Below are 82777 nucleotides of genomic sequence, written 5' to 3' on the forward strand. Positions count from 1 at the left end.
TAGGCAGGCTTCTCCCTTGTATTCATAGTAGCACTCACACTTTGGGCAAACCATAGGGTCTTTCCCTGCATAATTTATCATCTTCTCTCGCCATGTTCTTCGACGAAGTACATGCTTTGCTTTTACGATCCACCTTTTCACAGTTTTTTGCCACGCTGAAAGAACCTTTTTACAAAGGTTTTTCACTCTTCGGGCATACACACCATAATAACGAATCGTTTTAAATTGTTCGTCCGGAATATGTCTGATGAGGCGAGCAATAAATTCTTCTACTGTTACGGTTTCTGTTTTTTCCTGCCCATCCGTTTTATCCTTATACCGAAACGTCACAAATTGGCCGTCATATTCCTCAATCCGGCCAAGAGCGATGGCGGGTCGACGAATATATCGGCCAATATAAGCCAACTGCGCTTTTATGTTCCCTTTTTGTTTCGGAGCATGCACATAGAAGCCTTCCCCGTTAGCGGAGTAGGCCTTTTGTAGAAGGCGCTGTACTTCCTTTTTTTCCTCTTCTGTCAGAAGACGTCTAATGAGCTTTAATACAATGGTTTGCCACTGCTTTCGAAGCATCTCGAACGGAAGGAAGTCGTAGGTTTTCCATTCACCGTTCTGCTTCATCCCTCCCATTGTGACCAACAAATGTAGATGCGGATTAAAGTTAATACGTGATCCAAATGTATGCAAGCCTACGATAATGCCTGGATTTACTTTATGTTTCTTTTCAAAGTATTCTCGGATAAATCGCGCGCCTTCGTCCATAAACTCCTTTAACAGCTTGCGATGTTTGAGGAACACGTCCCGTAAGCCTTCATCGATCGTTAGGATAATATGGCGATGATTGACTTGAAATACTTCGTGTTCGAGCAACCGACTCCATTCCTCGGTTTCCCCAACAGAGCAAGTTGTGCAGAACCTCCCCTTACATCGATACGGTACCCGTCTAACATCATGACACCCTTCACATACAAATAGCTTAAACCCATTCTTTGGATTGCCACAGTTACGAAATTTCTCCACTTCTTTTCGGACAATGGGTCGTATTTTTCTACCATGCTTCTTTTCAAACCGATCCCAATGTTGATTCTCATCAAAGAAAATTTCTCTAAGAATGTTTGTCTCCATGACTCTATTTTACAAATAACTTAACAAGGATGGGTACTCCCCTTCCTCAAAATTTATACTTTCTTATCCGTCAAAAAAAGCAACCACCCATGCGAGTGGTTGCCTTCTTTGCTTCCTTATTTACTTGTAGCAGGTCGGTCACCTGGGCCGTCTGGTTGACCGCTTATTTTACGCCTACAGCGTCATACGCTGCCTGAACAGATTTGACTTGTTTGGAGCTGGCACCGAACAAGTCGGTTGCGGACTGTATCGCAGCACGGCGCATAGCCGAGAAGTTGGAGTAAGGCGTCAGGTAGTGCGTCAGAGCGTGGTAGTAAATTTTCGCCGTATCTTCGCGGCCGATGCCGTTGACGTTCACGCCGTAGTGCGTGCCGCCTTCTGCCAGCAGGTACGCTGCCTTGTTGTTGATTCCGCTGTTGATGTGGACGCCGCCGTTATCTTGGGAGCCGGTGTAGCGCTTGCTGTAGTGATCCGGGTCGCCGTACTCCGATGGGTCTTCCAGGGAACGCAGTCCGTCTCCGTTCGTACCTGGCGTGTAGATGTCCTCGCCCATCAGCCAATCGTCGTCGTCAATCATCGCACCGAAAATATCGGAAATCGACTCGTTCAACGCTCCCGATTCGTTTTGGTAAATCAGTCCTGCTGTCTTCTCGGTGACAGCGTGGGTCAGCTCATGCGCTACTACGTCCAGCCCGCCGGACAGCGGCAGGAATGTGCTGCCGTCTCCGTCTCCGTACACCATCTGGTAGCCGTTCCAGAACGCGTTGTTGTATCTCGTGCTGTAGTGAACGGTGGAGCGGATCAAAGCGCCGTTTCCATCGTAGCTGTTGCGGTTGTGCACGTCGCGGTAGTAGTCGTACGTTCTTTGCGCATACGCGTGCGCGTCGACTGCCGCGCCATCTGTCCAATAGTTGTCGCTGTCGCTCAGCAGCGTGCCAGGGAGCGTAGTGCGGTTATTGGCTGAGTATGTCTCGATGCCTTTTCCGCGAGTCTTGTCGCTCAGCACGTACTTGCCGCTTTGCAGTGTCGTCTCGAACTGCTTCGTATCGCCCAGCACGCCTGTTCCGCTTCCGGTCACGTGGTCGAGCATATTGTATTTGTTGATGACATCTCCGCTGTGCGCGTCGATAAAATACATCCAACGGCCAGGCTGCGGATCGAGGAAGTTCAGCTCAACGGCATACGCCAGGTAAGCTTCATCCTCATGCACGTAAATGTACAGCTTCGCCTCTGGGTCGCGGATGAAATCCGGCTCTTCGCCCACTTCATCCTCGATGTCCTTGATTGCTTGTTTCAACGCTTTTTGTTCACTGAGCTTCGGCTTTTTCTTCAACTGCTTGTTGTCATCGAGATCTGGAATGAACTGGCCCAGATAAGACGTGACATTGCCGTCCGCATCTATGTGAACTGTTTGCTGGAAGCCGTAAATCGGAATGCCGTTGTAGACTTCCTGCAGCCGGTAGTGCTTCGTATCCGTCTCTTTGTTGCGGACCTGATTCACAATTTGGAAGTGGTCCTCTACGTCTCCCTGGATACGGAACTCGTCTTTGTACTTCTCGAGGTATGACCAGACGACGTCATCCCCCTTAGCCCCTTCTGGCTCCCAAGCTTCCCCGATATACTGCGGTGTGTCCCACTGTTTGCTGTAATCGATTTGCTTCGGTTTGGCCAGAGCAGGCACCGATGCAAATCCCGACACACCTACGGCAATGCTGAGAGTGAGGCTGGTGGCAATGTAAGACTTTTTCATTCTAAAAAATTCCCCCAATCAAAAGATTATGAATGTATGAAACATTTTATCTTATTTGCTTTTTCTGGAAAAAATCCCTTTTTTTCTCGGTATTTTTTTGCCGACATTTTCTCCATTTCTTTGACAAAAATCGCGGACTGGCTGTTCAAGCTACCATACACCCGGCTTGCGCAGGCTTGTTCCTCTGGCTCAAACGGCCCGGCCAAGCGAGTGCCAAGGCTGCCCGGAGCGGCTCGTCCCGAATCGGCGGATCGCTTCTGCACCAACAAAAAAACACCCGAGCTTATCGGGTGTTTGCCTGCTTTTTCAGCGCACAAGCGTGTATATTTTTTTCGGCCGACCGCGCATCGCCTGCTGTTCCTCGCCTTTGTACTCGGCAAGCTCCACTTCGCACAGGCTGCCCATGATTCGCTGGGCATTGCGCACCGTCATGGACAAATACGAAGCGATGTCTGTCGTGGTGAACGATTTCCAGCCCATCCGCTGCACCAGCGCCCGCAGCTTGTGGTACGTCTTGACGCTGACGTTGGCCTTGTTCAGCTTTTCGAGAAGCTCCCGGTCATTGGAGCGGTAAGCGTACTCCAGCTCCTCCGCTTCTCCCACCGATTCCATCATGACGCCGTTGTCCTGCACGACCACGATGCCGAACTGCGGCCGCTCCTTGGCGTGCTGAATCGCTTTTCTCGCGTTGTTTTCCGCAGAAAAAGCCGTATCGCCGAAGCCTACGCCGACTGCGACAGGCACGTCCGCCTCCAGCGAGAGCTGCTCGACCGTGTGGCGAAGCATTTCGATCTCCCGCTGGATCGCGCCGCGCGAGCTGAAAATCTGGTAGCGGCCGTTTCCGTTTGCCATCAGCGAGCCGTCCAGGCGCTCGCAGAGCAGAAGCAAAATCTCCCTGATTTTCAGCTCCAGATGTTGCAGATGGAAGCGCGTTTTCGCCCGCTCGGGAATTTTGTCGAACTGTTCCAGCTCGATGATTTCCACCCCGATTTGCGTGTGCTTGAAATACGAGCTTTTCGCTTTTTCGATGACGATCTTCATCGCCTGGCGAATCTCCATCTTCGTCATCAGGACGCGGTACACGGGAATGCCGGCCTCGCGCAGCGCCTGCTCGACGGAAAACAAGGTGGTGAAAGCGCCCTGCGTTTTTCCTTCTTTCCATAGAGAGAGATGGAACTGCGTAATGACATCAGGGTCGTAATGCTCGTCGTAGGTCATCACGTGCATTTCTTCCTCGGGAATATTCAGTTCGGACATCGCTTCGCGCAAATACGTCCCTTCTGAATCAATCATATCGACAGAGATGCGCTTCACGACTTCATTGTGATCGATCGACATCTGGATGAAGCAGCGATACAGATTGGACCCGGTCGGCGGACAGTAGACGATATTGGCATCCGGGCTCAACACATTTTTGGCGATCGTAAAAGGAATCGGGCCAGAGAAAAACCACCCGTTAAATTCCGGGTTATGCTCCTGCACGATTCGGCTCACTTCTCTTGCATCGTCATAGGTGAAGGGAACGAATTCGATTTCATGCTCAAACTCATTGGCAACAGCCAGTATCCGCTCAACTGAGGGGGGCGGGCCCACAACACCGATTTTATACATAAGGGCGTAAACTCCTACCTGATTTGATAGCTTCCATAATTGGTTACCTCATTCTTATCATTTGCCGACCACTTTGTCTACTGGTGTCATTCATTCCTCTTCGCTAAATTAGTTAGCTACTTAACCAGTTACAAAACAGTGAGTTGTATCAAGCATTTGCCAAGAATACTTTGTTAATCACCTAACATAAATTTTTTTTTTCGAGCAAGATAAATATTACCTTTGCGAAACAAAACGCAAACAAATATTCTGAATATATGTTTCTATCATTTCCAAGGGGGATTTACATGAAAAAGGGCATTGCGCTGGCAACCTGTCTTACCTTGCTGTTCGGGGTAATCACAGGCTGTTCGAACTCGACAACCACTTCCCAACCGGCGGGCCAACCATCCGCCACACCGACAGAGGCGACAAAGGCAGAACCGATGGTGCTGCGCTGGAGCATCAACAGCGAACCGCCTTCCATGGACCCTGGCATCGCAGTTGACGCCGATTCGTTTGACATGATCTACGCCGCTTTTGAAGGCTTGACCAGCTACGACCTGAACGGACAACTGACCAACGCCACCGCAGAGAGCTTCACCAACACGCCGGACTACATGAACTACACGTTCAAAATCCGCAAAGACGCCAAGTGGAGCAACGGCGATCCTGTCACCGCCCACGACTTCGTCTATGCGATCAAACGCAACCTCGATCCGAAGACAGCGTCCGAGTACGCCTATCAGCTTTACTACATTAAAGGAGGAGAGGAATACAATACGGGTAAAGGAAAAGCCGAGGACGTAGGGGTAAAAGCACTCGACGACTACACCGTCGAATTCAACCTGAAATCGCCTACGCCGTTTTTCCGTGAGCTGACCTTTTTCCCGACGCTCTTCCCGCTGCACCAAAAAACAGTGGAGGGCAACCCGCACTGGGCTGCCGAAGCGAAAACGATCGTGGGCAACGGGCCGTTCATCATGGACACCTGGGAGCACAAAAGCAAGATCGTCTTCACCAAAAACCCGAACTACTGGGACAAGGACAACGTAAAGCTGGACCGTCTGGAAATTTCGATGATCGAAGACAACAACACGGCTTTCTCCATGTTTGAAAACGGCGATATCGACTGGGGCGGCTACCCGGCCTCCACGCTGCCGCCCGATGCCATCCAGTCTCTGAAGGACGCAGGCAAGCTGATGGTAGCGGACAACCCCGGCACGCAATCCGTCGTGTTCAACACGAACCAGCCGCCTTTCAACAACAAAAAAATCAGACAAGCCTTCTCCTACGCGATCAACCGCCAGGAAATCATCGACAACATCCTGCAAACCGGCGTACCAGCCGCTTACGGATGGGTGCCGACCTCGATGGGCCTGAAGGCGGACGGCTACTTCAAGGAGGACGCAGAAAAAGCGAAACAGCTTCTGGCAGAAGGGATGAAGGAGCTTGGCCTGACTGCCTTCCCGACCGTCACCTACACTTACGACACTACCGACACGAACAAAAAAGTGGCGGAAGCTTTGCAAGACCAGTGGAAAAAAGTGCTCGGCGTCGACGTGAAGCTGTACAACGCAGAGCTGAAAGTGTACCGCGACATGCGCTCCCAGGCCAATTTTGACCTGATCCGCTTCCAGTGGGGCGCAGACTTCAACGATCCGATCAACTTCCTGGAAATGTTCCGCGACAAAACAGGCGGCAACAACCACCCGGATTGGGAGAATGCCAAATTCAAGGAACTGATCGACAAGAGCTACAACGAGCCTGACCTGGAAAAACGCAAGCAAATTTTGCTCGAGGCGGAAACCATCCTGATGGACGAAATGCCGCTCGCGCCGATCAACTTCCGCGGAAGCCCTTATGTGAAAAACGACAAGGTGAAAGACTTCATCATCTTCCCGCTCGGGGGCGCGTACTTCAAGTACACGTCGGTGGTGACGCAGTAGCAGGTGCAACGACAGAACACGAAATGTATTTCACGAATGAGCTATAACGAAAGACTAGCCGGTTTTCACCTTGCCAAGGGTGTAACCGGCTTTTTCTGTCCCTACATTGCTAAATTTGAAGTAAGATGCAGAGAAAGTTGGGACTAAGACGAGTATATGAATGCAATCAAGACAATAAACACTTCATTCCTTGTGAATAGCTGGCTAATTGAATCGAAGGACTTTTTTCATTTGATTCTCGTGTATCTCTATTTTACTTAGGAACAGGTTGATTAAACGAATAACTTCGTTCCTCATTCAACAAAAAAGATCCTAAGTTAAAAAACTGTCAAACTTGGGATATTCAAAAATCCCTGATAGAACACATATGTCATGCCATGATATCTACTAGTGTATCAAGTTGAGCCTGGTCATGAACAAACGCTGGAGCCAGTTGTATGTATTTCTGAATAGGTGTCTCGTTTTTAGTCCGCCACAAACATGTTAATTGTATTTTTTGTAATAAAAGGATAAACGTGGTAAAATCTGTTTGGTGATTAACTATTTGAATCAACTACTTTGACTTAAGGAGCTGATCCACTTGTTAAACAAATGGAAGGTACTTCTTTTCATTATTTTAGGTGTATTTGTTTTATTTTTCATCATTGGACTTACTAATTTCTTGGTTAGTTCATAAGAACAGTTTGGGTTCACTAGAGTTAATAAACTACTAAACATTAAGAGATTTTTCCTGCTGAATCCGTGGCTTAGGCGAGCGAAAAAGGGGGGCTCATTCCCTTGTCCACAGTTCCTCTTTTCTGTTAAATCACTTATTTTCTAGTGAAATTTCCTCTGTGCAAGTAGTTGATGATTCTCAATTTCTAACTGTTGCCGATATTGTAGAATCAGAGTACTTAACAAAATACACCAATAAATTCAAAACTTATGAAGAAGTTAGAAAAAGTGCTGGTTTTACCTTGGAAGGAACTATTGATGCAGAAACAATCAATAATTCTACTGGCGAAGGACATAAAGGAATAAAAGTAAATAATGTAGATGAATATGCCGCTTTGTTATTCTAGTTAAAGGATCAAGATGGTCAAACTCAAACGGTAAAATTAAATGGACCAGTTAAGCCTAAGCCTGGTGTTGTTACTCCGTTTGCAACAAAAACTTTTGAAAAAGTTGTCGCTAGCGCCCTGACCCAAACTGTTATGGGGTATGTTACCGTAACTTATGATAATGGAAAAATATCCAAAGCTGTAACATCTAGTGAACTAATTGGATTTCATCCTATGAATACTTGGAAACATAATTCTGATAGGTCCTATGTAGATTTAAATTCAAAGAAAACCGGTGGAACTGCTTATATTGAGGGAACATTAAGTTTGGTTGTTTTAATTGAGGGAGTAGGTACAATTTCTACTAAAACTCACAGTACGTATATTGATTTTTCTATCTAGGTTTTCGTTGTAAAAGACATCTGAATAATTTAGAGGTTCACGGGGCTGTCTAATAAGTCCCCAAAATAAAAAAGTTGGACGGGAAAACGCAATATTTCCCGTCTAACTTTTTTGTTTTTGCTGGAAAGTGGTGAGGCGGATACCCGCCACCTTCAGTAAGTTGTGGGCCAAAGCCACAATCCCAAACTCAGTGTGCACCTTCTCCAGTCCTCGCAAGGAGAACCGACGGAACGACCGCTTGTCCTTGATGTGACCGAACACGCTTTCGACCTCGACTTTACATCGAGCATAGATCGCGGATTTCTCGTCATCCTCAAGGGCTATTTTTGCCTTAACTTTTAGCTATTCCCAAATCGTGTTCCAGTGTGTATCTGACGGTTGCCTTTTGCTTTCGTACAAGCCGGTTTGAGTGGACAATCGCTGCACTCTTCGCATTCATAGATCTTGAAACTTTGCTCCAGACCCGATGCCGTTTTCCTGGTTTTGTATTTCATAAAGGAAACGTAGCGGCCATTCGGGCAAACGAACCGATCTTCCAACTCTTCATATGTCCAGTTGGATGCGTGACGGATGTCCTTCTTGTACCGACGGTTTTTTTCTTTCTTATAGCCACCATAGGGAATCAGGAAGTCGAAACGGGGCTCTTTTTCTTCTCCGATCGCATACAAGTAGTTCTCTTCGCAGCCATAGCCCGTATCGGCAAAGAAGACGCCGCTAGTCGCTCCAGATGAGGGAGGAAGCAGCGCGTATCGGTAGGGCATTGGTGCAGACTGTAGAACAAAATAAACTGGTTTTCCGTCGCCAGTTGTACATTGTAACCCAGTTTCAGTTGACCATTTTTCATGTGGTCTTCTTTCATCCGCATAAACGGGGCGTCCAGCAGTCAGTTTACATTGACTTTCTGGACAGCCCCTCTTTAATCAATTTAATCGAAGTGATTCCGCATATTCGTAAGAGATAATTTGTTCGTCTCTGGTTTGTTTCCATGCTTCTTCTTCATGAGCGAAGTCACTGATCGTTCTGGATCCATATGTTTTAAAATAATCTTCCACGTAACGAAGTACATCCCAATCTGCATGATCAAAAATATTGGGATCAAAATCCTTCTTAGCCTGAATGAGTATCATCGTGTATCCTTCAGGATTTTCCTCTTCCCGGATAGAAATAAGATCCAGTCCTGCCATTGTTCCCAATACGAAATCATGCTTTTTAGGGACAGGACCATATGGCAAATGCCAATATGGGGTGCCACTTATTGGCTTTTGTGTTCTCTTATATCTGAGGAAGTCAGAGTACCATAATAACTTCATGAGTTTAGTTTTCAAAACATGTTCTCTGGAGAAAAACAAAATCATGTGGAACAGTTTTTGATAGTTAAATGTGATCCCCCCTGTCTCAATCGTATTATTATGCGGCTCATATGTTTTCTCCAATAATCGCTGACTTGAATCCTCGATATCATCATTATCAATGAATGACTCGAGCTTTTTTTCCACCGTTTTCAATTCATCCGGTTCGAAGTTGCTTTTGTTCTGTTCAAAAAACTGCATGATTGATTTCGGATTACTCTTCAGCAGCTTATAGATTCCAATCTGAGTTGTATCCGGAGAAGATGTGCCCAGTTCATATCGCTTAATTGTCGCAATACCCATATTCAAAAGCTTCGCAAACAAATATTGTGAAAGATCATATCCCTTTCTTATTTCCTTTAACATTTCCGGATTAACAGAGTGCTTAATTTGATAAAGGTCACTCACCTGTTTGAGGGTTTTATTATCCAGTTCTTCATCAGTAACAGCATTTCCACATTCTGTGCATTCAGCGTACTCTTCAATAATCTCAAACTGCTCATTCCGGTAAGTGTATGTGGAGTTCCTTTCTTTGACCACGGCTTCGCGTTCGCAACGGCACTCATCACAATACCTTATCCTTTTCAACATATGAATTTTCCTCCAATGAATAATTCGTAGAATATAGTTTAATGTTTATTTTATGATATAAAGTGAGTTTAAAATTTTAAGGTTGGGGATGGGGGAAGGAGCCCATCCACCACTCACATATTTTTCTCTGCAATATAATCGTTAAGTATTAAGTTCTATGGTTCGTCTTCATGAAATGAGAGGCAGACACAGCCACGTCCGTTCGTCTCAATCTTTAACTTGATGTAAGCAATGACTCCGTTTATTTCCATTTTGAACACCCAAACGACCAGGGGACTTCCAGGTCCATCTTGATGGTCATGCATTGGACCGGAGTGATAATGAGTATGATTTAGGTCATTTACGATGCACTCCCACGCTGCATCAATACTGGTTAAGTTCATATCGAGAAGTTGTTGCAAATAATTTTTACCTTGTCGATTTCGCCTTACGAAGTGTTTCTTTCCTTCAAGTATTAATTGCTTCATCTCCGCAAGGACAGTCTTACACGTTTCCTCCAAACTCACTTTTTCACCTCCCTACTATGATATCCTAGACAGTATCAATTGATACCTAACTAAAGATTACCACAACTTGTCCACGGTATCAATTGATACTTTTTATTTCCGAGTGTGAACCATCAGAATCCTGCGTAACTACTTTGAAAATTCGCTGTGAACGGATCAATAATTATCCTGGTATGAGCTCTCATAACGAAACCCTTCATCTACCAACTCATGGTACTTGTAAAACAAAGAACCAATCCCTGTGATCCTTCCGTCTGTCTGTATTCCTCCCGTAGCTGCAATTTTGCGTCCTTTTACCAAGTTTTCACCTGTAAGCTGCTGGTACACCTTTAAAGCGCGAGACAGACTGCTTGAGTCCCCTTTAAAATCATCCCTGGCAATTACTTTCGCAGGGAGGGTATTCAAATCTAGTTTAGGAAATTCTTGATCTGACCTGGACATTTGCCTTCATTAATTTTTCTATGAACAATTGTTTGGTCATTTTCAGATCTTGCTTCCCATAAATATTCACTGTCACTGTCTCGTCTGGGATAGTTTGAGGATACCTTGTCCAATAAATGATCTTTGGTATAGAACTCTCACCGTTGATCTAGACAATTTGATCGCCATTTTGCAGGAAATTTTCAACTTTATTCAGAGCGTTCACGCGAGCAATTTCCTCAAATTTTGGCTTCGGTATAGCCTGTTTGTTGCTTGCTTTAAGTCCCGTTCCAGCAAAAGGCAACAACCCCGGCTGCTCCTGCCAGACAGGCAGAACAACCGGGGTTGTTTTTCGCGTCTTTCAGTTTTACACCGTCACAGACTGCTGCTGTACTCCGTTGAACACTTTTGTATCCAGCTCTTTGGTCGCCCGGCTCGTCAACAGCCCGGCCGTCATGCTGCCGCTCACGTTGAGCGCTGTCCGGCCCATGTCGATCAGCGGCTCCACGGAGATGAGCAGCCCGACTATTGCCACCGGCAGGTTCATCGTCGACAGGACGAGCAGCGCGGCAAAAGTCGCTCCGCCCCCTACTCCGGCAACCCCGAAGGAACTGAGCGCGACAACGACGATCAACGTCAGGATGAACGAAGGCGTCAGCGGATCGACTCCGGCCATTGGCGCTACCATGACGGCCAGCATCGCGGGATACGTGCCTGCGCAGCCATTTTGACCGATCGACAGGCCGAAGGAGCCGGCAAAGTTGGCGATCCCTTCAGGCACACCCAAGTCTTGCGTCTGCGTTTTCACATTCAGCGGCAATGCCCCTGCACTCGTGCGGGAGGTGAAGGCGAAGGTCAGGACAGGAAACGCCTTTCGCACGTACGTGATCGGGTTCAGTCCGGCAAAAGCCAGCATCAACAGATGCACGACAAACATGAGCACCAGCGCCACGTACGAAGCGATGACGAATTTGCCGAGTTGCCAGATCGCATTGTAGTCGCTCGTCGCAGCTACGCGCGTCATGATCGCCAGCACCCCGTATGGCGTCAGGCGCAAAATCAGCGTCACGACGCGCATGATGATGGCGTGCAGCGCGTCGACGATTTTCGCGAACAATTCCGCCTGCTCGGGGCTTTTCTTTTTCACGCCCAAATACGCAATCCCGATAATCGACGAGAAAATGACAACCGCAATCGTAGAAGTAGCCCGATCCCCCGTCAAATCGAGGAACGGATTGGCCGGGAGCAGCTCCAAAATTTTTGCGGGCAAGGTCATGTTTTGAATATCGCCCAGCCGTTGCTCCACCTGTTCAATGCGCGCCGCCTCCGCTTCTCCCTGCTGGAACTGGCTTGCGTCCAGATTGAAAGCAAACGTCGAGGCGATCCCGATTGCGGCGGCAATCGCTGTCGTGCCGACCAGAAGCCCGATAATCAGCGAGCTGATTTTGCCGATGTTGTTGGCCAGCTTCATTTTGGTAAAAGCGGCAACAATCGAAATGAACACCAGCGGCATGACGATCATTTGCAGCAGCTTCACGTAGCCTTTGCCCACGATGTTGTACCACTCGATGGAATCTTTCAGGACGTCTGATTTTACTCCATAGGCGAATTGCAGGATGAGTCCGAAAACAATCCCGATTCCGAGACCGACAAATACTCGCTTGGAAAAAGAAATATGTTTCTTCTGCATGGCATACAAGCCGCCAATGAATAAGAGCATGATAATAATGTTGAGAATCGTAAGAAGTGTTGACATATTTTCCCCTCCCTTTCTCCTTTGAACTCGTAATGTCCATCTTGTCGGTCTAGATATAGTTATATTACCAACAATCCCTACTGGTCAAGTAAGACTTATGGATACACTGTCGAAACCTGCACTTTCTCCTTCGCTGATGTTTATGCGCTCCGCGCCGCTTTATGCGTGTGCGCGCTCTTTTTCGCTGTTCGCCAGACGCTCCGCTTTTTTGCACGAAAAAAAGGAACCGCCACCAGGGCGATTCCTGTCTGCTGTTTGCTTGTGCCAATGACAATTGTACTCGTGTGGCTACTTGGATTGTCTGCTGAGCAGTGTCCACAGCCAGGTGAGCACAGCCGCTCCGATTACCCCGGCAATGACGTTGAAGCCAGCCCACATCCACAGCCAATCGCCCAACACCAAGTCTCCAAGCCAGCTTCCCAGAAGCGCAGCGATGAGCGAAGCCCACCAGTTTGTTCCTGCCGCTTTTCCTGTCAAAATCATGTTCATTGCCCACCAGACAACGACGCCGACGACAGCCCATACGAACCAGAACATCCGCACACACTTCCTTTCTCATGATGGTAACGCTTGCATAAGGGCTCGAAAGATGAATGGATATCTACTATAATCCTATGAAGAAAAAAGCAAAATGTGCCTGACCACTTTCCTTTTCCCAAAACAAAAATACAGCCGGCCGCCCGCTTGAGCTGGTGGGGCGACCGACTGCCTTTTTACAGAAATCCCATGTATTTAATTGGTGTACAGCTCTGCCCGGCGATTGGCGACGCTCGGCAGCTTGCCGCGCACGCGCTGAATCCGTTCCAGATCCAATTCTGTTATCAGCAAAGTTTCTTCTTCTCCGGCGCTTGCGATCACGACGCCCATCGGATCGACGATCATGCTGCGTCCCGCGAAAATGTTGCCAACCTGGTCAGCCGCGCACACGAACATCGTGTTTTCAATCGCCCGCGCCCGAACCAGCGTCTCCCAATGGTCCTCCTTCATCGCGCCCGCTACCCAGCCTGCGGGTACGAACAAAATATCCGCTCCTTGCAGGGCAAACTGCCGCGCGATCTCGGGAAAGCGCACCTCGTAGCAGACCATCAGCCCGATTTTGCCAAACTCTGTCTCCACCACGCGATACGGATTGTCGCCAGGCGCAATAAAGTCTGATTCGATATAGGAAAAAGCGTCGTACAAATGCGTCTTGCGGTAGGCGTGAATCAGCGCGCCCTCGTGATTAAGAAAGACCGTCGTATTGTAGGCGCGGTTCTCGTCGCCGTCAATCGCTTCGAACACGCCGCACACCACGTAGAGGCCGTGCTGACGCGCCGCCTCCGCCAGTCCCGTCACAAACGGGCCGTCCAGCTTTTCCGCCACCTCGGCTGGCGTCACTCCCGACTTCGGCGTGGCTGACGCGCTGTACATCTCCGGCAAAATGACAAAGTCTGCCCCGGCTTTTTTGGCTTTGGCGATATAGTCTTGCGCTTTTTGCAGATTCAGCGCTTTGTCCATGCTCGCTGTAAGCTGTGCAATCGCTACTTTCATCTTCTATCCCCCGTCCTTCCCCTACGTGCAAAATCTGTTTGCTCTTATATGCTAGTATAACGGATATTCGCCCAGTTCCAAGCAATAATGCTTTACCCGCCGTGCTCGTTGTATATAATGGACTAGTCATCTTTTGCACACCCCAGTTATCGGGAGAGGTGAGTTTTATGTCTATCCGCATCAAGCTGCTGCTCTCCTACACGGGGATGCTCGTCATCAGTCTGCTCATGTTTGTTCTCGCCGCCAGCCTGTTTACGATTGCAGCCACAGGCGACATCCACAGCTTTCGCGATTTTTATAAAGTGTACTACTAGCTCAACCCGCTCACGAGCAGGAAGAGTCGATTTTTCTCGAACTGAAATACCTCGCCAAAAACGAGCCGGACGAGCTGCTCGACAAGTCGTTGCTGCAAGACTACGATTTCAAGCTGCGAACCGTCCGCGCCGGCCTGTACGTCCGCAGGGAGAGCAACCAGGTTTTCGAATCGCTCACCTTCAACCAGCCGGAGCTGGAAAAAAGCCTTCCGCCCTACGACCTGAACAACAGCCAGATTCGCAACACGTTCAACATCGGGGAGCGCTTTTACGCCTACGCCAAATTTGACTTCCTCTACTCGGACGGGGCAAAAGGCAGCGTGTTTGTCATTCGCGAGCGCAGCCCGTTTGGCGAGGTGACCCGCAGTGGGCGACCATCGAGATCAGGGACAACGGGATCGGCATTCCCGAAGAAGCAATCCCCCATCTGTTCGAGCGCTTTTACCGGGCGGAGCAATCGCGCAATTCCTCGACGGGCGGCAGCGGTCTGGGACTTTCCATCGCCCGCCAAATCATCGAGGGACACGGCGGCGACATCTGGGTGAAAAGCAAAGAGGGCGTCGGCACGAGCCTGTTTTTTACTTTGAGACGATCGAACTACCTGGGAGGGGCCAAGCCACATGACGACGCGCATCCTCATCATTGAAGACGAGACGACGATCGCGCAGCTCGAACGCGATTATTTTGAACTGAACGGCTTTCAGGTCGATCTGTGCCACAACGGAAACGAAGGCTTGCAGCTCGCCCTGCGCGACGGGTCGACGGCTGGGCTGGCGAATCCCGGGCCGAGCTGACAGTCGAATAAACCACTTTTCATGCGAACAACCAAACGAGCAGAAAGGGGCCGGTTCGCCATGCTGCAAGCAAGTCTTTTGACCGTCGCCCTCCTGCTGGCAGGGTGTGCGGCGAACGTGGATACGCTGCTTGCGAGCAGCGAGCAGCAAGCGACACAGGCGGAAAACGACGAAATGGACAAGCGAAATCAGGCGTTGCTTGCAGCAGTCAAGCAGGGAGACACAGAAACGATGCAAAAGCTGCTCGCGGACGGAGCCGACATCAACGCGACGGATGAACGCGGACGGACGTCTGCAATGATCGCGGTGCACACGAACCAGCTTGCGATGTTCAACCTGCTCGTGGAACATGGCGCGAACATCAACATCCGAGACGACCGCTCCGACAATCCGCTGCTGTACGCAGGCGCAGAAGGCAAGCTGGACTTTGTGCGGGCCGCTATAGCGGCAGGTGCCGATACGACCATCACCAACCGTTTTGGCGGCACTGCCCTCATCCCCGCCGCTGACCGCGGGCATGTGGAGATCGTCCGGGAGCTGCTCACTACTTCGGACGTCAACATCGACCACGTCAACAACCTCGGCTGGACCGCCTTGCTGGAAGCAGTCATTTTGGGAGACGGGGGCAAAAAGCACCAGGAAATCGTCCGGCTGCTGATCGAGCACGGAGCCGATGTCAATTTGGCCGATCACGATGGAGTCACTCCCCTCCAGCACGCCAAACAGCGCGGCTACAAGGAAATGATCGAAATGCTCACAAAGGCGGGCGGAAAGTAAGCCATTTGGCATCTGGCAGCCACAAGCAAACAGGACAGGAACGTCAGTCAGAACTGGCTCTCCCGTCCTTTTTTTGTCCTGTTTTGTAGTCCAAAAGACTCGGTCGCGCCAAAACTTTTTCCAGCGTTGCGCGTATCACTAATAGAATGAAGCTTCGCCTGCATATGATTGAATTTTTCGAATAGGAGTCGGCGTTCCATGAATACTTTTGCATCCGTATCCATGCTGGAAACAGACAAGCCCATCCGCAAGGCGTCACCAGACCTCGATCCCCATATCGAAATGTACAAGCTCTATCTCACCTCCGAAGAGGCAGTCGAAATACATATCAGCAATTTGACGCATCCGTCCTCTGCCATCGAAGTGTATGACGTGCACGGAACGAAGCTGAGCGAAGCCCGCTTTGCTCCCGGCGGCAGCATCATCCTGCCCTTTTTCCCCGACGAAGACGGCTTCTACTACATCAAGCTGACGATTGGCCCAGACCCCGACCCGCAGCACGCCTGTCAGTTGCACGTCGACAAATACGTTCGGCTGAGCGGCACGATCGAGAGCGATCGCGTGTTTACGGCAAAAGGCGGCCCTTACCTGATCGGCCCTGAAGACGTGACCATTCCCGCAGGCGTCCGCGTCAGCTTTGAAGCCGGCACCTCGATCAATGTCCGCTGCCAGCACAAGCTCATCGTCGAGGACAGCGGCTCCATCGCCTTCAACGGAGAAGCGGACAACCCCGTCGTCATCATCGGGGCGATCGACAACGGCAGCTCGCACCGCTGGAGCCAGCTCGTCCTCTCTCCCTCGGCCCAAACGAGCTTCACGCACATTCTCGTCCAGTACGACAATGACGAGGACGGCGTCGACTTTCTGGCCTCCTCGTCTCCTTTTGCCGATGGCGCTACGTCGCTGGAACAGTTCCAGGCCGATATCGCCAAAACGAGCTATTTGGAAAGAGCCGTCGTCGTGCCGCCCTCTTCCCGGCTCGCTTTCATCAAAACCTGGTTTCAGCAATCCAGCCCTTACCGTTTCAGCCTGTTTGGCGATCTGCTGCCGTTTGAGCTGTACTTCGGGATTGACGTCGCGACATTTGCCCACTGGGAAGCGGAAACGAAGCGGATAGACGAGCAGCGCTCCCAGGCCGGAGACGTGAATTACTGGGACTTCGTCAACGGCAACTTCACCGCCGACCTGCTGGAAGCGACACACTTGTTTGCCAACAACCAGCAAAGCCCGGAGCTGCGCATCCAGCGCCTGATCGACTTTTTGCTGCTCGCCCAAAGCTGGCGCAAAAAGCACGGCTATTTCAAATGGTACGACTTGATCGACCCGTTCAACGAGCACGACGACGAATTTTTCAAAACCTTTGAGGAGATGTCCTCCGCCTTCTGGCTGGCGCACAACACCTCGATCATTTACTGGGATACGATCGCCCGCGATTTGGGCATCTGGCAAAAGGAAAGCTTCTTCGAGCGGCAGTTCATCAACTCGGTCATCGTGCGCCTGCATTTCGCCGCTGACCTGCCGTTTTCGCTCACCGGGTACGGGAACAACATCCCGCCCGTCGGCTTTTTGGGCATTTCCATCCACTACGGCCCGCTGCGCTACCCGGAACAGTACCCTGCCCCCGGACCGGAATTTGACGTGAACTACGGCCCGCTCTCCATCGCAGAATATTTGAAGTTCATCCTGGAGTCGCTAGTCAAAGGTCAGACCAATCCCGTCTACACCTGGTGGATTCCTACCCAGGCGGACAAAGACTTGTTCCAAATTCTCGACGAAAAAGGCATCTCGCTCGAATCGCCTCCTGAAGACTGGGACCGCGAATTTGTCCAGCCTGCCCAAAAGACATTGGAGGAAATTCGGGCGCACTACCTTGGGCATCTGACACTGGAGCACAGTCGAAGCGCGAAGGGATATTTGCAAACCGAAAGCGCCCTGAGCACGACCTGACCGAGCTGGATTGAGCCGGAGCCGGAACGGGACGCAAAAAAGATGAGCCGCCGCGCAAAAAGAACAACTCCTTTTTGCAACGACGACGCTCATCTTTTTTATTCACACGCTTCTCAAAAACAAGCGAACTGCGCGGCTGATGAACACGGGCAGCACCGAGATGTGATTTTCCCGCGCGAACTGTTCGAACTGAACGTCCAGCCCGCAGTCGGCAAAAGCCCCCAGCCGCTCGGCCACGCCGCGCGCATGCTCGTTAATCCGCGTCGGGTGCGTCTGTTCCTCTTCGCCTACTCCGATCAACACCTGTTTGCGCTTGCCACCTGGCTGCAACTGCGTGACAAAAGCTTGTTCCTCCGCGAAAATCAGCCGCTTGTACCAGTCGATGGACGGGCTTCCGGCCAAATAGGTGGAAAAAGCGTCCGGCCGCGTGTACAGCGCATGCAGAACGAACAGCCCTCCGAGCGAATGGCCGAGAATCGCCTGGCGCTCGCGATTGACCGTCGCCATGCTCTCCACCATCGGCCGTACTTCTTCCAACACAAAGCGCAGGAAATCATCTGCTCCGCCTTGGCGCGGCCATTCTCCCCCGCGCGAAAAAGGAGGCAGTTCCTCTACTGTCATCGGCAAGGAGTAATCGGTTAAGCGCGCAGTGGCAAAAGGAACCTCTTCGTCGTAGCCGAGCCCGACCACGACCGCCGGACTGCCCTGGCCGTCCCTGCTCCTGCCTTGCAAGCGCACCGCCTCCACCACCGTGCCGATGACCGAGTTGGCATCGAGCACATACAGGACCGGGAAGCCTCCCTCCGGCGCCTCGCCCGGCGGCACTGCCAAATAGATGCGGTACGTTTGCCCGCTGCCTCCTGCCTGCATCACGAGCTGCTTCGTCCACGGAATCGCTGCCGTTTCCCAAGCCGCGCCACTCATTTGTTCAACGTCTGCTCCAGCGTATCGAGCAGAAGCTCCTTGCCAAGCGGCATGTAAGCCTGGTTGTAGTAAGGGTTTGCAGGCAAGTAGTAAATGTGATCGTTTTTGTAGGCTTTCAGCCCTTGCCATACAGCCGAATCTTTATACGACTGCTCGCCGCCCTCCGGATGCAGCAGCACGATGCGATCCGGGTTGATCGTCGTGATGCCTTCCAGCGTCAGCAGCACCATCGTTTTTTCTTTCGTGTCCGGCGATGTCGCTGGCTTCGGCAGCCCCAGATCGTCATACAGAACCGAGCCTGCGCCTTCGCTGCCCAACAGATACGGGCCTTTTTTGTGCGCCAGGAAAATCGAGAACGTTTCGTCAAACGGATCGCGCAAATGAACGGGAATATCGCCAGCGTATTTTTGCCGATAGTACGCCGACCATTTCGGATCGAGCGGGGCCGCGCTGGAGATCGTTTGCAGCGCCAAAAGCTGTCCGGTGATCGCCGTGTGATACGTCGCAACCCTGTGGCGCCTGCTTTTCATGTGGACAGTCGGGGCCACGCCTTGCTGCTGCTTGAATTTGCGGCTGAAGTAATACTCGTCGCTGAAGCCGACCTGTCTGGCGATCTCGCGTATCCGCTCGTTTCCCTGGCCCATCAGTTGCTTGGCCTTGTTGATGCGCAGTTGCGTCACGTAATCCATGGCGCGTAAGACGGGCTTAATCCGGCCATGGCCGCCAGCTTTTCAATCGTCCAACTTTCCTGGTAGTGGCCGTCCAAATAAAGCCGGGTCTGCTCCAATGTTTCCAGGGAATCCTCTGATGCTGCGCACTGCGAATCAGGCAGCAGCTCGTACATCAGCTCCTGAAGCTGCGTCTGTGCGCGGAAGCGGCTGCGCGCGTCCGTCTGCTCCCACGCTTCCCCGATGGAACCGCAGCGCATGCGAAGCGTCGGCTGCGACAAGCATGTCACGCGTCCGGCAAACGGCAACGTCGTCCGGTGCAGCGTGATCGCCTCGCCGTCTTCGCTCTCCGCTTCCCGGTACACGTCAAAAGCGAGCGCATGGCAGGTGAGCTTGCGAGAAGATTCTATATAGAAAGAACACGACTGACCTGGGAGAAGCAGCCACGCCTCCCCTTCCTTGACGGGATAGCAGCTCGCGTCGATCTCGATGGAGCCGCTGCCGTCCAGCGCAACGATCAGCCTATGCTTGTCTATGCAGCCTTGACCCGCGTGCGGGACATCCTGCTTGACCATGATCTGTTCACTGTGCCGCAGCTTCATCCACAAGCCTTGCCATGACACTGTCCCTCTTTTCTCGCTGCCTTGTTTGCTTTGCATAGCTGGTTGCCACCGTCCTTTTGCGCTTATGCCCCCATTATGATTGATAATGATTTTCAGCATCAAATGGTAAGATCGCAAAGAGCGCCCGCAAATGCAAAAAGGCTGCTCTCCCTCGAACCGCTGCCTCGTCGCTTGGGCGCGGACTTGCTGCAAGGGAAGCAGCCTTGCTTAGTGGCGAATAATATTTTTCCCGTAGTAAATCTCGTCCATCTCTGTTTGCAGCCGCTCGGTAATTTCCGCTTGCTCTGCAGGCGTCAGCTTGTCTTTTGTGTAGCCGAACAAGTAATTGTTCAGGTCGAACCGCCTGCGCTTGCATTTCGTGTGAAAAATGTTGTCCTGGTACACGTTCACATCAATCATGTGGAACAAATCTTTAATTTCTTCGGGAATATAATTTTGAATCGAGCTGATGTCGTGGTCGATAAACAGCTTGTAGCCGTGGATATCGCGGGTAAAGCCGCGCACCCGGTAATCAATGGTCATCAGATCCGTATCGAAGGAGCGGATCAAATAGTTGAGCGCCTTGAGCGGCGAGATTTCGCCACAGGTCGAGACGTCAATGTCTGCGCGAAACGTGCTGATTTCCTCATCGGGATGGTATTCCGGGTACGTATGGACCGTAATGTGACTTTTGTCCAACTGCAGAACGACATTTTCCGGCAGCGGGCCGGGGGATTCTTCATACGACTCCGTCGGCACTTCCACGACCGGACCTTCGGAAACGAGAAACGTCACGCTCGCCCCTTGCGGCACATAGTCCTGCTGCGCCACGTTCAATACGTGCGCCCCGATAATCTCCGAAACGTTTTTCAGGATGCTGGTCAGCCGTGCAGCGTTGTACTGTTCATCTATGTATTCGATGTACGCTTCCCGCTCCGCTTTTGTCTTCGTGTAGCAGATGTCGTACATATTGAAGCTGAGCGATTTCGTCAGGTTGTTGAAGCCGTGCAAAGTAATATGCTGGTCTTTCGTCGGTTCCACTTCTTTTGTCCTCCCCTGTTATGAGCGAGTCTTTGCCATCATTTCCTTTTTTCAGGGTGCCCATTCCTTTCGATAAAAATCATTCGGACGTTTGCAGGAAAGCGGCTGGCAGTTGAGAATCATTACCATTTTCCTATCTCTCGCTGCTTCAATAGCACCAAATCCAAAAAATAAGATTATTTCCTTTCTATCCTCTGGAAAATGATGCTAAAATAATATTGCATGCTAAATTTTAGAAAGAAATGGAGAATTAGGTCATGGATTGGTACCTGAAAGTTTTAAAAAATTACGTCAACTTCACCGGACGCGCCAGACGCAAAGAGTATTGGATGTTTGCTTTGTTCAGTGCCATTATTTCTATCGTACTCATGCTCATCGAATACTTGATTGGTCTGCCGCAATCTTTGTCTTCGCTCTACTCGCTGGCTGTCCTGCTGCCGGGTCTGGGCGTAGGCGTCCGTCGTCTGCACGACACTGGAAGAAGCGGCTGGTGGCTGCTGCTCGCGCTGGTTCCGTTTATCGGCGCCATTGTCCTGATCGTGTTCTTCTGCCTGGACAGCACACCGGACAACGACTACGGTCCAAATCCAAAAACCGAAGAAAGCGTGTTGGCGTAACATGCGAAAGCCTCTCCCCATTTTTTGCGGGAGAGGCCTTTTCTTTTTTTATGCTTCTTCCCAGAAGCGGCGCAGATTGTCCATGCCAATTCGCGAGCCTTCGCGGCAATCCTCCATGCCTTCGAACTCGACGGTGATGTAGCCGTCATAGCCCGACTGCTTCACCAGCTTGACGACCTCGCGAATGTTGATGTCGCCCTGGCCGACGATTGCGCCGCGCAAGTAATTGCCGTTAACCGTCTTGAACCATTTGCCCGCTCCCGGGTCCTGATAGTACGGGCGGAAGTAAAAGTCTTTGAAGTGAACGAGCGAAGCGTACGGCAAGTTTTTCTTCACGCCGACGAGCGATTCCTCGTCCACGCACATGAAGTTGCCGATATCGAGCGTCGTCTTGAAATTCGGACGATTGACCGCTTGCAGCACGCGCTGGACGCGGTCGCTCGCCTGCACGAGCCAGCCGTGGTTCTCAATCGTCGTCGTAATCCCGAACTGCGCGGCGTAATCGGCAATCTGGCGGCTTCCTTCGACCATCGCATCGAGATGCTGTTCAAAGTACGCGATCGTCGTCTGCTCGACAGGTACGGTAAAGGTGGAGACATCGTGGCGCATGTGGCGGATGCCCATGCGGTGCAGCAAATCGACGTGCGTTTTGATGCGGGCCACCTCTGCGGCAAATGCTTCCTCCGTCTCGTGAATGAAGTTGGCTGGCATCGAGTAGTTGGACAGCTCGATGCCGAGAGCTTTTGCCTTGTCCCGCACCGCGTCCGCCAGCTCGTAGTTGTCCACCAGCGTAAAGCCGTACGGCACGATTTCCATGTGCTCTCCGCCGTTGTCCGCGATCCACTGCACGACATCCAGTACATCCATTTCCCCAGCGCGAATTGCTGTCAGCAAGCTGTACGTGCTCAATCCGATTTTCATTCTTTCCACCTCATTTGAATGTTTGTAGTCGTACGCCATTTTTTTGGCAAAAAAACTTAGCTAGGCAAGCGGCACCCTGTCGAGGACGACCGTTTGCTTCCGCTTGTTGGATTCATAAGCGGCCTTCACCACTTCAAGCGTTCGCAGTCCGTCCTCTCCCGTGATGGACGGGGCCCGCTTTTCCTGCACACTCTGCACGAAATCGGCAATCAGCCGTTCGTCCATGTCTGCGGCCCACGGCAGTTGCTGGAGCTTGCCTGCTGTGTCGTCGTAGTGCAGCACATGCTGGCGGAAACCGTCTACCTCGACCGTTCCTTTCGTGCCGATGATGCGCATGGTCACATCTCCCCACGTCGGGAACGTCTTCGGCCGGGACCAGCTCGGATCAATTCCGACCACTACGCCAGACTCCAAGACCAGGCTGACCATGCCGCAGTCCTCCACCGCTAGCTCGTAAAAACGCGTATCCAGCTCCGCGTAGACGCTCTTCACCTCGTCGCCGAGCATCCAGCGCACAAGGTCCATCAGGTGGACGATATGGTCGGTCGCCGCACCGCCGCCAGACTGTTCTTTTTCCACGAACCAGCCGCCCGGCATCTGCCCGTGGTTCGTGCTGTTGATGGCGAGAATCGTGCCGAGCGCGCCTGATTGCACCAGTTCTTTTACATGTTGCATCACGGGGGCAAACCGGACCGGATACGCGACTTGCAGCATCACCTGTTCCTTTGCGCAGACCCGGATCATTTCCAGTGCATCCTGGACGTCTGTCGCAATCGGCTTTTCGCATAGCACATGCTTTCCCGCTCGGGCGCAGGCGATGACGTGCTCCTTGTGCCGCGCGTTTTCCGAGCAGACGACGACAGCCTCAAGCGGTGCCTGCAAAAACGCGGACAGGTCGCGAAAAAAAGTCGCGCCGTACTTTGCCGCCATCGCTTCTCCGCGGATCGGGTCGTCGTCCCAGAGCGCTGCCAGTTCGGCCTCCGGATGACGCTGCAATTGGACGGCGTAGCTCTGGGCGTGCATATGGGCAAAGCTGAGAATCCCTACCTTCATCGGGCAACACCTCCTTCGGCAAGCTGGACAGTCTGCCCTGTCTTCGCCGACTCCCTCGCCGCCTGCACGATGTCCATGGCGCGCAGCCAATCTTCTGCATTCAGCCGGACGGCTTCCTCGCCCGCGAGATGGCGGATGAGATTGTCTCTTTGCTTCCACGGTGGGTCGATCCCTGCAAGCCGGCTGTCCCATCCGCCTGCTGCTGACGCATCTGCACGTCCGCCCGCGCCGCCCCTGCTCCAACGAATCGGCGAGCTTTCCCGGCTGTCGTGGAGCAGCATGCCTGCATCCCCTGTCAGCTCAAAAAACGACTGCTCCGCAGACTCTGCCCACGACAGCTCCACCTGGGCGATCGCTCCCGCGCGCATTTTCAGGATGACGAGCGCATATGAAAGCACCTGCCCTGTTGCCGCGTCGGTATGTACGACCTGGTTTGCCTGCACGCGCTCCACTTCGCCGAACGTCCAGCGCAGCCAGTCAAATTCGCGCCAGCCGAGACTTGCAAAAAGGCAGCGGTCCGCGTTTTCAGCCGACGCCACAGCTCCGCGCCGCAGTCGCAAAACGCCGGGCTTGCCGATCGCCCCGTTTCGAACGTGTTCACGCGCCAACTCGTACTCCGGGCAAAAGCGCAGCGTGTCTGGCAGTTGCAGGACGCGTCCTTTTTGCTGGCACAGGCGCGCTGCCTGCAACAGCTCGTGCTCCCCGAACCGGGGGCAGCTTCCTATGAAAATGTGCGCACCCGCCTGAGCTGCCGCCGCGAGGGCAGCGCCATCCGCCTCGCCTGCGAACTCCACCACTTCCACCTTTGTTTCTGCCAACAAATTGTGCAACTCCTGCAAGCTTTCTGCCCGCCCTACCAGCTTCGCGCCGCGCACGCGCGCCCAGATGCCGAGCTGCTCATCCACAGCGTCTTTTGCCCCGACTACTGCTACTCTCCCCATGAAGCAAGCCCTCCTTTTCTCCTGATCCGCCAAGCTAAAGCGACAGCGAAAACTGGAACGTGTTCTGCAACAAAATAGCGGCGGCGCCGACGACCTCGACGTCCTCCCCGAGCGAATTTGGCCGCAGCTCCAGCTCCTCTGTCAAAATGCCGTGGGCGTATTCGCTAACATACTCACGCACCTTTTCGATCAGCAGCTCGTTTTCAAACGCGATCTCGCCCCCCAAAATGATGACCTCCGGATTGAACAGATGAATCAGGTTCACCATCCCGGCGGCCAGGTAAGAAGCCGTCTCTTCCAAAATGCTGATCGCCAGCGCGTCTTTTTCGGTCAAGGCCAGGCGAAAAATTTTCGCGTTGATCCGGCTGATGTCGCCCTCCACTAGCTCCATGATGCTGCTCGCCTTGCCTTTGGCGAGCGCCGAGAGCAGCTTCGAGTAGATGGCGGGCCAGCTCACGTAGTTTTCCAGACAACCGATATTGCCGCAATCGCACCGCATGCCCGCCCGGTCGATCGTTGTATGGCCGAACTCTCCGGCGCCGCCCTTGTAGCCGCGGTAGATCGCCCCGTCCATCAGCAGGCTCGCGCCCAGTCCGTCCCCAATCGTCACGTACAGCATGTTTTGATAGTGGCGAAATTGTCCCAGCGTCTTTTCGGCGAGCAGGTACGCATTCGTGTCGTTATCCACCCACGTCTTCAGTTGAAACCGCTGCTCGACCATTTCTTTTACAGGCGCATCCCGCAGGCGCAGCTTCGGATTGTAGCGAATGACGCCTGTCGCGGCATCGACAATCCCTTGCGTCACAATCGAAATGCCTACGCAGTTGTCGAGGCTTCCGACCTGCGCCAAAAATCGTTCGATCGTGTCCAGCAAAAAGCGGAGGACACTCTCGCCTTGCTGTAGCTTCAACGGATGCGTTTCCTTTTTTCTGACGCGCGCCTCCAGATTCATCTGGGCGATGGTCAGTTTGGAGCCGGAAAGCGAAATGCCGATCAAAAAACGGCTGTCCGGCGAAAACTGCACGAGAATCGGCTTTCTTCCCCCGTTCGACTCGCCGACTCCCACCTCGCACACGAGCGCGTCGCGGATCAGCTCGCCGACTGCCGAAGTGACGGTTGTCGGACTCAGCTTGTTCCGCTTGGCGATTTCACTTCGGGAAATGGGGCCGTATTGACGGATCGTGTCCAATATGATGGATCGGTTCAGTTCCTGGATCAGCTTCAAATCGCCCGTCCTGCGTTTGACACCATCCCTTTTATTCATGGATACCTCTCCTGCCGCGCATGCCGTTCACAGATGGCACGCGACCAGATGATCGTCGTCTGCCGCCTTTCGCAAATCTGGCGGTGTCGTCTTGCATATGTCCATCGCATACGGACAGCGCGTATGAAACAGGCAGCCTGCCGGCGGGTTTACCGGGCTCGGGACATCCCCCTGCAAAATGATGCGCTCCCGCTTCGCGCGCGGATCGGGAATCGGGACGGAGGACAGCAGCGCTTTTGTGTACGGATGCTGCGGGTTGGCAAAAATCGTCTCCTTCGCCCCGGACTCCACGAGGCTGCCCAAATACATCACGCCGATTTTGTCGCTGATGTGCTCGACCACGCTCAAGTCGTGCGAAATGAACAAATACGTCAAATGAAACTCCTCCTGCAAATCTTTCAGCAGATTGAGGATTTGCGACTGGATGGACACGTCGAGCGCCGAGACCGGCTCGTCGGCGACGATCAGCTTCGGCTTTAAAATCAGGGCGCGGGCGATCCCGATGCGCTGCCGCTGCCCTCCGCTGAACTCGTGGGCGAACTTTTCCGCGTGGTAGCTGTTCAGGCCGACGACCTCCAGCGTCTCGGCGACGGTTCGCTCCCGCTCCTTGGGGGACAGCTTCGTATGGATCACCAGCGGCTCTGCGACTACATCGCGAATTTTCATCCGCGGATTGAGCGAAGCGTACGGGTCCTGGAACACCATCTGCACCTGCTTGCGCACCTCGCGCAGCTTCGTCTCGTTCATTCTCGAAATTTCTTCGCCCGCGATCCAGATTTTGCCCTCATCCGGGGTCAAAAGCCGCGTGACCAGCCGTCCGGTCGTCGATTTGCCGCAGCCGCTCTCCCCGACGAGGCTGAACGTCTCGCCTTCGTGGATGACAAAGGAGACGCGGTTGACGGCCTTCACGCTTTTTTTGCTGGAAAAAAGGCCGCTGTCGATCGGAAACGTCTTTTTGATCCCGTCTACCTGCACCAGTGGTTTACGCATTGGCCCCCCTCCCTTCCGCATCGTACAGCCAGCAGCGGCAAAAACGGTTCTCGCCCACGCTCGCAATCGCCGGCTCCTGCTCCCAGCAGAGCGGCATCGCGTCCTTGCAGCGCGGAGCGAATTTGCAGCCTTTTGGCATGTTGTTCGGCGTCGGCACATTGCCGGGGACAGAATCCAGCCTGTCGCGCTTCTGGCCGATTTTCGGGACGGAGCCAATCAGCCCTTTTGTGTACGGGTGCTGCGGATCGTCAAACAGGTCGTAGACGGACGCCTCTTCCACGACCCGCCCGGCGTACATGACGACGACGCGGTTGCACATCTCCGCGACGACGCCCAGATCGTGCGTAATGAGCAGCATGGACATCTGCTCGTCCGCCTGCAACTGTTTCATGACGTCGAGAATTTGCGCCTGGATCGTCACGTCGAGCGCCGTCGTCGGCTCGTCGGCAATCAGCAGGCTGGGATGGCAGGACATCGCCATGGCGATCATGATTCTTTGCCGCATCCCGCCTGAAAGCTGGTGCGGGTACTCGCCCAAAATTTCTTTCGGCCGGGGAATCCCTACCTTTGTCAGCATGTTGACCGCGTGCTCGCGCGCTTGCTTGTCCGAATAGCCAAGGTGCAGGCGAATCGCCTCCATCAACTGCTCGCCAATTTTCATCACCGGATTGAGCGAGGTCATCGGCTCCTGAAAAATCATCGAAATTTCTTTGCCGCGAATCCGGCGCATGTCGTTCTCCGAGATGGACAGCAGATTCGTTCCGTTGTAGCGAATTTCTCCCTGCGTGATCTCGCCCGTCGTATCCTTGAACAGCCGCATGATCGAAAGCGAGGTGACGCTCTTGCCGCAGCCCGATTCCCCGACCAGGCCCAGCACTTCGCCCTTTTTTATATGAAAGCTGACGTTGTCGAGGACGACCGTCTTGCGTTCATCTCTCGTAAACTGTGTTTGCAGATGCTTAACCTCGATGATGTTTTCACTCATCTGCCCCAACTCCCTCGTTTAGTTCTTCGTTTTCGGGTCCAGAATGTCGCGCAGGCCATCCCCTACCAGATTGAACGCCAGCACCGACAGGAAAATCGCCAGGCCGGGAATCATCACGACGTGCGGGGAAGTGGCGAGATAATCGCGCCCCATGCTGAGCATGGCTCCCCAGTCGGGACTCTCCGGCTTTGCGCCCAGACCGAGAAAGCTGAGACTCGAAGCCGCCAAGATAGAAGTGCCGATCCTGAGCGAAAAGAAGACGATCATGCTGGAGACGGTTTCCGGAAAAATGTGGCGAAAGATGATCCGGCTGCTTTTTGCCCCCATCGAGCGCGCCGCTTCCACGAAGACCGCTTCCTTGGCCGCCAGCGTATTGCCGCGAATCAGGCGGGCAAACGACGGAATGCTGAACACCGCCACGGCCACCACCACGTTCGTCAAGCCGGGGCCGAGAATCGCCACAATGGCGATCGCGAGCAGCAGGTCGGGAAAAGCGAACATCACGTCGCTGCCGCGCATGATAAGCCGATCAATCCAGCCGCCGTAGTAGCCGCTGCACAGCCCCAAAATCGTTCCGAGCACAGCCCCCACAAATACCGAGGTAAAGCTGACGCCGAGCGAGAGACGCGCCCCGACGATTATCCGGCTCAAAATATCCCGTCCATACTCATCCGTTCCCGCCCAGTGCGCCATCGACGGCGTCTGCAGCGTGGCGTCGTAGTTTGGCTCGTACGGATCATACGGGGCAATCGCCGGGCCGAAAATCGCCACGAGCAGCAAAAACAGGATGAAAAATCCGGCCCAGAACGCCGTCTTTTGCTTCTTCCACTTTTTCCAGAACTCCCGCGCCCTGGAGCTTTTCTGTTCCACGGCAACGGCCGTTGTCTGGCCGATTTCCTTTACTACCTCCATTTACCTCGCCCCCCTTCGCCTAGCTTTCATAACGGATTTTCGGATTGAGCGCCTTGTACAAAATGTCCACCAGCAAGTTCACGAGAATGAACTCCAGTGAAAACAGCAGGATGACCGCTTGCACGACCGGATAGTCGCGGAAGGCAATCGAGTCGACCAAAAGCCGCCCCATGCCCGGAATGCTGAACACCGTCTCCACGACCACCGAGCCGCCCAACAGGAATCCGAATTGCAACCCGGCGATCGTCACGACGGGAATCATCGAGTTTTTCAGCGCGTGCTTGCGAACGACGACGGACTCCTTCAAGCCTTTGGCCCGGCCTGTGCGGATAAAGTCCTCCTTCAGCGTCTCCAGAAGCGAGGAGCGGGTAAAGCGGGCCAGCATCGACATGATCCCCGCGCCCAGCGTCAGCGAAGGCAGCACGTAGCTTTTCCAGCCGTCGACTCCGCCCGTCGGGAACCAGCCCAGCGTGACGGAAAAAATTTGTATGAGAATGAGCCCCAGCCAAAAGCCCGGCAAGGAAATGCCGGAAATCGCCGTCAGCATCCCCACGTAGTCCGGCCATTTGTTGCGGAAGACAGCGGAGACCGTGCCGATGAGCAGCCCCAGGACGAGCGCCCAGCCCAGGCTCATAAATGTCAAATTCATCGTAATCGTAAAGCGGTTGGCAAACATGTCGCTGATCGGAAGCCCTGTTTTCAAGGAATGGCCGAGATTGCCCGTGAGCAGGTTTTGCATATAGGTGACGTACTGCGACAGCAGCGGTTTGTCCAGTCCAAGCTCCTGGCGCACGCGGGTAATCTCTTCGAGCGTGGCGTCTTTTCCCGCCGCCAAGCGGACAGGGTCCCCCGGGACGAGGTGGATAAAGAAGAAAATGAGCAGGGACACGACGAAAATGATCGGGATGATCTCGATGAGCCTTTTGACGATATAACGGAACATTTAGCGGTTCCCCCTAACGGATGGGAAAGCACAGCGGATGGCAACGCCATGCTTTCCTTCTCCCAAAGACTTTTCTTGATTGTTGCGACCAAAACGTAATAGGAAAGCAGCGTTGGGCTGCGAGCAGCGACCCAACGCTGCCAGAAAAACCGTTATTGGAATGCCGCTTCCCTCACATAGATGCCGCCGCTCGGCGTGATGTAGACGCCGTTTACGTTGGCGCGCTTGCCGTACAAAATCTCGTCGACCGCCAGGAAAATCCACGGCGCATCCTTGAAGACGTGTTCCTGAACCGTTCCGTACAGCGCTTTTTGCTTGGCTTCATCGGAAGACTGCGTCGCTTCCTTGATGCTTTGGTCCACGATGTCGTTTTTGTAAAAAGCGGTGTTGGCGCCCGCTGGCGGGAAGTTCTCGCTGCTGATCAACGAGCGCATCGCATTGTCCGGGTCCGCCGAAGACCAGCTAACGTACCACATGTTCATCTTCGCTTCCTCTGGCGATTTGATGCCGTAGATTTCGTCCGACAGCGTCGCTTCCTCCATCGACTTCACTTCTACAGTCACGCCGATTTTTTGCAGTTGTTGCTGGATGAACTGCATGCCTTTCATCGTGTCGGAGTTCGTGTTGCCCCAGATTTCTGTTGTAAAGCCGTTTTCGTAGCCCGCTTCCTTGAGCAGTTGCTTCGCCTTTTCAATGTTGTACTCATAGACGCCCTGCTTGGCGTAGTGCGCGATCGTCGGGGACATGACCGATTCCAGTTGCGTGCCGTAGCCTGCCTTCACCACTTTGATAAACGCATCCTTGTCGACCGCGTAGTTGATCGCCTGGCGCACGCGCAGATCGTCAAACGGCTTTTTCAGCATGTTGATCGAGACGTAGCGGGTGATCGTGGACGGCGTGCGCTCCACCTTGACGCCTTCTGCTCCGCCAAGTGTCTCGGCCTGTTGCTCTGGCAGCGGATAGATGACATCGGCCTCGCCAGTTTTGAGCATCGCTACGCGCGAGCCGTTTTCCGGCACGGGCTTGTAAACGATTTTCCCGACCTTGGCCGCGCCTTTGTTCCAGTGATCGGGGTTCAGTTCGACGGTCAGATGGTCGCCTTGTACCCATTCCACGAATTTGTAAGGGCCAGTGCCGACAGGGTTTTTGGAAATTTCCTTGCCGTACTTTTCCAATGCCGCCGGGCTGATGATGCCTGTCGTGAACTTGTTAATCATCGCGGAAAACGGCTGGGTCAGCGTCACTTTGACGGTGTACTCGTCGACAACCTCTGTGCTCTTGATGTATTTGTAGTTGCGGTACGCCCGCAGATTGTTGTCCTGGTTGCTCATCCGGTCGAAGTTGATTTTGACCGCTTCGGCATTGAACGGCGTGCCGTCGTGGAACTTGACGTTTTGCCGCAGCTTGAACGTGTACTCGGTCGCGTCCTCATTGACCGAATATTCGGTCGCCAGCCCCGGCATGAGCTTCAAGTCTTTGTCGTAAATCAGCAGCCCTTCGTACATCGAGGTTTGCACGCCAGAGGACAGGGCATCCCCGGTATTTTGCGGGTCCATCGTGATGAAGTTTTCGTTTACGGCGATCACCATCTGGTCTTTCTGCGGTGCGCCCGTTTCCGTGTTCGCGCCCGTGTTGGTCGACGCTGCCGGAGTCCCGCCTCCGCTGGAACATCCAAAAAGTAATGCCACTGAAAAAAGTAAGACAGATGCTGCTCGCAAGTACGATGCTTTTTTCATTCCCCTTTTCCCCCTTACAAGGTTCTGTTTATGGATGCAATCTTGTTTATGGATGCAATCTGGATGTCCGCTGCTGGGCACGGCCGCCATTTTTCTCAGGAAGAGAAGACGACCTCGCGTCCGGTCTGCGCCGATTCGTAAATGCCGCAGAGAATTTTCATCATCTCTACGCCGTGTTCCACTGGGCTGAGTGTCTCTTTTTCGCCCAAAATGTATGAGATGAAGTGGTCGATTTCATTTTGAAAGCCTTGCTTGAAGTCAAACGACAGCTTGTCGATCTGCGGCGTGACGTTGAGGATCGTGTCGTGCTTTTCCGTGATGATGGAAAGCTCCGGCTCCACCTCTGCGCCGCCTTTGTCCCCGTACAGCTTCACGGCCAGCTCCTCTTTTTTGGCGTGCAGCGTGTAGCTGACATCCACGAACAGGGAAGCGCCGTTTTCGAAGCGGATCAGCGCGTTTGCCATATCCTCGACCGTATTTTTGCTCGGATCGTAGTCAGCCGCTTTGTAAAAAGACAAGTTTTTGACGTGGGCGCGGTTGCCGAGCTTGTTGTATGTATTGCCGCTTACGGTCGCAACCTTCGGGCAGCCCATCAAATACCAGCACAGGTCGATCACATGTACGCCGAGGTCGATCAGCGGCCCGCCGCCGGAGCGCTCCTTGTCCGCAAACCAGCCGCCCGGATTGCCCAACCGGCGCAGGCAGGATGCTTTGGCGTAATAAATCTCTCCCAGCTCGCCCGCGTCGATAAACTGCTTGAGCAACTGCGCATTGGTGTCGTACCTTCTGACGAAGCCGACCTGGAGCCGCTTGCCGCTCTGCTTTACCGCTTCCTCAATCAGCAGGGCGCTCTCTACCGAGGTGCTGAGCGGCTTTTCCAGCAGCACGTGCTTGCCTGCGCGCAGAGCGGATACGGCAATGTCGGCGTGCGTGTTGTTCCATGTGCAGATGCTCACCGCGTCAATCTGCGGGTCAGCCAACGCTTCCTCCAGATTGCTGTAGTGCGCCGCCGCCTCGTACTTTTCTGCTTTTTCCTTCGCCCGTGCTTCGTTGAAGTCGACGACGGCCTGCAACTGTGCGCGGTCATTTTGCTGATACGATTGCAGGTGCATGTCCGAAATCGAGCCTGCCCCGATCACCGCAACCTTTACCTTTTCCATGCGGATGTTCCCCCCCCTGTGTCGTTTAACTGGTTAATTTATTTTTTCAGTGGAGTTATTAATTGAATGATACAAAATAATCTTAATCTTTGCAATATAGTTTCCGCTTGAAAATGGGAAGATTTGCTTCCTGCCCGTCCCACGAAAAAAACGACCCTGCCGCCCCGACCGCGCCCGCCTCTACGCCGACCTGTTGCAGCGCGAATTTCACCTGGTTCGCCATGGACGGGATGCACCGTTCCCTGACGCTTTTTTCTGCTTCCGCAAGCAGGATGGACGAAGCGTTCATGACGCCTCCGCCGAAGACGATTACTTCCGGGTTGAACAGATGAATCAGGCTGGTCGTGCCCACGCCCAAATAAAAGCCCGCCCGCTCTACGATCTCGATGCAGGCGCGATCTCCGGCAAGCGCCGCTTCTCCGATCGCTTTTGCCGTCAACGCCTCGCCCGTCGTCAAGGCACCGCCTGCACCTGCCAAAACAAGCTCGCCCGCCTCGACCTGCTTGCGCGCCAGCTTTTCAATCGCCGTCCCGGAAGCGTACAGCTCCAGGCAGCCACGGTTGCCGCAGCCGCACAACGGGCCGTTCCAGTCGATGGAAATGTGGCCGAACTCGCCAGCCCCGCCTTCCGCCCCCTGCACCAGTTGGCCGCCGCTGATGATCCCCGCCCCGACTCCCGTGCTGACCGTCACGTAGATCATGTTCTGCGTCCCCTTGCCCGCGCCCCACATCCACTCCGCCACCGCAGCGGCATTCGCGTCATTCATCAGCCGGACAGGCAGCCCGAACCTGTCTGCAATCAGCCTGCCAATCGGAACATTCCGCCAGCCGAGATTGCCCGCAAAAATCACTTCGGCAGCCGCGCTGCCGATGACTCCGGCCGAGGCGATGCCGACTCCGCGCACGCTTCGCCGCTCCACCTGCGCCGTAGCCAAAACGCCTTCGATCGCCGCCAACACTCTGTCGATCACCGCCTCCGCTCCTTCCTGCGAAGCCGTAGGCAGCAGCGTCTGTCCGAGCATTTTTCCACTGCTGTGCACCAGTCCTGCCAATATTTTCGTCCCACCCAAGTCCAATCCAATCGCATACTCGTCCCGTGCCATGTGCGTCCACTCCTTCCGTTGCTCTGATTCCTGCAAAATGATTGCTACCGCTTACATTATTTTCTCCAATGGCTTTACAAAGTTGCTTAGCTTTAGTTTTAGCACAGGTCGGAAAGAAAATAAAGCATTCGTACTTTTCTGACTAAAAAAGAAAAGCCCGGCCCCCGCACGCATCCCGCTACGTCAACAGGCCACTCCACCAACATGCCGCATTAGAAAACTTGGCTGCGCCAAGCCATTTGCCCAGCCTTAGTTGCACGAAAAAACCCTTCCTGCCTGCTACAGAAAGGGCCTCTCCTGCTATGCTCCCGTTTTCGCTACTTGACTACTTGGCTACTTGAACCAGCCTTTTTCCTTGAAATGCATGATCGCCTCGATCCGGTTGCTCACGCCGAGCTTGTCGAGAATGACGGAAATGTAGTTGCGCACGGTCCCCGTCGTAATGAAAAGCTGGCTGGCGATCTCCTTCGTGTTTTTGCCGTCCGCGATCAGCAGCAGCACTTCCTTTTCCCGCTCGGTCAACGGATTCTCCTGTCCGTACGCCTCATCCACCAGCTCCGGGGCGTAAATCCGCTTGCCCGCCATGATGCTGCGAATCGAGCTGGCCAGCTCCTCGCTCGGGCTGTCCTTGAGCAGATAGCCGTTGGCCCCGGCCTTCAGCGCGCGCTCGAAGTAGCCGGGACGGGCAAAGGTCGTCAGGATCATCACCTTGCAGCCGCTGCCTTTCAGCTCCTCTGCGGCATCCAGACCGCTTTTTACAGGCATCTCGATATCCATGATACAGATGTCAGGCTTGTGCAAATGCACCAGCTTGACGGCATCCTCGCCATTGCTCGCTCTCCCGACGACCTGCATATCTTCTTCCAGATCGAGCAGCGAAGCCAGGGCGCCAAGCAGCATGCGCTGATCCTCTGCAATGACGATGCGAATCATGATCCCGCCTCCTTTTCCGGTTGTTGGAAGGCGTTTGGCACCCGAAAGACGACCTGGGTGCCAGACTCCGACGACTGAATGTCCATGCTGCCGTTGACAAATTCCAGCCGCTCCCGCATCCCGCGCAGCCCGTTCCCCCGGCAAACAGATTCCTCTGCCATCCCGCTGCCGTTGTCGATGACGCGCACGATCAGATCCGTCCGGGCTGGCTCGATGACGATGGAGCATGCCGTGGCGTTGCTGTGCTTGACGACGTTTGTGACGGCTTCCTTGAGGCACATGCTGAGCACGTTTTCCGCCATCAGGGAGGTGTGCTTCAAATCCGGATCGCCTTCCACGGATAACTCGATTTCCGCCGCCTTGAAAATTTGCTTGATGCGGAACATTTCCTCCGCAAGCCGCGTCCCCCGCATCTGCGTGACCATTTCCCGCACTTCCTTCAACGCAATTCGCGCCGTCTGCCTGATTTCCTCCAGCTCCGTTTGCGCGCGCACAGGGTTTTTATAGATCAACTTGCTCGCCAGGTCGCTTTTCAGGCCGATCAAGGACAGCTTTTGCCCCAGCGTATCGTGCAGGTCGCGGGCGATGCGCTGCCGCTCCTCCAGTTTGACCAGCTCGGATATCCGCTTGTTCGCGTGGTTCAGCTCTCCCTGCAGCTTTTCCCGCTTGTTCCAGTTGTACGTCGTCACCGGCAGCAGAATGACGGCGATCAGGCTGACGAGCACAAACGGCAACTGGTTGAAAAGCTGCGCGTTTTTCGAGAGAAAGCCCATGTTGATCGTCACGACGGTGCTAATCAAATGAATCGTGTACAGCGTGATAAAGCCGATCTTGTTCTGGATATTGCCGATGAAAAACGCCAGAAACAGCGAGAAGTACACATAGCCGAACATGACGGTCATCGCAATCGAAATCACGATCTGCAAGCTGGTCCAGAAGTAAATCAGCCAGCCCTTGGAGAGAAACGCCAGGACGTAGCAGACGAAAAACAGGATAATCATCGCGATTCCGCTCACGACCTCGTACGTGGACGACGAGCGAAAGATGAAGTAGAACGGCAGGATGTAGAAAACAACCCACACATAAGGACTAAGGCCCGTGTTTTTATGGAGAATGTGATACCACTTTTGCATGGATGCCCACCTTTTTTTCTTCGCCACTACTTATCAGTGTATCGGAATGCAGGGGATTCGGGCAGGCTTATTTTCTTTCCAAACTGGCTTTTTTGCTGTGCAGCGCGTCGATAATCGCCTCAGCCGATGCCGACATTAGCTTGACTTGCTGCTGTTTGCGTTCCTTGATTTCCTTGAAGCTCACAAAACGCTTGCTCTCTTCATCCCACAGGCGGAAGCGCAACGATTTCACGCTTGTAGACAGCGTAATCGTCGTCGCCATTTGCAGCGGCGGCGTCTCGTTGTGCGCTTTTTCCAAATTGTAGTTTGGCACCTTCGGGCTCAGATGATGCACGTGGTGGAAGCCGATATTTCCCGTGATCCACTGCAACACTTTCGGGAGCTTGTAGTAGGAGCTGCCCTCTACTGCGGCCTTCACGTAGCTCCACTCTTCCTCGTTTTCAAAATACGAATCCTCGAACTGATGCTGCACGTAAAACAGCCAAATCCCGAGCAACCCGGAGACAAAAAAGACGGGAAGCTGCACGAGCAAAAATGCTTGCCAACCGATCGCCCAGATCAGAAGCGCATACAGGCCAACCAGCAACACATTGGTCAAATACGTGTTCAATCGCTCTTTGCGGCGGGCTCCTTTGCGATTGAAGCGGTATTGCAGCGCAAATACAAAAATCGGACCGATCCCGAACATGACAAATGGATTGCGGTAGATGCGATAGGCGATTTTACGCCAAAGCGGAGCGGCGAGATATTCCTCCACCGTCAAAATCCAGATGTCGCCGACACCGCGCTTGTCGAGGTTGCTGCTCGTCGCGTGGTGAATGGAGTGGCTTTGCTTCCACTGTTCGTACGGGACGCATGTCAGCACGCCCGTGATCGTGCCGAGAATGTCATTGGCCCGACGGCTTTTGAAAAAAGACTGATGGCAGCAGTCGTGAAAAATGATGAACGTGCGGATGACAAAGCCGGCTGTCAAAATCGCCAGCGGCAACGTCAACCAGTACGATACGGACAGGCTGAGATAGGCGCCATACCAGAGCAAAAGCAGGGGAAGAATCGTGTTGACCATCTGGCGAATGCTCGACTTGGTGTCTGTTTTTTCAAAGGGGGCCACATTCTTTTTGAGCTGGGCGATGTTCGATTGATGCATCAATTGGTACCTCCTCGATTGAACTGCGCGGATGACTCAGGTTGCATCAGACGCATTTTTCTATCTATATTGTAAGAAATACGCGCTGGCCCCTGTAGTCATAAACGTCAAGTCGAGGGTATGACAAATGTCATGGTTGAAAAAAGAACTGGAAAATTTAGGGTGTGTGAATGATCACGAAAAATACTCCAACAAATAAACCGTCTGCTCCTGCGGCTTCCACAGAGCAAACACCGTCCCGCCGCCGATCGCGGACATGAAGCGGAAGCGCTCCGTCGCTGCGCAAACCATGCTCTTGTCGATTCCGTAATCGAATTTGACGTTCCATTGCAGGTTCATGAAAAACTCTTCGCTCATCTCCTGCGCCGTCTCCCGAGCGATCAGCACTGGCGAATCGTCATGGCCCCAGCCTTCCGTCAGCTCGGTAATATGGCGAAATTCGCCAGTCCGCTCGTAATGATATTTCGTAAATTCGTAACTGTAAAACGCCTCGGCATAGTAGTCCACGTCAAAATCGGCCACTTCGGCCAATTCGTCGATCATCCGCTCCTTGTACGCCGCAACCGTTACTTTTTCCTTCCAGTACGTTTCCTTGTTTTGCGCAAAATCGGCCTGCAGCAAGGCGTAGACTTCCTCCACGTTGCCTTCGCCAAACACCGCCAGGTCGCCGAGAAACTCGTACTTGCCTGCTACGTAGCGAAAGCCGAAAAAATTGTTTTCCGCATTGCGGTACTCTCTCTCACAGTAAAGGCCATCCGTGCCGAGCAAATGAAACGTGTACTCCCTGCCGTCCTGCCTACAGGCAAAGCTGAGCAGCGGCCTGAAGTAGCAAGCGAGCCTCTCGTCTGTAAAAACATCGCTTGCCTTCGGATACAGGATTACTCCGTTTTCGTGCCATTTTTTCGCCATGTTTCTCTCCTCCTCTATCTCTACAGCCACGGACCGAAAAAGTTTTGTACCGCCTGCCTGGAATAGCCGTCCTCGCCGCCCCACTTGTATCGCTCGAAATTCAGCACATTCAAATCCTCTTCCACATACGATTCCCGGGAGGCGATATGGAAGCTGTCGCACACGTAGCAATCCCCGTGCATCGCGTAGGCGACGCCGTTTTCCGCTGCGGTATATCTGCCTGCGTTGCTTGCAAACGGATGCAGCGTAAACGGCCGCGTCAACCCCAACTGGAGAGCGCGCTGCGCAAGTGCAGCTTGCGGGTGGACAAGCTGTGCAAAAAGGCGGCCGCTACCTTTTCCTTCGGCACCTTTTCATGCCATTCCACGACCTGGCGCACACACTCGTCATGATGAATCGTTAGCGGATCGAACATCAGCCTTTTGCTTTTCGCATAGGCAAAATCTTCACCCGAATAGTCGTAGGGGCGACTTTTCCAGCCTTGGCTGCTCCAAAATGTTTTCATTAAAATTTGCCTGGCTTTTTTATCCACAAAGGATTCCCCTTCCTTGTCCATGCCGAGCATCCTACACAGGTATATTTTTCCTTCCATATTTTAGCGCATAATCGCATCGAGGCTATAGCCTAAAAGACACTTTTTCCAAATTTCACAGTGGTCGCCCTCCCGTTCTGTTCCCTTTCCAGGGCTTACGAGAAATATTTTCCTGCTGGATGATAAAAAAATTTAGCGGGGAAGGCTCCGCGAAGCGGCTGACGAGCACCGTCTACGAATGGAACAAAGATTTGCGAAAATACGAGCGCACAGCAACGGCTGTCTCTCCCCAGTAGAAAACGCGGCTGCACCTTGCCATTGGCGGAAGAGGAGCCTTTGCCTTGGTTGCACTTGCACGGCTGCAAACAAAAAAAGACCTCATCCCTTGCCCGGATGAGGTCTTGTGCGTTGCGTTGTTTATTGGATTGGCTCGCTATTTACTGGACATCAAGGCGCTTCATGATGTCGTCAAGCAGCAGGTTGGCCGCTTTGATGCCGCCTGCTGTGTTCCAGATCGTCTCGCTAACCTGGAATACTTTGTTGTTTTTCGATACGTTCAACGATTTGAAAACTGGGCTGTCCATCCACTTTTTCGCCATGTTGGTAATATCGGTGGCGCCTTTTTCTTCCGATACCCAGTAGAACAGGACGTCTCCATCCATGACGGACATGCCTTCTTCGGACACGAACTCCGCGAAGTTGTTCACGTCTTGCGAAGCTGGACGCGCGATGCCCAGTTGTTCGAGCAAGACACCGCTGAAGGTATCCTTTTGGTAAATCTGCACGCCTTTTTTCGAGAATTTCGCTACGGATACTTTGGTAGCCGTCTTCGAGCCAAGCTTTTCTTTGGCTGCGGCTACGCGCTCGTCAAACTCCTTGAGCACCTTCTCGCCTTCCGCTTTTTTGTTCACCGCTTCGGCATAGAGAGCGAAGTTGGTTTTCCATCTGCCCGACAGCTCTTCCGCGAACACGGTTGGCGCGACCTTGGACAGTTGGTCGTACACTTTTTCATGACGGACTTTGTTTCCGATAATCAGGTCTGGGGAAAGCGATACAATCTTTTCGAGGTTCGGCTCGGTTTCAAAGCCGAGAGACTCTACCCCTGCCATCTCGTCCTTGATATGGTCGTACCAAGGTTCGCCTTCCCACGATTGCACGGCAGCGATTGGCTTCACGCCGAGAGCGAGCAGCGCTTCCGTTCCTTCGTTGGTCAGGATGATGACGCGTTGCGGCGTTCCTTTGATCTGGGTCGTACCCATGGCGTGCTTGATCTCGCGCACTTCGCCTGCTTCCGCTGGAGCTGGCTGGGCGGCCGTTGTGCTTTGCTCCGTCGTCGCTTGTTGCTGGGCTGGCTGCTGTGTCTGCTGTGCCTGATTGGCACCTCCTCCGCAGCCTGCCAGAACAAACAGCATGCAAAGAGAGAAAAAGCTGGTCATGATGTGGCGCATGGTTCGTGCGCTGGTCTTTCTTTTCATATCGAGATATGCCCCCACTTCTATCAGTCGCTTGATTGATAACCATTATCAATTGATAGTATATAGAGACTGCTCCCGCTTTTCCATGCACGCCATTGCCTGTTTTATATGGACGGGATTGCCCGCAAAAAGTACGCCGTGCACTGCTCGATCATGTACTCCCTGCCCAGCGGCCCCCACGGGTCCCAATTTTTGCTCTCCGGATAGTACACCTTGTTTTCCCGAACAGCCCGCAAGCTTTGCCACAGCGGGTTCGGCCACAGGCGCTCCACGTCCTCTTTTTCGCTCCAGAACAGGATGATGCGCTCAGGGTCGATCCTGACCAGCTCCATCAACGCGTCAGGCTTGTAGGAGGCGTGTGTCACATGCGGATCGGGCTGGAAGCCGAGCTTGTCATAAAACAGGTCGGTCAAGGCGTGCCCTTCCGTCCCGTACAGCCGCACCTCATTCTCCAGCACCCGGACGATCGTCCATTCGCCTTGGCGCGTGACGGGGAGAAGCGCCTCTCTTGCCGCTTTCTCCACTTTTTGCACGTGGTCGATAATCCGCTGGGCCTGGTTCTCCTTATTGAAAACCGTGCCGATCTGCCGTTGATACTCGTGCCAACTCAAGTAGCCGTTGAACATGAACGTCTCCCCGAGCTTTTTCCACTCTCCCTGCCCCTGCTCCTGTCCCGTGTCGATCTGCACAATCACGTCAGGCGACAAAGGCAAAACCTCCTGCGGCGTGATGCTGCGCTCCGCATTCAACGCCTTCGTCCCGCGCAGGCGCTGCTGCAAATAAACCGGAAACCCGGTTCGCGTCGGGAAATAGTTGGGAAACGACGGGGCGGCAATCGGCTGAATCCCGATCGCGAGGAAGTGATCTTGCAAAAACAGCTTGCTCGCGATCGCCACGCGCTGGCCCGCCTGCTTCATGTAAATTTGCGGCGACAAGCCTTCCCGCTTTTTGAACAGACGGCTGAAATAAAGCTCATCCGAAAAGCCGACACTGCGGGCCACGTCTTTGACGCGATTGGCGGAAGAAGACGAGGACAGCATCGCCTTCGCCTCCTCCATCCTAAGCTGCGTCAAATACTCCCCCGGCGTCATCCCGACTGCCCGCTTGAACGCCCGGCAGTAGGAGCTTGGCGTCAACCCGGCCAGCTTGGGCAAGGCCCCGAGGTCCAATGCCTCGCGAAAATGCTTTTTCATGTAGTCAATCGTCGCGGCAACGGAGCTGTCCCCGCCTTTTGCCCGAGCGCTTCGCTCCTCGCAAGCCGTGGCGAGCAAGTCGTAAAACAACGACTGGGCGCGCAGATGCAGGCATTCGTCCGCTTCTTGCCCCAAGCGGTACAACTCCTCCAGCTTCGTCACAAAAGCGGATGCGGACGCGACAGGAAACACTTCTGCTCCCGCCGCTTCCCCCGCCAGCCGCTTCTGTGCGCCGGGTGCTGCCGCTTGCTTGCCGCCTGCTGGCGATGCCGCGTCGATCCGCGTATAGTGCAGCCGATACATCTGCAGCGGTCCCGAGGGAACGGACAGCTCGTCAATGCGCATCGCAGGAGTCAGCATGATGAGCGTGCCCGCCTCGATTCCATGCTTTTTGCCATTGACGGTAATCTCTCCGCTGCCTTCTGCCACATAGCAGAGGACGTATTCTTCCAGTCGCAGTTGCCGCAGACGAAAGCCTCTTTTCAACCGCTGCTTGCGAAAAGCAGTCCATACATAAGCATGACAACCCCGGCTGTTCCTCATCAGACTCACATCCTTGCTTTCGTCATTATCTGTACAAGAAAAAAGTAGCCAAGCGTCGGTGCAGCCGCCTGTACTACTCCTTTTTTGTTCGATCATGCTGGATCGCATCTCTGTCTACGATTGTCGTACTTTTGCCGCACGGAACATCAGCAAGAACAAATACGGCGCACCCAACAGCGCAACCACGATGCCTGACGGGATGTCTTTTGGAATCATCACGACTCTCCCGAGCAAGTCGGAGGCGGCCAGCAAGACCGCGCCCAACAGCGCGGAGACGACGACTGCCCTGCGGTGGTGAGCCCCGACCAGCAAGCGTGCCGCATGCGGCGCGAGCAAGCCGATAAACCCTACAGCCCCGACGCTGGCAACAGCCGCCGAAGCGAGCAGCACCGCAATGACCGCTACAGCGAGTCGCGTCCGGCGTACCTGCAAGCCCAAGCCAATCGAGCTTTCATCGTTAAAGGCGAGCAGGTCCACGCGGCGTCCCAGCCACCAGGCGAGCGGAGTCAGCACGAGGATCGCGGGCAGCAGTCGGCTTATTTCCGTCCAGCCGCGTCCGTATGTGCTGCCTGCCATCCAGGCGAGCGCCGGTGCAGCCAAAAGCTGTGCTTTTACGATCAAAATATTGATAAAAGCGGCGCCTGCTGCGGCAACCGCGATCCCGACCAGAGTGAGAATGATCGGGTTCAAGCCCCTCCGCCACGAAACGGCGTACACAATCGTGGCAGAGACAATCCCTCCGAGCATGGCTCCCAGCGGCATCCACGCGGAAAACTGCGGGAACACGAGCAGCAGCAGGATGGCTCCCACGCCCGCACCGCTGGTCACCCCGACGATTTGCGGATCAGCGAGCGGGTTGCGCACGGCGCTTTGCATGAGGCTGCCGCTGATCGCCAAGGCCACTCCCGCCAGCATCGCGGTCAAAAGCCGCGGCATCCGCAGCTCGAACAGAAGCTGGCTGTACATCTCGTTTCCTTGTCCCATGAAAACGGCGATGATTTCCGCCCAAGGCAAATACAGATTCCCGATTGCCAGGCCGGACATCCAGACGAGGACGAGCAGCACGCACAAGATGACGACGACGATCGGATACGGAACTTTGCGCTGCCAGCCGCCTACGCTCATCGAGGTCTGCGCCCCGGAGCCTGTGCCTCCGCTCAGCTTGCGGGATACCCGCATCGCCAGCCAGATCAGCCACGGCCCGCCAATCGCCGCCGTAATCGCACCTGCAGGCAGCTCGCCGTACGCATTGATAAACGTGCGTGAGATCGTGTCAGAGACAACGAGCAGCGCCGCCCCCCAGATCGCACTGATCGGCAAAAGCCAGATGTGTCTTGTCAGCCCGCTGAGCCGCACCAGATGCGGTGCCACCAGCCCGATAAAGCCGATCGGCCCGACTACGCTGACGCTGACACACGTAATCAAAATCGCGATGAGCATGGCGATCAGGCGCGTTTTGCCGACCTTTTGCCCAAGCGACTGCGCTGTTTCTTCGTTAAAGCTGAGCACGTCAAGCTGTCTGGCCATCAGGCAGCTCGCTGCCACCCCGAGCAATATCAGCGGCCAACTGAACTGCACCCCTGTCCAGTCGTTTTGCTTCAAGGAGCCTGAACCCCAGATGAAGATGCCCTGTGTCGTTTCTTCATTAAACAAAATAATGGCACTGGTCAGCGAAGAAAACACCAGGGTAACGATCATCCCGGACAAAGCTACGCGCACGGGCGTTCCTTTTCGCCCACCCGCCATGTAGTAAACGGCAGCAGCAGCCAGTATCCCTCCCGCCATGGCAAATGGCAGCGGGTACTGGTGCAGGATCGCCGGCCAAAAAACCATTCCGAAAACGACAAACAAATAGGCTCCGGCATTTACGCCCAGCGTCGTTTCCGAAGCAAGCGGATTTCGCGTCACGGTCTGCATCATCGCTCCCGCAACCGCCAAAGCCGCGCCGGATAAGAGCCCCATCACCGTTCTCGGCAGACGGACGCCGTGAATCATCTGATGGTCGGCAATATCTTGTGGGGAGAGGATCGCTTCGATCACGGTACGTACCGAGATGTCAGCCAGTCCTTGTGTCAGGCTGACAAATGTGAGCAACACCAGAAGCACGAGGCCGCCAAGCAGCATCCATAACGGCCTCAAGCCTTCTCTTGAAGAAGAAGGGGCTTGATGGATGCCGCTTGGGGCATCGCTTTCACGCTTGGCCAGACTCATTTCGCCAGCAGATCAGCAGCTTTTTTCGCCATGATTTGTGCGGACAATGGACCGCCGTATGGCCACATGTCGCCGCCCAATGCGTAAATGCGATTTTCTTTGACAAATTTGAGGCCGTTCCAAACCGGGTTGTTTTTCAACTGGTTCTCGATGACGTTGTCATCGTCCTGAATGATGTGCAGGAAGTTGGCATCCTGGAGCGCAGGAAGTGCTTCCACGTCTGTCGTCGTCATTCCGTTCATCTCAAATTTCTTAGGTTTGTATGCGTTGGTCAGTCCGACGCGGTTCAGAATTTGGATCGCGGTAGAGTTGTCCGTGGACAGACGGAATTCTACTGCGTTCTGGTTGCTGTAACCCATGGCGAGTACGATTGGCGTTTTGTCCATGCCAGCTTTGACAATTCGCTCTTTTGCCTCTGCATAAGTTTTGTCGAGCTCTTTCAGCACATTTTCTGCTTCCGCATTTTTGCCCAAAATATCGGCAATTTCCTTAAAAGTGGCAATCATTTGGGTATATTGATCGCCCTGGCCTTCTGCCGGGTTGGATTCAAACGCGATGGTTGGCGCAATTTTGCTCAACTCGTCGTAGTTCGCTTCCACGTTGCGCTTCATGCCGATAATGAGGTCAGGCTTGAGGAGCATGATAGATTCCAAGTTTGGCGCGACGCGGCTTCCCACGTCCACTACATCCGGGGCAATTTCCACAGGGAGCTTGACCCACTTTTTCATATTTGGAATATCGGCAATTCCTACAGGCTGCATGCCGAGAGCCAGAACATGCTCAGCGCTGCTCCATTCCAGAGCAACAACGCGCTTAGGAACGCCTTTGATTGTCGTTTCTCCCATCAAGTGCTTGACAGTGCGCACTTGTTCTTCCGCCGCCTTGTCTGCCTCTGGCTGCGCAGATGCTGCCGGCTGTGCCTGCCCGGAACCGGATTGGGCGTTTTGAGTAGCAGTCCCTCCGTTCCCGCACGCTGCCAACAGAAGCATGGCAGACAAAAAGACGAGCAGGATTGGTAACTTCGTGATACGCATGCGATGACTCCCCCTTTTTTACGTTGCAAGCATTCTAAGGATGATTACTGGCGATGGTCATGTCTTCCACTATGCAATGATAATGATTATCATTTTCTTTGTCAATATTAGAATATGCAGATATGTTCGATTTTCGTGCCTTGCTGATCGAGGCGAAATGAAGTAGTCATTCGCCCCAAGTACCGTTTTGTCCCGGATTTTGCGAGGGTTTTGACGGTCTTTTTGGCATAAAAAAAGACACTCCGTTCATTCCGAGTGCCTAGAAAATAGGAATAAGATTTAAAAAGGGTTTACCTTCTTACAACCCAACAGAAGTACAAGTTACCGGAAGTATCCCCGTTATCAACCTCTGCTGGCTCTGCTCGGCCTGAATGGCCATCGATTGTTGCCTCGAAGTCATGACCTATTTTATGTCCCTTTGCATTCTGACTAATCGTGTACGACTGTGAAGATACCCAAACATCAGATTCCCTTAGAACATCATCAAAATACTCATTGTCCTCTACCTTAAATTCATGCCAATCGCCGGAAAGACTTCCATTTGAATCAAAAATCTCTATGTCTCCAGATGTATCCCAAGATACTCTCGCGCCGGGAGGCCATGTAAGATCAAAATCTACACTACCAGAAAAACTGGAATCATCAGGAAGCCACCCCTTTGTAATGATATTACTTGTTTTATCCGCATCAAGTCTGTCCACAAATTCTCTCGATTCAAAAACTTCAATCTCACTAAGCGGCTGGTCTGCACGGAAATAGACATAGCTTTTTGTATCAGGGTTAGAGGGAGTGTCATCTTTATAAACTTCCCAGACATGGTATGATTTTGCTAGTCTCTGTTGGGTAGAATTAATATCAATAAAGTTATTCATTTCCGTTTCCCAAGTGTATATATTTGAAAATGAATCTGGAAGGTTCACGTCTATTCCCGCTGCTTTGGCTTTATTTGGACTTAGAAAGCTATTTTGGGATTTTCGAGGGTTAGCGATCTTATTTATTTTAATATTGTATCTCTTTGTGATATTCTCGAGATCTTCCAGATTATAGCCTTGATTTTCTCGATTAATCGAGATAACAGATGGCAATTTCACCTGGTTATTTTCAAATTTGTAACCAAACAGATCAAGCGAGTATGTTGAATCTTTCGGATACTCAGGGGACAAACCCAAATCCGGTTCAAAAGTGTTTATGATATTTTCCGCATCAAGTTTTTCGCCGAAAATATAAAAAGGCTTGTGTTCTTTTTTAGCTTGTTTATACTATTTTTTCACCTTCGTGTCCTTTAGATTCGATTCAGCGATCCAAAGCGCATCGATCTCATCTGGAATTTCTTGAATATCCTCTTCTAATATTTGGATGGATTCCTCTACTTTACCAAGACTTCTCTGTTCACGGGTAGCTTCTTCAATTGTTTTACCGACAGCGCTATTTTGCTCATAGCCAATTACGCCAATTTTAAAAGGGCCTTGTTTTATTTTTGAGGTAGTAATCTCTACTTCTTGAGCTTCAACACCAAAGTTCCCCGCAACCACTGTCATGAGTAGAACAATACACGTCGAAATTTTTAGTATTTTTCTCCCCTTCATCAAACTCAACTCCTTTTTTGCATAAAAAACACCATTTATAATACTTAAATGTAAATCATTGGAGAGTGCTTTTATTATACCTAACATTTTCTGGTTTGACAGTTCTAATCGACTTGCCCTCGTCTCAAACTGAGTTGTGTACATTGGGTCAAGCATTAGCCCTGGGCTTCCTCAGATTCCACCTCTCAATAGACTCCACTGTCTTTGGCTAACGATAAGCGCTCGCCCCACAACCAAAAATCCCCCTCATGCGAGGAGGATTTTTCCTTTTTACTTCCTTCTACTACACTTCTTTCGGCAACACAATTCCCCGGTAGAGCTGAACTGTGACGAGGTAGTAGATCGCGTACACGGCTACGAAAATGACCGTTGGAATCCAGATGTTTACATATGGGTCCAGCAGGATGATCGAAAACATTTCCATCCCAACGAGCACGTGCAGCAGGCCCAGCAAAGCCGGGAAGACGAACACGACAAACAGCTCCTTGTAGATCGAGCCGACCAGCAGCTCCTTGCGCACGCCGATTTTTCGCAACATGCTGTAGCGGTCTTTGTCGCGGGTGGCCCCGGACAAAATTTTGAACATCAGGCAACTTGCCATCATCGCCAGGAACGCAATCCCGAGGAAAAAGCCCATAAACATCGTGCCGCTGGTAAAAGCGTACACTTGCTGGTACGTGCTGTATTTGGAGTTGATGGAGACTTCATGGTCCTCGTCAACATGCTCAGGCTTGAGCAGCTTCATTTGGCGCTCGTCCATCGCTTTCAAGTCGGCTTTGTACTTGAGGTAGTCATCCACTTGCGCCACGAGAACTTTGTGCTCGCTGCCCTTGATTGCCGCATACGTCTCCTGGTCGACGATTTGCACGGCATGGTCCGAGAGCATCTCGTAACTGCTGATGAACTCGCGGGAAATCGCTTGGCTCCACTCATCCGGCACCGCGGCAAGCTGCGGATCTTCGGCCGGATCGTTATACATGATGTACGCCTTTTCCGGCAGCGGCTGCGTCACCCGCTTTGGCTCGTTATCCGGCGAATACTGCTCCATCGTATTGGTCGAGATGAGCGGAGGATGCGCCAGCAAGTCTTCTTTGGTAAAGTAGTAGGCTTTCTCGTCCTTTTTGTAGCGATACGTATTTTGCTCCAGCACTTGCATGTTGGCAAGTGCCTGATAATCTTCCTCGACCGGATCGTGCAAGGTGATGTCGTAGATGCGCCCGATGCTCGCCACCAGCTCTACGTTTTGCTGGAAAGCCAGCCCGCCCGCCATCGCGCCGACGCCCAAGGCGATCAGCATCGCGACGGTTCCCAATATTTTCGTCAGGTTGTTGACCCGAAAACGAAGCTGGGCAAAGGTGAAGGCATTCAATTGACGGTCGTTCAGCTTTTTGTTGTTCTTCAACATCTGGACGAATACAGGCAAGAGCGAGATAAAGATCAGATAGGTCCCAATCGTCGTCACGACAGCCCCGACGATGAAGCCAAGTGCGACGTATTCTCTAAGGTGAGTCAACAAGTAGTAGCCAAAAGCTACCAGCGATATCCCAAGGATAGCCACGACAATCGTGCCGACGCCTTTTGCCTTGACTTTGTCATTTTGCTGCTCGGCGCGTATAAGATCCAGCTCTGTCGCCCGCGCCAGCCGAATGGCGTTGATCGTCGACGTAATCAGGAACAGCACGAGGAAAAAGCCCCACGTCATCAGCAAAGACGGCAAGTAAAACGGATGGTACCCTTCAGTGGAAATGTCCAGCAAGCTCATCAGCAATTGCCCGATTCCGCTGGACAACACGATTCCGACAAGGCTGCCGATCACAAGGGAGACAACTCCCATCAGCAAAGTTTCCCCGAACAACATCTGGCTGATCCTGGCTTTCTTCGCCCCGAGCACCATGTACATCCCCAGCTCTTTGCGTCTTAGCGAGAGCAAAAACGAGTTCGCGTAAAAGATGTAGAAGATCGTAATGAACGCCAGCAGAAAGGCCCCTACATTGAAAACGATCCCGATCGAGCGGATCATCGAGTTCGCTTTCACGTACTCGCTATTCATGCCTAACGTCTGGAACATGTAAAAAATCGAAATGGAGATGACGAGTCCGACCAGGAGCACCAGGTAGTCCTTCATCATCTTGCGCATACTCGATAACGACAGCTTCCACAACATGACAACTTCCTCCTAGCGCCCATCATGAGCTGCACCCAGCTCAGCCAGTACATCCAAAATTTGTTTGAAAAATTGCTGACGGTCCGTTTCGCGGTGAATTTCGGTGTACAAGCTGCCGTCCTGGATGAACAGGATGCGTTTGCAGTAGCTCGCGCTAAAAGCGTCGTGCGTGACCATCATGATCGACACCTGGTGGTTTTCGTTCAGGTCGGACATCGTTTCCAGCAAGCTTTTCGCGTTTTTCGAATCGAGCGCACCCGTCGGCTCGTCCGCAAGCAAAATCGCCGGCTCATGCACCAGTGCGCGCGCCGCCGCAGCGCGTTGCTTTTGTCCCCCGGAAATTTGCACCGGATACTTTTGCAAAATCTCGCTGATGCTAAGCGTTTGCGCGACCTTGTTCACTTTGGCGCTGATCTCTTTGGAAGGCACGCCCTGCAGCGACAGCGGCAGCGCGATGTTTTCGTACACCGTCAAATTTTCCAGCAGGTTGAAATCTTGAAAAATGAAACCGAGCTTTTGCGAGCGGAAATCGGCCAACTGGTTTTGTTTCATTTGTGTAATGTTCGTTCCGGCTATCTGGATGAAGCCCTCCGATGGCCGATCCAGCGTGGAGATGACGTTCAGGAGCGTCGTTTTCCCCGAGCCGGACGGGCCCATGATTCCTACGAACTCTCCTTTTTCGATCGTCAGCGATACGCCCTTCAAGGCGTGGGACTGGCTCTCGCCCTTTGTCCCGTATATTTTTTGGACGTTTTTGACTTCCAGTACGGCTGTACTCACTCGTTGTTCCTCCATTCGTTTTTTTGGCATTCGGCTGCCTACCGTGGTTCTCTTCGCTATTTACTGTAACTCGTTTCCATATAAGGAGCTATTGATCTACCTTACAGTTCGCTTTCGTTTTTGTAAGGTCGTGGAAGGGGAAAGGTAAGGTTGGCTGGTTCCGGAGGGCGCCAAGCGCTTTGGAATGCAAAAAAGCCGTCCGTTATCCTTAACGGGATGGCTTTGTCGCTGTTGTCTCTCTCCCCGATGCGCTTTGCTCCCCTCGCCAAATAAAACGCTTCCGCATGCGGGTCGCTATGGATCAATAGGCTGCCAATCCGCAACTCCTTCGCTAGCTTCCGCATGTGCTCCCACAATGTTTTTCCATAGCCTTTACCGATTGCGTCTGGTTCGACAAACAAATCCTTCAGCAACCAGCGGCCGCTTTCCTCAAGTTGTTCCAGTCCCATAAACCCTAAGAGACGATTCTCGTCTTCCAGCACAATCACAAGCCCCGTCTCTATATAATCTGGCGCCACCGTCAAATCTTCGCGGCATGCCTCCATGAATGCGTCACTGTAGCCCCAATAGGCTTTGGAACGAAAACAGAGGTCGCTCAGTGCGCCTGCCTGGTCCACGTGTGCTCTGCGTATTTGCAGCATTTTCTCTCTCCCTTTCTTTTCCTATTCAGCTTTTGGCATGTACTGACCGATTCCCCGACCAACATACAAAATCCCGCTGAATTTGTAAAAAAAGCCAACGCATCGCCAAAAGAAAAATGGCCATCGCAGCACGGATGGCCATTTTTGGGGGGCTGGTTTATTTTGCAGCAGCAGCTTTCAGGCTGTACACTTCTTTTCCTTCTACCAAGGTCAGCACGACTTTCGCATTCTTGATCTCTGTAGCCGGGATCGCAAACAGATTTTTGTCCAGCACGATCAGGTCCGCTTTTTTGCCCACCTCGATCGATCCGGTGATGTCGTCGACGTGGTTGGCGTACGCGCCGTCAATCGTGAAGCTGGCGATCATGTCAGGCAGGGTGGCGCGCTCATTCGGATTGGCGATTTTCGCCGGATCGGTCACGCCGTCTTCGATGCGCGTAATGCCCTGCTGGATGCCGTGGAGTGGATTGAACTCAGGCGTCACGATGTAGTCCGAAGAGGACGCTACATGCACGCCTTGATTCAGGAAGCTTTTCATCGGGTATTCTTTTTCTGCGCGCTCCTGGCCGAGATACGGCACCTCGATCTCGTCGTAGTAGCCGTCCTCCTGCATGAACCAGAACGGCTGCACGATGCCGACAGCTCCGAGCTTTTTGAAGCGGGCGATGTCCTCCTGGTTGACCAGTTGCAAATGAACGAGCGAGTGACGGGCATCGTGTTTGCCGTTTTGCTGTTCCGCGTACTCCATGCCATCCAGCGCGATCCGGGTGGAAGCGTCGCCGATGGAGTGAACGTGCAGTTGGAAGCCCGCCTTGTCAGCGGCCGCTGCCGTCTTGTTGTACACCTCTGGCTTCCAGATCAATTCGCCGTTCGTGTGCTTGTGCTCATACGGCTTTTCCAGGTATGCAGTAGCACCTTCGACGACTCCGTCCATGAAAATTTTGACGGCGTTCACCTGGAACAGCGGGTTTTGGTTGCGCTCGCGAATTTTCACAAACTCGGCAATCTGCTCAGGTCCTTTGTCCGGGTTGGCGGTGATGGCATTGCGAAAACGGATAGTCAGCCTGTTTTCGCGAGCCAGCTCCTCATACGCTTCCAGCACGTTCGGATAGCGCAGCATGTCTGGGTCGCGGACAGTCGTCACGCCGCGCTCAACCGCTTTGTGCTGATACTCCTCGATTCCCGCTTTGTACTGCTGCACGGTGTAGCCGCCGATTTTGGACAGCACGAGATCCATTGCTTTTTCGCGCAGCGTTCCCGACGGTTCGCCTGTCTCTGGATCGCGCTCGATAATGCCGCCTTCCGGATTTTTCGTTTCCTTTGTAATGCCCGCCAGTTTCAGCGCGACGGAATTGACCCACAGAGAATGTCCGTCATCCGAGGTCAGAGCGATCGGAATGTTTGGCACGATGGCGTCCAGCACTTCTTTGCGCGGACCGATCCCCGGCGCTACCGGATTGCTCCAGCCGCGTCCTTGCAAGGCTACTTCTTGTGGATGCGCCTTGACAAACGCGGAAACCACCTCTGTGTACTCCTCCATCGAGCCCGCGTCAAACAGGTCGATGGAATAGATCAGCCCGGTTGTTTTGCTTGCATGGGTATGGCTGTCGATGAAGCCTGGCAGCACCATTTGCCCTTTCAAGTCGGTTACCTTCGTACTTTTCCCGATGTACGCCTTTGCGCCCTCATCCGTGCCTACGTAGACGATCTCGCCGCCGCGAATCGCGACAGCCTGTGCCCAGTTTCTGTTTCTGTCCACGGTGTACACGGCGCCGCCCGACAACACGACATCGGCCGGTTGCACGACTGCCTGCTTCGCAGCATCCGCAGTCGCCTGACCAGAGGCTTGTCCCGCCGCCTGGCTCGTTCCTTGCGCAGCGAATGCGGGCAGCGGAATCATCAGCGCCGTTGCCAGCAATGCGCTGGTCCATTTTTTTCCGAACAAAAAAATCCCCACCTATCTCTTTTTCCATGATGCCAAACACGACAAACTTGATTGTAGCACCACAACTCAGAAAATTCCATGAAATCCCTCCGGCAAACTCGACTTTTTTCCCGATTTTTGGCGAAACACCTCGATTTTCATCGAATGAACTGGTTCATTTGGTAAAAGGTAGATTTGACATCCCCGAGCAGAACATTTACACTGATTAATGTTTCAAGTATTTAATTATTAACCATGTATATTATTTTACATTTAAAACAGGAGCGATTAGCATGCCGAGCCAATCCGGTCTTACTGATTTTGAACAGCTCTACATCCAGGTGCAGCGAAGTGTCTCAGCAAAATGGCACAAGCGGCTGGACCCGCTCGTCTCCGCGTCGCAAGCCATGCTTCTGCGGATGCTGGATAAAAACGGTCCGCAAAAAGCGTCGGCTCTGGCCGAGCTTTTGCAGATCACTCCCGGAGCAGTGACCAGCCTTTCCGATAAACTGATCGCCTGCGGTTACGCCAGCCGCAGCCGGGTCAGCCACGATCGCCGGGTAGTCTACCTGGAAATTACCGAGAAGGGAAAAGCGATTTTGCAGCAATACAGAGTGGAACTGAAAAAAACGATCGGAGACTTGTTTGCCGGGCTGTCGGAAGAAGACCTTCAGCACCTGAACCGCATCTACAGGCAAGTCTTGCTTAACATCGAACAGCGAAGAGAGGAGAATCACGCATGAACGGGTTAACCGAAAAAAAGAAAGTGACGATCATGATCGCGATCATCACGGCGATGTTCTTTTCCGCGATCAACCAAACGATCATCGGCGTCGCCATGCCGCGCATTATCGCCAAGCTGGGCGGCATGGATTATTACTCTTGGGCCATCACCATTTACTTGCTGACTTCCACCGTCGCTTCCGTCCTGGTCGGCAAGCTGTCGGACATTTACGGGCGCAAGCCGTTTATTTTGGCCGGGATCGGGCTGTTCAGCATCGGCGCTTTGCTATCCGGCTTTTCCGCCACGATCTTTCAGTTGATCGCCTATCGCGCCATTCAAGGGGCAGGTGCCGGTATCATCATGTCCACCGCCTTCACCGCCATGGGCGACCTGTATGAGCCTCGCGAGCGAGCCAAATGGACCGGAGTCATGAGCGCGGTATTCGGCGTTTCCAGCGTCGCGGGTCCGCTCCTCGGCGGATATATTGTCGATCATCTCGACTGGCATTGGGTATTCTGGATTTTCCTGCCGATCGGGCTGATCGCCTTCACCTTGATTTTGCTTCATTTTCCGCAGGTGGAAAAACGCCAGGGCGAATCCGTCGACTACTTCGGCTCCCTGTTCTTGACGACGACCATCGTTCCGATGCTGCTTGCTTTTTCCTGGGCAGGAGAAGGCCTGCACAAATACGCCTGGGGCTCCTGGCAAATTCTCGGCCTCCTGGCTGTCACCGTCGTGTCCTTGCTCGTGTTCCTGTGGGTCGAGACGCGGGTAAAAACACCTGTGCTGCCGCTTGGCTTGTTTAAAAACAGCATTTTCACCGTCTCCAATCTGGTCGGCTTTTTCCTGAATGCCGGGATGATGGGAGCGATCATCTACGTTCCGTTTTTCGTCCAGGGCGTAAAAGGAATCTCGCCTACCATGGCAGGCTACGTCGCCATGCCGATGTCGATTGCCATGCTCGTGACGTCTGCGCTCGCCGGACAATTGATGACCAAAACAGGCAAATACAAAAAGATGGCGATCAGCGGGCTGCTCGTCATGACGCTCGGCATGGTGCTGATGTACTTCATGGTGCCGACCACGCCGATTTATTTGCTCGTGCTGTACATGATCGTGCTCGGCCTGGGCATGGGCATCGCGATGCCCGTCTTCTCCTTGACTGTGCAAAACGCAGTCGCACCGCAGGAGCTGGGTGTCGCCACCGCTACCTCCCAGTTGTTCCGCAACCTGGGCGGTACGATCGGGATTGCCGTCATGGGCAGCGTCATGAGCGCCAGCATGTCTGCAAAAATGAACCAGCTCTCGGCTACCATGAGCCAGGGCGCTGCCTCGATGCCTGCTGATCCGGCGTTGGCTGAAAAGCTGTCGCTGTTCACCAATCCACAAAATTTGCTCGATCAGCCCAAAATCGAAGCGGCGCTGCACAGCTTGCCGCCTGAGTCGCAGACCGTGTTTGCCCACATGCTGGACACGATCCGCGAAGCGATGAGCTACGGCATTACGACCACCTTTTTGACCGGAGCGATTGTCGCTGGCTTTGCGGTCGTGATCGCGCTGTTCCTGAAAGAAATCCCGCTGCGCAGCCAAAACAAGCCGGAGCAAAAGAAATCGTCCGAAAACGAAAAGCGGGCGACAAGTACCGCCGAATGGGACGGTGCGCAGGCTACAGGAAAAGCTTGAGAGTAAGACATATTATAGAAGAAAAAGGGGAGCACATTGACGTGCCTCCCTTTTTTGTTGCCCGACACTCCGGTCGCTATGCTCGTTTTACAACCGCACTCTGCCCGTCCGGATCGCATGGGCATAGTCCATGCGCCCGGCTTCCTCTGCGAGTTTGGCCGCTTTTTCATAATCATACGGAAGCAGGGAAGCAGGACGTACTCCACTTTCCAGGAGCACTCGCGGGCAAGGGAACTCGTATGGGAACTGTACAAAGCTGCTTGTTTTAGTTCAATACGATTTCGAGAACTCTCTTGAATAAAGGATTTTTTACATTATTTTGAAATAGAACGCAGGTCATGTTCCCTGTTAATTCCAATTATGATATATTTTTTATGGATTTTGTTTCACAATAGAATTCACAAATAGAAACATGACAATTCCTAAATGGGGTGACGAAGATGAACCTGTTAAAAAACTTTCTATTATTATTGTTGATCTTAGTGGGAATTAGCGGATGTGGGGGGGCCACTGACAATAAGGAAGAGAATAGTAGTGTCACTGAAAATCCAATTAGCAAGCAGGGAAGTGCAATGATTGGAGCAGACACTATTAAATTATATGAATTAAGCGGTAATCAAAATCTCAAAGACCAATTCAAATTTGCGTTTGACCCAACAGTTCCCCAAGAGATTAAATACTACAAAAACGGTGAGACAGTTACCATCGATTTTGGTGAAACAGTATATGATAACATAACTATTTTGGACATTCTCCTAAATTCTAAAGGTGAACAATTATATACGGATAAAGAAATCAAGAATGTTGCCTTTACCCGGATAGACAATAAATATCAATTCAAATTAGAGAAGCACTTCGCTTCTGCTTTAAATTCGAACGATGAACCGTCTCAAACGGTTTATCGAGGTTTTCGAATCAATGCTTATAAAGATGATAAGGAATATCCATTTGGATTTGTAATAAAAACAGATGCTTACTAATGCTTTCGAATTGAAACAAAGTTGCTCATTTGAACTAAGGAAACAGATAATCATTTTTGCTCATCAAAGAATCAAACCATATATGAAATCTAATGCGATGGGAGGTTAGATTTTAGAACAACTTTCAAGATTGACCATTTCTTTATTTTTTCCAAATCGTATGAAAAGGAAGGAAAGGTATGAAATTATTTAAGAGAGCTTTGCCCGTGTTTTTATTAGCGATAAGCTTAGTCGCACCTGCTAGTGCAGAAAAAGTTGGCGGATATGAGTACCCCGTGAAACCCGGAACAACTGAGTGGAAAGCACTTGAAAGCAAAATGGAACGCCAAAAGGTAAGCCAAATACCTGAGGATGTTTTGGAACAATTGTCAACCGAAGAGCTTGTTGAAACTGTTTTAGACTATCCGTTCCTGATCGACATGTATGCATACGATTCTTTTGAACAAGGTTTTTCTGCTGTTTCATCCAATTTCAACGGTCTAAAGGAACTGCTGAAAAGAGAAGATGCTGCTTCGAAGCTACTTGAGAAATACAAAGTGACAAAAGAATCGAAGGGAGTTAAGAAAGCATCTTCAGATGAAATGTTAGACTTGAAGAATCTTGAAATTATTTTAGAACAAAGTGAGATTAAAGAGAAGTTATCTCCAAACGAAGTAGAAGAAGTGGAAGAGCTTACGGAAGAACCAAAACGGGCAGCGGCTGCTATATATGTAAAGACACCAAAGGGCACTAAGGTGGAAGTGTTGCAACTAGGGGAACGTTTATCTTCTGCGGAGATTAAAGCTCTGGATCGGGAGGTTGAAAGGGCATATCCTCGTACTACTCTCCTAAGATCAGCTACAACAAATTACAATTGTCATTCCTATGCTTGGTACAGTACTTCTTCTAGCAACAAATATTGGATGAATGACCCTGGCGCCTATATGACAGATGGGAGTTATAAAAAAAGGAGTTCTGCTTCTGGAGATAGCAAAATTTACTACGATGTAAGAGGTAATGAACACACTGGGATAGTTACGACAGTTTATTCTGGCCCACCTGCACCTGGAAAAGATCAAGCAAGTATGATTAAAGTTAAATCCAAATGGGGGCAATTAGGATTAGTAGAACATATGGCCGATGATTGCCCGTATTATACGAGTGACTCAGATTTAGAATTTTACAAGTAATTAATCCAAATTTCGAAAGTATCTTGGAGAACTACTTTTAGGTGTGAAATCCAAGGTACTTTCTCTTTTTTTGGTAAAGGGAGAATTTCACCTTGTGGACGTCGCATACTTGGCGTACGGCGTCAATGACTCCATGACATATAGAAGAAAAAGGGGAGCACATCGACGTGCCCCCCTTTTTTGTTGCCCGGCCCTCGGCCGCTATGCTCGTTTTACAACCGCGCTCTGCCCGTCCGGATCGCATGGGCATAGTCCATGCGCCCGGCTTCCTCTGCGATTTTGGCCGCTTTTTCATAATCATACGGAAGCAGGATGTGCTCCACTTTCCAGGAGTCTCCTTGGCGCGTGGCCGTCGCATACTTCGCGTGCGGGGTCAACGACTCCATGAAATGCGGATGGGGCTTCTCTTCAAAGTAAGCGGGCAGCCCGACACTCCCCGGATTGACGATCCATTTTCCATCCGGCAGCCACACCGATCTGTGCACGTGCGTATGTCCGCAAAAAATGACGTTCTGCGGTACATTCGCCAGCTCAATCATCAGTTCGGTGACGCTTTTCGCGTCAGTCCCGTACGGAGCGACCCGCTCCATGAGATACTCATCGTCCGCAAAAGGCGTTCCATGGCAGAACAAAAGGTCCTCGTAAACCCACTGCTTGCGAAACGTGCGGAGCCAGTCGAGCACGTCTTCGCGCAGCAGCGGCTTCACATGCTGAAAAGTGGGGGAAGCCAGCACCCCCTCCAGCAAATAGCGGTCGCAGTTGCCCATAATGTGGACGACATCCGTGCGCCGCATCAGCAGCTCCGCGGTTTGCACCGGGGCAATCGGGCCAAACAGCGCGTCTCCGAGGTTCACAATCGTCTGAATCCCCCGCGCGTCAATGTCCTGCAAAACCGCCTCGAGCGCGAAGACATTGCTATGTATGTCAGAAATGACGGCGATGGCATGGTTCTGGTTTTGATGCTGATTCAAAAAGGCTCGCTCCTTTCAGACAGTCTTGTCACAAATGATACCGCCCTTCGCCTTTATGAGCCAGCCATTTTGTGCGAAGGGAGACTTCACTTTTGATTGTGTAAATAGTATGTCACTTTCGCTAGATGCGTTGATTATATTCTGAATTTTAATTATATTTGTATAACATATTGTAACGGTTGTGTTTGTCCGATTATTTTTTCCACAGGAGGCCACCGTCATGAACCATGTCAAAGCCGTTATCAAGCATTTCTCCGTTCCGTCCCTGCTCCAACTGATCCTCAACCTCGCCCTGATTATCCTGGCCGTCATCCTCGTCGTGCTGCTCGGCAAGGAGCTGATCCACTTCGGGAAAATGATGATCTCGAGCGATTCCTCGCTGAACGAATTTCTCGAAGCCATCATTGCCTTTTTTCTCTACTTCGAATTTATTGCCATGATCGTCAAGTACTTTCGCGAGAACTACCATTTTCCCCTGCGCTATTTTCTTTACATCGGCATAACGGCTATGGTTCGTCTGATTATCGTGGATCACCACAGCCCGCTCAACACGCTGATTTACTCCGGCGTGATTCTGATTTTGATTATTAGCTATTACATCATTAACAAAACTCCGGTCGAACGGCCAGGGAAATAAATCAAGCGGAAAAAGGCTGGCAGCAACTTGAGCTGTCAGCCTTTTTCTATCGAAAACAAACCTCCCTAACAGGCTGGGAGGCTTCACTCTTATCAGTTGCGGTTTGTACGGCTAGTTCGCTTCGTTCGCAGTGGTCCCGACAGATGCTTCTTCTTTTTTGACCGTTTCGTACTGCATCGGGTCCCACTTGCCCGCAGGCCCTTCCACCTGCACGGCTGGCAGCTTTTCCAGATCCTTTTCAAACTGGGGCGCAAAGTAGCTCGTAAGCTTGACGGTTGCGACCATTTTCGTGTCTTCCGGAATGACAAACTCGTCTTTTTGGTTCGATTTGAAGTCGAGCTGATCGACACGCAAATAACGCGACATCTTTTGCATTTCGCTCACAAAGCGATAAATTTCCTTGTAATCGCCTTTGATCTTGAGGGAAATTTCCACGCTATGAAAAGGAATTGGCGGCAAGTATTTTTCAATCATTTCCGCCTTCACCTGGCGCTCTTCTTTCCCGGCAGCCGGCTTTGGTTGTCCGGCCGATGAACCCGCATTTTGCGCGGACTTGGCGATCTTCTGCGCTTTTTCATCAAGCTTTTGTACCTCTCCTTCGAGTGTTGCCTGCGCTTCTCCCCCCTCAGCTTGATCCATGTAGGTGAGCTGATTAGCCAATTCTTTTGCAGACAGTTTTTCCCGCTCGGAAAAGGAGGCTTCTTCAATCGAAATCTGGCTGACAGATTGCAGCCTCTCCAGGTCCTTGATAAGCTGATCCGCATACGGCCTAACCGGGATCGCTTCCAGGATTTTATTGGAGATCACCATTGGGGTTGTCGGCTCCGTCGCCTGTGCGCTTTGCAACTGGTCAAAGGTTTGTTTCAATTTCTCAAGCTGCACCTGCAAGCTCGTCTTTTGGTCCGTAACAGGTACGATGTATAAATAGTAAGCTCCTGCCAAGGCAGCGAACAATAATGCAAAGATGAAGAGTGCAATCTGACGCGTCTTTTCTCCCATGCAACGGTTCCCCTCCTCTTACTTCTTCACTTCGGCTTTTCCTGTTGCGGCAGCTTGCTCCTTGGCAACCAGCTCTTGCAAATCAACAGTAATCGCCTTTATTTTCAGGGAAGCAGTATAGCGAGGGAGCAGCTTTCCGCCAACGGTGCTCAAAATGGCCGACAGAGGTTTTCCCTGGTCATCTACAGGGCCTTGCCATTTGATTTCTCTCGCCTTGATGCTGGTAACTTCCGCTTTCACGACGTAGGGAGAGGCTTGCAAATTGTGGAGGTACGCAGCAACATCTTCGTACTGCTCAAAGCTGCCTTCCAGTTCAATGCTGCCACTCAAGCTATACTTGATGCTGTCCAGGCGGCCATGCTCGGGCAAAGCGTGCGCTATCTCGTCCATGAGCAGGTTCGTCGGCAAAAACAACTGCTGCATCCGCTCGGAAAAAAGCACATACTGATCCAGCGAGTCGTCCGCTTGCACGGCTACCGCCTGTTTTTGCAGGGCAGCAATCGCCGTTTCCTTCATTTTGATTTCCTGTTTCAAGAGAGTGACCGACTCATTCGTTGAGCCATACGTGAGCCAGAGAAAGCTGGCAGCAGCTACCCACGTCAAGCCGATTCCTGACAATACGATATGCGAGGCGGTAAATAACCGCTTCTTTCGCGGAAGCAGATTTATCGTAACCAATAGCCCTCAACCTCTCAAAGATAATCCCAGCGCCACAGAGAAGGCTTGCAGCATTGCCTGGTTTGCCCCTACGTGCTCAATGTGCTCTAGCGGCAACGGCGCTATCTTCAACTGAGGAAGTCGCTCGCGCAAAAACCTGACCATTTTATCCAGGTCGGGAAAGTCGCCTGTGAGGTACATCGTGTCCAGCTTGACTATCCCGTTTTTCAAGGAGAACTGGTAAAAGTTAATTACCCGTTCCAGCTCTCGTGCCAACTCCTCCGCAAAGTTGGAAAAGGCGCTGCGGCGTTCAAGGAATTGCAGCAGCTCTTTGGTCGACGGCTCGTTCTCGTCTGCACTGTTCTTGTAATTTTCCAGGTCAAGTGGAATATTGCGCAAAAACTCCGGAATATCTCCTTCAAAAATGCCGACATTGATGGAGCGTACCCCGAGCTGCACCACGAGCATGTTCCGGCTCAGCTCCATCCCGCCACTGGTCAGAAGCCGATGCAACGCCAACGGCTCGATATCAACCGAAGTCGCCTCCAAACGGAGCACCTTCAAAAGCGACAAATACTGGTCAATCAGCTCACCCGGCGCCGCAATGACCAGATACTGCTCCTCCTCTCCCGAGCCGAGCTTTTCGGCGGAGAATTGGTTGGGAAGCGCCCACACATTGTTTTTCGGCAGCTTGTAATAGTCAAAATAAGGACGGGAAAACGGCAAGTGAACGGATGATTCCAGCTCGATCTCGATCAAGGGGCGAACTTCCTTATCCGGCACTCGCGGCAAAGCGATCTTCCTGATGACGACAAACGAGCTCGGTACGGCAAGGCACACCTTGTTCCCGCTCAATAGTAACTGATTTTTGGCTGCGGACAGTTGCTGCTCCAGCGCCTGCTGGTTCATAATCTTCCCGCCGACAAGCAAACCTCGCTCCAACGGAATCATGCCCATCTGGTGGACCTGGACAGCTCCTGCGTTCTGCGACGTTTCGACGACGCGAATCCCGTCATCTTCTATCGTAATGCCAATTCTCTTTTTGGACGGGAGAAACGGCAGATGGACCCCCATTCGACTCCACCCTTTCTATTGATGCTAGGAAATGCATTTCTTGTTTTCTACTAAATTAGACAAAGCTCGCCTCCACCCTGCCGTAAATAGTGGCAGACCGATGGCTTAATAAAAAGATAAATACCAGTCCACGATAGCCGAACCGTATAAATAGGCGGTGACGGCTCCCAGCGCAATAAACGGCCCAAACGGAATCATCGACTTGCGCGTCGCCCTGCGAATCGCCAGCAGAAACAGTCCATACAAGGCGCCAAAGGCCGAGGAGAGAAACACGGTCAAAAACAACAGCGTCGGCGACAGAAACATCCCGATCACAGCAAACAGCTTGGTATCGCCGCCCCCCATCCCGCCACGCGTGATGACTGCAAGCAGAAAAAAGAACAAAAACCCTGCCGCCATCCCGATCAAATGCGCTACATAGCTGGCATCGCCATAGGGCCAAAAAAAGCGCATGACGAGAAAAAGCAAAAAGAACAGCAGCAGCACTTTATTCGGGATCAGCCGATACGTCAAATCCGCCACCGTGATGATCGACAGCAGGGAGACAAACAACATCCCGAGCAACGTCTCCCAGGTCAGATCGTACCGCAAATAGACAAGGACAAAACCAAGCCCCGTCAAGCCCTCCATCACCGGATAGAGCGGAGAAATCGCCGTCTTGCAGCCCTTGCATCTTCCTTTTGCGAGAAGATAGGAAATAACCGGGATTAATTCTCCGGGCAATAACCGCCGCTTACAGGTCGGACAATGCGACGGCGGGTAAATGATGGACTGTTTTTTTGGCACTCGCAGCCCAACTACGTTGTAGAAGGAGCCAAAGAGGAGGCCGAGGAGGAAGAAGCTTATGGAGAGTGGTAGTTGGAGCATTTCTTCACCTCTAGGTTGGAAGTCGTGTCGGGCATGTGTTAGCGAGCAAGCTGCCAACTGCTTCTAAGCTGCAAAAAACTTCCTTCTCGATATTTGAGAAGGAAGTTGTCTAATGAATTACTGTGCTCCGTCTTCAGTGCCATCTCCATCCAAATCCACTACTGCTCTCGTTAAGTCTTGTGACTCCTCATTGTTAATAAATGGATGAGTACGCCCTGGAGCAGTCAAAGTCACGTGGTATGTCAGTGTATTATTTGTAGCATTTCGTGCTACCACCACATTGCTAGTATCTGCATAGTTTCCATTGTCACCCGGCACACGAATATCTTGAATGAGCCCCCAATCCCGAAGTTCAGCTAACGTGAATTTACGATCATCGTCAGTAGTCCCTAATTGATTGGTTGTTATCCTCATTTTTGTTGCATCAATTAACATTCTGGCGTTGGCCACATGAGCATCGCGGCGGGAATTTTCAATAATATTTCCAATCGAAGGAACTGCAATCGCCGCAATAATTCCAATAATCACAATCACGGCCAACAGCTCGATCAGTGTAAGGCCACGCTCATTTTTTAAAATCTTTTTCAACATACAATATGTCCTCCCCCGACCATTATTTAACTTGACTGAAAATCTCAAACATCGGCACCATGATGGATAGCACGATAGTTCCCACAATTCCGGACAAACAGACGATCATAATTGGTTCGATTAGCGACTTGATTTTGTCAACAGAGTTCTCCACTTCCTTTTCGTAGAAATCTGCAACCTTGTCCAGCATCGAATCAAGCGAACCTGTCTCTTCGCCAACCGCAATCATATGGGACACCATCGGAGGGATTACCCACGATTTTTTGAACGGCTCTGACAGAGGACGACCTTGGCGCAGGCTTTCTTTCGCTTCGCCAATGGATTTGCTGATAAGCTGGTTCCCTACCACTCCCTCGACGATGTTGAGAGATTGCAGAATCGGAACCGAGCTGGCAAATAACGTAGCAAGCGTTCTGGTCATTCTTGCTACCGCGCCTTTTTGCAGCAGCTTGCCGAATATTGGTAGTTTTAACATACCATAGTCAGTGTAATATCGTCCATAAGAAGTGTTGACAAAAATTCGAAAACCGATAAACAGTGCCAAAAGTCCTAGAAAATAGAGATACCACACTTCAACCAGGCTGTTGCTAAAGCCCATGACCGCTTTCGTAATCGCCGGCAATTCCGCTTGAAAGCCTGCAAACATATCGACAAACGTCGGCACAATGCTGACCAGCAAAAAGACCGTGACGGTGACGGACATCAAGCCTACGGTCACCGGGTACGCCATCGCCGACTTGATCTTTTCCTTTGTGTAGTAGGACTTTTCGTAAAACGTAGCCAGCCTGTCCAGTACAAGCTCCATATTCCCCGACGCCTCGCCCGCGCGCACCATGCTGATGAATAGCGGCTCAAACACCTTCGGAAACTTGGCGCACGCCTCGGACAGTTGTGTCCCTTGCTGCAAATCTACCTCGATATCCACCAAGTATTTGCGCAGCTTTTTGCTCTCGGTCTGTGCAGCGAGGATATGTACCGATTCTACGATCCCGATGCCCGCGCGAATCAGCGTGGCAAACTGGCGCAAGAAAATGACGATGTCCCTGCCTTTTACCGGGCGGGTGAGCTCGATGTTGCGGTCGAGCACGCCTTTGATCGGCTCCTGCATGTTCAGCACGAGGACGCCTTGCTGCTTCAATTCCATGATGGCAGAGTTTCTTGTATTGGCTTCGATTTTGCCCCTGACCTTTTTCCCCGTCCGCTCGCGGCCTTCGTATTGAAAAGTAGGCATTACTCCAGCACCCTCTCATTCAGGAAATACTGGGCCGCCTCCATCGTGATCGTGCCGCTTGCGATCAGCTCCTTGATCGACATCTCCAGCGTATGCATGCCCATCTCCCTGCTTGTCTGGAGAATGCTCTTGATCTGATGCACCTTTTCGCTGCGAATCAGGTTGGCGACCGCAGGGGTATTGACGAGAATCTCCGTCGCCACCGTCCTGCCACCGCCTACCTTCGGAAAAAGGCGCTGCGAGATGATGCCGACCAGGACGGAAGCGAGCTGTGTCCGCATTTGCGGCTGTTGGCTGCCGGGGAAAACGTCAATAATCCGGTCGATGGTCTGCGGTGCGTCTGACGTATGCAGCGTCGCGAGCACCAAATGTCCGGTCTCCGCCGCCGTAATCGCGGTGCTGATCGTCTCCAGATCGCGCATCTCGCCGACGAGAATCACGTCAGGGTCCTGGCGCAGCGCGGCCCGCAGCCCGCTGGCAAAATCTTTTGTATCAAAGCCGATCTCGCGCTGGTTCACGATGGAGAGCTGATGCTTGTGCAAATACTCGATCGGGTCCTCCAACGTAATCACGTGCTTTCTCATCGTGCGGTTGATATAGTCGATCATCGCGGCAAGCGTGGTCGATTTCCCGCTGCCTGTCGGACCTGTTACCAGCAGCAGTCCCTGGGGCTTTTGCGAGAATTTCCGCAAAATCTCCGGCATACAGAGCGATTCAATGGTCGGCACCGATGTCGGAATGACCCGAGCCACGATCCCTGTGCAGCCGCGCTGCTGATACGCGTTCACCCGAAAACGGGACACCCCTGCCAGGCCGTAAGAGAAATCCAGCTCGCCTTTTTCCTGGAACTTGTGGTACATGTGCTCCTGGATCAAGGTCCGCGCCATCGACTCGGTGTCTTCCGGAGTGAGCGGCGGCAAATCCAGCCGCTTCAGCTCGCCGTCAATCCGAAAGACAGGCGACGTCCCTACCGATATGTGCAGGTCGGATGCTCTTTTTTCAAAGGCGTACTTCAGCAGCTTGTTAATATCGACACTAGACACGCTTCATCCTCCCTCTTCCTGACGTCGGCCGTCACTGGCTGACCGATATCCGATAAATTTCTTCCATGGTGGTGATGCCCTGCTTTACTTTGAGCAGGCCATCGTCGAACAGCAGGACCATCCCGTTTTTCATCGCATACTTTTTGTACTCGTGGGACGGGAGGTTTTGAATCAGCATCGAGCGGATCGTGTCGTCGATCTTGAACACCTCGTGAACGGCGATCCTGCCTCGGTATCCGGTCATTTGACAGCTTGCGCAGCCTTTTCCCCTCCATAATGTTTCCACGTTCAACCCTTTTTGGGCAAACAACTTCTTCTCCTGTTCGGACGCCTGGTATTCCTGCTTGCAGTCCTTGCAGATGCGGCGGACGAGCCGCTGCGCGAGTACGCCGTGCACCGAAGAAGCGATCAAAAACGACGGAATGCCCATGTCCACGAGACGGGTAATGCTGCTGACCGCGTCGTTGGTATGCAGCGTGCTGAACACCGAGTGCCCGGTGAGCGCGGCGCGGATGGCGATTTCGGCCGTCTCCCTGTCGCGAATCTCCCCGACCATGATGATGTCCGGGTCCTGGCGCAAAATCGAGCGCAGCGCGGAAGCGAAGCTCATCCCGATATTTTCGTTGACCTGCACCTGGTTGATCCCGTCAAGCTGATACTCGACAGGGTCCTCGACGGTAATGATGTTGACATGCTCTGAGTTCAAATGGTTGAGCGCCGAGTACAACGTCGTCGATTTCCCGCTTCCCGTCGGGCCCGTCACCAGTACGATCCCGTTGGACATCGTAACCAGCTCTTGAAACATCGCCAGATTGCGCTTCGACAAGCCGAGCTGGCTCATCTCCACCAGAGCGTTGGTCAGGTCCAGCAGACGCATGACGATTTTTTCCCCGTAGATGGTAGGCAAAGTCGACATCCGGATATCAATTTCCTTGAAGTCTACATTCATCTGCACCCGGCCATCCTGCGGCATCCTGCGTTCGGCGATGTTCAGATTCGCCATGATTTTCAGCCGGGCCGTCAGCATCCCCTGCATGTGCCGCGGCAAGACCCGCTCCGTTCGCATCAGACCATCGATGCGGAAACGGACGCGGATGCCGTCTTCCATCGGCTCGATATGGATGTCGCTCGCCCGAAGCTGGACAGCCTGCTCAAACATTTGGTTGACCAGGCGAACAATCGGCGAATTGTCGTCAAAAATCCGCGCTTCTTCCAAATCCTCCGGCACTTCGATGCCTTCCATCAGCTCCTGCACAGAGCCTTGCATGCTGTACATTCGCGAGATGGCGCGCTGAATCTCGTCCCGGGTCGCGATCACCACGTTAATGACAAAACCCGTGCTCATCCTCAGCTCGTCAATTGCGTAGTAATCAAGCGGGTCAACCATCGCGACAGTCAGCTTGTTCTCTTCTTTTTTCAACGGAACCAGCGAGTGGCGGCGAGCCAGCTCCTCTGGCACAATCGCTGACAAAGACGGATCCAGACGCATGCGAAACAGGCTGACATGGGGAATCCCCAACTGGTATTCCAGAATTTCAATCAGTTGCTGCTCGGTGATGTAGCCGCTTTGCAGCAGGTGGTCACCGAGCTTCAGCTTCGATTTTTTTTGTTCGACCAGCGCTTCCTGCAACTGGTCGGTGGTAACGATGCCGCTCTCGACCAAGATGTCGCCAAGCCTTTTGCGGGACAAGAGACTCCCCCCTCTTACGTACGGTTGCTTTGCCTAGTTTTGATAAATAATGCCGTTTACCACTTCCGTCCCGCCAGTGCTTCCGCTGTTTGCGTCAGTGGAAGGGGCGCTTGGCATCGGTATGTCTGGAGGCGGTGCAGCGGCAGGTGTTCCGCCGCCGTCATCAGCCGTTTCGGCCGGAGCCGCATCGCCTTCCTGTTGCGCCCCTGGCACAGTTGTCGCCCGCGCCTTCTTGTCTTTTTCATAAACGGGGCCAACCGCAACGACGTTGTGCAGCGGCTTGTAGTAATCCTCGGAAACCTTTTGCTTCCGGAATATCCCTTTCTCCTGCCAGCTCTGGTAAACGGCGATCGTGAAGCCCTCGCTGCCTTTGCGCTCGATGAACTCCTCGTTTGGCCCCAGCGTTTGGTCTACGCGAACAATCGTATTCGGCGACACCGTCGCGCCTTTTTCCGTAACAAGCGTCGCCACAGGCACGTCCTGCTTTGCCCCGAAAAGCGCCACTCGCACCTGATTGCTCTGCAGTGCCGCATGGATAAACAGCGGCTTCTCCGTCTGGTTGGAAAAGCGCAGATCGAGTTCTTCCCCATCGACCCGCGCTTCCAGCCCTGCACTTGTATAGGAAACAGGCCGCTGAGCCGCATGCCGCTCGATCACGGTCAGACGGTTCTGCAAAATGGTTTGGTAGAGAGCAGTCGCTGCCTGTGTCGCGGCTCCACCGAGCTGGTCCGGAACGACTTGTTCGTCGGCGAGAATCGGCTGCAGCACATAGCCGTTTTCCTGCGTGTACGGCCCTGTCGCCTTCAGGAAGGAAAACGTCTCGCCAGGCAAAACGACCGTGCCGTTCAGGCGGGAGACGAGCTGCTGCAAATTGGCAAGCCCGCTGCTCCCGGAAACAGCCATCGGCAAAGACTGCTCAGCCAGCATGTTTTTGATCGACTCCAAATCTGCTGTGCGGATTTGTGGCACGTCCTCCTGTACAGCCAGACGAAGCTCTCCCGACCAATCTGCGAGATTGGACGAGATGACTTGCTCAAAGGCGGATAAAGACTGCTCCACATTGATCCGGTAACCGACCACCTCTGGCACGATCGAGATCGTATTCCCCGAAACAGCTCCTGTCGCAGACACAGCCGGGCGCTCGATCTGTTGTCCGATGGCGTCAAGCTGTCTGGACATCTCCGCGCGATCAAAGGCAATCTTGATCGGCACATTGACAGGCGCAGAATCCCCCCACAAGCGGGAGAAAAACCCGGTCTTTTCTCGGGAGCGGGCATACGCCTCCTGCAAGGTCGCTTCTACATCAAAGCTGAGTTGCAGCTTGCTTTTGTCAATCGGGTACGCTTGTCCATCCAGTACAAAGCGAATTTCTGTATTTCGGCTGGCCTGTACGGCCTCAAGCAGCTTCTGTTTTGCTTCCTCATATGTCTGGCCGCCTACGGGAAGCGATGCGATCCTGATCTCTTCCTGGAAAATCTTCTCGCCAAAAGTGGCGCCTCCCCACTCGATCATCGAAAAAAGCGAAAGCGCCGGGATCAGGATGAGCTGGACGAAAAATATGGCAAAGAACCAAGAAAACGAATAGCGCCGTCGAGGCGAGATTTGGGTTGCGTACATACGTCAACGCCTTTCTTTATCGGTTATTCATTTGTCTGCTTGTCATCGTGGATGAAATTCCATTCATGCTCATCGGCTTTCCCGACATCTGTCCGTTCCGTTGTGTCAGGCATGGTTTTCTTTTCGGCAGGAGACTCTTCCTCGAAAAAGTAGATGATCCGATCCTCGTCTGCTTCCTCGGCCTCTATTTTTGCCGAAGGAGGCTCCAGTGCAGGCATGAACGGAATCGTCTCCGCTTCTTCCTCCTGCAAAAAGTCGTAGCTGATCGCCTCATCCTCGTCGCGGATTTCCTGCAAGCTGCCTTCCTCCTGGCTCACGGCCACTTCAGCCAAAGCCGCCTGTTCGACTTCTTCCTCCAGCTCCAGTTCCAACTCAAGGTCATGCTCAAGCTCATGCTCATGCTGGTGCTCACTCTCATGCTGCTGCTCAAGCTCACTCACTGCTGGCACGCCTTCGTCTTGCTGCTCATCCGCTGCCTCTTCCAAACTCCACGGATGCTGCCGACCCAGCTCCGCTGTCGCCGGCACAGAAAAAACAGGAGCAAATCCGCCTCTCCTTACAGGCACTGCGGACAGCTTCCATGCGCCCCACGCCAGGCAAACCGCGAGCAAAAGAAAAACGGACAGCCACAGCCACAAGCTTGTGTAAGCAATAAAGAAAGGAGAAACGGCGCCGATCAGGACCGCCCCCGCTGCTACCAGCCAGCCTTTTCGCGCAAAAGTGCGCTTCGCCCTCCGATAGAGCATCACTCCAAATAGGGCAGACAATAGAAAATAGCAGCCAATAAATATCAGGACACCTGTTGTATCCATCTTTATTTCACCCTATCCTCTCAAAAAAATATGCCATTAGACCCATTCCTTTCTCTCTAACCCGATTCGACTTTGATGTGCAAATTCCTGTTCGAAATTTTGACATTCCTGTATAATATCCTATTTTTCTCATTTCGTGTACAATAAGGTCACGAACCTTTCCAGGAGGATAACCAGGATGAAAGTACTAGATAACGAAAAAGGCTTGTCCTTGGTCGAAGTGGTCGCATCGCTTCTAATTTTTTCCATCGCCCTCCTGTTTTTGAGCCATTTTCTCGTCAGAAGCTTTGAAATCTCCGGCAATCAGGACAGTCGGCAAGTCGCCATGAACTTGGCCAGGCAGACTGTGGAAGAGTGGCGGGCCGGAAATGGCGTGATCCCAGCCGATCAGCAGCAAGGAATTTCGCTGGCAGATCAATACTTGGGCAAACCGCTTCCTTTTCACCTGCTCGCAAGCATCTGCTCCAACGAGGCACCGAATTGGCCCAACGACTTCAAGGGGATCAAGCTCGCTGACATGACCATCAACGATCGCGTCTACCAGACTTACGTGCTCCCCCGGTTTATCACAACAGAGCAAACAGCATCCCAGTCGCTCATCAGAGTCGTCGTCACAGTCTTTTCAAACGATGTGAAAGTCGCGGAGCTGGAAACATTGATAGCCAATCCAGAGATTGGGCAGGAGAATGACGCATGATAATCAGATCGCGCAAACTACCGCTAACCAAATACCTCAAGGATGAACGCGGGCTTACGCTCGTTGAGGTGCTCACCACGTCGCTCATTTTCTTTGCCATCTTGATCCCGCTGATCGGTGTGTACGTCAAAGGAGTAGAAATCTATCAAACTACTTCCTTAAAAAACACGTTGCGAAACGATACAGATTTTGTCATTGGCGACGTGATGCGCACGATCCAGGAGGCGGACTACGTCAAGCTGCCTTCTGCCTCGGCCGACCCCGAACAAGGATCAGCGGACGATACGGCAGCACGGCATATCGTCAGCGCCTCTTTTCCCGAGTTTGCCGATGCCACCAGCTCCAGCCGGGTCTATTTGCACAAGCGCTCCGTCAAAATTGATCGAGCCTCCACGAGCACGCAAACAGTGTCGCTGCTCACCAGGGAAACGTATGCTTTTGCCGCCTGTGAAACACACGGGTCAGAGATCAATCCATGCAGCCACATTCCCTTTCCGGCAGATCGTAACCAGTATATGGTAAAAGGCTTTTTCACCATGCCTCAGCAAGAAAACGACGATGCTGCCCAAAAACAGGTAGTTCTCTATCTCGTCGTTGCCCTGCGCTACGGTTCTTTCCCGCTTCCTTCCACAGAGGAGGACAGGCAAAACCACCAGCTTTTTGCCAATTGGACCGAGGTGGAGAACGCCGTCACACAAAACACGGAAAAAGCCCAGTATGTACGTGTCGTCCGTACGGAAATCGAGCTGGGCAGCGAGCAGAAGGGGTGAGTCCATGCAGATCGTCAAAGAAGAGAGGGGCGGCGCCCTTGTCATCGTCTTTTTTATCATTGTCCTGTTTACGGTCCTGGCCCTCTCGCTCGCCAGCTACACCATGCAGAGCGTAAAGCAGCGCACCTTTGCCGAGGATGAGGTGCAGGGCAAACTGCTGGCAGACGCGGGACTGGCCTATTTCCAGGAGTATTTGGAGACGCAGTTGCAGATGCCTCATTCCTTCCTGAACGGGAATGGGACGATCAGCGAGGTGCGGGATTCTTTGTCGCGCCCCACTGAGGTGCCAGTGACCCAATCCAGCGACAAGGTCATCGACCTGGTCGAGAGCATCTCCGCTACGGAACCGAATACATACAAGGAAATCCGCTTGCCGGGCATGAACGGCAGCTTCGCCATCCATACCGCCATCGAGTCGCGGATTCCCCGCGACACCGGCAGCACCAGCCAGCCGTATGTGCTGAAGCTCAAAGTGTCCGTGATCGGCATTCCCGACCGGGCGGAAAACTTGCGGAAGGTCAAGCTCACCTCGACTGTCTACGTGAATACCGTGCCTGCGCCTTTTCACTATGCGATCAGCACTCCCGGCCAACTGCGGCTTTTCGGCGGGAGCAACGTGATTGGCAACATCGCAGCCGACTCGGTTGTGACCAGCTCGCGCTATCGTTACAGCTCGTTGAAAAATACGGAGGACAGCGATCCGGCAAACGATGAGGTAGTCTGGGAGGTCGGCACAAGCGGTCCCAACTACGTGGAGGGCGAAATTTTCCTGCCGAGCCGCAGCCGCCTGATGGAAATTGCCGCTTTTCCTGCGGAGGAGCCGAGCAGCACCGCTTTTTCCGGCCCGCGAATTGCTGATCTGGAATCTGCCTTCGTCCCCAGCCCGCTGCCAGACACGGAGGAAAATGCGGTTACGCTCAGTGCTGATCCGGCCACGCCGTACATCCCCGGATATGAGCCGCCTATCGTGACCGAAAGAAATCGTCCGACAGATTCGCTGTTCATAGATGAACAAGTGGGAAGCACGGCGAAATACGTCTCCGACCGCATCCGCGAAGGAAAAGCACTCGCGACCAGCGCACAGCAAATGCCGCCTGTCGAATCGGCCAGATGGTTCAGAGACCCTGACGAAGCGGATGGCGCAGTGCCTCCTGGCTTTATCGATGCCTACGCGCCGAGCGGTGAGCTGCTCGCCATCGAATCGCCTTATCGCGATGCCAACCCGGATTTCCTGAACCTGACGGCCCGCTTCACGGGAGATTCGCTGGAAAACATTCGCCATCTGTACATCAGCGGTCCGGACGGCGAAGGAATGGCAGCGGTAGAGATGGGCAGAAGCGGCTCGTTCAAGGCGAAGCCGGACCATGAAGGCAAGCCTTTCACTTACACGGGCACGATCTACATCAAGGGCAACCTGGACATTGTCGGAGACGTGTCCATCAACGGCACGGTTTATGTCGATGGCAACGTGGTCATTCGCGAGATCCAAAATATTACGCAGCCCGGTCGGAAAAACAACCTGGTCATTATCGCGTCCGGCACGATCAGCCTCACAGACAGGTACAAAGACGAAAGCTCGATCGACAGCAAGGACATTTATCCACTCTCGGCCTTCCTGTACTCGGAGAGCGCCATGGAGATTTACTCGATCAACTCCCACAACCGGCTGATTGGCGGAATCGCCACAGGCCGCAGCGTGCGTGATGCTGTAGAAGAAGGAACCAGCTACATCGAATTGAACTCCGTGCGCGAAGACCGTGCGGAAAAGCCACCGACGCACATGTCGATTTCTTTTGACCGCAACATTTTCGAAGAGAAGACACCGGGCCTCCCGCCTGGCGACCGTTTTCACATCGACATGTACGACAAAGAGTATCCCGAAGTAGGAGATCCGATCCTGGAGTAAAAGCAAAAGTGCCAATGCGAGACAAACCCGTTCGCATTGGCACTTTCTATTTTTCATGTCAGGAAGCGGTTATTGGCGTGTACCCGTTGCCAGAACGGTGATGGTCAACTCATCTTGCGTATGCTTGATTGGGGATTCTATTTTCTTTCCTCCCTTGCGAATGGTCGTAACGGTGTATTCGACTTCTACGGTAATCTTGTATGTTTTCGTCTTCGAATTGTCCGTTTTCAGATTGAGGAACTTCTCTGCAAAAATAACGCTATGCGGGAGAGCAACCGTTGTGCCAGGTTCACCGCTTCCGACCTGCACAATCGTATATTTTGCATTTTTTACGTTGACCTTGACTCTGCCATCGACATCTACGTCTTTAAAAGAGTAGCCCAGGCGCACGTTTACCGCCCTGTTTTCCTGCACGCTTCCAGTCGAGATGACAAAGGCATACGGCGAAGTTCTTTCTTTCGGCGGTGTCAGGACAACCTGGCGAGTCGTCACATAGCCGTCGCCATTATCTGCCTTGATGATAACCGTGGTTTCCACGTACTTTCCGCCTTCCGTGCGCAGCGGAATGTCCAGGTAGTTATCATTTTTGCTGTCCATGTTGGGAATCGGCGTAAAGTCGCTTTCCGTAGGGTTAGGCGTTGTGCTGTACTTCCAGACGGTATCCTCGGTGACATGCTCTTGAGGGGTCACCTTCACAGTCCCTATGCTTTCCAGCTCCAAAACCTTCTCCGCCTCTGCCGTAAATACCGGATACTCGCTACCGCCGATCGTGATGACCTTCGACACGCTCATTTCATTAACATCCGTCGTATCTCCGTCCTCGTTAAAGTCTTGGCGCATGGCGACTACAAAGTGGTTCACGCCTGGCTTCAACGGTACGCCTTGGGCAGTGGTGCCGTTGTTGAAATCGGTCAGTTGCGTCTGGTGGTTGACATTCTTGTTATCGCTCTCGTAAACCCAGCCAAAGGTTGCATTTGGCATGATCGTTCCAGACGGCGTAGCGACAAGCTTGGCCGTCTGCGAGCTGCCCTCTCGCTCGCCCGTCGCCGTAATTTCGATTGGCGGGTTAAAGTACACTTTCCCTTCTGCTTCGTTGGAAAGCCGTCCCAGCCCGTTTTTCACCTGACCTGTAATCACCGCAGGCCCGACAAAAGGTCCGCCCAACGAGGTCTGATTTTGCTCAATCGTAAACTGGTACGTCGTTTTGAACAGGCCGTTTCCGACTTCAACCGGAGCCTTCGGTGTGCCAGGGTCTACAGAAGTACCGTTGATGCGGAAATCCGGTTGCAGCACTTCGGTTTTACTGAAGTGGATGACTTCTGCCGTAATGACTACTTCTTTTGGATACAAGCTGTTCCAGCCATCGTTAGGTGTCATGGTCAACTGCGGCTGGGACGAAACGATGACCAGGCACGTGTCCGTATATCCGCCGTCCACTGTCGTCACCGTGATCGTTGCCTGACCGCTGCCGACAGCGACGACACGCCCTACCGAGTCGACGGTCGCTACTTTTTCGTTGCTGGAGGTCCATTTCACGTCTTTGTTTTCTGCATCAGCCGGGAAGACGGTTGCCACCAGCTTCTCGGTATTGCGAGCCGGATCTTCCGCGACGAGTGTAATTTGCTCTTTATTGAGGGTGACGCCTTCCACAGCCGTGTACACATTGAAGTTCACGCTGTTGAACTTGTCCGTAATCTCCGCTTCCGTAAAATCGGTGTAATTCATCTGAGCTTGGTTGAGCGTGTACAGACCGCTTTTCGTTGCTTTCAGCTCTACGGTGAATTGCTGTTTCTCCGCACGGTACACCTTGCCGGCAGACGTATTCACGAGGTTGTACGTCACATCCTGCAACTGTCCAGCCAGTTGCTTTTTGCCTCCTGACGTAGACTGTTGCCACCCTTCGGAATTGCTGCTCACTTCAATGCCCTCCGGGTAAATTTCGTTGAAGCTGATATTTTTCAAGGTAAGCTGATTGCCAGTAACCTGATACACGTATCCCTGGAAGACGCCTGTGTAGTTGCCAGCCGCATCCTTTTTCACTTCAAAGCGGCCAAAGTTGAGGATCGGCGCCGCTGTGGAACTGCTGGTCAGCTTCGTATCGTCGACGATCGGCAGCGTAATGATCGCCTTTCGATCATACAAATATTTCAAGCCTTCATTCAGTTCGTTTTTCAGATTGCTGCCTGGCAGCGTATTGACGGTCGCACCGAGTGAAACGGATTGGGTGTAGCCTGTCTTCAACAGATTCAGGTATGCCGTGCCAGTGTTTGGACTTGCCCACGCAATCGGTCCAAAATCCCCTTTTGTCGGGTCCTGGAACGAATACGCCTGGCCGACCACATAGCTCTCCTGCGGCATCCAGATTGGACGCAGACCTGTCGACGCCAGCTCGCTGACGGGAATATCCCTAGGCTCGATGGTGTACTCGATCGCGATCGGATCGCTTTTCTTGATCCGTCCCGGATTTTCATTGAGCACTTTGCGAGACAGGGCGAGCGCAGGTGTCACTTTGTCTACGATGACTTTTCGCGTAACGGTTTGCTTGGCTCCCTTGCTGTCTTCCACCTCTACCCTGATCTCGATCTCGCCGCCGTTCGGCTTGGTATTGGCCGCCTGATAAATGACGATCGAGCCGTTACCTGTCCGATCATTGGAGTAGACCTGCTTGCCGTCGACGTAGATTTTCGTTTTCAGCATGAAGTCTTTCAAATCGTAGTCGTCCACGCGGTAGACGATATCGAACGCCTTGTCGGTGCTGCGAATGCGCTCCTTGTCATTTGGCGCAATCATCGTAATGATCGGCGCATGGTTGGCACCGATGAAGGCGCGGTACAGCGTGTTGACGAACAGCTTTTGCTCGGAATCCGGAAAGCTGCTGGAGGTGTGTCCCGTACCCGAGTAGGTGACGCCTCCCTTGGAGTAGGTGTAGTAATGGTTCCAGCTATCGTCGACGTCCCGGTTGCTGCCTGTCATGTTGTACCACGGAATGACAGTCGGATCTTCCAGGTCAAGCGTATAGTACTGGTCGTGCGTTTCCGCCACCGTGACGGATTCTCCCAAAGCAAACGGGTACTGCGTCAGCAAGCCGCTGTTGACTTGCTTGGTCGTTTTCGAACGGTTCGGCGCTCCGAAGCCCAGGTTGTGCATCGGGTCGATTTGTCCGCTAATGTCTTTGAAATACGTGAGCCAGTTGTTGCTGCTGCGGTAGATCGTATCGTGGGAAAACATGACGCCCTGGCCTGTGCGGATAAAAGATTGCACCGCTTCGGCTGCTGCTGTACTGATCGACGCGCCTTCGTTGTATGTATCCCGGAAGCCAAACACCAGCATGTCGTAGTTGCCGTTCAAGGTCTTGTAATACGTTTTGTTGAAATCACTCATCGAAACCGTATTGATCTGGAGGGCGTAATCGGTGCCGTTGTCCAGATACGCCTTCTGAATCCGCTTGTTCAAATCGCTCTCGTCATTGGAGCTGACGGTTACTTGCAGCACCCTGACGTTCACTTTTTGATCGCGGAACTGAAAAATGCCTGTCTCGTAATCTTTCAGCTTGGTCGCTTCGTCTACCAGCTCCAGCTTCCAGTAGTACAGCGTGGACAAGCCTTTTGGCAGGACGAAGGAAAGCTCGTTGACTGCGCTGTTGGCCGTAAGCGAAGTCGTGCTGACCAGCTCTTCCGGCTCATATACTCTGTCGAAGTCAGCGTCAATGTACAGATTGGCGCTCAGCCCGCGGCCGACAAAAGAAGAGTAGTTCGCCAACTTGAACGTGTAGGTGATCTTATCTCCCGGACCGTAAATGGCATGCGAGGAAAGCGTGTAATCGCTCGGCTGGGAAAGAATGGTCAAGCGCGGTCTTGTCGCTATGTTTTGCGCAATTTTTTTCGCTGCATCTGAGGCGCTGCTGGCAAAAAGGACATTTTTCTGGCTGCCACTTTTATATGGGTTAAAATGCGCTTTCAACTTGCCTGTATTTTTGGTAACGGTATCGTTGTGCAAGACTACCAGTTGGCCTTTGCTGATAAACTCCTTTTTGATCGCTTCGGCCTTCAGGTCGGTGATGTCGTTCATTTTGTTTTTTGTATCGTGCGCGTTGGCCCGATCCGTCGGGGAACTGGAGTTTTCCATGTTGCGATAGCTTACCGGATCCGTGCTGTACTTCCCGGAGCCGATGTAGATCGCATCGTATTTCCCGTCCAGCTCTTCGCGAATCGCGACGAATTTTTTCATGCTCATCGTCGTGATCGCATAGTCGGAACTGGACAAGGAAAGCTCCGAACTGCCGGAATCCGTAATCTCCAAAATCTGCTTTTTCAAGTCGTTCCCGCTATTCGCATGGCTAATCGCCTGCGGCCCCCAAGTCCCCAACGTCAGTTGAACCATGAGCAGGAACAATAGCAAAAGCCTCCATACTCTCACTTTTTCCCTCTCCTCCTTTTTCCTTTTTGGCTTGGCTTCGTATAAGCGCCAGAAGCAAAATCATGATGGTTTTGCCCTTTAGCTGTCTAGCAATCCGCCAACGACTATATTACTATCAGATTACGCCAATATTGGTACTTTTGCACTAATTATCTTTTCGACAATTACGCCTTCATCTGTTCACAAGCTTGGGTCCATGGCAGACGTACCTTTTCTTGCTCCGTTAGTTTATAGTAATAAGGAAGCCATTGTACACCCCTCATGAAAAAGGATGCGAACCATGCAAAAAATCATTGTTGTAGGTGCCGGAATTTTGGGTGCTTCGACGGCGTATCAGCTATCAAAAAGAGGCGCAGAAGTAATCATTGTGGACCGAAAACATGAAGGCCAGGCCACCGATGCAGCCGCAGGGATCATTTGCCCGTGGCTGTCGCAAAGGCGCAATCAGGCGTGGTACAAACTGGCGAAGGAAGGCGCGCGCTTTTACCCCTCGCTGATCGCCGAGCTTGAGCAGAGCGGCGAGACGAGCACCGGGTATGCCCGTGTCGGCGCTCTTAGCATTCACAAGGATACAGACAAGCTGCAGGCGCTGGAAAAGCGGGCTCTCACGCGCAAGGAAGATGCGCCGGAGCTGGGCGACGTCACCATGCTTTCCTCCGAGGAGACAAAAGCGCTTTTTCCTCCGCTCGACGAGGACTACGCCGCGGTGCATGTCACAGGAGCCGCTCGCGTGGATGGCCGCGCCCTGCGGGATGCTTTGCTGCGGGCTGCGCAAAAAAATGGAGCTGTGCTTCTATACGAGGAAGCTACCCTGGTACACAACGGAACGCGGGTAACCGGAGTGCGTGCAGGCTCTGAAACGATCACCGCCGATTCCGTCATCGTCTGTGCCGGAGCGTGGGCGAACGAAATTTTCCAGTCTCTGGGCGTCCAGTTTCAGGTTACTTTCCAAAAGGGGCAAATTGTCCATCTGGACTATCCAGACGCGAATACGGGCAACTGGCCTGTGGTGATTCCGCCCAACGATCAATATTTGCTCGCCTTCGATCAGCAAAAAATGGTCGTCGGAGCCACGCACGAAAACGACGTCGCAGGCTTCGACACGCGCGTAACGCCAGGCGGCTTGCATGAAGTGTTCACAAAAGCGCTGGACATCGCCCCCAGGCTTGCCGACAGCACGTTCGTGGAAGCGCGGGTAGGCTTTCGCCCGTTCACGCCGGGATTTCTTCCCGTCCTCGGCCCGCTCCCCGGCTGGGAAGGCATTTTCGTCGCCAATGGCCTCGGCGCGTCCGGCCTGACAATGGGGCCTTACGTCGGTTATCAGATGGCCAAGCTTGCCCTAGGACTGGACATGGATATTCAGTTGGAGCATTACGCTGTGTCAGGCGCGATTGTTGCTGAATGTGAATGAGTTTGGAAAAGCGAGGTCTTGTCCCTTTTTGGGGTGGGGCCTTGTTTTTGTTTTCGGTTTTTTTGTCGGTTGTGTTGTCGGTTTGTTTTCGTTGCGGTTGTCGTGTATAGAGCGAGTGAAAGTCGTTGTAGCTCGGCTTAGCAAGCGGATTTTGTATGGTAGAGAGGCAAAACTGAATGGATTGCGCTTTTAGGGCCGGGCTTGGCTTTTGGTCGATTGTTTCCGGTGTGATGGCTAGTGTCCAGGCTGGCGGTTGTATTCGTGTGAATGCGTAGCAAGCATGCCGGAGCTGAGATGAGTGCTGTCGAAGAAGGAGAACTGCGAGTTGCAGGAACAAACAGAGTGTGAAAAGAGCCGGGAGCCCTTTACCAATGCGGGTTTCCGGCTTGTTTTTCGTGTGCAGCTCCGCTGTCTGCTGGCGCTGTAGTAGCGTATAGCGTAGCTAGCGATTATTGCGGGTCATTTGGCAGCGGCAAACAGAAAACAAATTGCTCGCCGAGCGGCCCCATTCTTCTGCGCCCGGTATCTGCAAAGCCCGCTGCCACATACAGCCGCTGGGCAGGGATGTTTTTATGGTTCACTGCCAAAACAATTTCCGTACAGGCAGGAAACTCGGTACGGATAAATGCCGGCAAGAGAAGCATTCCTTGCTTTGCATAGCCTTTGCCTTGTTGTGCATGGTTAATGGAAAAGGAAGTGAGCAGCATCGCGTCGGGGTTCGCGGAATACTCCTTTACCCGCTCCGTGGAATGGAGCAAGAAGAAGCCTACGGGTTCCTTTTCGCTTACAATCACAATCGGGTATTGGCCTTCTGTTACCGCGAGAGTCTCGACAGGCAATGATGTAAACTGTCCCTGTTCTTCGGGGAGTTCAAACGAGCGCAGCGCTGGCAAGTGAGCGGGAGAATAGTGCGTCAATTTAACGTGGACGGGTTTGTTCATTGGGGGAGCACCTGCTTTTTATTTTTATAGTAGCATAGGAACGTACGTTTGTCATTACAGATAGATATAGCGTAGTTGTAGGAATGAGGGTGGGGTGTATGGGGGATGGTCTTACGGATAGTAACGGTTCGCTCCCTATATTTGGATCAGTCCGGGATAGTTCCCAAAATACAACAATTGTAAAAGTGTGAATTAGGGCATTTTGCTTACTTTCCAGTTGTTTTAGCGCTCCATACTGCCTTCTTGAAAGTCAGCGCGTGGCTCTTTGTTTTTTCTTAAATAGATCCACGAGGACGATCAAAGCCAGAATCAAAACGGAGTGCACGAAAGGCTTCAGGATGCTGGGGTCGTCGTAAATAAAGTAGGCCACTATAAAGTTAAGGGCAAACGTGATGAAGTATCCGAACATTTGGTCACCTCGTTTCGGAACTGGGGTTTTGGTTGGGCGGATTTTTTAATGTTGGGCTTTGCGGTTTGTTCAGTATGAGTTTAATTTTTTCGTAGGCTTATTTTGTGGGTTTAGGGTGTTCTAGGCAGTTGCCATTTTGTCGTAAGAACTTGGTTCGTTGTGGCAGTTCACTCGTGTTCGGGTTCGTAATGTACAGAAGCGAAAAAAGCAGAACAGTCTGTGTTAGAGCGGTTTCAGTCCCTTTGTTTCTCGGGGTCTTAATGTAACGTGACCTCATCGGTTTTTACCCTGAGTTTTCAGCGTGTTTCAGTCCCCTCGTACCTCGGGTCCTCAATGTAACCGACCTTGGTCGGCATGAACAAACTCAGTAATGCCAAGGCTTTGCTTGTAGTCAAAGTCCTCAACATTCCGCACTTTTTTCGAGGATTACCTTTCTGTCCAAAAACAGGCCCCATCCTCGAAAACACTTTCTCTCCATTTATTTTCCGGCTGAGTCCTATCATTAGTATTCACTTGCAGGGGTATAATCATGTGCTCTCACGACTATAATAAATCATTTGCCTCATTTTTATAATACCTCTCCCTCGTTTCCTGCCGAAATCACGACAAAATATCTTTTGTCCACAAAAAGACGCACCTCACTTCTCCCCCTTCCTTTCGGCAGACATCCCCATCGCCCAGCATGACGCCGAAGGTTCTTCCTGTTTCCTCAGAATCTTCTTGCTCACTCTCATCTGCGTATCTATTGCTCTTGGAGAAACAAGACCCCATCGGGACTTTTCCCCTCAAGCTCAGTGCCATACTACTCGCAGCCTGGTTAAAAAACTTCTCGTTACCGAGATGCCAGTTTCCCTTGACTCAGCACTGTACAGTAAACTAAAGTGGAATTTGGATTTATCAATATTTACCAGAAACAAAATTCGCCCACGCAAAACTTTTTCGATTAGGAGGTATTCTATGAGGCTGCAAGAACCGTTGCAACGTTCGTTGCGGTCAGAGATAGAAAAAATCCAAAAGCAATACGGCTACACCCTAAGCAAACTCAGTGCGCTGTCGGGAATCAATCACGGGCATCTCAGCGATATTTTACGGGGCAATCGCGCGATGACGATAAGACAGTTGGATGCCTTGGCTACCGCATTTGAACAGCCTCCCGGATGGCTGTATGAATTGTACCCCGACGAGTGCTTTGCCAAAGAAAGAGTCTCGCGGCCGAGGGTGATCCCGTATTTGATCCGGTGTGCTGAGATTGGGCGGCAGGATTGCATTCAACCGATCGTTTCTAAACTGCTGGATGAGCAAAAAATGTGGATATCCTCTTTTCAGTAGGAGAACGCCTCTTTGAAGCGGGGAAGCGCAAGGAATCCATTCCTTTTTACCAGCTCGTGATTGAAAATGAAAAGGATAGCCATTCAGAACGCTTTTCGCTCAGTCAGTACAGATTGTTTCGTGCAACGCTAGGAGCGAATGCCGAAGACAACTGGAAAGCCGTCATCCGATTTGAACCTTATCGAAATCGCCTGCCAGAAAATTATCAGTTGGACGGGTTGCTTCAGTTGGCGAATGTATCTTTTGTTTTGCAAAGGTGGAGCGATATGGAAAAGTATGCAGACGAGCTCCGCTTACTGGCCTCGAAGGTTTACGAGCATGAATGGCGCAAACGGAAAAACGCCAAGACGTGTGAGCCGCTCAAGACCGAGCGTCATCTGGTTGTGTATTACGGTCAAGGCTTTCTGCTGAAAGGAGCTGCCTTGCAGATGCAAGGGCTGTATGGTGAAGCGAAAAAGTATGTGCAGGGCTATGCTGACCTTGACTGGTTTGAACTCCTTGATGATACAGGGCGAATGGAGGTAGAGAAGTTCAAGACGTGGGCAAAAGCCAATATGTACACGTATGATTTACTGATGGGGGATACCCAAGTCTTGCCCGAGTATTTGGATTTTTTAGACAAACACCCTGCGGAAATACCAGCCGGACTTTTGACGATCATGGAAGCTGCCAGCAAATTCGACCTTTCTATCGATCATGTTTTAGAGCGGTATTCTGCGGAAATCGAACGCTTTTATGAACATCAGGATCAGATTAATAAGGGAAGACATTATAACTTCCGGTATTTTAAAATCGCATATGAATTGAAGCGCGGCCGCATGAACAAAGCACTCGACGAAATTTTATGCTGCATGGACCTTGCCGACTTGTGCTAGATTTTGGTTAATGTATCGGTCCTCTGCGACGTGTCCAAACCACTCCGCAAAGCAGTACTTGCTTTGCTTGGCAGTTCAAAAACGAAATAGCCTGAGATAAAAGCCAGCATTTGTGTAAACGTGCTGGCTTTTATATTTCCTTATTTTCTCTAAACCGAATTTTTTGGAGAGTGCTGTATAGTAGAATTGCCCTTCCCTTACACAAAAAGGAAGGTATCACCGAGAAATTTCCGATTAACCAGATCTTTTCCCGATTAAACTGGAACAAATCACTTTTAATCTCTCCATAAAGACAGGTGTATGATTCAAGTGAACAAAAAAAGGAAAAATGAAGAAGACTGTGAATGCTAATCAAAAAGTTGACCATTTTTGGAGCAAACGCTCATCTTCGAGTTGACCACCTACGATGCTTTTTTTCACACAAAGTAGCATTTTATTTCCTGCACCAAGGATCGTCAAGGATAAAGGGTAAACCCCTTGCTACGCAAGCCCTTGACGATCCTTGGCTCAGTAAAAACATTTGCAATTAGGTGTGAAAATGATGACGTGTGCTCAAACTGTCAGGTGGGTAACTTTATGATGAGCAAAGTGGTCAACATTTTGGTGAGCGTTCACAGAAGACCTATTGAATATCATCGAAGAATTACGAAGACAACTTGTTAAACTCGTTCAGGAAAAAGGATTGGACCATATAGAGGTTGTAATTCTGAGCCAGCGTCTGGATGAATATATTGTCCAGTTTCAAAGCAGTATGAATCCAAAATGATAGCGGTTACACGATTTCTCGGGAATGTAAATTTTTTTGAGTAAATGGGTTTTTAACAGGCGGATGGCAACATGAGCGGCTTTACATGTAGAGGCGGGTAGGAACACACGCGGCGTCCGCCTTACGAGGCAATATGCCTTCAATCAATCACACGCGATCTCCAGCGGCCATAAAGTGCGCTTTGTCGTCTGAACGTCGATGCCCAAGCAGATGCTCTGGATATCGTTCTGCTGCTCTACGGCTCTTTGTAGTTGCCTTCTCATGTTACTCGCACTCAAGACGGAACTTATGCTCATATCGTGAACATTAAGTAAAACATGCAACTATATACGAATTTACTGCGACAAGAATTGTCGAAATTTGTAAACAAAAAATAATTTACAATTATGGTATTCATTCCTATATTCTATATGTGTTTAACAAGTTATTCCAGGAGTGAACATAATGGTAAAGAACATCTCTATTCGCGATTACACACCTAGTAGAAGCAACACGGATCAAACTGCAAAAGTTACTACTCCACCCAAAACATCCCCTCCCACTATAAAGTAATGTTTTCTCCTGTTTTCTCGCTCATTCTCTGTTTTTTAACTTTGACATCTTAAAGCTCT

The 82777-nt window shown here is 52.2% G+C and carries 71 protein-coding genes and 3 pseudogenes; 19 read left to right on the top strand and 55 right to left on the bottom strand.

From position 1 onward, the window contains the following. The 4 genes from AC3WQH_RS14320 to AC3WQH_RS14335 form a co-directional block, all read right to left on the bottom strand. Positions 1–1122 (bottom strand): IS91 family transposase (locus AC3WQH_RS14320; RefSeq protein ID WP_492332106.1); only part of this gene is annotated, 1122 nt, incomplete at its 3' end. Between the two features lie 163 nt (positions 1123–1285). Next, positions 1286–2872, bottom strand: coding sequence for a M4 family metallopeptidase (locus tag AC3WQH_RS14325; protein ID WP_005836258.1), 1587 nt, complete (start codon positions 2870–2872; stop codon positions 1286–1288). Between the two features lie 26 nt (positions 2873–2898). Continuing rightward, positions 2899–3138: a hypothetical protein gene (locus AC3WQH_RS14330; protein WP_429783137.1), complete on the bottom strand. Its 240-nt coding sequence runs from the start codon at positions 3136–3138 to the stop codon at positions 2899–2901. A 40-nt stretch (positions 3139–3178) separates the two neighbouring features. Beyond that, positions 3179–4483 carry a hypothetical protein gene (locus AC3WQH_RS14335; RefSeq protein ID WP_005830768.1) on the bottom strand — a complete coding sequence of 435 codons (1305 nt, stop codon included), beginning with the start codon at positions 4481–4483 and terminating at the stop codon, positions 3179–3181. A gap of 287 nt (positions 4484–4770) precedes the next feature. Between AC3WQH_RS14335 and AC3WQH_RS14340 the strand changes: the two genes are divergently transcribed. Then, positions 4771–6411: a peptide ABC transporter substrate-binding protein gene (locus AC3WQH_RS14340; RefSeq protein ID WP_007777104.1), complete on the top strand. Its 1641-nt coding sequence runs from the start codon at positions 4771–4773 to the stop codon at positions 6409–6411. Positions 6412–7244: 833 nt separating this feature from the next. Further along, complete coding sequence (locus AC3WQH_RS14345) at positions 7245–7472, top strand: hypothetical protein (RefSeq protein ID WP_492332107.1); 228 nt, start codon at positions 7245–7247, stop codon at positions 7470–7472. A gap of 483 nt (positions 7473–7955) precedes the next feature. Here AC3WQH_RS14345 and AC3WQH_RS14350 read toward each other — a convergent pair whose 3' ends face one another. The 8 genes from AC3WQH_RS14350 to AC3WQH_RS14385 all read right to left on the bottom strand — a co-directional run bounded on the left by AC3WQH_RS14350 (position 7956) and on the right by AC3WQH_RS14385 (position 14005). Then, positions 7956–8177: a transposase gene (locus AC3WQH_RS14350; RefSeq protein WP_338018895.1), complete on the bottom strand. Its 222-nt coding sequence runs from the start codon at positions 8175–8177 to the stop codon at positions 7956–7958. Positions 8178–8191: 14 nt separating this feature from the next. Then, the gene (locus AC3WQH_RS14355; RefSeq protein ID WP_026558211.1) at positions 8192–8521 is read right to left on the bottom strand and encodes a transposase; all 330 of its coding nucleotides are present in this window, start codon (positions 8519–8521) and stop codon (positions 8192–8194) included. Positions 8522–8773: 252 nt separating this feature from the next. Then, entirely contained in the window at positions 8774–9793 is a 1020-nt protein-coding gene (locus AC3WQH_RS14360) for a type II TA system antitoxin MqsA family protein (protein ID WP_005830773.1), read from the bottom strand. Between the two features lie 155 nt (positions 9794–9948). After that, positions 9949–10299, bottom strand: a complete 351-nt coding sequence (locus AC3WQH_RS14365; protein ID WP_005830775.1) for a hypothetical protein — start codon at positions 10297–10299, stop codon at positions 9949–9951. 589 nt (positions 10300–10888) lie between these two features. After that, the gene (locus AC3WQH_RS14370; RefSeq protein WP_235694658.1) at positions 10889–11026 is read right to left on the bottom strand and encodes a hypothetical protein; all 138 of its coding nucleotides are present in this window, start codon (positions 11024–11026) and stop codon (positions 10889–10891) included. A gap of 60 nt (positions 11027–11086) precedes the next feature. Further along, positions 11087–12475, bottom strand: a complete 1389-nt coding sequence (locus AC3WQH_RS14375) for an L-cystine transporter (protein ID WP_221843486.1) — start codon at positions 12473–12475, stop codon at positions 11087–11089. Between the two features lie 288 nt (positions 12476–12763). After that, positions 12764–13012 (bottom strand): hypothetical protein, encoded by a 249-nt coding sequence (locus tag AC3WQH_RS14380; RefSeq protein WP_025845124.1) that lies wholly within the window; start codon positions 13010–13012, stop codon positions 12764–12766. A 195-nt stretch (positions 13013–13207) separates the two neighbouring features. Then, a complete protein-coding gene (locus AC3WQH_RS14385) occupies positions 13208–14005 on the bottom strand; it encodes a carbon-nitrogen hydrolase family protein (RefSeq protein WP_492332108.1) in 798 nt (265 codons plus the stop codon). 167 nt (positions 14006–14172) lie between these two features. On the opposite strand from AC3WQH_RS14385, the pseudogene AC3WQH_RS14390 reads away from it, so the two are divergent. From AC3WQH_RS14390 to AC3WQH_RS14405, 4 genes and pseudogenes are all read left to right on the top strand, one after another. Beyond that, positions 14173–14965, top strand: a pseudogene (locus AC3WQH_RS14390) (sensor histidine kinase). Next, a pseudogene (locus AC3WQH_RS14395) lies at positions 14940–15074 on the top strand (DNA-binding response regulator); the annotation flags it as partial. The pseudogenes AC3WQH_RS14390 and AC3WQH_RS14395, both read left to right, overlap by 26 nt. Positions 15075–15173: 99 nt before the next feature. Continuing rightward, positions 15174–15890, top strand: coding sequence for an ankyrin repeat domain-containing protein (locus AC3WQH_RS14400; RefSeq protein ID WP_005830787.1), 717 nt, complete (start codon positions 15174–15176; stop codon positions 15888–15890). A gap of 198 nt (positions 15891–16088) precedes the next feature. Then, positions 16089–17837 carry a hypothetical protein gene (locus AC3WQH_RS14405; RefSeq protein ID WP_007780039.1) on the top strand — a complete coding sequence of 583 codons (1749 nt, stop codon included), beginning with the start codon at positions 16089–16091 and terminating at the stop codon, positions 17835–17837. Positions 17838–17939: 102 nt separating this feature from the next. On the opposite strand, the gene AC3WQH_RS14410 is transcribed toward AC3WQH_RS14405, so the two are convergent. The 4 genes from AC3WQH_RS14410 to speD form a co-directional block, all read right to left on the bottom strand. Then, complete coding sequence (locus AC3WQH_RS14410) at positions 17940–18761, bottom strand: alpha/beta hydrolase (protein WP_290426637.1); 822 nt, start codon at positions 18759–18761, stop codon at positions 17940–17942. Beyond that, positions 18758–19450, bottom strand: coding sequence for an AraC family transcriptional regulator (locus AC3WQH_RS14415; RefSeq protein WP_122952949.1), 693 nt, complete (start codon positions 19448–19450; stop codon positions 18758–18760). Before AC3WQH_RS14415 ends, AC3WQH_RS14410 begins: the two co-directional genes overlap by 4 nt. Further along, the gene (locus AC3WQH_RS14420; protein ID WP_007780049.1) at positions 19438–20088 is read right to left on the bottom strand and encodes an AraC family transcriptional regulator; all 651 of its coding nucleotides are present in this window, start codon (positions 20086–20088) and stop codon (positions 19438–19440) included. Before AC3WQH_RS14420 ends, AC3WQH_RS14415 begins: the two co-directional genes overlap by 13 nt. A 171-nt stretch (positions 20089–20259) precedes the next feature. Further along, positions 20260–21072: an adenosylmethionine decarboxylase gene (speD, locus tag AC3WQH_RS14425; RefSeq protein ID WP_005830799.1), complete on the bottom strand. Its 813-nt coding sequence runs from the start codon at positions 21070–21072 to the stop codon at positions 20260–20262. A gap of 257 nt (positions 21073–21329) precedes the next feature. Between speD and AC3WQH_RS14430 the strand changes: the two genes are divergently transcribed. Next, positions 21330–21689: a DUF805 domain-containing protein gene (locus tag AC3WQH_RS14430; RefSeq protein WP_005830801.1), complete on the top strand. Its 360-nt coding sequence runs from the start codon at positions 21330–21332 to the stop codon at positions 21687–21689. A gap of 48 nt (positions 21690–21737) precedes the next feature. On the opposite strand, the gene AC3WQH_RS14435 is transcribed toward AC3WQH_RS14430, so the two are convergent. From AC3WQH_RS14435 to AC3WQH_RS14560, 26 genes and pseudogenes are all read right to left on the bottom strand, one after another. After that, the gene (locus tag AC3WQH_RS14435; protein WP_005830802.1) at positions 21738–22610 is read right to left on the bottom strand and encodes a sugar phosphate isomerase/epimerase family protein; all 873 of its coding nucleotides are present in this window, start codon (positions 22608–22610) and stop codon (positions 21738–21740) included. A 60-nt stretch (positions 22611–22670) separates the two neighbouring features. Next, positions 22671–23663 carry a Gfo/Idh/MocA family protein gene (locus AC3WQH_RS14440; RefSeq protein ID WP_025845139.1) on the bottom strand — a complete coding sequence of 331 codons (993 nt, stop codon included), beginning with the start codon at positions 23661–23663 and terminating at the stop codon, positions 22671–22673. Beyond that, the gene (locus tag AC3WQH_RS14445; RefSeq protein WP_492332109.1) at positions 23660–24604 is read right to left on the bottom strand and encodes a Gfo/Idh/MocA family protein; all 945 of its coding nucleotides are present in this window, start codon (positions 24602–24604) and stop codon (positions 23660–23662) included. Before AC3WQH_RS14445 ends, AC3WQH_RS14440 begins: the two co-directional genes overlap by 4 nt. A gap of 34 nt (positions 24605–24638) precedes the next feature. Beyond that, the gene (locus AC3WQH_RS14450; RefSeq protein WP_005830808.1) at positions 24639–25868 is read right to left on the bottom strand and encodes an ROK family transcriptional regulator; all 1230 of its coding nucleotides are present in this window, start codon (positions 25866–25868) and stop codon (positions 24639–24641) included. A 27-nt stretch (positions 25869–25895) separates the two neighbouring features. Continuing rightward, positions 25896–26858, bottom strand: coding sequence for an ABC transporter ATP-binding protein (locus AC3WQH_RS14455; RefSeq protein ID WP_197187156.1), 963 nt, complete (start codon positions 26856–26858; stop codon positions 25896–25898). Then, positions 26851–27843, bottom strand: a complete 993-nt coding sequence (locus AC3WQH_RS14460) for an ABC transporter ATP-binding protein (RefSeq protein WP_005830814.1) — start codon at positions 27841–27843, stop codon at positions 26851–26853. Before AC3WQH_RS14460 ends, AC3WQH_RS14455 begins: the two co-directional genes overlap by 8 nt. An 18-nt stretch (positions 27844–27861) precedes the next feature. Next, the gene (locus AC3WQH_RS14465; RefSeq protein ID WP_025845145.1) at positions 27862–28755 is read right to left on the bottom strand and encodes an ABC transporter permease subunit; all 894 of its coding nucleotides are present in this window, start codon (positions 28753–28755) and stop codon (positions 27862–27864) included. Between the two features lie 19 nt (positions 28756–28774). Then, on the bottom strand, positions 28775–29698 hold the full coding sequence (gene nikB, locus AC3WQH_RS14470; protein WP_005830817.1) for a nickel ABC transporter permease: 924 nt from the start codon (positions 29696–29698) through the stop codon (positions 28775–28777). A gap of 152 nt (positions 29699–29850) precedes the next feature. After that, positions 29851–31434 carry a glutathione ABC transporter substrate-binding protein gene (locus tag AC3WQH_RS14475; protein WP_492332110.1) on the bottom strand — a complete coding sequence of 528 codons (1584 nt, stop codon included), beginning with the start codon at positions 31432–31434 and terminating at the stop codon, positions 29851–29853. Positions 31435–31529: 95 nt separating this feature from the next. After that, positions 31530–32594: a Gfo/Idh/MocA family protein gene (locus AC3WQH_RS14480; protein ID WP_005830821.1), complete on the bottom strand. Its 1065-nt coding sequence runs from the start codon at positions 32592–32594 to the stop codon at positions 31530–31532. 82 nt (positions 32595–32676) lie between these two features. Next, a complete protein-coding gene (locus AC3WQH_RS14485; RefSeq protein ID WP_492332111.1) occupies positions 32677–33696 on the bottom strand; it encodes an ROK family protein in 1020 nt (339 codons plus the stop codon). 333 nt (positions 33697–34029) lie between these two features. Next, positions 34030–34629 carry a response regulator transcription factor gene (locus AC3WQH_RS14490; RefSeq protein ID WP_005830825.1) on the bottom strand — a complete coding sequence of 200 codons (600 nt, stop codon included), beginning with the start codon at positions 34627–34629 and terminating at the stop codon, positions 34030–34032. Further along, positions 34626–35762 carry a sensor histidine kinase gene (locus tag AC3WQH_RS14495; RefSeq protein ID WP_005830826.1) on the bottom strand — a complete coding sequence of 379 codons (1137 nt, stop codon included), beginning with the start codon at positions 35760–35762 and terminating at the stop codon, positions 34626–34628. Before AC3WQH_RS14495 ends, AC3WQH_RS14490 begins: the two co-directional genes overlap by 4 nt. A gap of 67 nt (positions 35763–35829) precedes the next feature. Next, positions 35830–36909, bottom strand: a complete 1080-nt coding sequence (gene desA / locus AC3WQH_RS14500) for a Delta(5) desaturase DesA (RefSeq protein ID WP_005830828.1) — start codon at positions 36907–36909, stop codon at positions 35830–35832. Positions 36910–37083: 174 nt separating this feature from the next. Next, positions 37084–37818: a hypothetical protein gene (locus AC3WQH_RS14505; RefSeq protein ID WP_005830830.1), complete on the bottom strand. Its 735-nt coding sequence runs from the start codon at positions 37816–37818 to the stop codon at positions 37084–37086. A gap of 74 nt (positions 37819–37892) precedes the next feature. Next, a pseudogene (locus tag AC3WQH_RS14510) lies at positions 37893–38350 on the bottom strand (hypothetical protein); the annotation flags it as partial. 437 nt (positions 38351–38787) lie between these two features. Further along, positions 38788–39825, bottom strand: coding sequence for an ABC transporter substrate-binding protein (locus tag AC3WQH_RS14515; RefSeq protein ID WP_026558201.1), 1038 nt, complete (start codon positions 39823–39825; stop codon positions 38788–38790). Between the two features lie 104 nt (positions 39826–39929). Then, on the bottom strand, positions 39930–41561 hold the full coding sequence (locus AC3WQH_RS14520; RefSeq protein ID WP_005830837.1) for a helix-turn-helix domain-containing protein: 1632 nt from the start codon (positions 41559–41561) through the stop codon (positions 39930–39932). 114 nt (positions 41562–41675) lie between these two features. Beyond that, positions 41676–43772, bottom strand: a complete 2097-nt coding sequence (gene fhuB, locus AC3WQH_RS14525) for a Fe(3+)-hydroxamate ABC transporter permease FhuB (protein WP_081774615.1) — start codon at positions 43770–43772, stop codon at positions 41676–41678. Next, complete coding sequence (locus AC3WQH_RS14530; RefSeq protein ID WP_005830841.1) at positions 43769–44806, bottom strand: ABC transporter substrate-binding protein; 1038 nt, start codon at positions 44804–44806, stop codon at positions 43769–43771. Before AC3WQH_RS14530 ends, fhuB begins: the two co-directional genes overlap by 4 nt. A gap of 290 nt (positions 44807–45096) precedes the next feature. Beyond that, positions 45097–45969: a hypothetical protein gene (locus tag AC3WQH_RS14535; protein WP_492332112.1), complete on the bottom strand. Its 873-nt coding sequence runs from the start codon at positions 45967–45969 to the stop codon at positions 45097–45099. Between the two features lie 96 nt (positions 45970–46065). Further along, positions 46066–46548, bottom strand: coding sequence for a hypothetical protein (locus AC3WQH_RS14540; protein ID WP_005830845.1), 483 nt, complete (start codon positions 46546–46548; stop codon positions 46066–46068). Positions 46549–46675: 127 nt separating this feature from the next. Then, positions 46676–48556: an ABC transporter permease gene (locus AC3WQH_RS14545; protein WP_005830848.1), complete on the bottom strand. Its 1881-nt coding sequence runs from the start codon at positions 48554–48556 to the stop codon at positions 46676–46678. A gap of 12 nt (positions 48557–48568) precedes the next feature. After that, the gene (locus tag AC3WQH_RS14550; RefSeq protein ID WP_193373876.1) at positions 48569–49351 is read right to left on the bottom strand and encodes an ABC transporter ATP-binding protein; all 783 of its coding nucleotides are present in this window, start codon (positions 49349–49351) and stop codon (positions 48569–48571) included. Positions 49352–49437: 86 nt separating this feature from the next. After that, positions 49438–49977, bottom strand: a complete 540-nt coding sequence (locus tag AC3WQH_RS14555) for a GNAT family N-acetyltransferase (RefSeq protein ID WP_492332113.1) — start codon at positions 49975–49977, stop codon at positions 49438–49440. Positions 49978–50134: 157 nt separating this feature from the next. Continuing rightward, on the bottom strand, positions 50135–51922 hold the full coding sequence (locus AC3WQH_RS14560) for an amidohydrolase (RefSeq protein WP_025845161.1): 1788 nt from the start codon (positions 51920–51922) through the stop codon (positions 50135–50137). Positions 51923–52194: 272 nt separating this feature from the next. On the opposite strand from AC3WQH_RS14560, the gene AC3WQH_RS14565 reads away from it, so the two are divergent. The 4 genes from AC3WQH_RS14565 to AC3WQH_RS14580 all read left to right on the top strand — a co-directional run bounded on the left by AC3WQH_RS14565 (position 52195) and on the right by AC3WQH_RS14580 (position 56457). Continuing rightward, positions 52195–52644, top strand: a complete 450-nt coding sequence (locus AC3WQH_RS14565) for a MarR family winged helix-turn-helix transcriptional regulator (protein WP_005830858.1) — start codon at positions 52195–52197, stop codon at positions 52642–52644. Continuing rightward, on the top strand, positions 52641–54308 hold the full coding sequence (locus AC3WQH_RS14570) for an MDR family MFS transporter (RefSeq protein WP_492332114.1): 1668 nt from the start codon (positions 52641–52643) through the stop codon (positions 54306–54308). Before AC3WQH_RS14565 ends, AC3WQH_RS14570 begins: the two co-directional genes overlap by 4 nt. 440 nt (positions 54309–54748) lie before the next feature. Next, positions 54749–55288 carry a hypothetical protein gene (locus AC3WQH_RS14575; protein WP_026558194.1) on the top strand — a complete coding sequence of 180 codons (540 nt, stop codon included), beginning with the start codon at positions 54749–54751 and terminating at the stop codon, positions 55286–55288. Positions 55289–55467: 179 nt separating this feature from the next. Further along, on the top strand, positions 55468–56457 hold the full coding sequence (locus AC3WQH_RS14580) for a hypothetical protein (RefSeq protein ID WP_005830866.1): 990 nt from the start codon (positions 55468–55470) through the stop codon (positions 56455–56457). A gap of 212 nt (positions 56458–56669) precedes the next feature. On the opposite strand, the gene AC3WQH_RS14585 is transcribed toward AC3WQH_RS14580, so the two are convergent. Then, positions 56670–57428: a metallophosphoesterase family protein gene (locus tag AC3WQH_RS14585; protein WP_026558192.1), complete on the bottom strand. Its 759-nt coding sequence runs from the start codon at positions 57426–57428 to the stop codon at positions 56670–56672. A gap of 220 nt (positions 57429–57648) precedes the next feature. Between AC3WQH_RS14585 and psiE the strand changes: the two genes are divergently transcribed. After that, positions 57649–58065, top strand: a complete 417-nt coding sequence (psiE, locus tag AC3WQH_RS14590) for a phosphate-starvation-inducible protein PsiE (protein ID WP_005830870.1) — start codon at positions 57649–57651, stop codon at positions 58063–58065. Positions 58066–58176: 111 nt separating this feature from the next. Here psiE and AC3WQH_RS14595 read toward each other — a convergent pair whose 3' ends face one another. From AC3WQH_RS14595 to AC3WQH_RS14640, 10 genes are all read right to left on the bottom strand, one after another. Further along, the gene (locus AC3WQH_RS14595; protein ID WP_005830872.1) at positions 58177–59064 is read right to left on the bottom strand and encodes a type 4a pilus biogenesis protein PilO; all 888 of its coding nucleotides are present in this window, start codon (positions 59062–59064) and stop codon (positions 58177–58179) included. Positions 59065–59082: 18 nt separating this feature from the next. After that, positions 59083–59742, bottom strand: coding sequence for a PilN domain-containing protein (locus AC3WQH_RS14600; RefSeq protein WP_005830874.1), 660 nt, complete (start codon positions 59740–59742; stop codon positions 59083–59085). A gap of 6 nt (positions 59743–59748) precedes the next feature. After that, positions 59749–60795, bottom strand: coding sequence for a type IV pilus biogenesis protein PilM (gene pilM, locus AC3WQH_RS14605; RefSeq protein WP_005830877.1), 1047 nt, complete (start codon positions 60793–60795; stop codon positions 59749–59751). Between the two features lie 105 nt (positions 60796–60900). Further along, positions 60901–61662, bottom strand: coding sequence for a prepilin peptidase (locus tag AC3WQH_RS14610; protein WP_007780131.1), 762 nt, complete (start codon positions 61660–61662; stop codon positions 60901–60903). A gap of 117 nt (positions 61663–61779) precedes the next feature. Next, positions 61780–62253 carry a prepilin-type N-terminal cleavage/methylation domain-containing protein gene (locus AC3WQH_RS14615; protein ID WP_005830881.1) on the bottom strand — a complete coding sequence of 158 codons (474 nt, stop codon included), beginning with the start codon at positions 62251–62253 and terminating at the stop codon, positions 61780–61782. A 22-nt stretch (positions 62254–62275) separates the two neighbouring features. Continuing rightward, entirely contained in the window at positions 62276–63484 is a 1209-nt protein-coding gene (locus AC3WQH_RS14620) for a type II secretion system F family protein (RefSeq protein WP_005830883.1), read from the bottom strand. Then, complete coding sequence (locus AC3WQH_RS14625; protein WP_005830885.1) at positions 63484–64527, bottom strand: type IV pilus twitching motility protein PilT; 1044 nt, start codon at positions 64525–64527, stop codon at positions 63484–63486. The genes AC3WQH_RS14620 and AC3WQH_RS14625 overlap by 1 nt, the downstream gene beginning before the upstream one ends. A gap of 31 nt (positions 64528–64558) precedes the next feature. Next, positions 64559–66217, bottom strand: a complete 1659-nt coding sequence (locus AC3WQH_RS14630; protein ID WP_005830887.1) for a GspE/PulE family protein — start codon at positions 66215–66217, stop codon at positions 64559–64561. 33 nt (positions 66218–66250) lie between these two features. After that, positions 66251–67834 (bottom strand): VanW family protein, encoded by a 1584-nt coding sequence (locus AC3WQH_RS14635; RefSeq protein WP_005830889.1) that lies wholly within the window; start codon positions 67832–67834, stop codon positions 66251–66253. A 23-nt stretch (positions 67835–67857) separates the two neighbouring features. Then, on the bottom strand, positions 67858–68646 hold the full coding sequence (locus AC3WQH_RS14640) for a glycosyltransferase family protein (RefSeq protein ID WP_039971091.1): 789 nt from the start codon (positions 68644–68646) through the stop codon (positions 67858–67860). A 178-nt stretch (positions 68647–68824) separates the two neighbouring features. Between AC3WQH_RS14640 and AC3WQH_RS14645 the strand changes: the two genes are divergently transcribed. The 3 genes from AC3WQH_RS14645 to AC3WQH_RS14655 are packed head-to-tail and all read left to right on the top strand — an operon-like array spanning position 68825 to position 72019. Next, a complete protein-coding gene (locus AC3WQH_RS14645) occupies positions 68825–69343 on the top strand; it encodes a type IV pilus modification PilV family protein (protein WP_005830893.1) in 519 nt (172 codons plus the stop codon). Then, complete coding sequence (locus AC3WQH_RS14650; protein ID WP_005830895.1) at positions 69340–70113, top strand: PilW family protein; 774 nt, start codon at positions 69340–69342, stop codon at positions 70111–70113. The genes AC3WQH_RS14645 and AC3WQH_RS14650 overlap by 4 nt, the downstream gene beginning before the upstream one ends. A 4-nt stretch (positions 70114–70117) precedes the next feature. After that, positions 70118–72019, top strand: coding sequence for a hypothetical protein (locus AC3WQH_RS14655; protein WP_005830897.1), 1902 nt, complete (start codon positions 70118–70120; stop codon positions 72017–72019). 69 nt (positions 72020–72088) lie between these two features. Here AC3WQH_RS14655 and AC3WQH_RS14660 read toward each other — a convergent pair whose 3' ends face one another. Further along, positions 72089–76435 (bottom strand): Ig-like domain-containing protein, encoded by a 4347-nt coding sequence (locus AC3WQH_RS14660; RefSeq protein ID WP_081592050.1) that lies wholly within the window; start codon positions 76433–76435, stop codon positions 72089–72091. Between the two features lie 280 nt (positions 76436–76715). Between AC3WQH_RS14660 and AC3WQH_RS14665 the strand changes: the two genes are divergently transcribed. Next, entirely contained in the window at positions 76716–77846 is a 1131-nt protein-coding gene (locus tag AC3WQH_RS14665; protein ID WP_005830901.1) for an NAD(P)/FAD-dependent oxidoreductase, read from the top strand. A 449-nt stretch (positions 77847–78295) separates the two neighbouring features. Here AC3WQH_RS14665 and AC3WQH_RS14670 read toward each other — a convergent pair whose 3' ends face one another. Then, positions 78296–78787, bottom strand: a complete 492-nt coding sequence (locus tag AC3WQH_RS14670) for a GNAT family N-acetyltransferase (RefSeq protein WP_005830902.1) — start codon at positions 78785–78787, stop codon at positions 78296–78298. Positions 78788–80153: 1366 nt separating this feature from the next. Here AC3WQH_RS14670 and AC3WQH_RS14675 point away from each other — a divergent pair. The 3 genes from AC3WQH_RS14675 (at position 80154) to AC3WQH_RS14685 (ending at position 82166) form a co-directional block, all read left to right on the top strand. Beyond that, positions 80154–80525: a helix-turn-helix domain-containing protein gene (locus tag AC3WQH_RS14675; RefSeq protein ID WP_241752897.1), complete on the top strand. Its 372-nt coding sequence runs from the start codon at positions 80154–80156 to the stop codon at positions 80523–80525. Beyond that, positions 80504–81400, top strand: a complete 897-nt coding sequence (locus AC3WQH_RS14680; RefSeq protein WP_241752898.1) for a DNA-binding protein — start codon at positions 80504–80506, stop codon at positions 81398–81400. The genes AC3WQH_RS14675 and AC3WQH_RS14680 overlap by 22 nt, the downstream gene beginning before the upstream one ends. A 625-nt stretch (positions 81401–82025) precedes the next feature. After that, entirely contained in the window at positions 82026–82166 is a 141-nt protein-coding gene (locus AC3WQH_RS14685) for an aspartyl-phosphate phosphatase Spo0E family protein (RefSeq protein WP_081414809.1), read from the top strand. The last annotated feature ends 611 nt before the right edge of the window (positions 82167–82777 follow it).

The sequence above is a fragment of the Brevibacillus sp. FW301-21C12A genome (genome assembly GCF_058788915.1).

Coding starts and splice junctions, on each gene's coding strand:
- AC3WQH_RS14325 (WP_005836258.1), bottom strand. CDS start 2,872: ATGAAAAAGTCTTACATTGCCACCAGCCTCACTCTCAGCATTGCCGTA.
- AC3WQH_RS14335 (WP_005830768.1), bottom strand. CDS start 4,483: ATGTATAAAATCGGTGTTGTGGGCCCGCCCCCCTCAGTTGAGCGGATA.
- AC3WQH_RS14340 (WP_007777104.1), top strand. CDS start 4,771: ATGAAAAAGGGCATTGCGCTGGCAACCTGTCTTACCTTGCTGTTCGGG.
- AC3WQH_RS14360 (WP_005830773.1), bottom strand. CDS start 9,793: ATGTTGAAAAGGATAAGGTATTGTGATGAGTGCCGTTGCGAACGCGAA.
- AC3WQH_RS14375 (WP_221843486.1), bottom strand. CDS start 12,475: ATGTCAACACTTCTTACGATTCTCAACATTATTATCATGCTCTTATTC.
- AC3WQH_RS14380 (WP_025845124.1), bottom strand. CDS start 13,012: ATGTTCTGGTTCGTATGGGCTGTCGTCGGCGTCGTTGTCTGGTGGGCA.
- AC3WQH_RS14385 (WP_492332108.1), bottom strand. CDS start 14,005: ATGAAAGTAGCGATTGCACAGCTTACAGCGAGCATGGACAAAGCGCTG.
- AC3WQH_RS14400 (WP_005830787.1), top strand. CDS start 15,174: ATGCTGCAAGCAAGTCTTTTGACCGTCGCCCTCCTGCTGGCAGGGTGT.
- AC3WQH_RS14405 (WP_007780039.1), top strand. CDS start 16,089: ATGAATACTTTTGCATCCGTATCCATGCTGGAAACAGACAAGCCCATC.
- AC3WQH_RS14410 (WP_290426637.1), bottom strand. CDS start 18,761: ATGAGTGGCGCGGCTTGGGAAACGGCAGCGATTCCGTGGACGAAGCAG.
- AC3WQH_RS14415 (WP_122952949.1), bottom strand. CDS start 19,450: ATGGATTACGTGACGCAACTGCGCATCAACAAGGCCAAGCAACTGATG.
- AC3WQH_RS14420 (WP_007780049.1), bottom strand. CDS start 20,088: ATGCAAAGCAAACAAGGCAGCGAGAAAAGAGGGACAGTGTCATGGCAA.
- AC3WQH_RS14430 (WP_005830801.1), top strand. CDS start 21,330: ATGGATTGGTACCTGAAAGTTTTAAAAAATTACGTCAACTTCACCGGA.
- AC3WQH_RS14435 (WP_005830802.1), bottom strand. CDS start 22,610: ATGAAAATCGGATTGAGCACGTACAGCTTGCTGACAGCAATTCGCGCT.
- AC3WQH_RS14440 (WP_025845139.1), bottom strand. CDS start 23,663: ATGAAGGTAGGGATTCTCAGCTTTGCCCATATGCACGCCCAGAGCTAC.
- AC3WQH_RS14445 (WP_492332109.1), bottom strand. CDS start 24,604: ATGGGGAGAGTAGCAGTAGTCGGGGCAAAAGACGCTGTGGATGAGCAG.
- AC3WQH_RS14450 (WP_005830808.1), bottom strand. CDS start 25,868: ATGAATAAAAGGGATGGTGTCAAACGCAGGACGGGCGATTTGAAGCTG.
- AC3WQH_RS14455 (WP_197187156.1), bottom strand. CDS start 26,858: ATGCGTAAACCACTGGTGCAGGTAGACGGGATCAAAAAGACGTTTCCG.
- AC3WQH_RS14460 (WP_005830814.1), bottom strand. CDS start 27,843: ATGAGTGAAAACATCATCGAGGTTAAGCATCTGCAAACACAGTTTACG.
- AC3WQH_RS14465 (WP_025845145.1), bottom strand. CDS start 28,755: ATGGAGGTAGTAAAGGAAATCGGCCAGACAACGGCCGTTGCCGTGGAA.
- nikB (WP_005830817.1), bottom strand. CDS start 29,698: ATGTTCCGTTATATCGTCAAAAGGCTCATCGAGATCATCCCGATCATT.
- AC3WQH_RS14475 (WP_492332110.1), bottom strand. CDS start 31,434: ATGAAAAAAGCATCGTACTTGCGAGCAGCATCTGTCTTACTTTTTTCA.
- AC3WQH_RS14480 (WP_005830821.1), bottom strand. CDS start 32,594: ATGGAAAAGGTAAAGGTTGCGGTGATCGGGGCAGGCTCGATTTCGGAC.
- AC3WQH_RS14485 (WP_492332111.1), bottom strand. CDS start 33,696: ATGGCACGGGACGAGTATGCGATTGGATTGGACTTGGGTGGGACGAAA.
- AC3WQH_RS14490 (WP_005830825.1), bottom strand. CDS start 34,629: ATGATTCGCATCGTCATTGCAGAGGATCAGCGCATGCTGCTTGGCGCC.
- AC3WQH_RS14495 (WP_005830826.1), bottom strand. CDS start 35,762: ATGCAAAAGTGGTATCACATTCTCCATAAAAACACGGGCCTTAGTCCT.
- desA (WP_005830828.1), bottom strand. CDS start 36,909: ATGCATCAATCGAACATCGCCCAGCTCAAAAAGAATGTGGCCCCCTTT.
- AC3WQH_RS14505 (WP_005830830.1), bottom strand. CDS start 37,818: ATGGCGAAAAAATGGCACGAAAACGGAGTAATCCTGTATCCGAAGGCA.
- AC3WQH_RS14515 (WP_026558201.1), bottom strand. CDS start 39,825: ATGAAAAGAAAGACCAGCGCACGAACCATGCGCCACATCATGACCAGC.
- AC3WQH_RS14520 (WP_005830837.1), bottom strand. CDS start 41,561: ATGAGGAACAGCCGGGGTTGTCATGCTTATGTATGGACTGCTTTTCGC.
- fhuB (WP_081774615.1), bottom strand. CDS start 43,772: ATGAGTCTGGCCAAGCGTGAAAGCGATGCCCCAAGCGGCATCCATCAA.
- AC3WQH_RS14530 (WP_005830841.1), bottom strand. CDS start 44,806: ATGCGTATCACGAAGTTACCAATCCTGCTCGTCTTTTTGTCTGCCATG.
- AC3WQH_RS14540 (WP_005830845.1), bottom strand. CDS start 46,548: ATGCTTGACCCAATGTACACAACTCAGTTTGAGACGAGGGCAAGTCGA.
- AC3WQH_RS14545 (WP_005830848.1), bottom strand. CDS start 48,556: ATGTTGTGGAAGCTGTCGTTATCGAGTATGCGCAAGATGATGAAGGAC.
- AC3WQH_RS14550 (WP_193373876.1), bottom strand. CDS start 49,351: ATGGAGGAACAACGAGTGAGTACAGCCGTACTGGAAGTCAAAAACGTC.
- AC3WQH_RS14555 (WP_492332113.1), bottom strand. CDS start 49,977: ATGCTGCAAATACGCAGAGCACACGTGGACCAGGCAGGCGCACTGAGC.
- AC3WQH_RS14565 (WP_005830858.1), top strand. CDS start 52,195: ATGCCGAGCCAATCCGGTCTTACTGATTTTGAACAGCTCTACATCCAG.
- AC3WQH_RS14570 (WP_492332114.1), top strand. CDS start 52,641: ATGAACGGGTTAACCGAAAAAAAGAAAGTGACGATCATGATCGCGATC.
- AC3WQH_RS14575 (WP_026558194.1), top strand. CDS start 54,749: ATGAACCTGTTAAAAAACTTTCTATTATTATTGTTGATCTTAGTGGGA.
- AC3WQH_RS14580 (WP_005830866.1), top strand. CDS start 55,468: ATGAAATTATTTAAGAGAGCTTTGCCCGTGTTTTTATTAGCGATAAGC.
- psiE (WP_005830870.1), top strand. CDS start 57,649: ATGAACCATGTCAAAGCCGTTATCAAGCATTTCTCCGTTCCGTCCCTG.
- AC3WQH_RS14595 (WP_005830872.1), bottom strand. CDS start 59,064: ATGGGAGAAAAGACGCGTCAGATTGCACTCTTCATCTTTGCATTATTG.
- pilM (WP_005830877.1), bottom strand. CDS start 60,795: ATGGGGGTCCATCTGCCGTTTCTCCCGTCCAAAAAGAGAATTGGCATT.
- AC3WQH_RS14610 (WP_007780131.1), bottom strand. CDS start 61,662: ATGCTCCAACTACCACTCTCCATAAGCTTCTTCCTCCTCGGCCTCCTC.
- AC3WQH_RS14615 (WP_005830881.1), bottom strand. CDS start 62,253: ATGTTGAAAAAGATTTTAAAAAATGAGCGTGGCCTTACACTGATCGAG.
- AC3WQH_RS14620 (WP_005830883.1), bottom strand. CDS start 63,484: ATGCCTACTTTTCAATACGAAGGCCGCGAGCGGACGGGGAAAAAGGTC.
- AC3WQH_RS14635 (WP_005830889.1), bottom strand. CDS start 67,834: ATGTACGCAACCCAAATCTCGCCTCGACGGCGCTATTCGTTTTCTTGG.
- AC3WQH_RS14640 (WP_039971091.1), bottom strand. CDS start 68,646: ATGGATACAACAGGTGTCCTGATATTTATTGGCTGCTATTTTCTATTG.
- AC3WQH_RS14645 (WP_005830893.1), top strand. CDS start 68,825: ATGAAAGTACTAGATAACGAAAAAGGCTTGTCCTTGGTCGAAGTGGTC.
- AC3WQH_RS14650 (WP_005830895.1), top strand. CDS start 69,340: ATGATAATCAGATCGCGCAAACTACCGCTAACCAAATACCTCAAGGAT.
- AC3WQH_RS14655 (WP_005830897.1), top strand. CDS start 70,118: ATGCAGATCGTCAAAGAAGAGAGGGGCGGCGCCCTTGTCATCGTCTTT.
- AC3WQH_RS14665 (WP_005830901.1), top strand. CDS start 76,716: ATGCAAAAAATCATTGTTGTAGGTGCCGGAATTTTGGGTGCTTCGACG.
- AC3WQH_RS14670 (WP_005830902.1), bottom strand. CDS start 78,787: ATGAACAAACCCGTCCACGTTAAATTGACGCACTATTCTCCCGCTCAC.
- AC3WQH_RS14675 (WP_241752897.1), top strand. CDS start 80,154: ATGAGGCTGCAAGAACCGTTGCAACGTTCGTTGCGGTCAGAGATAGAA.